General features: G+C 66.8%; 110 protein-coding genes and 3 pseudogenes (2 of these 113 only partly in view). 53 read left to right on the forward strand and 60 right to left on the reverse strand.

Going from position 1 to position 113,686, the window contains the following annotated elements:
- A protein-coding gene (locus HKK74_RS13935) for a methionyl-tRNA formyltransferase (protein WP_312881473.1) crosses the window boundary here: on the reverse strand, positions 1-72 show its start. It extends 807 nt beyond the left edge of the window; 72 of the gene's 879 nt are visible here — the first part of the coding sequence; it begins with the start codon at positions 70-72; the stop codon falls past the left edge of the window.
- 420 nt (positions 73-492) lie between these two features.
- On the opposite strand from HKK74_RS13935, the gene HKK74_RS13940 reads away from it, so the two are divergent.
- From HKK74_RS13940 to HKK74_RS13950, 3 genes are all read left to right on the forward strand, one after another.
- A complete protein-coding gene (locus tag HKK74_RS13940) occupies positions 493-813 on the forward strand; it encodes a DUF4333 domain-containing protein (protein WP_187243620.1) in 321 nt (106 codons plus the stop codon).
- Positions 814-970: 157 nt separating this feature from the next.
- Positions 971-1,564: a class I SAM-dependent methyltransferase gene (locus tag HKK74_RS13945; protein WP_222722251.1), complete on the forward strand. Its 594-nt coding sequence runs from the start codon at positions 971-973 to the stop codon at positions 1,562-1,564.
- Positions 1,565-1,948: 384 nt separating this feature from the next.
- The gene (locus HKK74_RS13950) at positions 1,949-3,244 is read left to right on the forward strand and encodes an erythromycin esterase family protein (protein WP_222722252.1); all 1,296 of its coding nucleotides are present in this window, start codon (positions 1,949-1,951) and stop codon (positions 3,242-3,244) included.
- A gap of 22 nt (positions 3,245-3,266) precedes the next feature.
- Here HKK74_RS13950 and HKK74_RS13955 read toward each other — a convergent pair whose 3' ends face one another.
- From HKK74_RS13955 to HKK74_RS13970, 4 genes are read right to left on the reverse strand one after another with little or no spacing between them, the layout of a single operon-like run.
- Positions 3,267-4,235, reverse strand: a complete 969-nt coding sequence (locus HKK74_RS13955) for a 2-hydroxyacid dehydrogenase (RefSeq protein WP_187243622.1) — start codon at positions 4,233-4,235, stop codon at positions 3,267-3,269.
- Complete coding sequence (locus HKK74_RS13960) at positions 4,232-5,044, reverse strand: dimethylarginine dimethylaminohydrolase family protein (protein WP_222722253.1); 813 nt, start codon at positions 5,042-5,044, stop codon at positions 4,232-4,234. Before HKK74_RS13960 ends, HKK74_RS13955 begins: the two co-directional genes overlap by 4 nt.
- Before the next feature lie 26 nt (positions 5,045-5,070).
- The gene (locus tag HKK74_RS13965) at positions 5,071-7,797 is read right to left on the reverse strand and encodes an NACHT domain-containing protein (RefSeq protein WP_187243624.1); all 2,727 of its coding nucleotides are present in this window, start codon (positions 7,795-7,797) and stop codon (positions 5,071-5,073) included.
- A complete protein-coding gene (locus tag HKK74_RS13970; RefSeq protein ID WP_187243625.1) occupies positions 7,794-8,444 on the reverse strand; it encodes a hypothetical protein in 651 nt (216 codons plus the stop codon). The genes HKK74_RS13965 and HKK74_RS13970 overlap by 4 nt, the downstream gene beginning before the upstream one ends.
- Positions 8,445-8,776: 332 nt before the next feature.
- Here HKK74_RS13970 and HKK74_RS13975 point away from each other — a divergent pair, with 332 nt between their 5' ends.
- The 3 genes from HKK74_RS13975 (at position 8,777) to HKK74_RS13985 (ending at position 12,248) form a co-directional block, all read left to right on the forward strand.
- Positions 8,777-9,688 (forward strand): fatty acid desaturase family protein, encoded by a 912-nt coding sequence (locus HKK74_RS13975; RefSeq protein ID WP_222722254.1) that lies wholly within the window; start codon positions 8,777-8,779, stop codon positions 9,686-9,688.
- Positions 9,615-10,979, forward strand: coding sequence for a glutamate-cysteine ligase family protein (locus tag HKK74_RS13980; RefSeq protein WP_486303390.1), 1,365 nt, complete (start codon positions 9,615-9,617; stop codon positions 10,977-10,979). Before HKK74_RS13975 ends, HKK74_RS13980 begins: the two co-directional genes overlap by 74 nt.
- Before the next feature lie 189 nt (positions 10,980-11,168).
- Complete coding sequence (locus tag HKK74_RS13985) at positions 11,169-12,248, forward strand: glycerophosphodiester phosphodiesterase family protein (protein WP_187243628.1); 1,080 nt, start codon at positions 11,169-11,171, stop codon at positions 12,246-12,248.
- A 109-nt stretch (positions 12,249-12,357) separates the two neighbouring features.
- Here HKK74_RS13985 and HKK74_RS13990 read toward each other — a convergent pair whose 3' ends face one another.
- Complete coding sequence (locus HKK74_RS13990; RefSeq protein WP_187243629.1) at positions 12,358-13,464, reverse strand: epoxide hydrolase family protein; 1,107 nt, start codon at positions 13,462-13,464, stop codon at positions 12,358-12,360.
- Between the two features lie 46 nt (positions 13,465-13,510).
- Positions 13,511-14,008, reverse strand: coding sequence for a nuclear transport factor 2 family protein (locus HKK74_RS13995; RefSeq protein ID WP_187243630.1), 498 nt, complete (start codon positions 14,006-14,008; stop codon positions 13,511-13,513).
- A 91-nt stretch (positions 14,009-14,099) separates the two neighbouring features.
- Here HKK74_RS13995 and HKK74_RS14000 point away from each other — a divergent pair, with 91 nt between their 5' ends.
- Positions 14,100-14,579 carry a MarR family winged helix-turn-helix transcriptional regulator gene (locus HKK74_RS14000; protein WP_187243631.1) on the forward strand — a complete coding sequence of 160 codons (480 nt, stop codon included), beginning with the start codon at positions 14,100-14,102 and terminating at the stop codon, positions 14,577-14,579.
- Between the two features lie 177 nt (positions 14,580-14,756).
- Here HKK74_RS14000 and HKK74_RS14005 read toward each other — a convergent pair whose 3' ends face one another.
- Genes HKK74_RS14005 through HKK74_RS14015 form a run of 4 tightly spaced genes read right to left on the reverse strand, consistent with a single transcriptional unit; the run spans position 14,757 to position 18,917 of the window.
- Positions 14,757-15,518 carry a DeoR/GlpR family DNA-binding transcription regulator gene (locus HKK74_RS14005; RefSeq protein WP_187243632.1) on the reverse strand — a complete coding sequence of 254 codons (762 nt, stop codon included), beginning with the start codon at positions 15,516-15,518 and terminating at the stop codon, positions 14,757-14,759.
- Between the two features lie 4 nt (positions 15,519-15,522).
- Positions 15,523-16,539, reverse strand: coding sequence for a 4-hydroxythreonine-4-phosphate dehydrogenase PdxA (gene pdxA / locus HKK74_RS39020; RefSeq protein WP_222722255.1), 1,017 nt, complete (start codon positions 16,537-16,539; stop codon positions 15,523-15,525).
- Between the two features lie 54 nt (positions 16,540-16,593).
- Positions 16,594-17,922 carry a four-carbon acid sugar kinase family protein gene (locus HKK74_RS39025; RefSeq protein WP_222722256.1) on the reverse strand — a complete coding sequence of 443 codons (1,329 nt, stop codon included), beginning with the start codon at positions 17,920-17,922 and terminating at the stop codon, positions 16,594-16,596.
- Complete coding sequence (locus HKK74_RS14015) at positions 17,919-18,917, reverse strand: 2-keto-3-deoxygluconate permease (RefSeq protein WP_187243633.1); 999 nt, start codon at positions 18,915-18,917, stop codon at positions 17,919-17,921. The genes HKK74_RS39025 and HKK74_RS14015 overlap by 4 nt, the downstream gene beginning before the upstream one ends.
- 1,810 nt (positions 18,918-20,727) lie before the next feature.
- Between HKK74_RS14015 and HKK74_RS14020 the strand changes: the two genes are divergently transcribed.
- From HKK74_RS14020 to HKK74_RS39880, 3 genes and pseudogenes are all read left to right on the forward strand, one after another.
- Positions 20,728-21,210, forward strand: a complete 483-nt coding sequence (locus HKK74_RS14020; RefSeq protein ID WP_187243634.1) for a pyridoxamine 5'-phosphate oxidase family protein — start codon at positions 20,728-20,730, stop codon at positions 21,208-21,210.
- Between the two features lie 182 nt (positions 21,211-21,392).
- Positions 21,393-21,926, forward strand: a pseudogene (locus tag HKK74_RS41875) (SDR family oxidoreductase); the annotation flags it as partial.
- A 7-nt stretch (positions 21,927-21,933) separates the two neighbouring features.
- Positions 21,934-22,671 (forward strand): annotated as a pseudogene (locus tag HKK74_RS39880) (RNA polymerase subunit sigma-70); the annotation flags it as partial.
- A 407-nt stretch (positions 22,672-23,078) separates the two neighbouring features.
- Here HKK74_RS39880 and HKK74_RS14030 read toward each other — a convergent pair.
- On the reverse strand, positions 23,079-23,549 hold the full coding sequence (locus HKK74_RS14030; protein WP_187243635.1) for a MarR family winged helix-turn-helix transcriptional regulator: 471 nt from the start codon (positions 23,547-23,549) through the stop codon (positions 23,079-23,081).
- 98 nt (positions 23,550-23,647) lie between these two features.
- Here HKK74_RS14030 and HKK74_RS14035 point away from each other — a divergent pair, with 98 nt between their 5' ends.
- The 3 genes from HKK74_RS14035 (at position 23,648) to HKK74_RS14045 (ending at position 25,854) form a co-directional block, all read left to right on the forward strand.
- Positions 23,648-24,196 (forward strand): dihydrofolate reductase family protein, encoded by a 549-nt coding sequence (locus tag HKK74_RS14035; RefSeq protein ID WP_187243636.1) that lies wholly within the window; start codon positions 23,648-23,650, stop codon positions 24,194-24,196.
- A gap of 117 nt (positions 24,197-24,313) precedes the next feature.
- Positions 24,314-24,658 carry a DUF1801 domain-containing protein gene (locus tag HKK74_RS14040; RefSeq protein ID WP_187243637.1) on the forward strand — a complete coding sequence of 115 codons (345 nt, stop codon included), beginning with the start codon at positions 24,314-24,316 and terminating at the stop codon, positions 24,656-24,658.
- A 626-nt stretch (positions 24,659-25,284) separates the two neighbouring features.
- Positions 25,285-25,854, forward strand: coding sequence for a dihydrofolate reductase family protein (locus tag HKK74_RS14045; protein WP_187243638.1), 570 nt, complete (start codon positions 25,285-25,287; stop codon positions 25,852-25,854).
- A gap of 183 nt (positions 25,855-26,037) precedes the next feature.
- On the opposite strand, the gene HKK74_RS14050 is transcribed toward HKK74_RS14045, so the two are convergent.
- The 3 genes from HKK74_RS14050 to HKK74_RS14060 are packed head-to-tail and all read right to left on the reverse strand — an operon-like array spanning position 26,038 to position 28,023.
- Complete coding sequence (locus tag HKK74_RS14050; RefSeq protein WP_312881477.1) at positions 26,038-27,012, reverse strand: SAM-dependent methyltransferase; 975 nt, start codon at positions 27,010-27,012, stop codon at positions 26,038-26,040.
- Positions 27,013-27,042: 30 nt separating this feature from the next.
- Positions 27,043-27,459: a hypothetical protein gene (locus HKK74_RS14055; protein WP_187243639.1), complete on the reverse strand. Its 417-nt coding sequence runs from the start codon at positions 27,457-27,459 to the stop codon at positions 27,043-27,045.
- Between the two features lie 30 nt (positions 27,460-27,489).
- A complete protein-coding gene (locus tag HKK74_RS14060) occupies positions 27,490-28,023 on the reverse strand; it encodes a DoxX family protein (RefSeq protein WP_187243640.1) in 534 nt (177 codons plus the stop codon).
- A gap of 78 nt (positions 28,024-28,101) precedes the next feature.
- Here HKK74_RS14060 and HKK74_RS14065 point away from each other — a divergent pair, with 78 nt between their 5' ends.
- Positions 28,102-28,767, forward strand: a complete 666-nt coding sequence (locus tag HKK74_RS14065) for a MerR family transcriptional regulator (protein WP_187243641.1) — start codon at positions 28,102-28,104, stop codon at positions 28,765-28,767.
- A 120-nt stretch (positions 28,768-28,887) separates the two neighbouring features.
- Here HKK74_RS14065 and HKK74_RS14070 read toward each other — a convergent pair whose 3' ends face one another.
- Positions 28,888-30,267, reverse strand: a complete 1,380-nt coding sequence (locus HKK74_RS14070; protein WP_187243642.1) for an SMI1/KNR4 family protein — start codon at positions 30,265-30,267, stop codon at positions 28,888-28,890.
- 56 nt (positions 30,268-30,323) lie between these two features.
- Positions 30,324-31,310, reverse strand: coding sequence for a YwqG family protein (locus HKK74_RS14075; RefSeq protein WP_187243643.1), 987 nt, complete (start codon positions 31,308-31,310; stop codon positions 30,324-30,326).
- Between the two features lie 426 nt (positions 31,311-31,736).
- Here HKK74_RS14075 and HKK74_RS14080 point away from each other — a divergent pair, with 426 nt between their 5' ends.
- Both HKK74_RS14080 and HKK74_RS14085 read left to right on the forward strand, forming a co-directional pair.
- Positions 31,737-32,369: a hypothetical protein gene (locus HKK74_RS14080; protein ID WP_187243644.1), complete on the forward strand. Its 633-nt coding sequence runs from the start codon at positions 31,737-31,739 to the stop codon at positions 32,367-32,369.
- 29 nt (positions 32,370-32,398) lie between these two features.
- Positions 32,399-32,722, forward strand: a complete 324-nt coding sequence (locus tag HKK74_RS14085; RefSeq protein ID WP_187243645.1) for a hypothetical protein — start codon at positions 32,399-32,401, stop codon at positions 32,720-32,722.
- A 157-nt stretch (positions 32,723-32,879) separates the two neighbouring features.
- On the opposite strand, the gene HKK74_RS14090 is transcribed toward HKK74_RS14085, so the two are convergent.
- Entirely contained in the window at positions 32,880-33,521 is a 642-nt protein-coding gene (locus HKK74_RS14090; protein WP_187243646.1) for a hypothetical protein, read from the reverse strand.
- A 442-nt stretch (positions 33,522-33,963) separates the two neighbouring features.
- On the opposite strand from HKK74_RS14090, the gene HKK74_RS14095 reads away from it, so the two are divergent.
- The gene (locus HKK74_RS14095; protein WP_187243647.1) at positions 33,964-34,824 is read left to right on the forward strand and encodes a hypothetical protein; all 861 of its coding nucleotides are present in this window, start codon (positions 33,964-33,966) and stop codon (positions 34,822-34,824) included.
- 662 nt (positions 34,825-35,486) lie between these two features.
- On the opposite strand, the gene HKK74_RS39885 is transcribed toward HKK74_RS14095, so the two are convergent.
- Complete coding sequence (locus HKK74_RS39885) at positions 35,487-35,834, reverse strand: TetR/AcrR family transcriptional regulator (protein WP_246491547.1); 348 nt, start codon at positions 35,832-35,834, stop codon at positions 35,487-35,489.
- A gap of 90 nt (positions 35,835-35,924) precedes the next feature.
- Between HKK74_RS39885 and HKK74_RS14105 the strand changes: the two genes are divergently transcribed.
- On the forward strand, positions 35,925-36,296 hold the full coding sequence (locus HKK74_RS14105; protein WP_187243648.1) for a DUF4267 domain-containing protein: 372 nt from the start codon (positions 35,925-35,927) through the stop codon (positions 36,294-36,296).
- Between the two features lie 791 nt (positions 36,297-37,087).
- On the opposite strand, the gene HKK74_RS14110 is transcribed toward HKK74_RS14105, so the two are convergent.
- Positions 37,088-37,834 (reverse strand): NUDIX hydrolase, encoded by a 747-nt coding sequence (locus tag HKK74_RS14110; RefSeq protein ID WP_187243649.1) that lies wholly within the window; start codon positions 37,832-37,834, stop codon positions 37,088-37,090.
- Between the two features lie 87 nt (positions 37,835-37,921).
- Between HKK74_RS14110 and HKK74_RS14115 the strand changes: the two genes are divergently transcribed.
- Both HKK74_RS14115 and HKK74_RS14120 read left to right on the forward strand, forming a co-directional pair.
- Positions 37,922-39,676, forward strand: coding sequence for an AbeC-like domain-containing protein (locus HKK74_RS14115; protein WP_187243650.1), 1,755 nt, complete (start codon positions 37,922-37,924; stop codon positions 39,674-39,676).
- Between the two features lie 29 nt (positions 39,677-39,705).
- Positions 39,706-40,608: a 5'-methylthioadenosine/S-adenosylhomocysteine nucleosidase family protein gene (locus tag HKK74_RS14120; protein ID WP_312881478.1), complete on the forward strand. Its 903-nt coding sequence runs from the start codon at positions 39,706-39,708 to the stop codon at positions 40,606-40,608.
- A gap of 232 nt (positions 40,609-40,840) precedes the next feature.
- Here the strand turns inward: HKK74_RS14120 and HKK74_RS14125 are convergent, their stop codons facing one another.
- Positions 40,841-42,325 carry a peptide deformylase gene (locus tag HKK74_RS14125; protein ID WP_187243652.1) on the reverse strand — a complete coding sequence of 495 codons (1,485 nt, stop codon included), beginning with the start codon at positions 42,323-42,325 and terminating at the stop codon, positions 40,841-40,843.
- 155 nt (positions 42,326-42,480) lie between these two features.
- Here HKK74_RS14125 and HKK74_RS14130 point away from each other — a divergent pair, with 155 nt between their 5' ends.
- The 6 genes from HKK74_RS14130 (at position 42,481) to HKK74_RS14155 (ending at position 48,491) form a co-directional block, all read left to right on the forward strand.
- Positions 42,481-43,263: a Gfo/Idh/MocA family protein gene (locus HKK74_RS14130; RefSeq protein ID WP_187243653.1), complete on the forward strand. Its 783-nt coding sequence runs from the start codon at positions 42,481-42,483 to the stop codon at positions 43,261-43,263.
- 237 nt (positions 43,264-43,500) lie between these two features.
- On the forward strand, positions 43,501-44,706 hold the full coding sequence (locus tag HKK74_RS14135; RefSeq protein ID WP_187243654.1) for a DegT/DnrJ/EryC1/StrS family aminotransferase: 1,206 nt from the start codon (positions 43,501-43,503) through the stop codon (positions 44,704-44,706).
- Entirely contained in the window at positions 44,703-45,191 is a 489-nt protein-coding gene (locus tag HKK74_RS14140; protein ID WP_187243655.1) for an NUDIX domain-containing protein, read from the forward strand. Before HKK74_RS14135 ends, HKK74_RS14140 begins: the two co-directional genes overlap by 4 nt.
- Before the next feature lie 150 nt (positions 45,192-45,341).
- Positions 45,342-45,839, forward strand: a complete 498-nt coding sequence (locus HKK74_RS14145; RefSeq protein WP_187243656.1) for an NsdA family TPR-like regulatory protein — start codon at positions 45,342-45,344, stop codon at positions 45,837-45,839.
- Complete coding sequence (locus HKK74_RS41405) at positions 45,836-47,659, forward strand: S9 family peptidase (protein ID WP_187243657.1); 1,824 nt, start codon at positions 45,836-45,838, stop codon at positions 47,657-47,659. The genes HKK74_RS14145 and HKK74_RS41405 overlap by 4 nt, the downstream gene beginning before the upstream one ends.
- Before the next feature lie 103 nt (positions 47,660-47,762).
- Entirely contained in the window at positions 47,763-48,491 is a 729-nt protein-coding gene (locus HKK74_RS14155; RefSeq protein WP_312881479.1) for a lanthionine synthetase LanC family protein, read from the forward strand.
- Between the two features lie 6 nt (positions 48,492-48,497).
- Here the strand turns inward: HKK74_RS14155 and HKK74_RS14160 are convergent, their stop codons facing one another.
- Positions 48,498-50,057 carry an SAM-dependent methyltransferase gene (locus tag HKK74_RS14160; protein ID WP_187243658.1) on the reverse strand — a complete coding sequence of 520 codons (1,560 nt, stop codon included), beginning with the start codon at positions 50,055-50,057 and terminating at the stop codon, positions 48,498-48,500.
- Between the two features lie 223 nt (positions 50,058-50,280).
- The gene (locus HKK74_RS14165) at positions 50,281-50,727 is read right to left on the reverse strand and encodes a lamin tail domain-containing protein (protein ID WP_187243659.1); all 447 of its coding nucleotides are present in this window, start codon (positions 50,725-50,727) and stop codon (positions 50,281-50,283) included.
- Positions 50,728-50,874: 147 nt separating this feature from the next.
- Here HKK74_RS14165 and HKK74_RS14170 point away from each other — a divergent pair, with 147 nt between their 5' ends.
- The 3 genes from HKK74_RS14170 to HKK74_RS14180 are packed head-to-tail and all read left to right on the forward strand — an operon-like array spanning position 50,875 to position 52,328.
- Complete coding sequence (locus tag HKK74_RS14170; RefSeq protein WP_187243660.1) at positions 50,875-51,018, forward strand: hypothetical protein; 144 nt, start codon at positions 50,875-50,877, stop codon at positions 51,016-51,018.
- Positions 51,012-51,962 carry a class I SAM-dependent methyltransferase gene (locus HKK74_RS14175; protein ID WP_187243661.1) on the forward strand — a complete coding sequence of 317 codons (951 nt, stop codon included), beginning with the start codon at positions 51,012-51,014 and terminating at the stop codon, positions 51,960-51,962. The genes HKK74_RS14170 and HKK74_RS14175 overlap by 7 nt, the downstream gene beginning before the upstream one ends.
- Positions 51,963-52,001: 39 nt before the next feature.
- Complete coding sequence (locus tag HKK74_RS14180) at positions 52,002-52,328, forward strand: PDDEXK family nuclease (RefSeq protein WP_187243662.1); 327 nt, start codon at positions 52,002-52,004, stop codon at positions 52,326-52,328.
- Here HKK74_RS14180 and HKK74_RS14185 read toward each other — a convergent pair whose 3' ends face one another.
- The 11 genes from HKK74_RS14185 to HKK74_RS14235 all read right to left on the reverse strand — a co-directional run bounded on the left by HKK74_RS14185 (position 52,329) and on the right by HKK74_RS14235 (position 70,309).
- On the reverse strand, positions 52,329-52,778 hold the full coding sequence (locus HKK74_RS14185; RefSeq protein ID WP_187243790.1) for a very short patch repair endonuclease: 450 nt from the start codon (positions 52,776-52,778) through the stop codon (positions 52,329-52,331).
- A gap of 323 nt (positions 52,779-53,101) precedes the next feature.
- A complete protein-coding gene (gene drmB, locus HKK74_RS14190) occupies positions 53,102-54,844 on the reverse strand; it encodes an MrfA Zn-binding domain-containing protein (RefSeq protein WP_187243663.1) in 1,743 nt (580 codons plus the stop codon).
- Positions 54,841-57,996: a helicase-related protein gene (locus HKK74_RS14195; RefSeq protein ID WP_187243664.1), complete on the reverse strand. Its 3,156-nt coding sequence runs from the start codon at positions 57,994-57,996 to the stop codon at positions 54,841-54,843. Before HKK74_RS14195 ends, drmB begins: the two co-directional genes overlap by 4 nt.
- Entirely contained in the window at positions 57,993-59,807 is a 1,815-nt protein-coding gene (locus HKK74_RS14200) for a UvrD-helicase domain-containing protein (protein WP_187243665.1), read from the reverse strand. Before HKK74_RS14200 ends, HKK74_RS14195 begins: the two co-directional genes overlap by 4 nt.
- On the reverse strand, positions 59,804-64,522 hold the full coding sequence (locus HKK74_RS41410) for a DEAD/DEAH box helicase (RefSeq protein WP_187243666.1): 4,719 nt from the start codon (positions 64,520-64,522) through the stop codon (positions 59,804-59,806). The genes HKK74_RS14200 and HKK74_RS41410 overlap by 4 nt, the downstream gene beginning before the upstream one ends.
- A gap of 111 nt (positions 64,523-64,633) precedes the next feature.
- Positions 64,634-65,248, reverse strand: a complete 615-nt coding sequence (locus HKK74_RS14210; protein ID WP_187243667.1) for a KpnI family restriction enzyme N-terminal domain-containing protein — start codon at positions 65,246-65,248, stop codon at positions 64,634-64,636.
- A gap of 1,345 nt (positions 65,249-66,593) precedes the next feature.
- Entirely contained in the window at positions 66,594-67,409 is an 816-nt protein-coding gene (locus tag HKK74_RS14215) for a hypothetical protein (protein WP_187243668.1), read from the reverse strand.
- Between the two features lie 82 nt (positions 67,410-67,491).
- The gene (locus HKK74_RS14220) at positions 67,492-67,875 is read right to left on the reverse strand and encodes a very short patch repair endonuclease (RefSeq protein ID WP_187243669.1); all 384 of its coding nucleotides are present in this window, start codon (positions 67,873-67,875) and stop codon (positions 67,492-67,494) included.
- A 97-nt stretch (positions 67,876-67,972) separates the two neighbouring features.
- Positions 67,973-69,070, reverse strand: a complete 1,098-nt coding sequence (locus HKK74_RS14225; protein WP_187243670.1) for a DNA cytosine methyltransferase — start codon at positions 69,068-69,070, stop codon at positions 67,973-67,975.
- A 610-nt stretch (positions 69,071-69,680) separates the two neighbouring features.
- A complete protein-coding gene (locus tag HKK74_RS14230; protein ID WP_187243671.1) occupies positions 69,681-69,965 on the reverse strand; it encodes a hypothetical protein in 285 nt (94 codons plus the stop codon).
- An 11-nt stretch (positions 69,966-69,976) separates the two neighbouring features.
- Positions 69,977-70,309 (reverse strand): hypothetical protein, encoded by a 333-nt coding sequence (locus tag HKK74_RS14235; RefSeq protein ID WP_187243672.1) that lies wholly within the window; start codon positions 70,307-70,309, stop codon positions 69,977-69,979.
- A 234-nt stretch (positions 70,310-70,543) separates the two neighbouring features.
- Between HKK74_RS14235 and HKK74_RS14240 the strand changes: the two genes are divergently transcribed.
- A complete protein-coding gene (locus tag HKK74_RS14240; RefSeq protein WP_187243673.1) occupies positions 70,544-71,938 on the forward strand; it encodes an NsdA family TPR-like regulatory protein in 1,395 nt (464 codons plus the stop codon).
- Here HKK74_RS14240 and cutA read toward each other — a convergent pair.
- The 4 genes from cutA to HKK74_RS14260 all read right to left on the reverse strand — a co-directional run bounded on the left by cutA (position 71,898) and on the right by HKK74_RS14260 (position 74,876).
- On the reverse strand, positions 71,898-72,227 hold the full coding sequence (gene cutA, locus HKK74_RS14245) for a divalent-cation tolerance protein CutA (protein ID WP_187243674.1): 330 nt from the start codon (positions 72,225-72,227) through the stop codon (positions 71,898-71,900). The genes HKK74_RS14240 and cutA overlap by 41 nt on opposite strands.
- A gap of 62 nt (positions 72,228-72,289) precedes the next feature.
- Positions 72,290-73,219 (reverse strand): glycoside hydrolase family 18 protein, encoded by a 930-nt coding sequence (locus HKK74_RS14250; protein WP_222722258.1) that lies wholly within the window; start codon positions 73,217-73,219, stop codon positions 72,290-72,292.
- Positions 73,220-73,737: 518 nt separating this feature from the next.
- On the reverse strand, positions 73,738-74,229 hold the full coding sequence (locus HKK74_RS14255) for a YuzB family protein (RefSeq protein ID WP_187243675.1): 492 nt from the start codon (positions 74,227-74,229) through the stop codon (positions 73,738-73,740).
- A 314-nt stretch (positions 74,230-74,543) separates the two neighbouring features.
- On the reverse strand, positions 74,544-74,876 hold the full coding sequence (locus HKK74_RS14260; protein WP_187243676.1) for a hypothetical protein: 333 nt from the start codon (positions 74,874-74,876) through the stop codon (positions 74,544-74,546).
- A gap of 225 nt (positions 74,877-75,101) precedes the next feature.
- On the opposite strand from HKK74_RS14260, the gene HKK74_RS14265 reads away from it, so the two are divergent.
- The 3 genes from HKK74_RS14265 to HKK74_RS14275 all read left to right on the forward strand — a co-directional run bounded on the left by HKK74_RS14265 (position 75,102) and on the right by HKK74_RS14275 (position 77,107).
- On the forward strand, positions 75,102-75,587 hold the full coding sequence (locus tag HKK74_RS14265; protein ID WP_187243677.1) for a helix-turn-helix domain-containing protein: 486 nt from the start codon (positions 75,102-75,104) through the stop codon (positions 75,585-75,587).
- 46 nt (positions 75,588-75,633) lie between these two features.
- Positions 75,634-76,704 (forward strand): NsdA family TPR-like regulatory protein, encoded by a 1,071-nt coding sequence (locus HKK74_RS14270; protein WP_486303391.1) that lies wholly within the window; start codon positions 75,634-75,636, stop codon positions 76,702-76,704.
- 133 nt (positions 76,705-76,837) lie between these two features.
- The gene (locus HKK74_RS14275) at positions 76,838-77,107 is read left to right on the forward strand and encodes an NUDIX hydrolase (RefSeq protein WP_187243679.1); all 270 of its coding nucleotides are present in this window, start codon (positions 76,838-76,840) and stop codon (positions 77,105-77,107) included.
- Between the two features lie 116 nt (positions 77,108-77,223).
- Here the strand turns inward: HKK74_RS14275 and HKK74_RS14280 are convergent, their stop codons facing one another.
- The 3 genes from HKK74_RS14280 to HKK74_RS14290 all read right to left on the reverse strand — a co-directional run bounded on the left by HKK74_RS14280 (position 77,224) and on the right by HKK74_RS14290 (position 80,177).
- Positions 77,224-77,682: a hypothetical protein gene (locus tag HKK74_RS14280; protein ID WP_187243680.1), complete on the reverse strand. Its 459-nt coding sequence runs from the start codon at positions 77,680-77,682 to the stop codon at positions 77,224-77,226.
- A 394-nt stretch (positions 77,683-78,076) separates the two neighbouring features.
- The gene (locus tag HKK74_RS14285) at positions 78,077-79,423 is read right to left on the reverse strand and encodes a phytase (RefSeq protein WP_187243681.1); all 1,347 of its coding nucleotides are present in this window, start codon (positions 79,421-79,423) and stop codon (positions 78,077-78,079) included.
- Positions 79,424-79,571: 148 nt separating this feature from the next.
- A complete protein-coding gene (locus HKK74_RS14290) occupies positions 79,572-80,177 on the reverse strand; it encodes a TetR/AcrR family transcriptional regulator (RefSeq protein WP_187243682.1) in 606 nt (201 codons plus the stop codon).
- Positions 80,178-80,288: 111 nt separating this feature from the next.
- Here HKK74_RS14290 and HKK74_RS14295 point away from each other — a divergent pair, with 111 nt between their 5' ends.
- Positions 80,289-81,173, forward strand: coding sequence for an NAD(P)-dependent oxidoreductase (locus tag HKK74_RS14295; RefSeq protein WP_187243683.1), 885 nt, complete (start codon positions 80,289-80,291; stop codon positions 81,171-81,173).
- A gap of 22 nt (positions 81,174-81,195) precedes the next feature.
- Here the strand turns inward: HKK74_RS14295 and HKK74_RS14300 are convergent, their stop codons facing one another.
- Both HKK74_RS14300 and HKK74_RS14305 read right to left on the reverse strand, forming a co-directional pair.
- Positions 81,196-81,354 (reverse strand): hypothetical protein, encoded by a 159-nt coding sequence (locus HKK74_RS14300; protein ID WP_187243684.1) that lies wholly within the window; start codon positions 81,352-81,354, stop codon positions 81,196-81,198.
- A 36-nt stretch (positions 81,355-81,390) separates the two neighbouring features.
- The gene (locus HKK74_RS14305; RefSeq protein WP_187243685.1) at positions 81,391-81,972 is read right to left on the reverse strand and encodes a helix-turn-helix domain-containing protein; all 582 of its coding nucleotides are present in this window, start codon (positions 81,970-81,972) and stop codon (positions 81,391-81,393) included.
- Positions 81,973-82,062: 90 nt separating this feature from the next.
- Here HKK74_RS14305 and HKK74_RS14310 point away from each other — a divergent pair, with 90 nt between their 5' ends.
- Together HKK74_RS14310 and HKK74_RS14315 are read left to right on the forward strand one after the other, a co-directional pair.
- Complete coding sequence (locus HKK74_RS14310; protein ID WP_187243686.1) at positions 82,063-82,710, forward strand: class I SAM-dependent methyltransferase; 648 nt, start codon at positions 82,063-82,065, stop codon at positions 82,708-82,710.
- The gene (locus HKK74_RS14315; RefSeq protein ID WP_187243687.1) at positions 82,707-83,198 is read left to right on the forward strand and encodes a DinB family protein; all 492 of its coding nucleotides are present in this window, start codon (positions 82,707-82,709) and stop codon (positions 83,196-83,198) included. The genes HKK74_RS14310 and HKK74_RS14315 overlap by 4 nt, the downstream gene beginning before the upstream one ends.
- Before the next feature lie 26 nt (positions 83,199-83,224).
- Here the strand turns inward: HKK74_RS14315 and HKK74_RS14320 are convergent.
- A pseudogene (locus tag HKK74_RS14320) lies at positions 83,225-83,455 on the reverse strand (TSCPD domain-containing protein); the annotation flags it as partial.
- A gap of 114 nt (positions 83,456-83,569) precedes the next feature.
- Here HKK74_RS14320 and HKK74_RS14325 point away from each other — a divergent pair.
- Positions 83,570-83,740, forward strand: a complete 171-nt coding sequence (locus tag HKK74_RS14325; protein WP_187243689.1) for a hypothetical protein — start codon at positions 83,570-83,572, stop codon at positions 83,738-83,740.
- A gap of 613 nt (positions 83,741-84,353) precedes the next feature.
- Here the strand turns inward: HKK74_RS14325 and HKK74_RS14330 are convergent.
- The 4 genes from HKK74_RS14330 to HKK74_RS14345 form a co-directional block, all read right to left on the reverse strand.
- A complete protein-coding gene (locus tag HKK74_RS14330; RefSeq protein ID WP_187243690.1) occupies positions 84,354-85,001 on the reverse strand; it encodes a serine/threonine-protein kinase in 648 nt (215 codons plus the stop codon).
- Between the two features lie 64 nt (positions 85,002-85,065).
- The gene (locus tag HKK74_RS41880; protein ID WP_222722260.1) at positions 85,066-85,350 is read right to left on the reverse strand and encodes a hypothetical protein; all 285 of its coding nucleotides are present in this window, start codon (positions 85,348-85,350) and stop codon (positions 85,066-85,068) included.
- Positions 85,351-85,385: 35 nt separating this feature from the next.
- Positions 85,386-85,871: a nitroreductase/quinone reductase family protein gene (locus HKK74_RS14340; protein ID WP_187243691.1), complete on the reverse strand. Its 486-nt coding sequence runs from the start codon at positions 85,869-85,871 to the stop codon at positions 85,386-85,388.
- Positions 85,872-86,030: 159 nt separating this feature from the next.
- Positions 86,031-86,453, reverse strand: coding sequence for a PPOX class F420-dependent oxidoreductase (locus HKK74_RS14345; protein ID WP_187243692.1), 423 nt, complete (start codon positions 86,451-86,453; stop codon positions 86,031-86,033).
- A gap of 119 nt (positions 86,454-86,572) precedes the next feature.
- Here HKK74_RS14345 and HKK74_RS14350 point away from each other — a divergent pair, with 119 nt between their 5' ends.
- From HKK74_RS14350 to HKK74_RS14370, 5 genes are all read left to right on the forward strand, one after another.
- Positions 86,573-87,094, forward strand: coding sequence for a MarR family winged helix-turn-helix transcriptional regulator (locus HKK74_RS14350; protein ID WP_187243693.1), 522 nt, complete (start codon positions 86,573-86,575; stop codon positions 87,092-87,094).
- Between the two features lie 1,034 nt (positions 87,095-88,128).
- Positions 88,129-88,605, forward strand: a complete 477-nt coding sequence (locus tag HKK74_RS14355) for a hypothetical protein (protein WP_222722261.1) — start codon at positions 88,129-88,131, stop codon at positions 88,603-88,605.
- Between the two features lie 146 nt (positions 88,606-88,751).
- Complete coding sequence (add, locus tag HKK74_RS14360) at positions 88,752-89,765, forward strand: adenosine deaminase (RefSeq protein WP_187243695.1); 1,014 nt, start codon at positions 88,752-88,754, stop codon at positions 89,763-89,765.
- A 190-nt stretch (positions 89,766-89,955) separates the two neighbouring features.
- Positions 89,956-90,294 carry a DUF6247 family protein gene (locus tag HKK74_RS14365; RefSeq protein WP_187243696.1) on the forward strand — a complete coding sequence of 113 codons (339 nt, stop codon included), beginning with the start codon at positions 89,956-89,958 and terminating at the stop codon, positions 90,292-90,294.
- Positions 90,295-90,549 (forward strand): hypothetical protein, encoded by a 255-nt coding sequence (locus HKK74_RS14370; RefSeq protein ID WP_187243697.1) that lies wholly within the window; start codon positions 90,295-90,297, stop codon positions 90,547-90,549.
- A gap of 96 nt (positions 90,550-90,645) precedes the next feature.
- On the opposite strand, the gene HKK74_RS14375 is transcribed toward HKK74_RS14370, so the two are convergent.
- The 3 genes from HKK74_RS14375 to HKK74_RS14385 form a co-directional block, all read right to left on the reverse strand.
- Complete coding sequence (locus HKK74_RS14375) at positions 90,646-91,548, reverse strand: hypothetical protein (RefSeq protein WP_187243698.1); 903 nt, start codon at positions 91,546-91,548, stop codon at positions 90,646-90,648.
- Positions 91,549-91,720: 172 nt separating this feature from the next.
- Entirely contained in the window at positions 91,721-92,590 is an 870-nt protein-coding gene (locus tag HKK74_RS14380; protein WP_312881481.1) for a sigma-70 family RNA polymerase sigma factor, read from the reverse strand.
- An 81-nt stretch (positions 92,591-92,671) separates the two neighbouring features.
- Positions 92,672-93,163, reverse strand: coding sequence for an ATP-binding protein (locus HKK74_RS14385; RefSeq protein ID WP_187243699.1), 492 nt, complete (start codon positions 93,161-93,163; stop codon positions 92,672-92,674).
- Between the two features lie 1,196 nt (positions 93,164-94,359).
- On the opposite strand from HKK74_RS14385, the gene HKK74_RS14390 reads away from it, so the two are divergent.
- From HKK74_RS14390 to HKK74_RS14405, 4 genes are read left to right on the forward strand one after another with little or no spacing between them, the layout of a single operon-like run.
- Positions 94,360-95,112 carry a helix-turn-helix domain-containing protein gene (locus HKK74_RS14390; protein WP_246491550.1) on the forward strand — a complete coding sequence of 251 codons (753 nt, stop codon included), beginning with the start codon at positions 94,360-94,362 and terminating at the stop codon, positions 95,110-95,112.
- Complete coding sequence (locus HKK74_RS14395; RefSeq protein WP_187243700.1) at positions 95,109-95,603, forward strand: NUDIX hydrolase; 495 nt, start codon at positions 95,109-95,111, stop codon at positions 95,601-95,603. Before HKK74_RS14390 ends, HKK74_RS14395 begins: the two co-directional genes overlap by 4 nt.
- A 52-nt stretch (positions 95,604-95,655) precedes the next feature.
- Complete coding sequence (locus tag HKK74_RS14400) at positions 95,656-96,102, forward strand: Rossmann-fold NAD(P)-binding domain-containing protein (protein WP_246491551.1); 447 nt, start codon at positions 95,656-95,658, stop codon at positions 96,100-96,102.
- Positions 96,099-96,248, forward strand: a complete 150-nt coding sequence (locus tag HKK74_RS14405) for a hypothetical protein (protein ID WP_187243702.1) — start codon at positions 96,099-96,101, stop codon at positions 96,246-96,248. Before HKK74_RS14400 ends, HKK74_RS14405 begins: the two co-directional genes overlap by 4 nt.
- Before the next feature lie 422 nt (positions 96,249-96,670).
- On the opposite strand, the gene HKK74_RS14410 is transcribed toward HKK74_RS14405, so the two are convergent.
- Complete coding sequence (locus HKK74_RS14410; RefSeq protein WP_187243703.1) at positions 96,671-97,279, reverse strand: dihydrofolate reductase family protein; 609 nt, start codon at positions 97,277-97,279, stop codon at positions 96,671-96,673.
- A 119-nt stretch (positions 97,280-97,398) separates the two neighbouring features.
- On the opposite strand from HKK74_RS14410, the gene HKK74_RS14415 reads away from it, so the two are divergent.
- A complete protein-coding gene (locus HKK74_RS14415) occupies positions 97,399-98,364 on the forward strand; it encodes a LysR family transcriptional regulator (RefSeq protein WP_187243704.1) in 966 nt (321 codons plus the stop codon).
- Between the two features lie 194 nt (positions 98,365-98,558).
- On the opposite strand, the gene HKK74_RS14420 is transcribed toward HKK74_RS14415, so the two are convergent.
- The gene (locus HKK74_RS14420; protein ID WP_187243705.1) at positions 98,559-99,848 is read right to left on the reverse strand and encodes a protein kinase domain-containing protein; all 1,290 of its coding nucleotides are present in this window, start codon (positions 99,846-99,848) and stop codon (positions 98,559-98,561) included.
- Positions 99,845-103,462: a protein kinase domain-containing protein gene (locus tag HKK74_RS14425; RefSeq protein WP_187243706.1), complete on the reverse strand. Its 3,618-nt coding sequence runs from the start codon at positions 103,460-103,462 to the stop codon at positions 99,845-99,847. Before HKK74_RS14425 ends, HKK74_RS14420 begins: the two co-directional genes overlap by 4 nt.
- A gap of 232 nt (positions 103,463-103,694) precedes the next feature.
- Here HKK74_RS14425 and HKK74_RS14430 point away from each other — a divergent pair, with 232 nt between their 5' ends.
- Both HKK74_RS14430 and HKK74_RS14435 read left to right on the forward strand, forming a co-directional pair.
- A complete protein-coding gene (locus HKK74_RS14430; protein ID WP_246491581.1) occupies positions 103,695-104,018 on the forward strand; it encodes a DUF6194 family protein in 324 nt (107 codons plus the stop codon).
- Positions 104,019-104,271: 253 nt separating this feature from the next.
- Entirely contained in the window at positions 104,272-104,478 is a 207-nt protein-coding gene (locus tag HKK74_RS14435) for a chaplin (RefSeq protein ID WP_187243708.1), read from the forward strand.
- Here the strand turns inward: HKK74_RS14435 and HKK74_RS14440 are convergent.
- The 3 genes from HKK74_RS14440 to HKK74_RS14450 form a co-directional block, all read right to left on the reverse strand.
- The gene (locus tag HKK74_RS14440; RefSeq protein WP_187243709.1) at positions 104,475-104,750 is read right to left on the reverse strand and encodes a hypothetical protein; all 276 of its coding nucleotides are present in this window, start codon (positions 104,748-104,750) and stop codon (positions 104,475-104,477) included. The two genes, HKK74_RS14435 and HKK74_RS14440, sit on opposite strands and share 4 nt — an antisense overlap.
- Before the next feature lie 86 nt (positions 104,751-104,836).
- The gene (locus tag HKK74_RS14445) at positions 104,837-106,045 is read right to left on the reverse strand and encodes an MFS transporter (protein ID WP_187243710.1); all 1,209 of its coding nucleotides are present in this window, start codon (positions 106,043-106,045) and stop codon (positions 104,837-104,839) included.
- A complete protein-coding gene (locus tag HKK74_RS14450) occupies positions 106,045-106,647 on the reverse strand; it encodes a winged helix-turn-helix domain-containing protein (RefSeq protein ID WP_187243711.1) in 603 nt (200 codons plus the stop codon). The genes HKK74_RS14445 and HKK74_RS14450 overlap by 1 nt, the downstream gene beginning before the upstream one ends.
- 235 nt (positions 106,648-106,882) lie before the next feature.
- On the opposite strand from HKK74_RS14450, the gene HKK74_RS14455 reads away from it, so the two are divergent.
- Positions 106,883-108,400 (forward strand): ricin-type beta-trefoil lectin domain protein, encoded by a 1,518-nt coding sequence (locus HKK74_RS14455; protein WP_222722262.1) that lies wholly within the window; start codon positions 106,883-106,885, stop codon positions 108,398-108,400.
- Between the two features lie 97 nt (positions 108,401-108,497).
- On the opposite strand, the gene HKK74_RS14460 is transcribed toward HKK74_RS14455, so the two are convergent.
- From HKK74_RS14460 to HKK74_RS14470, 3 genes are all read right to left on the reverse strand, one after another.
- Positions 108,498-109,487 (reverse strand): hypothetical protein, encoded by a 990-nt coding sequence (locus tag HKK74_RS14460; protein WP_187243712.1) that lies wholly within the window; start codon positions 109,485-109,487, stop codon positions 108,498-108,500.
- Positions 109,488-109,985: 498 nt separating this feature from the next.
- A complete protein-coding gene (locus HKK74_RS14465) occupies positions 109,986-111,194 on the reverse strand; it encodes a sensor histidine kinase (RefSeq protein ID WP_187243713.1) in 1,209 nt (402 codons plus the stop codon).
- 17 nt (positions 111,195-111,211) lie between these two features.
- Positions 111,212-111,862 (reverse strand): response regulator transcription factor, encoded by a 651-nt coding sequence (locus HKK74_RS14470; RefSeq protein WP_187243714.1) that lies wholly within the window; start codon positions 111,860-111,862, stop codon positions 111,212-111,214.
- Between the two features lie 87 nt (positions 111,863-111,949).
- Here HKK74_RS14470 and HKK74_RS14475 point away from each other — a divergent pair, with 87 nt between their 5' ends.
- The 3 genes in view from HKK74_RS14475 to HKK74_RS14485 are tightly spaced (each overlapping or abutting the next) and all read left to right on the forward strand, a layout consistent with a single transcriptional unit that may run on beyond the window.
- Entirely contained in the window at positions 111,950-112,462 is a 513-nt protein-coding gene (locus HKK74_RS14475; RefSeq protein ID WP_187243715.1) for a hypothetical protein, read from the forward strand.
- Positions 112,459-113,592 (forward strand): peptidoglycan-binding protein, encoded by a 1,134-nt coding sequence (locus HKK74_RS14480; protein WP_187243716.1) that lies wholly within the window; start codon positions 112,459-112,461, stop codon positions 113,590-113,592. The genes HKK74_RS14475 and HKK74_RS14480 overlap by 4 nt, the downstream gene beginning before the upstream one ends.
- Positions 113,589-113,686 carry the beginning of an ABC transporter ATP-binding protein gene (locus tag HKK74_RS14485; protein ID WP_187243717.1) on the forward strand. Its footprint extends 634 nt past the window's final position, so the window shows 98 of its 732 coding nt (coding positions 1-98); the start codon lies at positions 113,589-113,591; its stop codon lies beyond the right edge, outside the window. Before HKK74_RS14480 ends, HKK74_RS14485 begins: the two co-directional genes overlap by 4 nt.

The raw sequence follows: 113,686 nt of genomic DNA on the forward strand, positions 1-113,686 counted from the left end.
GCATATTTCATGAAGGACCGAAAACTCGTTGACGCCAAAGGACACCAGAGCGAGGCGCATCGCATCCACCACGCGCGCCATCGTAGCGTCAGCGAGTTGTGAGCGATTGCAAATGGGATGTACGAGCGGTCCCCACAACCGATATCCATACTCGCGAACCGAAAACGTCACGGGGCATACACGTTCACCGTGCCGAACGTCACTACCCGGGCGCCCAGCCGCCCGAGCGTGTGCCGCTGGGCCCGTACCGCCCAGTGCGCGACTGCGGCGTAGGAGTCGACCCGGCCACCACCGTGACCTGCGGCGACACCCCGGTCAGCGACTTTGGAATGGCCGTGCCACTGACGCTGCCGGTGGAAGTCAGGTGTTCATTCGGTACCGCCTGAGCCGACAGCGATACGACTGAGATACGACAGCGCGGAGTGCCAGGGTCGATACGGTCCGCTACAGTTTGTCACGCCGTCGAACTGCTGCCTTTCGAGCGATTTGGAGATGGATGATATGCGCATAGGATTTCCGGCGTCTCTGGCCTGCGGTGTGGTGCTGGTCGCGGGCTGCAGTTTCAGCTTCAGCGCAGGTGGCAACGCCGTCCAGAGAACCACGGTTGAGCAGCAGGTAGGCGACCAGTTGGCGGCGAAGGTCGGGCAGCGGCCGAAGGCGGTGGTCTGCCCGGATGACCTCAAGGCGGAGCAGGGCGCCACGACGCGTTGCCAATTGGAGGCCAATGACGGGTCGAAGCTCGGCCTCACGGCCACGGTCACGTCGGTGAATGGTAGCGACGTCAACTTCGACATTCAGGTCGACAACAAGTAGGTACGAACTGGCTCAACCGGCCAGCGCGGCCGGCCCACCACAAATGCCCGCCGAAAAGGGCCGGCCGGCCCGCCGGCCCCTTCGCTTCACCTCACTTGCGCAGGCCGTGGGCTCTGGCGGGGCGCAAGGCGGCAGCCGCGCCTCTACGATGGCGCGGATGGCGGACTACTGGAACCACAACGTCGCGTACCATCCGGTCGTCATGGACGCGGTCCCCACCGACTGTGCGGCGGCGCTGGACGTCGGGTGCGGCGACGGCCTGCTCGTCCGCAAACTGGCCACGCGCTCCCGGCAGGTGACCGGCCTGGACCGCTCGCCGGAGATGATCGAACTCGCCCGGCGGCTCAGCGGCGAGATCGGCAACGCCTCGTTCGTCGAGGCGGACTTCCTCACCCACGACCTCCCCCAGGCCGGCTACGAATTCGTGTGCGCCGTCGCGGCCGTACACCACATGGATTTCACCAGTGCCGTCACCAAGATGCGCGGGCTGCTGCGTCCCGGCGGACGCCTGGTGATCGTCGGGCTGGGCCGCAACGCCACGCCTGTGGACCGGTTGATCAGCCTCCTCGGCGTACCGCTGGCGCAGGTCAACCGGCTGCGGCCAGGCCACGGGAACCCGCATGGAGTTCCGGTGACCGACCCGGAGATGAGCTGGGGCAGGATCCGTGCGGAGGCCGATCGCCTGCTGCCCGGCGCGCGGTTCCGCCGCCACCTGCTGTGGCGCTACTCACTGGTGTGGACCAAACCCTGAGCGCGCGTACGACCCGGCGCTGAGGCGGGTTCGCTCACGTCGAGAGCGGCGGTCGACGCGAGCCCATGGGCGGGGCTCCTACCGGTGTGATCTCTCGGTGTGTTCGCGGCGCTGATCGTCGCCATGTCCCTGACCAGGTCATTCATCGACGGGATCTCATCTCCGTGGCATCGATCTCAGCGTGCGGGGAAAGGACATCCACGACGGACACACGGCGAGGGGACGACCCACCGATCACCCGCGATCGACGCGGCGACGGGCCCGCCGAGACCTTCATCTTGATCGCCACGGACCGTACCTCCTCGCCTCTTCATCGCCTCGGGTGCGCGACCCGCGCTCGCGAGGGAATCAGGGAGCACGCCGGGACTGACCCGGGGGATCGACATGGATGAGACCGACGAGATCCGGGGCATGGCCCTTCAACTCGAGTACAACGACGACCTCGACCCGCTGTTGAACCGCATCGGGGACGCGCGCTGCGTGCTGGTGGGCGAGGCCGACCACGGCACGCACGAGTACTACGCGTGGCGAGCGGCGCTGACCCGCCGGCTCATCGCCGAGCGCGGCTTCTCGTTCGTGGGAGTGGAGGGCGACTGGCCGGACTGCCGGCAGATCAACCGCTGCGTGACGCTCGCGGACGGCGCCCCGGACGACCCGCGCGAGGTCCTCGATCGCTTCCGGCGCTGGCCGACCTGGATGTGGGCCAACGCCGAGGTGGTCCACTTCTGCGAGTGGCTACGCGACCACAATGCCGCCCTCCCGCCGGACCGCCGCGCCGGCTTCTACGGGCTGGACGTCTACAGCCTGTGGGAGTCACTGCGCGCCATCATCCTCTACCTGATCGAGCACCGGCCCGACTATGTCGAGACGGCCCTGGAGGCCTGTCGCTGCTTCGAAACGTACGGCGAGGATCCGCAGGCGTACGCGCGGGGCACGCGCCTGGCCCCCGAAGGCTGTTCTCAGGAGGTACTGGACCTGCTGACCCGGTTGCGCGAGGAGGCGGCACCGGCCCACACCGACGATCCGGCGGAGGTGCTCGACCTCAGGCAGAACGCCGAGGTCACGGCGGGCGCCGAAGAGTACTATCGCGCCATGGTCGGCGACGGTCCGGAATCGTGGAACGGCCGGGACATCCACATGGCCGACACGCTGGACCGGCTGCTGGCGTTCCACGGCGCGGACGCGCGGGCCGTGGTCTGGGCGCACAACACCCATGTCGGGGATGCCCGCGCCACCCCCATGGCCCGCCACGGGCTCGTCAACCTCGGACAGCTGGCCAGAGAACGGCACGGTCGCGACCGGGTGGTCCTTGTGGGCTTCGCCGGCGGGCACGGGGAGGTGGTGGCCGCCCCTCGCTGGGGCGCCCCCATGGAGGTCATGCCCGTACCGCCGCCACGGCCCGACTCGCTCGAGGCGCTGCTCGACAAGACCGAACTGGGACGCGCCCTGTTCATCTTCTCCGACCAGCCGGACGCGGCCTGGCTGCGGGCCGAGCGCGGGCATCGCGCCATCGGCGTGGTGTACGACCCGTACCTCGACCACCATCGCAACTGGGTGCCCACCCGGCTCGGTGAGCGTTATGACGCGCTGTGCTGGCTCCACCGGACGACGCCCATCCGGCCGCTGCACCTGGACGCCGCCCGCCGAGGCGAACTGGAGACGTTCCCCGCCGGTGTGTGAGCGGACCGTCGACGCCGCGGCGTCACGGGATCTCGTACGGGGGATGCTCTCCGGAGGCCACGGCAAGGAGGTTGGCCGCGGTCATGTCGGCCATCTTCCGTATCGCCTGGGTACTGAGATAGGCGCAGTGCGGGGTAATGGTGATCTTGTCTGGCACCAGAGCGATCAGTCCGTACGGGTCGTCCTCGGCCGTCGGGGTGGGTTCGCGGTAGTAGCCGTCGATGGCGGCGCCCTTGAGCGACCCGGATCGCAACGCGTCGCGGAGCGCGGTGGGGTCGACGAGTTCGGCACGGGAGGTACAGACCAGGTGACCGCCGTCCAGCGCGGCGAGTTCCGCGGCTCCGACGATGCCGTCGTTGCCGCCCGGTTCGTAATCGCAGTTCACGCTGAGTACATCCACCTGCGCGCAGAGGTCCTTGACCGTGTCGGCCGCCGTATAGCCGAGGTCGGAGAGTTCCGGCCTCGGGGTGCGGTTCCAGTAATGGACGTCCATACCGAACGCGCCCTTCGCCATCCGGGCGACCTCCCGGCCGATATGGCCCATGCCCACGATGCCGAGCTTCGCGCCGACCAGCGATGGCGTGGAGTCCTCGTTCCATCGGCCGTGGCCGACGCCGACGGCGCGGGTGGAGATACGGCGCACTACGTCGAGCATGAGACCGATCCCGAACTCGGCGACGGCGACGGCGTTGGCGTGCGGCGTATAGGTGAACCTGACCGGTCCGCGATCCTCGGGCAGTTCGAGGAAGGTGCTGTAGCCGGTGCCGAGGAAGCAGACGACCTTGAGTTCGGGCAGTCGGCGCCAAGCCTCCTTGCCGATGCGCTCCGATCCGCCGAGGACATAGCCCCAGGCTCCATCGAGTTCCCTGACGACACCCTCTTCATCCAGATTGCCCGCGACGGTGACGACCGTCAGCCCTCGAGCGTGGAGCCGCTGGGTAACCGCTTCGGGAAAGGTCGCGCCGGTGACAACGATCTTTTGTTGGCTCACAGTGGCCTCCGGGTGAGAGGAAGGGTCATGCAACGGACACCGCCGCCGACCTTGGTGATCTCGTCGAGTTCCACGGGGACGCAGGTGAAACCGTGATCGGTCAGGATCCGCTGGAGGCGGACGTGCCGGGAATCCATCATGACGCGGTCGGGCCCGAGCAGAAGGACGTTCGCGGCCTGCTCCAGGAATTCGTCCTCGGTGATGTCGATCCACGTGAAGCCGGCCGGTGCCGCGTCGACGAGCGCCGGGTGGTGGACGACGCCGAGAGACGGGCCGAGGAGGTTGAGCGCGACATCGAGGTGCAGGACGCCAGGGGCGAGCCGGATAGGGACGATCTGCCGCGAGTCCGGGGTCAGCGAAGCGCAGCCGCTGAGGCTGGTGCGTTCTCCGAGGCCCACGAAGACCCTGTCCGGTGTGACGGTCACGTCACCGCCCTCGAACACCCCCGATTCGGGAGCCGACGCGGCAACCTCGAGGCACGTCGCGAGCCACGCGGGCTCGGGGGTGCGGATGCGCCGGCCCATTCGGCCGAGAAAGAACCGTGAGCCGATGACGGCGCCCACATCACGTACGTTGAATTGAAGTGGCGCATCGGGCAGCGCCGGTATCTCGACGATTTCGACGCCTTCGGCGAGGAGGGCACGCCGTACCGCGTCATGTTGCGCGAGGAGTTTGTCGAATTTGGGGGCGGAGTCGGTGCCATAGAAACGCCGCTGGGTCTCGTTGGCCGGTTCGGTGAGGCGGAAGTGCGTGGGACGTACCAACGCCACGGACGTCAACCGATGCCACTCCGCTTCGACCTGCACCATGAGACGCCCTTTGTCCTGTTGACGCATCAGAGCCGCCTCCGGACCACTATTCGGAATCCGAGGTCCCAGTACGCGTTGCACGGTGGGTCCTCGACACGGAAGCTGACGTGGCTCGCCAGCCGTTCCCTGCTGTACCAGGAACCGCCGCGCACGACCCTCTTGTCGAGCCCGCCGCGTGCCTCGCGGTCGCGTGGATCCGTCCACGGATAGTTCAGGCTGCTGACCCACTCCCAGACGTTGCCCGCCAGGTCTTCGGGGCCGTCGGGAGCGAGCCCGATGCGGGTGAATCCCACGGGGACGGCGCCGAAATGGATGATCCTCGGCTCCGCCTCCGTGAAATCACGAACCAGGCACTGGGTGTCGTCGAACTCATCGCCCCATGGGTAGGCCCGCGCGGTGCCGCTCCATCTACGTCCGGCGGCCCATTCCCATTCGATCTCGGTGGGCAGGCCGACCTCCTCATCCGGGCCGATCAGGTCGAGCGACCTCAGCCGGTCCTGGAGCCACCTACAGTAGGCCTCGGCCTCCCACAGGTTGACGCCGACGACCGGCGCGGTGGGCAGGTTGAACCGAGAGTCGTGCCAGTACAGCGGGAGATCACGGTCCATGGTCCGCCGGGCGATGCGGGTCGACTTGTCGGCGTTATACGCGGCGAACTCCGCTTCGGAGAACTCCTTGACGAAGTTCAGCTCCTTCTGGCTCTCCCACAGCTCTACGAGCTCCTGGTGCAGGCTGGGGTCCTTGGCCTGCCATCTGCTCGCCTCGGAGCCGCTCCACCAACGAGGCTCGTCGTAGCCGCCCGCGTCCACGAACTCCGCGTACTCGCGGTTGGTGACGGGGAATCCGGCCATTCTGAAGGGCCGCACCGTGACCTCCAGCGGCGGGCTGGACGGCGTCTTCTTGATCTCGCGCATGTCCAAGGGCCTACTGGTGCCGACCTGCCCGCGCCCGCCGGGAATCTCCATCAGCCTCGCCACCACGCCCGCCGGTTCGGTGGAGAGCCGCGGGTCGTCGATGCGGCTCACGGCGCAAAGGGCCCGCATACGCACGAGCCGGGGTAGGTCCTGCCGTTCCGCGAGGCGAAGCACCGTCCGCACGGCGTAGGGCCAGAGCCCCGCGAAAGCCGGATCGTCCGTGTCCGGTTCGAGCGTTCCGCTCAGGGCGTCGGCAAGCCCCCACTGGCGGGCCGCGTCGACGCCGAACTCGGCCAGCATCTCGGCCGCGAGGCAGGCGCGCTCGGCGACCTCGCGCGCCGCCTCGGCGTCGTCCGGTGGGCGCAGGCCCGGGTCCGCGTCTTTTAGGAGCCTGTGTACGAGGATGAGGAGATCTCCCGCACCCTGACCGGAGACCTGCACGATGCTCGCCGCGTAACCGAAGACCTCACGCCACTCCGTACGCCCCGCCAGCCGAAGCCGATGGGGTCTCTCCGCGAACCAGATCAGGTACTGGGCGGCGAGGTACTCCTGGAAGCTGCGATGCGCGAACTCGTACCAGCCGGTCTCGCGTTCCTGCATCAGGCCCGCGGAGGATCTGCCGACGAGACGGTCGAAGTAGGCGCGTTTGGCCTCGTCGAGGTCTTCCTCGTCCGAACCGTCGACCACGTTCTGCTCGACGAGTTGTCCGGCTATGAATCCGCGCACGTCGCTGCGTGAGATGGCCAGCGCGCCCTCTTCCGTCAGCATCCTGAAAGCGAGCCTGCTGGCGATCCGCCGCAGGATGTCCCGGTCGACATGCTGTTCCTGCTCGAGGTCGCGGCCGCCGCCCCGCCGCCATTCGGGGAAGGCGAGCAGGTGGTCGATCGCACGGCGCAGAAGCGCGGCTCTGCCCATCCTGGCCTCGCGCGGCTGTGACTCCACGATACAGACCACGGCGGCCAACAACGGGCTCTCCGCGAGCTCCCGCAGGTCGCCGTGAGCATCGAGGAGTCGCCGGGTGCGCGAGATCCGCTGGCGGATCTGCGCCGTGCGGCCGGCACCCGCGTGCACATGCCAGTTCTCGACGTACAGGTCGAGCTCGTCCTCGGAGAAACCGGACAGTTCGAGCACAGGAGTGCCGTCCAGGCGGCGGAGCGGCCGGGCGTTCCAGTAGTCGGCCGTCCTGCAGGTGAGCGTGACCCGATTCGCGGACGCGAGCGGGCCGACCTCCATGCGGCGACGCAGTTCCGACAGCGCCTCGGTTGACACCTCGTCCAGACCGTCGAGGAAGATCCACAGGTACCCGTGGACGTTGGCGTCCAAGATGGCGGTGCGCTGCGCCTGGTCGTGAATCTGAGGCAGCCGGTGGAGGAGGTCTTCCAGGGACGACCAGACGCCGCGCTGGTTGACCATCCGCAGGGGCACGTGCAGCGGGATCCAGCCGCGACCCTGCTGATTGGCCTCGACCGCGTGCTTGTGCGCCAGCCTCGCGCACAGCGTTGACTTCCCGTAGCCCGGATTCCCCGTGATCACGGCCTTGCGGAAGATCCGCATGTTGAGCGCCGCATCGATCTGTATCGGTTCGTCCTGGTCCAGCACACGGCGCTGCGCCGGTGACGCCTCGGCTCTGGCGGTACCGGCATCGCGCACCGTGACGTCCTGGGGAATCCAGACGTCCTTCAGGCGGAGCCGGGCGGCCTGGCCGATTCCCCGGGGATTGCCGAACACCAGGTGCTCTGTGTCCTCGATGACGCCGGCGAGATAGTCCGACAGGGCCGCGGACCGGGTGAGCTGCGGCCGCTCCTCGCGTTCGTCGAGGTCGATCCGGTGGTCGGTCATGCCGCCCCCAGGGCCCGTACGGTCCGGGGATCCCGGGCGAGCACCTGCTCGCCGTGGCGCACCTCGGTGATCCGCCTGAGCCCGCCCGAGGAGGTCCTGCGCCAGCATTCACCGTTCCCATCCGCGAAATCGATCGCACAGTGGGGCCCGGTCAGGGCTTCCGCCGCGAATGAGGTTCGGTACTCGCTGAAACCCGGCGGGATGGGACGACCGCGGCTGACGTCGAGAGTGCCTACCGGCTCCTCTTCGGTGTCGGCGTCACCGTCCCAGACACGGAGCACCCAGCTGTTGACCGGTGTCGGCGTCAGGTTGTTGAAGTACAGGTACCAGCCGTGCGGCTCGGTCTCCCTGAACCCGATCCAGCTGTAGAGCTGGGTGCGTTCCTTGACCTCCGCGCGTTCGAGATCGGCGAGGCGGTCGAGCCGCTCCCGCCTGATCTGGTGGAGCGCCACTGTCACGGCGGCCACCGTTCCAATGCTCTGCGCCCACGCGGCGAGATCGCCGAATTGTCCGGCGTTCACCCCCTTGCCGAAGAGACGGAGGCCGAAGATCTCCAGACCGAACAAGAACAGGGCCAGTCCGAGGAGGGTCCAACGGGACGCCGGAGATCGCCAGAACCGGAGAGCCATGGTGTGTACCCCCCGCATGACCACCTCCGTACGGCCAGCTCGGCCAGATTTCCACTTTTTACCACCCGTTGACATAAATTCTCAACCGTGAAAATTTGCCCGACTGCCCGCCATTTTGGCGCCGTTACCGCCTTATCGGCCCAACCGAAATGTGAACTTGTTTGTGTCTTGTGCCACGAAACCACGAGTCTGTGAGCGTAGAATCTCCGCCTGTGGAGGGTCGGATGAGACGGATCGAACGCCATCGGTTCTCACGGCAGATCGTTATCGCACTTCGCGAACTTCACCGGCTGGACAACCGGCACGGTCCCGTCGCCTTGATCTCCGACTGGGCGGTCATTGTCGCGACCGTGACCATCGCAGAGATCATCGAGAGCCCAGCCTTCTACATACTGGTGGCATTACCAGTCATCGGGACCCGCCAGCGAGCCCTCGCGACTCTGCTGCACGAGGCCGCACATGGCACTCTGGCCCGCAGCAGGAGGCTCAACCGGTTCCTCGGCACCTACCCTTCCGGTTACCTGATCTTGCAGTCCTTCGCCGCCTACCGGCGATCCCACGTCCGAGACCATCACGGCCTGTTCGGGGACCCACAGAGGGATCCGGACCTGCGCGCCCATGTCCAGGCCGGCTTGTACCAACGGCGTTCCGGCCGACGATTCGTCGTGAAATTCCTGCTCGCGCCCCTGGTGGGCACGCAGACCCCGGCCGTCCTCCGAGAACTGCTCCATCGCCGGCTGGTGACGCACCGGTCCATGGGGGTGCTCGCCTATGTGGCCGCCGTGGCCACAGCGGCCACCATGGTGGGAGGCGGCCGTCTGATCCTCGTGTACTGGCTGGTTCCGCTTCTGATCGTCTTCCCGCTCGTCAACTGGTACATCGAGTTGCTCGAGCACTTCCCCCTCATGGCCGAGAGGTCACTCGACGTGAGAATGACCAGGCACCGTGCCGTAGGAGCCGTTTCGAAGCACTTTTTCGGCATCCACAACGAGGGCTATCATCTCGATCATCACCTTTCTCCGGGTATCCCCTTCTGGAACCTCCCCGCCGCACATGCGATTCGCCTTCGAGACCCGCTCTACGCGGACGCGATCACTGCCACCGTTCCCGCCCGAGGAGGCATTTGGGCGCAGTTCCGGGATATGATCAGCAAGGTCGAGCACTTACCGCAGATGGAGCTCCCGGTCAATGCGACCTCCAGTACGAGTGAAAAACCCGACGGCGATCGATCTATCGACGCCGTTTCGGCCGAGCAACGCTGAGAAAGTCGGCATCGAGGTCGAATGCGGAGCGGTCGAGCCCGGCACTGGATCGTGTGTTCCCTATGAGGCCATCCGTGACGTCCTGCAGAGCGCGTGCTTGGCACTGGACGGCGTGCCGTCGTTCGAAGACGGGTTGCTCACCGGTGCTCTGCTGCCCGGCGGAGCGAGGCTCTGCCTGGAGCCGGGCGGCGCGATCGAGTACGCGTCGGCGCCGGCGGCCGACGTCCACGGCGTGGTCACGCAAGCACTTGAAGCCCTGAAGCGGCTCGCCGAGGTCGCCTCGGACCACGACGTCGCTCTGCTCAACGGTGCCTTCCTGCCGTTCGACGATCTGCGGGACCCGCACTGGGTTCCGACGACCCGCAACCGGCTGATGCTGGAGCACTACTCCAGAACCGGAACGTTCGGCCAGGCGAGTATGGGCATGTCCGCTCTCGCGATCTCCACGCAGGCGACGTTCGACTACCTGTCGGAAGAAGACCTGAACCGCAAGCTCCGCATGCAGATGGCCGCACTGCCCATCGCAGCCGCCATGTTCGTGAACTCACCCCTTGCCGGCGGTCGGCTCACCGGCGGACTCTCCGAGCGAATGCGGCTGCTGCTCGGCGAGGACCCGAGCCGGTTCGGGTATCCACCGTTCGCGATGTCCGAGTCCATCTCCGCCCATGACTGGACACGGTGGCTGCTCTCGCTGCCCCTGGTCTACCGGCGCACGCCCGAGGGGTACACGAATGCTCCCGACGTTCCCCTCGGGGAACTTCTGGAGCACGGCTTCGACGACGGCAACGCGCTTACCGAGAACGACTGGCACATGCAGCTCTCACAGGTCTTCACCCACGTGAGGCTGCGCGAGACACTCGAGGTCCGGCTGGACGACGGGCCGCCCCACCCGTACATCGGCGCGATCCCCGCATTCTGGAGCGGCCTCACCTACCATCCGGCGTCTCGGGACGCAGCGTGGGAGCTCGCTCGGGGCCGGACACTGGTCGAACAGCTCGAACTGGTCGAAGACGTCTCTCGCGTGGGCCTCGCCGCCAAGGTGGCAGGACACTCGGTGCGGGATCTGGCGGCCGAACTCCTCGATCTGTCCCGGCTGGGCCTGGAAGCGCGGATCAAGCGCGGCCTCGAACGCCCGGAGACCCTGGACCTGCTCTCGCCGCTGGACGAGATCGTCTCATCCGGCCGTACCTTCGCCGATCGGTTGGCGGCACAGTGGACGGGCGAGCTGAACCAGAGCGCCGCCCGCTACGTCGAGGCATACCGTATCGGCTCCGACTTCCGCCCCTGCTGACACCGCGCTGCAAGCATTTCGGCACCGTGGGGTGCTCGCCTCCGTACCGCAACCGCTGCGGTCCGCCGTAGCCGGCGCCCACGTTCCGCGAACGTTCACGACCTCATCACATCGAGGCCACGTGGCGGGGGCGGCCGGCGAACTAACGTCGTCGCGCCAAAGCGAACCGAATGGAACTGAGGTTTCTTCATGTCCGTAAGCCGTGTGCTGGCGAGCCTGGCCGTGGTGCCCGCGCTCGTGGCGCTCGTCGCACCAACCTCCGGCTACGCCTCGACGGCCGACAAGCCCGGCGTGGTGCTGCCCCAGAAGACCCACTTCGACCTGCAGGCCCACCGCGGTGGCCTCGGCCTGACCACCGAGGAGTCGCCGGAGGGTTTCGCCAAGGCCCTGCGCCTGGGAGTCAGCACCCTGGAGCTGGATACCCAGGTCACCAAGGATGAGAAGGTCGTCGTCACCCACGACCGGCAGGTCAGCGCCCAGAAATGCCGCGACACCGCGCCGGTCACGCCCGGCGACCCGATGTACCCGTACGTCCGCAAGTACATCAAGGACCTAACCCTCGCCCAGATCAAGACCATGGACTGCGGATTCCAGCCGCCGGCCGATCACCCCGAGCAGGAGGTGATCCCCGGCTTCCGGATGGTCGAGCTCAAGGACGTGCTGAACCTCGTCAAGAGCTACCGCGCCAAGCAGGTCAAGCTGAACATCGAGACCAAGGTCGAGGCGGGCGCGCCGGAGCAGACCGCGCCGCGCGAGCTGTTCGTCCGCCGGGTGTACGAGGAGATCCACGCCTCGGGGATCGAGGACCAGGTCACCATCCAGTCCTTCGACTGGGGCGCGCTGAAGGAGATGCACCGGCACGCGCCGACCTGGCCGCTGGTGGCGCTGACCAACTACGACTTCCTCCAGGTGGGCAAGCCCGGCGCCTCGCCGTGGCTCGGCGGGCTCGACGCCGACGACTTCGGCGGCGACTTCGTGAAGGCCGCCGCCTCCATCCGAGGCGTCACGGCACTGTCCCCGGTGTACGGCTTCCCGCAGAACGGAAAGATCGGCGACCCGGGCTTCCGCTTCTATGTCGATGAGGCGATGGTGTCGGCGGCGCACGCGCGTGGCCTCAAGGTCGTCCCGTGGACCTGCGACGACCCCGCCACCATCGAGGCCCTGATGGACATGGGCATCGACGGCATCATCACGGACTACCCGAACCGCGTCCGGGAGATCATGGCCGAGCGCGGCATGCGACTGCCGAAGTCGTACAAACTGCACTGACCCTCACGCGACGGCCTCCGGGCGCGGTGGGCAGTCCGCCGTCCCCTGGAGGCCGTCGCTTCAACGGGATCGGCCACCGCTGTGCGCTTCCGCGGCCAGCAGTGTTCTCCTATCGGGTGGCGACCCGGTCGTCGTACTTGATGTGGGTAAGGAAGAAGTCCCGGACGTCCTCGGCGAGCAGCTCCGGCACCTCCATCGCGGCGAAGTGGCCGCCGCGCTCGAACTCCGACCAGTGCCTGATGTCGTACAGCCGCTCGGCCAGCGGTCGCACCGACTGCGTGATGTCGTGCGCGAACACCGCCACGCCAACCGGTACCGGGCACGGCTCGATCCGCCGCGGAGCATCGTGGTGCAGCCGCGCCGAGGAAGCCGCGGTAGCGGTCAGCCAGTACAGCGAGATGTCGGTGAGCATCCGCTCGTCACTGATCTGCGAGCGAGGGTCCGTCCACTGTGCGAAGCGCTCGGCGATCCAGGCCAGCTGGCCGACCGGCGAGTCGGTCAGCGCGTAGCCGATGGTCTGCGGGGTGAGAGCCTGCAGAGCCTGGTACGGCGGCCGATTCGCCATCAGCTGCCTGACCTTGTCCAGCCGAGCTTCATCCGTTTCGGACAGTTCAATGTCGGCGTCCGGGACCGGCCGGGTCGGCAGGTAGTTGACGTGCACCCCGACGACCTGCTCGGGTGCCACCGCGCCGAGCGCCGTTGAGATGCCCGAGCCGAAGTCGCCACCCTGCGCGCCATAGCGCTCGTACCCGAGACGGCGCATCAGCTCAGCCCAGGCCCGCGCGACCCGGACGATATCCCAGCCGCGCTCGTGGGTCGGCCCGGAGAAGCCGTAACCCGGGATGGACGGAATCACCAGGTGGAAGTCGCGCGACAGCGGCTCGATCACGTCGAGGAACTCCAGGAACGAACCGGGCCAGCCGTGGGTGAGGATCAGCGCGAGCGCGTCCGGCTTCGAAGACCGGACGTGGACGAAGTGGATGTTCTGGCCCTCGATCTCGGTGGTGAAGTGCGGAAGCTCGTTGAGCTTGGCCTCGTGCTCGCGCCAGTCGTAGCCGGTGCGCCAGTATTCGGCCAGTTCCTTGAGCCGTGCCAGCGGGAAGCCGTAGTCCCACCCGGCGTCGGCGACCTCGTTAGGCCAACGGGTGCGGGAGAGCCGGTCGGTCAGGTCGTCGAGGTCGGCCTGGGGGATGTCGATGCGGAACGGTTTGATCATGGTCTTAACTCCAGGGGATTCATTCGGCGTCCAAATGTTCGGACGACTAACGTTTGCTCCGCGAACGATCTGCCGTGGTGTCCATGTCCGCTTGGGGGGCGACGTCCGGGTGGGGGACGACGTCCGGGTGGAAGGGGGTGACCTCGGGCAAGGTGGCCTCCCACAGGGGTACGCCTTCTACCCGGGAGATCCGCCATCCTTGCGGGGTGCGGGCGGCGGTCAGGTGGTAGCGCTCGGCGAACAATCGCCCTCGCCCTTCGGGCCGGCCGACGAAGACGGCGAGCAGGTTGGCGGTGATCGTGGCTGTGTCACCGTCCACGTCGATGAGGGGGTTGGTGATGAAGCTCTGGGTGAACACGCCGGGCGGGCGGATCCTGCGAGCCTTCTCAACGAGGGCATCGATTCCCTGTACTGCACCGCTGGCAGTGGCGACCGAGGCGTCTTCGGTGAAGACGGTTCGCACCTCCCCGAAGCGCTTTTCGTCCAACAAGCGCCCGAGGCGGGCTACGAGGTCGGTGAGCTCATGACGGTCGACGTGATCCATGGCCTCCCCATATCATTGGTAGCGCCAACGTTGGCTTGGCCAATCATAGAACATTCGTGGGCTCAACCAACAAGTCGGTAGGCTGACGGCCATGATGACGGGCGACCAAGCGCCACCCAGGCGTCTCAAGCGCGTGCCGAGCTGGCTGATCAACCAGGTCTCCGCGCACAGCCATCGCCTGGTGACCGAACGGTTCGCCGCTGCCGATGCCCGCGGCTACCACTACCGGCTGCTGGCCGCACTGGCGGAGTTCGGTCCCGCCAGCCAGGCCGAGCTGGGCCGCCGCACGGGCATCGACCGCAGCGATGTCGTCGCAGCACTGAACGAACTGGCCGACAAGAAGCTGATCGAGCGCTCACCAGACCCCACCGACCGCAGGCGGAACATCATCACAATCACCCCCGAAGGGGGTCATCGCCTCTCACACCTCGACGGCGTATTGGCTCAGATTCAAGAGGACCTGTGCGCCCCGCTCTCGCACACTGAACGCGAGGAACTCATCCGGCTGCTGACCCGCATCGTCGACCACCATGCCCGAGCCCGCAGCCCGGAATCTCTCCGCGGGAAGTAGTCGAAACCTCTCCACATCGTGGGGCGCTACGCCTATCACGAGGGGCTGGCCGCCGCCCGCGTCCGCGGCCGGATCGGTGGCCGTCCGGCCGACTCGCCGACCTTCTCCAGGGATGAAGACGCGTGGCCGTACGGGCGAGCGGCGCGATCTCAGGAAACACAGCCGCGATGCAAGCCGTTACGGGACGGCGATGGACACTGAGATTTCGGGCCGGTTCTGGAACGCGGCGAGCTGGTCCGGCGTGGCGTCCTCGTCAGTGATCAACGTCCAGGGCCGCTCGAGTACCGTCCACCAGTGGCTGTCGGCCCGCCCGAGCTTGGTCGAGTCGGCCAGTACATAGATCTCGCGCGCCTGCTCGACCATGAGTCTCTTCAAGGCCGCCTGCTCCGCGGTGCCCTCGCAGACTCCACGGCCGGCCACGACTCCGTCGGCGCCGAGAAAGACCGCGTCGGCGGTGATGCCGCGCAGCGCGTTCTCCGCGATGGGACCGATCATCCCGAGGCTGATATGCCGTACGGCCCCGCCGAGGGCGATCAGTTCGACGCCGTCGCTGTCGGCCAGTGCCGCCAGCGTGGTGAGACCGTTCGTGACCACGGTGATCCCGTTCCATGAGGCCAGGCGTGCCGCCAGTGCCCCGACGGTCGTACCCGCGTCGAGAAGCAGCAGGTCTCCGCGGCGGATGTTGCCCTCCGCCACCTTGGCGATCGCGGCCTTCTGCGTCAGCGCGAGCTTTTCACGCTCGTGCACCGGCTCCTCACCGGGCGCCGCCGAAAGCGCTCCGCCGTACGTACGCACGACCGCGCCGGTGTCGCTCAGCACGGCCAGGTCCCGCCGGACGGTCGAAGGAGAGACGTCGAAAAGCGCGGCCATCTCCTCGACCGTGACCGGCCGCGCGCGCAGTAGGTTCCGGATGCGGGCGCGGCGTTCCTCGGATCTCACGTACCTATTGTCCGCGTCCACCGTCGTCCACGCGCTCCGGGGCGAGTTCGACGGCCTGTCGAATCGCTTCCAGCAAACTGGCGTGGTCGGCGCGTCCGGTACCGGCGATGTCGAACGCGGTGCCGTGATCGACGCTGGTACGGATGACCGGCAGGCCGACGGTGATGTTCACGCCTGCCTCCAGGCCCATGACCTTGACCGGCCCGTGGCCCTGATCGTGATACATCGCGACGACCAGGTCGAAGTCGCCGCGCACGGCCCGGAAGAACACGGTGTCGGCGGGCAGCGGCCCTTGAGCGTCGATCCCGTCCGCGCGCAGCCGTTCGATGGCCGGTACGACCTTCTCCTCTTCCTCACCGTGCCCGAACAGGCCGTTCTCGCCGGCGTGCGGGTTGATACCGCACACGGCGATCCGGGGGGCGTCGATGCCGGCCTTGATGAGCGTGGCATGACCCCGTCGCACCGTGCGCTCGACGAGCCCGGCTTCGATACGCCGCACCGCGTCGACCAGGCCGATGTGCGTGGTCACATGGATGACGCGCAGCTTTGGAGCGCTGAGCATCATCGACACCTCGTCGGTGCCGGTGAGCTCGGCCAGCAGCTCGGTGTGCCCGGGATAGCGGTGGCCGGCGGCGTGCAGGGCCTCCTTGTTGAGCGGTGCGGTGCAGATGGCATCGATACGGCGCTCGACCGCGAGCGCCACGGCTCGCTCGATGAAGCGGTAGGCGCCCTCACCCGCCTGGGCGCTCAGCTCACCGAACGGCAGATCCGCCGGTACGCAGTCGAGGTCGACGCAGTCGATGACGCCGAATGTGAAGCCGGCGTCCTCCGGGCCGTTCACGACGCCGATCTCCACCCCCGCCCCGACGATCGCGGCGGCCCGCCGCAGACGGTCTGCGTCGCCGATGACCAGCGGACGGCTGCTCTTGTACACCTCGGGCACGGTGAGCGCCTTGACTATGATCTCCGGTCCGACGCCCGCCGCGTCCCCCATGGTGATCCCGACGATCGGGCGTTCCATCACGCCTCCCTCTGTTCGCTGTCTACGTGTTCTCATCTGTGTGGTGCTGCCCCGCTATGCGCCTGCGCGTGTCCGAGCCACCCCTCGTACCGCCCGCAGGACGCGGACCAGCGTGTACGGGTCACCGAACGCGCCGGCCTTGGTGACGAGCAGTGCCTTCGTCCCGTCCAGTCGCCCGGCCACGACGCCAGGCTCCAACTCACCGATCAGCCGTATCTCGGTGGCGCCCCACTCGGCCAGTACGGCGCGGGCGGTCTCACCGCCGGTCACCGCGATGACGGACACGGTCGTGGTATCGCCGGCCGTGGTGCCGGTGGTGCCGGTGGCGCCGTCGAGGGCGGCGACCGCCACGGCACCCAGCGCCCGCGCCGTGGAGAGGGCCTGGCCACGGTCGACAGGAGCGTCCGGATCGGGGGAAAGGACGACGTCGCCGGTGGCCAGTCCCGCGCGCACGGCCATCGCCGCGGCGCGCACGTCCCCCACGTCCCCGGCTCCCGGAGAGACGACCACCGGTGTCCAGCCGGCCGCCACGAGCGCTGCACGTTGCGCACGGGCCAGGTCCGAGTAGCTGCCGACGACGGCGAGCGACGGTCCGGGGAGCACCGCCGGAGCGCTCGCCAACGGCCCGCCGCCAGACACGGGGGTGCCGTCCGCGCCGCCGCCCACATCACTCGCGGCGGCCGCCATCGCCGCTGTGATGCCGCCCGACCCGACCAGCAGGACGGGATGTGGGGTATCTTCAGCGGCCGCCACGACAGCGGCCAGATCCGCGTCGGTATCGCTGTCGCAGACGACCGCGTCCAGGCCCTCCGTGTAAGCCTGCGCGATACGCGCACGCAGTGTCGCGGGTTTCCGGACGACATCGAGGCCGAACCCCTCGGATGTCAGTCCCGCCTCGGCGAGCAACGCGCCGATGTCGCCCCCGTGCCGTCGATCGGCCAGCGGCCGTCCCGCCACGTGGACGACACCCCCGCGGGTGGTACGGCCGGTGGCGGGGAAGGCCGCAGCGATCACAGCCAGCCCGGGTCGGCGAGAGCCCTTCTGCGCCGCGCCCACGGCCTTGGCCGCAGCGGCGATCTCGGCGGCCACGTTCCCGCGCAGCGTCGAATCGATCTTCTTCATCACGCGAGCACCCACGGCCGCGGCTTGCACTGCGACGGCGCCGACCCGAGCCTGGGCGACATCGACGGGCGCGTACCGGCTGTCGGTGTCCACCGCGACCACCGTCGCGTCCGGCCATCCGGCGGCCGGGTCCACCGACACCGCTGTTCTCGCCCGGCCCGCGAACGCGACCGCACTGTCGGCGGCCCCACTGAGGTCGTCGGCCACGATCACGATCCTGGCGCCGGCACCGGTCATGATCTCCATCTCGGTCTCCGTCACGCGGTCTTCTCGACGTTCGCCGTGGACCCGCCCTCCGCCTGTTCCCGTCCGTCCACCCGATGCGCCCACCATGCGGTCACGATCGGGACCAGGATCGCCGTCACCACGACCGAGGCCGCGACGAGCACGGTCGCGTGCACGGCCGCCTCCTGGTACGCCGGGTTCGCGCTGGCCACGATCGCGGGCACCGCGGCCGCGTTGCCGGCCGTGGAGGCCGCCGCCAGACCGGCCACGCCGGTCCCGCCGGTCATCCGGTCGGCGAAGAACAGGATCGTGCCACTGAACACGACGACCGCCACGCCCAAGCCAAGTCCCAGCAGCCCGGCCTTCCAGACGCTCGTCAGGCTGATGCTCGCACCGAGCGCGAAGGCGAAGAACGGGATGAGCACCGGCGTCACCCCACCCAGCCAGGCGCGCAGGTCACGGTCGAGGTTGCCGAGGATCGCTCCGATCAGCAGCGGCAGCAGCGCTCCGACCAGGGTCTGCCAAGGGAAGGCGGACAGCCCGGCGACACCGAGCGTCACCATGGTCAGGAACGGGCCCGACTCGATGGTCATGACCGAGTACGCGGCGACGTCCTTGGGCTTCCCGAACTGGCCCATCAGCGCCATGTACAGGCCGCCGTTGGTGTCGTTCATCGCCGCGACCACCGCCAGCGTCGACAGTCCGATGAAGAAGCCGGAATCGATCGGCGCCTCTCCGAGGAACCGGCCGAGGATCACCCCGACGATGATCGAAGTGAGCACCTTGGCGCCGAACAGCGCGCCGCCCTTCTTCAGGATGTACGGCGTGGCCCGTACATCGATGCTCGCGCCCATGCACACGTAGAACACGGCGAGGATCGTCAGGGAGCCGCTGAACAGTGCACCTGTGAAGGACCCGAAGTAGGTTCCGGCGGTGGGGAACAGCGTGTGCAGGACGGCACCGAACAGCAACGGGACGATCATCATCCCGCCCGGGATCCTGTCCAGGCTCTTCTTGATCGGAACTTGCACCGCACACTCCCTGTCTCGCCGACGCCTCTACGCACAGCGGGGACGAATCCACCCATAACACCCTCTCGGCGCACGGGCTTCCACACAGTACTGCGCGTTACGCGCATTGTGAATACTTCTTGCGCGTTTCGCGCAGTAGCTGACCATGGGGACCGGGGTGGACACGACCGAGCCGGTGACCTGATCGTCTCGGCAAGCCCGACCGTGGCATCGGATCCGCGCGCGTCGCTCCCGCCATCGCCGTCACCTAGACGTACTGCCCAGGGACGTTGGTCAACCTGGTGATGGCCGGCGGTCCCCCGCCGTGATCACCCGGCATGTCGGGCTCAAGGCCTGCACCGGCGCCTCTGACTGACAATGCCGAAAAATGAGATGCGCGCGGGCGGATATGCGTACCTTCACATAAGCACCCTCCCCGTGCGCAGGCAACGGATACTTCCTCTGCAAAGGAGAGACGCGGGTTCGAATCCCGCCGCCGGCCCTTGGGTCGGCGTCGACCAGCGGCCCGGGTCACTTTCGTCTCCGTAGCCGACTACTGATCTCGGGCACCACCGCGAAGTCTCGGGCTCCTCCCCACCCTCAGGAAGGAGCCCCTGCGTTATGGCGAAGTTCAACCGCGCCCGCGACCGGGCGGCCGTGAAGTCCAAGTCCCGGCCGTCCGGCCGTACGTGCGAAGGCGCTCCTGGGTACGCGCGACGCCAAGGGCGAGCTTTTTCTACTGTGAATAAAACGGAACAAGCGAACGAGATCCGATACTTTGCTCTGAGTTGAGGCTAGAATTTAATAGTGCAAGCACATCCATGCGACCACTGCGGTACGTCTACTTCCAACCCCCGTTTCTGCTCACAGAAATGCTCCCTACGTGGAACAGCAGAAAAAAGGGCGGCAGCTATCCGGAAGCCAAAGCCTCCATGCCCCCAGTGCGGGGAGCCCATCCCGACCCGCCGCGCGAAGCACTGTAGCCGTGCGTGCGCAGACAAGACGCGGCGGGAACAGGCACTCGCTGCACTGGTCGAGAAGTACGGCCCTTGCAGGCGATGCGGAACCACCGACCGCCCCTTGCGCTCCAGGGGCCCCTACTGCTCATGGAAGTGCTACGACGAAGACCGCTACGAGAGCGAGAGTCGCTTCCTGAAATGGGTCAAGGGCTGGCAGTCAGGAGAGATCAGCGGCACCACGGAAGGTCGCCCCGACTGGCGGGTTCGTCACGCCCTGGTCCACCTGCGCGGCCAGCGCTGCGAGGGATGCGGTTGGGACAAGGTCAACCCTGTGTCGGGCCGGGTGCCGCTTCACGTGGACCACATCACCGGAGATCGAACCAGGAACCGCCCGGACGAGGTGCGGCTCCTCTGTCCCAACTGCCACGCACTGACTCCCAACTATCAACATCTGAATAACCCCAACGTTCGCCCAATACGGGCGAACCCGAGTCGGAGGTATAAAGAGCTGTGGCTAAGGTTAACGCCGCAAAGCTAGCCCGTGCCGCCGCCGTTACCGCTGCTGGAGGCCGGGCGGAACGCCGACTGTAGCCGACTCCTCTCGGCTACATCGGCTCGGACTCCACGATCCAGATAGACCGGTCCGCGGGCCACGGCCGACCCCCGGCTCGCGGCGTCCCGGGTGGACTTCACCGCCATGTACGGCGACATCCTTCAGGCCACGCTCGCCGGCCTGCTCGTCCGCACATAGATGCCCTCTTGGGTGCGATTTCCTTTCGGCGTCCTCCAGAGAGGCGATTCGCACCTGGGCGGCTAGGCTCCGGCCTGATCGCGAACTGGCGCCGTATCCGGTCGAATCAGGGAGCCGCAAGATGAACCTGCCCGACGATCTGGATGAGATGGCGCGGAGCGTCATCGACACGAACCGCTATCTCACCCTGGGTACGACCGAGCCCGACCACCGGCCGCGAGTGTCGCCCGTGTACTTCACCCATGTCGGCTACCAGACCTTCTACTGGGTCTCCTCACCCAACGCGCAGCACTCCCGCAATGTCGCCGCCCGGCCAGAGGTCGCCATCGTCATCTTCGACTCCACCGCCGAGATCGGCAGTGGGCGTGCCGTCTACGTCGGCGCCACCGCCTCGATCGTCGCCGACGACGAACTGCCGCGCAGCTGCGCCGAGGCGTTCGCCAACGTCGATCCGGGCGCCGTACGGTTCCGGCCGGACGAGTTGAGCGGCGACGCCGGCCTGCGGCTCTACCGCGCACACGCGGCCACTTGGGAAGTTCACGTCCCCGGCCGCGATCCCGCCTACGGCACCGGGGTCGACAGCCGTCGCGAGGTACGGCCCTGATCCGCTCCTAATCGCGGATTCGCGCCTCGGGGACCTCGGGATCGCGCGGGTCCCGGCCGGACAGGAAGTGGCCGAGCTCCTATGACCGACATCACTCCCTCGCTTTCGGCCGAAGCGACGGATTCTCCTCCGGCCGCTGGTCTTGATGCGGACCGAACCCGACCACCACTCCGGAGTGTCCGATGTCCGATCTCTTCCAGACCGCCGTTGTCACCGGTGCCGGCCGCGGCTTCGGGCGCGCGATCGCCGCCGCGCTCGTCACCACGGGCACCAGCGTCGTCGGCATCGCCCGCGACGAGCAGAGGCTGCTCGCCGTACGCGACGAACTCGGCGAGGGCTTCACACCCGTCGCCGCCGATGCCACCGACGAAGCTCTCGCGCAGAACGTGATCCGCGAACACCGTCCAGGACTGCTCGTCCTCAACGCCGGGGCCACGCCGCACATGGCGCCCGTGCACGAGCAGACCTGGGAGACCTTCAGCCGCAACTGGCACGCCGACACCCGGCACGTCTTCACCTGGACCCGGGCGGCGCTGCGGGAACCGCTGGCTCCGGGCAGTGTGGTCGTCGCGATGTCCAGCGGAGCCGTCCTGGGCGGATCCCCGCTCAGCGGCGGATACGCGAGCGCCAAGGCCGCCATTCGGTACATACGCGGGTACGCGGCCGACGAGTCGGAGCGGGCCGGGCTGGACATCCGGTTCGTCACGCTGCTTCCGCAGCCGCTCCCGGCGGCCACTTCCGTCGGGATTGGGCGCACCTTCGGACGATCACCGGGTGGCCATGGCTCCCCACGAGCCGTCGGTGGCGTGGCTCCAACCGGCGCCCGACGCGCTGTTCGGCGCCGGCGACCCGGCGGCGATCGTGGCCGGGAGGACTGGAGTGCGGCTCGCTTTCATCGCCGCACTCCAGTTCCTGCCCGCGCGACAGCGGGCCGTACTGACGTTGCGCGACGTGCTGGCGTTCCGGACGGCCGAGGTCGCCGAGATGCTGGACACGACGACCGCCGCCGTCGACAGCGCGCTCCGGCGCGCCCGGGCCCATCTGGCCGAAGCCGGGCCGGTCGAGGACGACCTGGCCGAGCCGGACGAGGAAACCCGAAGAGCCCTCCTCGACGCCTACGTCGACGCGTTCACCCGGGCCGACCCCGACGCGCTGGTGAAGCTGCTGCGGGCCGACGTCGAGCTGGAGATGCCGCCGATCCCGACCTGGTTCACCGGCCGGCAGGCCGTCGTCGGGTTCCTGGCCGGTCGGGTACTACGCAAGGAGCTGTGGCGGATGGTGCCCACCCGCGCCAACGGCCAGGCCGCCCTCCTCGCATACGAGCGCGCAGGCGACGGCCGGTGCGAGGCGCACGGCGTCCAGGTCCTGACCCTGATCGGGCCCCGGATCAGCCGCATCACGGCGTTCAACGACCCGAGCCTGGTGCCGACGTTCGGTCTCGCGCCCGCGCTCACGACCTGAACCGGGCGCCACCGCCGCCCGGCCGGTCCACGACCGCGGAAATCAAGGATCGCGCGCGCCATGGCCACCACGACATCCCCGACCGTCCGACGAGCTCGGCGTCCCGGGTATGACGCGACAGGCTGACGTTCCGGTCGTGGCCACCGTCCGGGCCGGACATCCGCTCGCCGCCCAGTCGACGCTGAGCTACCAGGAGATCCGGCGACACCGGTACCTCACTCCCATCCTTGGGCGGCAATTCGCTGCTGTACGTGCCAGGTCTGTTCGATCAAGACCGTCAACTCACGTGACCTCCGTCGTCTCTTGGTGGTGTGGCCAGGTACACCAGACAGCGTCGAAGATCGTCGCTCAGACAGCGTCATGGATGGCATCGGTCCCGCGCCGGTGTGGCGCGAGCCGCTGGATTTCTACTCCTTGGGTTGCGCCCTACGGACGTCGCGCCACTGCCGCTGCAGGCGTGTGATCCGCTGTAGCGCCGCCTTGAAGCTGGTGTATTCCTCTGCGCCGAGCGCCTGCTCATGGCGGCGCTCAATCGCCGCAAGGATGGCGCGGGCTCGCGTGATCTCGTCAAGGCCGTAGGCGGTGGGGACGACGAGTTTGGCTCGGCGGTCACGGGGATCGGGCTCCCGTGAGACGTAACCGAGTTGGACGAGTTCGTCGACAATCGTGCCGACAATCTGCTTGTGCTGGCCCGATCGCTGGGACAACTCGGTCGCCCGAGCCCCGTCGCGATCCAGGAAGGCCAGCACCGAACCGTGGCGCGGCCGCACGTCCGGATGTCCCTGTTTGGCCAGGGTCTCGAACAGCTCGTCCTGAACAGCACGCATGAACGTGCCCGTCAGCATGCCCACGTCCGGTTCCGGCCGGTCGTCACCCATGAGCCCTCCAGTTTAGTCACGAAGCTTGACTGTCACGATGCTTGACTATACAGTCCTCATCAGTTGATCGCCACGGCCACAAGAAGGGGAAGCCCAAAATGCGCAAGATCATCGCTTCGACATACGCCACCCTCGATGGGTTCATCGACAACCCGCACCTGTGGTCCATGCAGCACAACAGCGAGGACGCCATGGCGTACGCCCTGAACCTCACGCTCGGGTGCGACGCGCTTCTGCTCGGCCGCGTCACCTACGAAGGCATGGCCCAGGCATGGCCGGCCATGGGCGGCAACCTCTACGCCGACCACGTCAACAGCATCGCCAAGTACGCCGTGTCCTCGACCCTCGAAAAGCCGGCCGCGTGGGACAACTCCCACATCATCCCGGGCGACAAGCTCGTCGAAGCTGTGACCGCGCTGAAATCCGAAGACGGCAAGGACATCCTCATCTGGGGCAATGGCCGACTCACCGACGATCTGGCCAAGCACGGGCTCCTGGACGAGTACAAGGTCTGGATCTACCCCGTCATCAAGGGCGGCGGCGAGGCCCTCTTCCGCCCCGAGAGCGCCAGCACCGTCGAACTCGTCGACAGCACCACTTTCACATCGGGCGTCGTCGTCCTGACCTACCGCCCCACGCACCCCTGAGACGAGCCGCCCGTATCCTGACGAATTATTTCGTTATCTACGACGAGACCCAGCTAGTCGACGTGCATCGGTCTAGATATAGACCATCATTTTGGCAACGACGTGAAGGAGAACACCATGAGTGACGATGTCACCCAGTACATCAACAAGGCACAGCCGTGGCAGATCGATGTGTGCGAGAAACTACGTGCGATGGTCGGCCAGACCATTCCAGATGTCGAGGAGCGGCTCCAGTACGGCAAGCCGCACTACCTCAAGAACGGGCACTACGCGGCTGTCATCGCGGTGGCCAAGGACAAGGTCTCGTTCATGGTGTTCAACGCAACGGACATTCCGGAGGTCAAGGGGCTTCTTCGGGCATTGGGCAACGGTGAACGCAAAGCCGTCGACATCAGAGAAGGGCAAACCGTCGACTACGGCGCACTTGCCAGCATCCTGGAAGAGACCGCGACTGCCCTGTAACTGCCAGGGTGTATGCCGCGCAGGGTCTGGTCCGAGTCATAAGTCCGCGTCCGCTCCACACAGGAACCCTCGACCAAAGATCGACTTGCCCGACGGACACGCCGTCCGGCACGCCTGTCAAACACTCACTAAGGCTCAATGCTGCTGCCCCCCGTGGTCTTGCGGTTGTTCGCACCCCGACGCCAGCAGGGCCGCGAACAACCGCAAGATCACGACAGGGTGGGGGCCAGTGTCGGCCCGATAGCACGCGGGTCGCATCAACGGGTGTCTCAGCTCCTCGCGTCCTGACCGGGGCTCACCCGAGGAGGCCATCGACCGCTAACTGATCGCTACGCGTGCCACCTGCACCGGCGAGGGTGCACGATCCGATCAACGGCTCGTGTCGGTCAGTGGGCGGCGATCCCAATCGACCTCACGGTCCTCCACGATTTGACACATCCCTAGAGCATTTTCGGTGTTCGGTCATGACGCGGTCCGACGGCACCGGGAAGTGTCGGCGGCCAACGCTACGGTGACGCGACGGCTATTGGGCCAAGACGGTCATCACGCGGGCGCGATGTCACATGGGCTCTGCGCGGGTGAGTATGTGAAGGCGGACCGGTCTGAGGACGGTTCAGGAGGCATCGATGGGCACTGTGGTGCTGTACATGAGCATGTCGTTGGACGGTTTCGTCGCCGGTCCCGATATCAGCGTGGAGCAGCCGATGGGTAAGGGCGGCATGCGGCTGCATGAGTGGATGTTCACCGACCGTCCCGACCCGCGGGACAAGGAGGTCATCGCGGCGACGTACGCCTCCGTGGGCGCGGTCGTGGTCGGCAGGCGCACGTTCGACGTCGGCTTGCCCCATTGGCAGGACACGCCATATCCGGCGCCGACCTTCGTACTCACCCACCGGGCCCGCGGTGAGCTCGTCATGAAGAGCGGAACCTTCACCTTCGTCACCGAAGGCATCGAAAGCAGCCTCAAGTCCGCCCAGGCCGTGGCCGGCGACAAGGACGTGGTCTTGATGGGCGCACAGACGGGGCGGCAGTTCCTGGATGCCGGGCTGTTGGATGAGTTGCAGATCAACCTGGTGCCGGTACTGCTGGGCGGCGGAACCAGCCTGCTGGAAGGTCTTAGCCCCATCGAACTGGAGCGCACGCAAGTGATCGCATCCGACGCGGTCACGCACCTACGGTTCCGCGTAGTGACGTAGCCGGACGACTGCCCGATCGGTCCGGTGCCCGGCGACGATCGCGCCGGCTCGATCTGGCAGTGCTCCGCGACTGACACATCCCTCAAGGACACGACCTTCGAGGGGCCGGCGCCCCGCTGCTCCGGCACGGCGGGGCGTCGCCCCGAACACCTTCGCAGTCCGATCGGGCAGGCGGTCAGCGCCTCACAGCTTTCGTCCGACGCCGCCGAACGCGTCGACTGCGGCCGGCGGGTCATCGCTCGATTGCCGGTCCGGCCGCCACAGCGGGCACGAAACAACACCGGGCTCCACGAGTTCCAGTCCTTCGAAGAAACTTGCGATCTCTTCGGGGGTGCGGAGGTTGTACGGTACCGCGCCACTTTTGTTGTAGCCCTGCTGGGCCTGCTCGTACACCTCGCCGCCGATGACGCTGGTGCCGTCGTTGATGGACAGGTAACCACCGGAGGGCAGCGCGCGGAGCAGCCGCTTGACGATTGACCTCGCCTCATCGGTGTCGTGGACATGGCCGAGAATCCCGCTGAGGATAAGAGCGGTGGGCAGGCTGAAGTCGAGCGTCTTCGCCGCGGCGTCAAGGATTTCGTCCGGCTCGCGTAGGTCGGCATGGATGTAGTCGCTGGCGCCCTCAGGGGTGCTGTCCAGCAGCGCACGGGCATGCACCAACACCAGAGGATCGTTGTCCACATAGACGATCCGTGATTCCGGGGCCAGCCGCTGCGCGATCTCGTGGGTGTTGTCGACGGTCGGCAAGCCCGTGCCGATGTCGAGGAACTGCCGAATGCCGACCTCGCCGGCCAGGTAGCGGATGGTGCGGGTAAGGAAATGCCGGGACGCCCGAGCGATCTCGTCCACACCGGGAAACGCCTGGCGATACTTGTCACCGGCTGCCCGGTCAACGGCGTAGTTGTCCTTACCGCCCAGCCAATAGTTCCAGATCCGCGCTGAGTGCGGCACAGTCGTATCTATCGCGTCCGATGGCTTCGGGTGCGGTGCGGGCGAGTCATCTGTCACGAGCGAATATCTCCTCTGTGCGTACTCAACCGTCACGCCATAACCTAAACCGCCCTTGGCGTGAGCGGGCCGCTGCAAGTCGACAATTCGCATCAGGATGATCCCACCGCTGGAGGCCGGGCGGAACGCCGACTGGTCGTCAGCGAACACCGCGGCTACTGAAGGCGTCGGTCTCCTACGTCAGGCGGTCAGCAGGCCGATGCCGAGGCTGAGCACGCCCGCCGCCAGGGAGAGCGCGCCGATCCATACGATCCAGATGAACCGGTTGGGCGCGGTGGTGCCTCGGCCGGTGGAAGCGGCGAAGAATCCGCCGGACATCAGGATCGCGGCCACGGGCACGCCCAGCCGGGCGATCCACAGCGGGACCCCGGTCAGGCCGGTGGCGTCCGCGTAGAGCAGGCCGATCAGGCTGAGCAGCACGAGGACTCCGGCGTGGCCGTGCCCGGCGCGCGCGAAGGACCGCTGGAAGTCGGTCATCGGCACGTTGCCGCGGACGATCCGGGTCATGAACCAGCCGCCGACCTCGATGGTGACGATCGTCAGGAGTACGGCTCCGGCGATCATCCTGGACTCGGTGCTGAGGGCAAGCGTCTTCATGGCGATCTCTCTTGATCAGGTTGGCGAGGACTACCGGGATGCCGATACCGGCCATGCGGGACCGGTGCGCGGCCGGTGCAGAAGGCGCCGGGCCGCTGCGCCGTTGGACGATCGGACCACCCAGACCGCGATTCCGACGTAGAGAGCCTGTTCGGGGATACGCAGCCAGAGCGGGGTCGGCTCTCCCCCGTGGAAGGGAACGTCGGCGATGGATGCGTAGATATTCGCCGGGAGCAGCAGGACGAACAGAGCGACGAGGCCCACCCCGGCCACCCAGCGCGTCGTGGTCACGACCAGGCCCGCCGCCCCCAGGAGTTCGAGGACCCCCGTCAGGTACACCATCGCGTCGGCGAACGGCACGATCGGGGGCACCATCCGCACGAGGTCGGCGTGGTCGGGCATCACGGTCACGCTCGCTGGAACGAAGTGCGCGCTCGCCGTGACGACGAGCATGACCGCCAGCGCATGCGCTGCACTGACGGACCAGCTCGCGAACCGCCGTACACCGAGCGCGCCCAAGAGGCGGAAGCACAGCAGTGCGCCGCCGAGGAGCAGGTAGATCATGTTCCTCCGATTCAGAATGGATAGTCACACTATCCGCTTTATGGATAGTTATACTCTCCATATGAGAGGACGGCAAGGATGCGTATCGGAGAGCTGAGCCGGCGGTCGGGTGTCTCGGTACCGACGATCAAGTTCTATCTGCGGGAGGGGCTGCTGCCGTCCGGCGAGCTGACCAGCCCCAACCAGGCGAATTACACCGATGCGCACCTGCGCAGGCTGCAACTGGTCCGGGCGTTGATCGACCTGGCGCACCTCCCCGTGGCGCGCGTCAGAGACGTACTGGAATCACTCGATTCCGACAGCCTGTCCCTGCGCGGCCGGATCGGCGCGGTCCACCGCGCCGTCACCCCGGCTCCACAGCCGGCTGCCGACGACGGGGCGCGCGGTGCCGCCGAAGCTCAGGTGCGCGAATTCATCGAGAAGCGCGGGTGGGCGGTCGAGCCGGACGCGCCCGCCATCGCCACGTTGGTCGAGACCATCGCGGTCCTGCACTCGCTCGGCCGGGAGGACCTGGCCGACCAACTGGACACCTACGCGGACGCCGCTGAGCGGTTCGCCGAACGAGAGGTCACGGCGGTCGCCTCCCGACCGGATCCCGATCAGATCGCCGAGAGCGTGGTGATCGGGACGATCCTCGGCGAAAGGCTCATCGCGGCACTCCGCCTGCTCGCCCATGAGCACGTCTCGGCCAGACTCCTGGACCGGCCATCCGCCCCGAGCCACAGGACGGAAACGACCGAGTGACGATGCCGGCCTGGTCGGCCGCCAGAAAGCGTCGTCAAAGTCGGCGGTACGGCGGCCGATCGTGCCCGGGTGTCCGGAGAGCCGGCGCGGCGCTGTCGACGTTCGCCATCGCCAGACTGACTACGCCATGGGGTCGAGATCGCCTTCGAGGATGGTCAGGGTGATCGGGGGGCGGTCCCAGATGGCGAGGATTTCGTTGGCAATGGCCACGATCGGAAGCGGGTGTTGATTGCCGTGCACCTCGATGGCGGCCGCCGAGAGGCTGCGCGGGACGGCTCCGGCGTCCAGGAGGACGCGCCACTCCTGCGGCCCGAGCTCCAGGAACTCCAGCCCGGTCAGTTGGGCGATCTCGAGCGGGTCGGCGAGCGTGCCGGGGTAGGCGCTGAGGGTCCGCAGCCGGGGCAGTTCGATGACGGGGGCGAGGCTGAGCGGATCGCCCTCCAAGACGCCGATGCTGAGGACCTCCAGCTCAGGGTGGGCGGCGGCCTGGATGCTCGGCAGGCTCACTCGGTTGACCCTGGCCACGACCGGCGCCTCGTCGCTCCTAAGGCCGGAGTCCAGGCCCTCGCACCGGTTCACCACCAGGTCGGTGAGGGAGTCGGCGAGCAGGTCGGCGCCGATGCTCTGCTCGTGGCTGAGCATGATGATCTGCCCCAGGTGTCCGCGCGGGCCCGGTGTCAGGTCGACCGCGATCCGGTCGCCGCCTCCGTTGTCGCCGAAGGCGATCCAGCCGGGTGAGCCGACCACCCCCTGCACCGCGGCCTCAGGTGGGGTGACGACCGCTTCCTTCGCCGCGAACCGCCACGGGCACGGACGGGACGCCGTATCGGCGATGTACATCTCGTCGAGCGGGAAGAGCTCACAGCCGACCGCCTCGACGACGCGCTCCACAGCCGCGTAGTCCTCACCCCAGTCCTCCCATCGCCCCCTTGTGACCCGGTAGAGCGCCTTGAGCTCGTCGGGCAACGCGACGCCGAGGCGTGCCTCCGCGGCGGCGATCTCCGCCTCGGTGGCGCCGATCGCGTCTGGGATCCGCTCCCGAAGCGTCCGCTCCAGCAGTGCCGGATCCGCCGACCGAGCGGCGACCGCCCCGGCTACCGGGTCGGGAAGCCGGCGCCAGGGCTCCGGTACGGAGCCCTCGACCAGGATGAGCGAGCCCGGGTGCGGCCCGAGGCCGGTCTCCACGGCTGGGCTGCGAGTGAACAGGCGGAGCACGGTCCGCCCGGTCGGCCCCATCTCCACGGCGAACGAGATGTCATCGACACCGGCGTCGGTGAGCGCGCTCTGCACCCGCTTCACCGCATCCCACTCGTCCTGCATGTCCTCGACCTGCAGGGCCCGGCCGGGCGGCGGGAGCCGCGGCGGCGTCGGTACACTCCACGAACCGTGGCCGATCCGGCCCGACAAGTGCCCACCCGGGGCGGCGAGTGCCTTCGCGTCACCCGCCCGCAGAACCCTCAACAACGGCTCCCAGGCCTCGAAGTCATACAGCGTGGGCAACGGTGGCCTCCAGTCTTCTCAATGTTGATGACAGCGGATCAGGCGCCGCCACGCACCTACTGCATGCTCAGTCGGTGCGGGTGGTCGAACGAGATCGGACAGGTGAAGACCCACAGTGAGTAACCGCGGCCGATGACGATCTCAGTGGGAGTCGATCGGCTCGGATGCTCGTGGAACTCGCTCTCAGGCCCTGCGTCCTCGATGGGCCGCCAGCTCTGCGTCCCGTCCCATTCGCTGCTGTCGATCCTCAGCAGCAGTTCCATGTCGGCTCCACAGTCGCAGACCATCGGCATGGGGTCGGTGAGGTTCCAGGCGGCGTAGCCGCCGACCTTCCAGCCATCGGCGATCGACAGTTCGTAGAAGTACCGGTTCCCGCTGGACTTCTCCCACGCCCTGATCCGCTCCCTCAGATCACCCGGCAGAAAGTCATCGTAGGGGTACTCGACGAACTGTTCGGGATGCAGGACGCAGGGGTTGGGGAGGTACTCGTACTCCATCACCTCGGGCTCGGGCTGCTCGGCGAGGACGTCGGTTACCTCGGCCGAACGCCGCCAGCGCAGCTCCAGCGCGGGGCAGTGGATGTAGTCGTGGTCGCGCGGGCACCAGAGGATCTGGAGGACATCGGCTCCAGGCGGACCGACCAGGTCAGGTACGTCTCGGAGGTAGAGCTGGGCGACGGCGAGCATCGTGGTCGGCGTATCGGGGTCGGCGGTCTCGCCATCGAGGCGGCGGAGCTCGTCATGTTCCTCGGGCGTGAAGGCGGACCGCTCTCCTCTGCGTGTCCGTCCCCAGGCCGCCGACAGGAGGCGTCTGCGGCGCCGCTCGGCGTCCAAGCGGACGAAATCACCCTCGTTCTCGTGCGGCTCAGTGCACACCGGCCACGGCTCGCCGGAGGGCCAGAGCAGAGGTCCGCCGACCGAGCTGTCACGTACGCCCGGCGTCCCGGGCCGCGGATGAAGGCGCGTGGCCGTACGGGCGAACGGCGCGATCTCGGGAAACACGGCCGCGATGTCCACCGGGCGCGGCGGGGTCGTACGGGTCATGCCACCAGAACCTAACGAGCCCCTCCGTCAGAACGGCGTGGACATCTCTTCGCTTTCGATTTCGTGGGAGCCTCCCGGTTGTGTCGGACGATCTCGCCGTAGCGCTGGCGACGGCCGCTCGGCGCGCCTTCACGGAGGCGCGGCGCCGGCGGCCGGAGGTGGTCCCATCACCAGCGAGATTGGGCTTGTGCTGCTGCGGCGCAGTCGAACGCCCCAATCGTGGTAATCGACCTGGTGCCAGCCCGTCTCGGATTGCCAGAAGGCAGACTGCTTGTAGCGACACTCATCGGCAATGTCCAGGCAGATCGGTGAGCCCGCTATCGGTGAGCACACCGGGATGGCCGGAATGGTTGCGGCGAAACCAGCCGATCTGGTGTACGTGTTGTCACTGGTCTCCGCTTGTATTGTCTCGTGTCCGTCTATGAAGTGATCGAACAGCTGCCTGACATCGAGACTGTGCGCGCCCGGTCGAAGGCCATGGCGATGCTGGACACTGTCCTGAGCCCCGAGTGGGAGTGGCGCTACTACTCGTATGACTCCCGCTGGTCACCGTCCGACGAGATGGCCTCGATGAGGAATGGGAGCGGCGACGACTACGCAATCGTGTTCTCCGAAGCCGGGGTCTATGCGCAGGCGTGCAACCACGAGTCACCGATAAGCGCATACCGCGTCTCGCCGCCGGCGCCTTGGCCAGGGCTGTTCGAGTCGGTCCCGGAGGTCTTCCGCCAGTACGTGGATGAGCCCGCTTTCGCGGACCACAACGGGCTTCCGCGGGCCACCGTGTGCCTGTGGCGGGAGCGCGCGGACTCCGCATGGAGGTGCGGCGACGTCCACGTCCCGGATGACGACGAAGAGGACGCCGACGGCGCTCAATGGCTGTTCGGGCTCCTGCTGGAGGGCACGGCCGAGGCTTATCGGCATTTCGCCGAGGAGAGACTTGATCATGGCACTCCAGTCGTCGACGAGAACTTCGAGCCTGCCCGCCTCGACACCGTCGAGTGCGACCCGTACGACATCGGCGGGGTCGACCTTGTCTCCGTCGAAGCCGAGGCCTCCTGACCCGCGCAAAGGACCTGGTCCCTCCGCTGGTGGAACGGGGATACCTCGAGGGCGGAGGCGCGGCGCTGCACGCGGCGAGCGCGGCGCTGCACGCCGAGGCGGACGGCTCGACCCAGCAGGTCATGCGCGCTGGGTTGCTGGCTCCGCTGACCCACTTGGCGGCCGGTTGCGGATACACACCGGATCGGGCCCTCGCCGCGATCGCCTCCACAAGGGGGGCCACCGGTATCGAGGTCACCACCGGCCGCGCGGCGAACATGGCCCAGGCCGGTGCCCTTGACGTAGCCGCTGTGGTCACCGGCGCACTCACCAGCGCGGTGGCGACGACCAGAAAGTTCCTCGCACTGGCCTGATCACAGGGGACGCGACAAGGCGTCCGCGACCTCGTACAGGGAGGAAAGCACCAGATCCGCTTGGTGCAGTTCGCGTTCGGCGTGGGTGGTGGTTACCGCGATCACGGTCATGCCTGCCGCCTTGCTCACCTTGCCAGGCCTCAAGGCATCGACAGCATCAGGACGGCAGGGCCGGCCCGAGGAAGCCCTTGAGGTCCGTGTAGCCGATCGTGACGGTCCGGCCGCCGCAGACCATGGGATAGCCGATCTTCGCCAGGCCGAGGGTGAACTCGACACCCTTGGCCGTCGGGAAGATGCTGACCAGTGCGCCCTTCTCCCGCGTGATCTCCTCGGCGGTGAAACCGCGTGTGCCGTTCGGAGCGTCTTCGCACAGCCGCCTACCTGGGCTGAAGCGTGCCAGCAGCTTCTGGAAGTCACTCGCGCCCTGGGCGGTGCGGACTCTCGGAGCCAGCAGGTCCCTCGTGGTCAGATCGTCGCCTGTGGTCACGTCAAGGATCGCGACTGACCAGGCTCGTGCCGGGACGGCACCAAAATCGGCCCCGTTGACGGAGAACCTGTAGCGGACCGCGACCATACGTGGGTTGACCAGGCCGACCGTCGCGTGCGACCGCATCATCGTCGTTCTCGAGGTCACGTCTGCGGCTGCCGGATCGCCCACCTCGGCCAGGTCCTGCTCGAGATCCTCAAGCAGTTCCTCCGCTGCGCCGCGCAGCCGTGCGTTGACCTTCTCGGTCACCGCGGGGTCCGCCAGTCCGGACACCCGGGCGAACTGCAGCTTCTGCCGGAGTTGGAGCGCCACGTCCTCCTTGTTAATGCTGACCAACTGCACTCTCGGAGTGGCCGCCGCAGGCGGCTTCGACGGCGCCCGGGATGTCCTGCCGCCCGTCGCCGGGTCCGAACCGCTGCACGCGGAAGCCGTAACCGCCAAGGTCACGCACCATGCGAAGCGGTGGAGGGGCAGCAGCACTTGGCCTCTTTCGGTCACGATGAATCGGCGGTCACTGGTTCTTCTCGTTCGCGATGGCTAGTGTTCCATCATTGATGGCACGGGGTGTACAGCACGTCAAGGCCGAGAAAGGGAAGCGTTGGCGAACCCGGCAGACGAGGCGAATAATCGGTCGACGAATTCGAATTCCAGCGAGTCCTCCTCGTCGCAGCAATCATCATCGCGGCAGGCGGAGGAACCCAGGCGTTGGCTGCGCAGCAAGCGTTTCCTGACCCACCCGCTCACCATCGCACTGGTGAGCGTCGTCCTGAGCATCCCTGCCGCGGTCATAGCGAGCCGCATCACCAGCGACAAAGATGCGAAGGCCGGCACTGGAGCGGCCTCGGCGAGCCCTGTACGCACACCCACTGGCGAGCCGCTCAAGGTGACCAAGCTGACCATGGTGCCCCGGCGACTTGATCACAGTTGGGTCATGGCACACCCCGTCGATCCCGCCGCGCTGGTCCGACTCAACGCCAACGTCGATAAGGTCGGCGGGGCTCTCGCCGATGAGGCCGACCCCGTGATGAGAGCGGCCGGGGCGGTCGAACCGACCCTGTCGACCGTTGAGATCGAAGCCGAAGGCAACCGCCCTAAGGTCGTACGGATCACCGGCATCCGAGCGGTTACGCAGTGCCGCAAACCACTCAACGGCACCTATTTCTACAATCCTCCGCAAGGTGCAAGCGACAACGTACAACTGGGATTCGACCTTGACAGCCCATCACCGTTCGCCCAGAAGGTGAAACCGGACTCCAATGACGGCCCTCCGCACTTCTACGGCGACTATTTCGCCGACCGGAAATACACCTTGAATCACGAGGACCAGGTCACCTTCCGGTTGTCCGCCCGCACCTACAAGAGCTACTGCGAGTACCGCTACCGGTTCGACCTGATCGTCGACGGTAAAGCGGATACGCAGTTCATCCCACGCGAGGGCGAGAGGCCGCTTCAGATCACAGCGGATATCCGTACGGGCTCTGAAAGGTTCGGTCTCGTCGACTGCAACGCCTATCAGCGCTTCTACATGGGCAAGGTTTTCGTTGCCGGCACGGCCGACCTCGCCGGGCTTCCGTCCTGGAACACTCCCACTCCGGGCAATGGGCCGTGCGAGTGACGGACCGGCCAAGAAGATCTATGCCAGGGGCGTACTCACGTAGGTCGTCCTGAATGTGACGCCGTCCCGGTCAAAGATCAGTGATCAGCTGTGGTCGCCTCTCGCTCGGCTGTGTGCGCTCTGGGCGCGGACGTTCACCAGGGCTTGCCGTGTGAGCTGCGGCGGGAGCATCCTGGGTGGAGGTGTGGGCGGGGCGGGGTCGAACCGCCGACCTTCCGCTTTTCAGTAACAACCACCCTGGTCACAGGGCCTGTGGCGAGGTGTACGGTGCTCGGGGTGCGTTGGCGGCTGTCCATGGTCGCCTCGGATCGGTGTTGCCGGGCGCGGTCGGTGAGCAATGCCTGCGGCTCGGAGCCCGGCTCGTGCGACTCGATCTCGAACGGGTCACTGTCGCTCTCAGAGCGCTTTGGCGGGCTTTCCGTGTTCCCGGATCAGTGGGAGAAGCGGCTGAGGAGGATCTCGAGTCGCTGTTCGTGGTCCTCGCGGCGGAGCCTGCCATTGCTCATGAGGGTGAGCAGACCGTGCAAGCCGCTCCAGAACGTCTCGGTGAACGTCTCCAGATCGTCGTCCCCGGTAGTCGGCCGGACCGTCTCCCGCAGCTCGGTGAAGGGTGAAGGCCTCTTGCAGGGCCGCAGGTGCCTCGGGCGTGGCGAACGGGAGGTCTACGGCCCGGATGAACATCGCCTCGTACAGTGCGGGCGCTGCTCGGCGAACTCGGCGTAGGCGGCGGCGACGTCCGTGAGGGCCTGCCCGGGATCCTGTGCCTTCGTGCGGGCCGCGCGCAGCCGCGCGGCCAGGTCGGCGAATCCCTCTACCGCGACCGCCGCCATGATCGCGTCCTTGCCCTTGAAGTGGCTGTACAGGACCGGCTGGCTGTACTCGATCTCGGTGGCCAGCCGTCGCGTGGTCACCGCGTCCCACCCCTCGGCCTCGGCCAGCTCCCGGGCCGCCGTGATGATCAACCGTCCCCGCTCTGCCCGCTCGCGCTCACGCCGCGTCTGGATCGACATGACTCAGATTCTAGCGCTGCTCGCACAACTGTCGACGCTATGTTAGTGTTGACAACATCCCTAGCGGCGCTAGATTTCTGGAGTCGGATCATGCTCAGCCCCCTCGCCTACGGCCTGGCCGTCGTACTGACCCTGTTCGTCGTCTTCATCGGTCTGCGCTTCCTCATGGCGCCCCGCGCCTCCGCCGCCGGCTACGGCGTCCCCGCGAAAGACGACGGCGACCCCGCCTACCTCACTATCAAGGGCCTGCGCGACCTCACCTTCGGGATCCTCGGCCTGGCTCTGATCGCCTTCGCGAGCGCCCATGCCGTGGGCTGGTACATGCTCGCCGTCGCCATCGTTCCGCTCGGCGACACGCTGATCGTGTTGCGCCACGGCGGTACTAAGCCGGTCGCCTTCGGCATCCACTTCGCCACCGCGGTCGTCGTCCTCATCAGCGCCGCTCTGATGTTCGCCCTCTGACAGGGGTTGCTTCGATGTCCCTGATCAAGCCCAATTTCATTGAGCCTGTGTTTGAGAAGTGCCGCCATTGGTATCCGAGGGGTCGTGGTCCGGGTCGGATGGCGAATCCACCGCACCCGAGACCGCCGAGGAGTACCAGCCGGTGATTACATAGCCGTCCCTGTGCAACGCGGCCCAACCGGTAGGCCAAGATAGGCCGCGCGGAGGGGCCGCATGGGTAGAAGCGGCATTGTTCGCCGCCCGGCTCATCGAATCAGGGCATTCCCCGGCCAAGGCTGAACGGCTCGTTTCGGGGCTGCCCGGCTGGTGGGCCGCACCCACCAACGCCGTCACCGGTCTTATCGCGATCAGAACACTCTTCGCCGAATACCTGGCTCAGAATGGGCCGATCCGTCTGCGAATAAGACGTAGGCGGAACGTTGCCGCAGGTCAGACATGGCTGAGGTACCGAGCCGGCTAGCCTTTGGTCTACGGCTCAGCTCCACTGCTACGAGGAGAAACCACTATTCGTCCGCGTCCGCCTCAGTCAGGGTGACTTCGACGTGCTGCTCTCGGTGCCCCGACTCGGACGTGGGGGATGGGAGCCGACGTCGTCGCCGTACCCGCGGGCACGCCCAGGCAGGTCCGCGGCACGCCCGGCATGGCCGAGCAGGCGCTCACCTTCTCGGGGCGTTCCCGTTCGCACGACCGGACGATGGTGAATCGAGCCGTAGGAATCGTCGTGGCCACACGGCCACCTGTCCACAGAGGCGACATAGTGGCGTCGCAGAGATGCCAGTCAAGCAGTCGGTTCAGCGAAGTGCGGGCGTGGTGAACTGCGCGTCGGCGACATCACTCGAGCGCAGCAATGGCGGTGACAGCAGCCGTGCGGCTCCGCAGCGGTATAGCGCGGCGGGGCGGCCGATCTCCGGGGAGCGGTGTTCTCCGGTGGGCCGCAGGAAACCGTGTGCTCTGGTCACCTTGCGCCGAAAGTTGCTCGGATCCAGCTTGAACCCCCAGACGACCTCGTAGACCCGACGTAGTTCGGCCACGGTGAACGGCTCTGTGCAGAACGCGGCGGCAATCGTCGTGTATTCGAGTTGCGATCGTGCGCGCTCCAATGCTTCGCGCAGGATCAGGACATGGTCAAAAGCCAGAGCGATCTGGCCGTCCAGCACCGCTTCCACCGGCACCCAGTCGGCGGCGCGGGCGTCTGTGCCGGCTCGGGCGATCGGCAGGTCGGGGCTGAGGGCCAAATAGGCCACGGTGATGACCCGGCCGCGAGGATCCCGTTCTGGATCCCCGTACGTGCGGAACTGCTCCAGGTGCAGTCGGCTGCCGTCCACGCCGGTCTCCTCCTGCAATTCCCGCAGCGCCGCCCCGTCCAGATGCTCTCCGACGCGGACGTATCCGCCGGGCAGAGCGGGCCAGTCCGCGAAGGGTTCCTGACCACGTTCTATGAGAAGTACATGAAGCTGGTCATCACGCACGGTGAAGATGACCAGGTCAACGGTCACTTCGACCTGTGCGTGCTCGCGCCGTTCAGTCTTGTTGATCATAAGACCATCTTAAAAGTTACATTGACCTTAAAGCCGAAAGCGACTTAAGGTCGGAGCGACCTAAATCGATTCCTGTGTGGGGGCAACATGATCACTGCTCCAACCTCCCTGAACGGCTCACCGGTATCGTTGACGAAACCCCCCGACGACCAGGCCAATCGCGACACGGCAGCGACCAGGCACCTTTGCGCCGGGGTCTACCTCGACCGGGCCTTCCGCAGCATGGTCCTACGCCGTGTGTACAGCGATCCGTACCACCGGGTCGCGCCGTCTTACGGATTCGACCTGGTCCCAGTCGTAGGTCACGCGTGGCGTTCTTGGCTGCTGGACGCCTCACAGCAAGGGGTCGTTTTTCTCGTGCTGGTCGGCGGATGCCTTGTCAGTCGATCCGTTCTTGTGACTGTGCTGTGTTGGCTTGGGCTGTTCTTCGTCGCGCGCGGCGTTCTCGGTGCCGTCCCCGACGCCTTACGGCTGAAGGAGCGCGAGCTGGCCGATCGGCTGCTCAAACGCAAGTGGCGGGAGCTCCAGAGCATCAAGGAGGAGGACCACTTACGACGTCAGCTCTGGGTGGTGCGAATCGGCTCCGCGGTGTGCCTCGTCCTCCTCATGACCTCGGTGGTGTCGGCAAGCTGGGCGGGAATGTCGCCGTCGGAGGGTATGAGTGCCGCGTTAGTCCTCCTGAGCCCGATCGTCTTTGCTGCCGTCGGAGCCGCAGTGCTGCGACAGATGTCATTGAACGACGTCGGTCACGCACCTGTCCTGAGACGGCGCCCCCTCAGCCAGCGGGAAGACGTGATCGACCAGCAGCAGTCGCACACCGTCGCCGTTTACCACCGTCCCGAGCCGAAGGAGGCGGAGGAGAGGTGGGTTGACTTTGACCCCTTCGAGCGAGAGCCGACGATCTTCGTGGGCAGCGGCCATCTGGTGCATCGCTGGCTTCCTCCGCTGGTGGTCCAGCTGCTGAGCCCCGGCGAGGAGGACATGCGGGAACGCGAGTATGACGAGCCTCCGTTCCGCACTCACGAGCTCGTGGACCATCTGCGCAGCGCCATGCGCCGCGTCTCTGCGCCCGAGGATCCGCGACGCCTGGCGCTGCGGGTGAGAGACCGCGTCTTCATCGATGAACGGGACGTTCCTGTCGAACGTGACCTTCTCGCGAGCCGACCGGGAGCCGCATGGTTACGACAGATCATCGATGACCCTCACCATGCTGCTCACCATTTCCTGGAGATGCAGATCAGCACGACCGGCGAACTGGTGACCACCGTCTTCCTCCGGGCCACGGTCCGCGGTCGCTCGCTAAGTTTGGACTTTGCAGCCTGCGCGCTGACCCGTACGCCGTTTGAGTATCACGTGACGGACCTTTTCGGTGAGAGCGGCCCCGGAGCGATCGTTCGCGCGGCTTTGCGTGCTCTGTGGAGGCTTCCCGAGGAGACCGCCCAGGTCGTTCGGCTCTGCGGGCTGCTCCCGACCCTGGGACGTGCCTTTATCGCGGGAAGAGCGGGAAGAGATCGCACTCTGGCTCCGCGTCGACGGGTCCTCATCGGCAGCCGGATCAGCGTTCGCGAGGACAAGTCCCTGTCGTGGAAGGACTCCCGGTTCGACGAGACGCGCGTGCATGACGACATCAAGCTCGTCGAGCAGCGCCTGCTCAAGGCGACCGAGGATTTCCTGGACGGCTGCCGGGTGGACACGTCGGTCTTCAAGGAGAAGGCGACCAACATCATCAACAACAGCGGCGTACTGAACATGGGCGGACGCCTAGAGATGAGCCACACGGCGGTCGGCCCCGGCTCGCAGGTCCAGATCGCAGTACAGCCCCAAGCGGGCGCAACGCAATAGGAAGGCGAGTAAGCATGCAACCAGGCAAAGTGCACAACGAGGGCGTTGCCACCTTCGGGGGTTCCACCCAGATCCGGCAGTCGGCAGTCGGGCGAGGGGCAACTGTGAATCAGGTGACCGGCACGGACCAGAGAGCCGAGCAGGATGACCACCCGTCCAGAGCCGACGTTGGAATCATCACGATTCTCAGCGTTGAGGCCAACGCGGTCCGGTTGGCCCTGGGCCTGCGGCGGGAACGCGTCGAGGGCTTGGACTTCGACCTCGGAGAGGTAGACGTGCCGGGCGATAGGCCCGTGAAGGTCGTGGCCACGCGGACACTTACCCAGGGCCAGCGGTCCGCTGTGATCGCGTTCGACCACCTGCGTCGGCACCACGACCCCCAACTGGTCGTGCTCGTGGGCATCGGCGGAGGGATCCACCCGAAGATCGGCATCGGTGATGTGGTGGTGGCGACCCGCGTCGTCCACTACGACCTGCGCAAGGAGCTTCCGCAACATACTCAGCACCGGGGCGAGGAGAAAGAAGCGCCAGCAGCCGTGGGCCACGCCGTTAACAGCTTCTTCACCGAACACGGTGAGCCGGCGCGCTTTTCCATCACCGACCCCGGCGGCACATCGAGGACACCAAGGGTCTTCAGCGGACCCATCGGCTCGGGGGATGCGGTGATCGCCGACCGTGACTCTGAGATCGTGGCCTACCTGTCCCGTTTCAACGACAAGATCCTCGCCGTTGACATGGAGGCAGGAGGCCTCAGCCAGGCTTGCCATGAGCAATCGGCGATCTCCGACCGCTCCCAGAACTGGATGGTGATTCGCGGAATCTCTGACGACGCGAGCCCGGACAAGAACGATGACTACCAAGCCGTCGCAGCCTGGCACGCGGCAACGGTCCTGTACCGCGTGCTGCCGTACTTGATCAGCGTGGAGAAGTAAATGGATCCCCCTGGCGCTTGTCGAAGGCCGCCGTAACGTCACCGGCTGCTGGCCTGACCCGCACCCGACGCGGGCCAGCGAGCTGCTTCCCTGTGAGGTGGCCGCCAGCCCGCGCCGCGGCTTTGCCGGCGGACTACGTCACGCCCGGCGTCCATGGCCGCGGATGAAGGCGCGTGGCCGTACGGGCGAACGGCGCGATCTCGGGAAACACGATGCACGATCGCTGTGGCTGTCAGCGGTAGGTCCAGGCTTGGCCGGTGCCTCGGTACTCCTCGACGGGGATGGGCTTCACGCCTTCGCGCATACGGTCGGTGTATAGGCGTCCGTACAGATGGTCGATCTCGTGCCCGATCAGCCGTGCGAGGCCGGCTTCGAGGACGGTGATCACCTGTCGGCCGTCGACGCGGGTGTGCTCGACCTCCAGCCGGAGCGGCCTCGGGACCAGACCGCGTACGTCGAAGAAGCTGAGGCAACCTTCGTACTGCTCGTCGGTTTCGGGTGACTCGGTGACCACGCGCGGGTTGAGCAGGACGATCGGTTCGGCGTCAGGGTCTGGCGGGGCAACTACGGCAGCGGCACGGTCGATGCCGATCTGCGGGGCGGCCAGGCCCATGCCTTTGCCGAACACGTGATGCTCGCGGACACGCTGCATGGCGGCGAAGAGCTTGTCGACGACGTCACAAGCCTCCTCTGTCTCCGCCGGGAGATCGAACGGACGCGCCACCATGGACAGGACCGGCTCGCCTTCCTGGACAATGCCGGCGGCTTTCATACGATCGCTGGCCGTACGGAGCTCCGGCCGGCTCTGCCCCGCATCACTGTCACGGGCGCGGAATCGCCATTCGAGCCGGTAGCGGGCACCCATCGGCGGGTCGTCGGTGGCCCAGGAGAACACGGCTTCGTCCTCCCGATCGGTACGGGTGATCAGAGTGCGCAACGGGACGGCTTCCGCTGTGGTCGAGGTCTCGGTTCCCCACACGACCGGGTCCAGGTCGGCTGGGAAGACGAGATCCACCGACAGGCGCCGGGTGGGCAGCCGTACAGCGCGCTGGAACCATGGCCCCCACCGGTCATCGTCAACGACGTACGAGTAGACCAGCGTGGCGTGCTGGCCGGGGTAGAGCGGGAACCGGCCACGGTCGTTCTCAAAGCACAGCCACGCCTCTTTGAACGAGTCGCGGTCCTGTTTGGACCGCCAAGCCATCGACTCGCCATCGCAGGTCGCAGTCAGACCGAGCTCATCCCAGGTGAGCGGCCGCACCCGGTAGAGAGCGTTGGAACGTTCGGGCTGTCCCGGATAGCGGTCGACGCTGATGCGCATGAGATAGCGGGTGACCGGCTCAGTGCCGCCGTTGAACAACCGCCGTCGTTGCGTCGCCCGATATGCCGTCCCGTCGTAGCGAAGCTCCGCGTAGTCGTCCTCAACGACCAGTCCGTCAGCACTCTGCGCGGACGGACCGGTGACGCGGGCTGATGAGTCACTACGCCAGGCCCGCCAGAGGGCTCCGCCCGCGCTCAGCACCGTCTCGGCTTTACGGGCGAAGTCTTCACTGGCCGAGTACCGGCCCGCTTCGACGTGGCTGACGTACGACGGATCGAACCCCATGGCGACGGCGAGCTGTTTCTTGGACATGCGGCGGTGCTCGCGCCACCGGGTGAGCTCGGCGCCGAACGACAGCTCGGACTCGGTGGTGTTGTCGCCGGCTGCGGAGTCCATGCGGCAATCCTCTCCCAGAACGGGCGTGAAGGCATGAATGAAACATGAGTGAGGGCGCCTAAGCGTGGCTTCACCCGTGGCGTCCGCGGTCCCCTCGGGAGAAGACGAGCCCCCGAGGAGTCCTTATGACCGAGAGTCAGACATCCCGGCTACTGGTGGTCGGCGTCGGAAGCCGCACCACCGATGTGCTGCTGCCCGCCCTTCAAGAGGCGGCCGTCCCACTGCGGGTGACAGCGATCTGCGACCCTGCTTCGACCACAGCGGCCCAGGTGGGTGATCTGGCACAGAGGGGCCTGCTCCCCGTGGGCGTCGAGGTGTACGGCGATCTCGGCGACGCCCTGGCTGCTGGATCATATGAGGTGGCGATCTTGGCCTGCCCTCACGATGAGCATCAGTCGCTCACGTTGCGTCTGGCCGACGCCGGAATCGCGGTGTGGAAAGAGAAGCCGTACGCGCTTACGTTGAACGATGCCGTACAACTCGCGACCCTGGCGCATCCTGGGGTCAGGGTGCTCGCGCACCGGCCGCACAGTCATCTGCACCAGATCGCGATTCAGCGGTTGCAGGACTGGGGGCAACTGTTGTCCTACCGGATCCGCATCACCCGTCAGACCAGCGACTATTCGGCCACATGGCGCGCCTCTCGGCAGCGTGCGGGCGGGGGCGCGATTCTCGATCTCGGCTACCACGCCTTCGACCTCATCTCCCGTCTGGCTGGCCACCCCGCAGCGGTCTACGCCGTCACCACGGCTTCGCCAGCGCATCGGGCCGCCGTCGAGGTGGGAGGAGAGCGCGCATCTGACGATCACTCACGCCGACGGGTGTACAGGCACGGTATATCTCTCACGCTGCGACGACTGGGCCGAGGAACTCGACCTGGTCACCAACCACGGCCGCATGACCATCGACGGCCATCGCGCCGAGATTCGGGTCACTGAAACCGGAGATCTCACCCACGGAGTCGAGCTAACGGCCACTGACAACCCATGGGCACGGATGCTCGGCTACCACGCCCGAACTCTTAGCGACCCCCTCGTGACTGCCGCCGAGGCCCGGATCGGAGTGCAGGCGACCGCCTTGATGGAGGCCGCCTACACCTCACTGCAACTGGAACGCCCTGCACCTGTCACATCCGTCGACGCTTCGTGCACCGCCGTCCTGGAAGGACTCGCATCATGACCCTCCCATGGCCGCCCATCGACGACGATGTACGGGCTGCGGTGCTCCGGCAACTGCACACCGACATCTCCATTTACGACCGGTCCGGGATCATCTCCCGGTTCGAGGACGCTTTCGCCGCCCGCCACCAGGCCAAGCATGCGCTGCTCACCTCCTCGGGTACCGCAGCCCTGCATTCGGCGTACTACGCGCTGGGGATCGGCCCGGGCGATGAGGTGATCGTGCAGGACTACACCTTCTTCGCCACCGCCATGCCGCTCCTGCAGCTCGGCGCCGTGCCGGTTCTGGCCGACGTCGATCGTCACGGTGAGCTGGATCTGGAGCGGGCGACGCCCCTGGTGACCAATAAGACAAAGGCTCTCGTGGTCACGCACATGTGGGGCAACCCGCAGGCCACCCGGCGGCTCCGCGCGTGGTGCGATCACCACGGCCTTGCGCTGATCGAGGACTGCTCCCACGCCCACGGAGCCGCCCGGGACGGGGTCAGTGTCGGGGAGCTTGCGGACGCCGCGTGCTGGAGCCTCCAGGGCCGCAAGACCATTACCGCAGGCGAGGGTGGCATCCTCACCACCGGCCAGCGGGAGGTGTACGAGAAGGCGACACTCCTCGGCCACTTCAACAAGCGAGCTATCACGGAGGTACGGGAAGAGTCGCCGCTGCACCGGTTCGCCGAGACCGGACTCGGCCTCAAATATCGCGCCCACCCGCTCGGACTGGCGATGGCCGAGGTCTACCTCAGCCGCCTGGACAGCTGGCTGACCTGCAGGGACCAGCACGCCGCTTACCTTGAAAGTGTCCTCGCCGGGCTGCCAGGGATCAGCGTGCTCACTCCTACAAGGCCGGACCGGCTCGCGACCTTCTACGCCTTCGTGTTCACCATCGACCCGGCCACTTCCGGGTTCACGCGCGACAACCTGCTCCATGCACTCCGCCAGCGCGGTTGCGGCGAGTTCGAGACGTGCGAGTCGATGCGGCCGCTGCACACCTACCCGATCTTCGCCGCGCCCAGATCCCCGGTCACCACCTACGAGACCTCCTTCGTCCGATGTGACCTGACAGTGAGCGAGGATCTGGCGACGTCCTCGCTGCGCATCGCTGTCCCCGCCGACGACAGCCCGGAGAGCCGGGCCTACATCGACACGGCAGCCGCTGCGTTGAACGAGGCCCTCACATCAGTCACCGCGGCTACCCTCGCAAGGTGACCGACCACGACCTTGATCAGCGCCTACGTGACGACGCCGACCGCGACGGAATCCAGAAACTCGTGGTCGGCGCCGTCATCCATCACCAGGGCCTCGTACTCATCCTTCGGCGGTCCGCCACGGACAAGTTCTTGCCGGGCATCGAGAAACTCCCCTCCGGAGGCGTCGACGACGGTGAAGACCTCCTCACCGCCCTCGCCCGAGAGCTTGCCGAAGAGATCGGCCGGACCGGCCCGCTGACCGTCGACCCCGACTTCGTCGCCTCCTTCGACTACATCTCCGGCTCCGGGCGCAAAGCCCGTCAGTACACCTTCGCGGTTCCCCACGACGGTCGGCCGCTCGTGTTGTCCGAGGAGCACGACAGCCACCGCTGGCTCGACCCCACGCACTTGGCCGACTCCGACCTCACCGAGGAGACCGCCCAGACCATCCGCGACTGGGCCCTGATCCAGGGAACTATGGGGGGATTGATTTCCGGTGCTTAGCGAACACCATCCCGCACCGACGGGAAGGCGGCACTGTAAATGGTTTCCTCAACCGTGTGCCGAAGGTTCGAACCTGCCGGGGGCACCCAAGATGATCAGTGAGAACCCCGGCTGACTAGCCCGAACGCAGGTCGCCGGGGTTTCGTATGTGTGCAGTTGTATGCCGCCCAGAGCACCCCTCAGCCGGCCAGCGCCGCCGCGCTCGTCCACCACCGACACGACGAGGTGCCCGAGTTGCTGAATCGGGCGCGTGACCATCTGGACGCCGCGGATGAACGAGAGCCGTGGATGTACAACTTCGACCGCACCGCGCTCGCCGGCCACCGCGGGCAATGTCACCTGCGGCTCGGCCGGCCCGCTGAGGCGATCAGCGCCTTCACGGAGGGACTGGCGCAACTGCCGACCGGCCACGAGCGCCGAGGCGCCCAGCTCACCATCGGCCTCGCCCAAGCCCACCTCGATGCCGGGGATCCCGACGAGGCGTTGTTCAAGGCCGCCACCGCCCTGGACGTCTTCGCCGCGCGCGGCTCGGCCTCCGGCCTGCGCAGAGTCCGCCGTATGCGGGATCTTCTGAGGAACGCGGGCCACCACACCGCGGAAGAAGAACTCGACCAGCGAGCCCGCGCCTATCTGGAGGCCGCTTCGTGACCGGCATCCCCGCCGAACTCGTCGCGCGGGTCAGCACGACCTACGACGCGGTCCAGATGATCGGGGACACCGTCTTCTGGATCGAGAGCCGGCCCGACGGCCGCGACGTGCTGGTTCAGCGGGCTCCTGATCAAGGCGTGCGTGAGGCCGTCCCGGCGGACATGGACGTCGCGTCGTACGTCCACGAGTACGGCGGCGGCGCCTACCTCACCGCCGGCGACAGTGTGTGGTTCTGCAACGCCGACGACCAGCGGATCTACCGGCTCACCGCCGAGGCCAAGCCCGTGCCGGTGACAGCGGAGCCGGATTCGCCAGGAACGCACCGCTACGCCGACCTGCGGCTGACACCGGACAGGTCACTGCTCATCTGCGTCCGAGAACGTCACGAGGTCGGCGGCGTGGTCAACGAGCTCGTGGCGATCCCGGCCGACGGGCAGGGCACGGTGCGGACGATCGCGTCCGGCTGGGACTTCTACTCCTTCCCCAGGCCCAGCCCGGACGGCCGATGGCTCGCGTGGACCTGCTGGAACGCCCCGTCCATGCCATGGGACGCGACCTGGCTGTTCATCGCCGAGCTCAGCGCTGACGGACGGCTCGGCGGGCCGACCCTCATCGCCGGTGGATCGGAGGAATCGATCTTCCAGCCCGAGTGGAGCCGGGACGGAACGCTGCACTTCGTCTCCGACCGCTCCGGCTGGTGGAACCTGTACGCCTGGCGGCACGGAGAAGTCACCCCCGTCCTGCTTCAGGACGCCGAGCTTGGCGTCGCCCAGTGGGAGTTGGGCTACTCCACCTATGCCTTCCTCGACCGGGACAGGGTCGCCGTCATCGCCCAGCGCGGAGGGCGCCAGCAACTCGAGGTTCTCGAGGACGGCGCGGTCCGCTCAATGGACCTCCCGTACACCTCGATCAAGCCCTACCTTTCCGGCCACGGCTCCAAGGTCGCCATGATCGCGTCCAGCCCGACCCAGAGCCCGGCCGTCGTTCTGGTCGACGTGGACTCCGGCCAGGTCGAGCCCCTCGCCGTGACAGATCCCGGCGTCCCCCCACGGCAGATCTCGATCCCGGAGCCGTTCACGTTCTCCACCCGCGATGGTCAGCACGCGTACGGCCTGTACTACCCGCCCACCGAGCCTTCCGGCACCGAGGCGCCGCCGCTCATCGTCAAGGCACACCCCGGCCCGACCGCCAACTTCCCGCAGCGGCTCGACTGGCACACCCAGTACTTCACCAGCCGCGGATTCGCCGTCGCCGAGATCGACTATCGCGGCAGCACCGGGTACGGCCGCTCCTACCGCCAAGCTCTCCAAGGCCAGTGGGGAATCTTCGATGCTCTCGACTGCGCCGACGCCGCCGCCTATCTCACCGCCACCGGCCGGGCCGACCCTGATCGCCTGGTGATCTGGGGTGCCAGCGCCGGCGGCTACACCGCCCTACGATCGCTCATCCTCACCGACGTCTTCGTCGCCGGTATCGCTCGGTGCCCCGTCATCGACCCAGCCACGTGGCGCGATGCCGCACCCAAGTTCCAAGCCCACCATGCTGACGAGCTCATCGGGCCCTGGCCCGCTGACGAGGCGATCTATCGGGAACGGTCCGCACTCAGACACGCGAACCGGATCTCCCGGCCGACGCTTGTCCTCCACGGCGAGGACGACCCCGTCACCCCAGTCCATGAATCCCGAACCTTCGCCAAGGCTCTCGGCTCCCGAGCCGGACTGCTTACCTTTCGGGGTGAAGGCCATGTCCTTCGCTCGCCAGCCGCAGTCGAGCACGCTGTTCAAGCCGAGCTTGCATTCGTTCGGGAAGCCGGGGCTTAGGTAGGCGCCCTGAAAGCCATTCGCGAGCGAAGTCCTCGACACGGCCACCGTTGGGTCCCAGCTGCGCGAGTTCGACCTCATCAGCGGAATCACCGGGCTCGGCGTGTATCTCCTGCAGCGTCAGAGCAACTGCGGCGATCTGCTGCGCGACGTGCTGACCTACCTCGTGCGCCTCACGAAGCCCCTGAAGGCTGACGGCGACGTCTTGCCGGGCTGGTGGTCCGACGACGGCCCCGAACTTCGGCCCTCGCCCATCTCGCCCGGTGGTCACGGCAACTTCGGAATGGCGCACGGCATCGCCGGCCCGCTCGCGCTGCTGTCCACCTGCATGAGGCGCGGGATCACCGTGCCCGGGCAGGCCGATGCGATCGACCGGATCTGCTCCTGGATGGACCAATGGCGCTCCGGCACCGGATCGCGGGCGTGGTGGCCCGAGGTCATTTCACGCGCCGAGTGGCGAGACGGCACCACCCGGGAAACCGGCCCGGGTCGGCCCTCTTGGTGCTACGGCACTCCGGGCACTGGCCCGGGCGGACGGAACCCGGACCATGGAAGTACGCGCCGGCTTCCGGCGCGCACGATGGACTTCCAGCTCGCACCTCTACCCGTGGAACGTCGGTGCCCGAATCTGGCCAGCCGAACAGACCTCATCCCCAGCGACCGCTGCGTAGGGTCTCCGGCGGTGGCGCAGGGACCCGAGGATGCCGAAACCACCCAACCTGGGCCACCACCGCGACTCAGAAATGACCTTAGAGGAGAGCGCGTCACTTTTACGTCACCTGGCACGTCACCAGGAACATCACTGACGGATGACTTTTCGCCCATGCGATGAGCATGCCTAGCCTGTCAACTCACCAATGCTCGCGAGGATGTGCACCGCCCGCTTGTCCTCGCGCTCGCCCTCCTTGGCCTGCCAGTTCCGCGGGTCATCCAGCGGTGCTAGCAGATGTGTCCCAGTGAACAGCGCTTCGATCTCGGGTCCGGACCTCGTATACGTTGGAATGCCCGTACGCGCGCTGATCTCCTGGATCGCCTTCAACGCTTCCGGGACGCTGCCGTCGCGGCTGATGTGCGAGATCGCCAGAGCGCTCCCAGGGGCCATCCACGCCCGGTACTTCTCAAGTGCCTCATGCACGGTGTCGGCGGGCATGAAGTGCAAGACGTGGAACATCAGCACGCCGGTCGCTTCAGCCGGGTTGATGAGCCGTCGAGTTTGAGGGGCGGCGAAGATTGCGTCGGGCTCGAGTAGGTCGCCGATCATCGTGTCAACGTTCCGGGTGTCCTCAAGGAGCGCCCGGCCATGCGCGACGACGATCGGATCGATGTCGACGTACAGGACCCGGCAGTCGGGATCGACCTCATGAGCGACCTCGTGGACGCTTCCCGACGTCGGCAGGCCAGCGCCGATATCGATGAACTGCCGGATGCCGCGCTCAGCGAGGAGCCGGACGCTCTTGCGGAGGAACGCTCTGGTGTCTCGCGCACCGTCCTTCAGATCCGGTGCGGCTTTCATGATGTGCTCGACGACCGCTTGGTCGACCGGGAAGTTATCCGTGCCGCCGAGCAGGAAGTTGTAGACGCGAGCTGAAGAAACCTGGGTGATGTCCGAGCCAGCGATGATCGCCCGGCTCTCATGCACAGGCTGCTCCGAACTCCACCGAAGCGAATCGTCATTTGCTGCGATCCGCTCCGCCATTCCCTGCAGCGACAGGGCCGGCTCGGCACCTACCTCCGTGAGGTACGTGGTCCACGCGTCTTCGTAGGCTTGGAGCGCGGCGCCCTTACGACCGGCCCGGTAGAGCGCCAGGATCAACGGCAGCCACAGGTACTCATTGAGTGGGTCATCCGCCAGAAAGCCCGTGAGCTCCTGCGCTACCTCCTCGTGGTGACCGAGCGCCAGCCGTACCTCCGTCCACGCTTCGACAGCGTTGCGCCGCTCGATGGTGAGTCGTTCTGCGTGCCTGCGACCAGCGGGGGCATCTGGCAGATCGGGCAGGCGAGGGTTTCGCCACAGGCCGAGGGCTTGCCCGTACAGGTCCGCAGCCTTGTGGGCGTCGGCTTCGCGGACTGATCGGGCCTGGGCTACCAGTTCACGGAACCGCTGCACATCAAGGACGTCACCCTCCTGGTCGAGGACGAGCCGGTACCCGGAGCTGTCACGGGTGAGCCGGCCTTCAGGCAGTACTTTGCGGGCTCTACTTACCGTGTTGGTGAGCGCTGAGAATTTGCTGTGCGTGTCCGCTGTCACCCACAGCATGGCCTCGAGTTCGTCGGAAGGCACCGGTCGCGCCGCCAGCGCCAACACCGCGATGAGTTGCCGCACTTTTCGCTGCCCGATGTCGATGACGTCGCCGTTGTCGGAGGTGACCTGAACTGTTCCGAGCACCCGTACCTGCACACGTCCTCCTGTGTCGCAGCGCTGTGTCCAGATGACTGTAGATCAGGACCATTCGATTGTTGATCTACCGAGGAAGCCATATCTGGAACAGCGAGACGCCCCACCTCCCAGCATGGGGGAGGTGGGGCGTTTGGCCGTATCGCATGTCGCTAGAAGGCCCTAGAGAGCCGTAGGTCGGGCTATCTGCCAGGTTCCTGCCAGCTCCCGCCGGTCTGGCAGCAGATCAGCACCACTTGTAGGAACCGGAACTGCCCCAAGAGCACGAGTCGATCAGAGTCCCCGCCGAGTTCCGCAGATAGGCGGCGTCGCCGGTGTTGTTCCACACGTAGCTGGTGCGTCCCCAGTACTTCGTGTACGTGGTGTTCGTGCCCTTCCCGGTGCGCACCGTGACGATCTTCTTCGCTCCGAGGGTGTACGTGCCGAACGTGTAGGTGTAACCGGTCCTGTCGCGGATCTTCCAGCCCCTCAGCGACCGGGCGGTGGTGCCGTAGTTGCCGATCTGGATCCACTCACCGTTGAGGCTGGAGTTGGAGCGGGTGTCGGTGCCGGGGGAGTTGTAGTACACCTGCCGGATCCGGACCGTGGGGGCGGCCTCGGCGGGCAAGGCCGGCAGGAGAACCGCCGCAGCGGACGCAGCAACGGCGAAGGTTGGGATGTGGCGTAGTCGCATGCCGGTGACCGTAGTGGTCGATGGTCGCCAACCAGCTACTCAGACGCCACCTTGGGTGGTCCGGTTGTGGACGTAAACCCCGGACCGGGCTCCCGCGTCAAACCATCGCCAGCCATGCGCGTTTGACCAGGAAAATACCCTGATCGGATGCTGTTCGTCGATGCGCAGGGGCGCCGCCTGGAGGTGATCCTCCTCGACTGCGGCCACGGCCTACAGCAGTGGATCTGGGTGTCCTGGAACGGCGTCCTCCTCGGCGCCGGCTACTACCGGACCGTCACTGGTCGATGCTGAGAGCCTCGTCGAAGTCATCGAGCTGTACCCGTAGGCGTGGCAGGCGATCAATCGTTGCGGAGGCGTGGAAGAACACGGCGGTACTCCAGCGGGGTCTCATCGACGTGGCCGCACACGCCCGCACTATGCTCGACGCCGCCGGATACGGAGACGTGCGGGTCATCACGCGAGACGGCGCGCTCGGCGCAAGAGAACACGCACCCTTCGACCGCATGATCGCAACGGTCGGCGTATGGGACCTGCCCGCCGCCTGGTGGGACCAGCTCGCCATCGGCGGCCGGCTCGTGCTTCCGCTGCGCTGGCGAGGCCTCACCCGCAGCGTGGCCTTCATTCGCGACAAGGACCGGATGCGGTCAGACTCCGTCAAAACCTGCGGCTTCCTCCCCATGATCGGACAGGACGGAGAGCGCGAGGGCCATATCGACGCCGACCGGCTCATCAAGATCTACTGGGATGCCGACCAGCCCATCGTCCCGCTGGCCCTGCGTGGCGCCATCGCACAACCTGGGACGTGCGCCTGGAGCGAGGCGACAGTCGGTCCCGAGGACCCGTTCGACGGGGTGTGGCTGCGTCTGACCGCGACGGAGCCGGGCACCTGCCGCATCACCGTCAAGCCCGCCGCGATCGACGGAGGTCTGCGCCGGCCCGCCGTTCCCGCACTCAGCCCGGCCCTGGTCCAGGGCGGTTCTTTGGCCTACCTCACCCTGCGGCCCCTCGCCGAAGGAGGAGGCGCCGAGTCCAGGTTTAGACTCGGGGCGGCGGTCGGCTACGGCTCGGACGGCGTCGACCTCGCAGAGCGTCTGTGCGAGCAGATCCGCGCCTGGGACCGCGACCGGACCGCCGAACCCGTTCTCACGGCTTACCCCGCAGACACACCCGACAGTCGGCTCATCACAGGACAGGTCATCGACAAGCCGTCCGTCCGATTGATGATCTCCTACTGAGGGACGAACACGCGCGCCGCGCGAGCTTTCGTCCGCCAGGTGTGCGAGGAGATCCACGCCTCGCGGATCGAGAAGCAGGTCCCCATCCAGTCCTTCGACTGGGGCGCCCGAGTGGTCGCACGGCTGCGACGAGGGTGGATCGGCATACATATGACTACAGGTGTCTACTCAGAAGCCGCCCAACTTGAGATGGTCGAAGACCAGTACTCGATCCTACTCATCAACGAGCTGGACCTCATCAAGGAACTCTGCCGCATGGCCCGTGACGACCACAGCGGAGAGATCCGGGCGTGTATCGACCACATCCTGGGCCGAGACGCCGTCAGTGTCACCAGCCGCTGGCCAGAAGAAATACTGCTCGAGTGATCAATATTTCGATTCTTGGACCTTCACCCGGCGAAGATGGACCTCATCAGCTATCTGTCCGGCGGCTTTTAGAGGATCTTCGTGCTCCCAGATCCGGATGACGCTCCAGCCAGCTTCGCCCAGCAGCCGGTCGGTCTCCCTGTCGCGTTCCCGGTTGCGTCTCACCTTTTCGGCCCAGTAGTCAGCGTTGGTGACAGCCTTAGTGTGGTGCTCTGGGCAGCCATGCCAAAAGCAACCATCAAGGAAGACCGCAAGCTTGGCCCGAGTGAACGCCAGATCGGCGGTGCGGCGGACCGCCGGTACTGGTCGGACCGACACCCGGTAGCGGAGGCCGAGCGCGTGCACGGCCCGACGCAAGGCGAGCTCCGGCTTGGTGTCCCGCCCCTTGTTCGCCTGCATGCTCCTACGGACACCTTCACTTGATGCCACAGTCGGTCTCACTGCGCCCATGTCATCAACCGTACGAGCAGGACGGGCACCCTGCAGTGCTGTTAGCGCAAAAAGATCAGTTGCGTCCACGGAGGTGTTGTACGAGTTTCCGCTGGTGACGGGCGTGCCATCGTGAGCTGAGGACGGCCATCGCGCAGATCCTTCGAAGTCGACCAAGACTAGAAGCGGCCCTCAAGCCTATCGCGGAGACGACCTACCGATGGCCTCACGCCACGGTCCGACCGCCCGGATGATTCCCCTCGATGGCTCGACCCCAGCGACCCTCACCGCACGAACCACGCAGGATCGCCAGAGCCAAGAGCGCTGAGCACCCATCAGGGGCTCTATTTGAAGGAGAAAAACCCTAGAGCAGGTTCCTCTGGCGTGCCTCCCAGCAGGGCACGATCGAGCAAGGTGTTGAACTCCTCGCAACTCGTTTCAGGGAGAAGGACACACGAGTGGCAAGCGGCACGGTTCAGGTTGTCAATGCCACTGGTGTCCGACTCGATGCACAGTGGGTCGGCGGAGCACCAAGACGCTCGGTCGATGGCCCTACGCACAGTAGCGGCGAGAGTGCCCGACTCAACCTGGGCGACAATGCCACCGAGACTCCCGGCGGAGTCGCTGGTGGCCGTGTAGACCAGGAAACCGGACATCTTGTCGGACACGTACAGGCGCTCACGCAAGGAAGCCGCGGGATACCCCGAGTCCAGGCTCCACTCATTGATAATCGAGTGAGCCAGAGTATGGATCATGACCAGTCGCGGCGTGATGTCTCGGTCCGGGATCAGGCCGAACCGTGCGAAGCGCTCTCGGTAGGCGGAGTCGATAGGAACCACGCGCGCCTGAACCCCGGGGCGTGATTCCCACTCGGCAAGCCGAGTGGCATCCAACCGGAGGAAGACTCCCTCTCCGATGACTTCGATCGCAGGCAGCCAATCAGGCCGGTTCTCAGCCGAGTAGAGCGACGCCCGCTGCTTGGCATTCGCCGTGCTGGGTGCGGCCAGGCGGGTGAACCCTCTAAGCACGCGTACCTCACGAAGTCGTTTGACCCGCATCACCTTGTCGATGGCAAGCTCTGCTGCGATGGCGTCGTCCGACCAGGGTACGCAGACGAAATCCTGCTTGCCCTGCCTCTCTCCGGTGGGTCTGGTCAGCGCTTGATACTCGTCGAACTTCAGCGCTGCATCGGAGGTGTCCGTGAGACCGGCATCATCCTGGCGACGTCTCTCCACGGCCTGAATGATCTCTTCGACGCTGAACAGCCGATGATTGTCGAGCTCCAGCTCTTCAAGGCGGTCACGCAGGTCTGGCGCCTTCTTGAGGGATCTCCAGTGGTGCTTCACCAGGTTCTGGACGCCCTCTGACCACGGCGGGATCGAGAGCGCGGAACGCACATCGGAGAACCAAACGCCGGACGCACCTCGCTGCATTGCCCTCGGAAGCTGTTCGCAACGTTCCGTTGGCACGTCGCTAAGCCAGGGGCGCCGGCCCGTGCAGGCGCTGATGCCCTTCAGAGCCCCCTTCCTCAGCGCGCCCTCCATGGTGACCGGGCGTACACCGCACGAACAGGAGATCTCGATGTCGCCGAGCGAGGCGCTACGGCCCGTGGCCTTCAGCCTTAGTTCATGCCGTTGAGAGCCATCTCCGGTGGAGTCGCCACCCTTGTGCAGCCAGCGAAAGTAAGGAAAATCGTCGATGTGGCCCGCGGCACAGCAGACGACGAACCTGGACGGCACCAGTTCGCGATCGCACTCCTTGCACTTGGCGGGACTGCGGGTCGCGCCGAAGAACTTCGCCTTCGCCAGTCGGTTGCACGCTGGGCAGGACTGGATCTCAGGGAACCGAATAACCGGGATGTCTCCGTACTTGTCGCTGTCGGATGCTGGAGGGAGCCGAAAGCACTCCACCCCGAACTCCCTCTCGAGCCTGCGCTCGTGGATGGTCTGGTCGAAGGGGCCGAGTTCGGGCCAGCGGTCGAGCCCGGCCACCATGAACGACTCGCTGCCGACCGCTATCAGGGAACCGACCCCATAGGTCGTGATGAGCTGGGCCCGCCGTACGCCCCCGATGGGCTTCCCTTTCACCGCGCACCCCTGTCCAGGTAGATGGTCGACTCGACGTCGACGTCTCGCAGACTCCACAGCGTCGCGAACGAAGACGCGGTCGCATCATCCGACTCGTCCCAACGACCAGCATCGACCAGAAGGCCGGGTTGTCGGTAGCTGCCGTAGGTGAGCGTCGGGTTCTCATCGGCCGCTTCGCGCCACTGAGCGATGATCTCTTTGATCTGCTGATCCGTCGCATCTCGCTCAGCCGGGCCAGCGACCCGCCCCACGCGGTCCAGGATCCGATCACAGATAACGCTGAGTTCATCCTCGAAATCGGCGATGTCTGCGGCGGCCTCCTTGGGACGGGCCATCGGGATCATCAGCCGGGCCAGAGCGACGATGGCGGCATGCAGACCACGGTCGCGGGCACGCGCCGAGAACGGCGTCACGCTGGTCGCCTCGACCTGTCGATAAAGCGCGGAGTGATACGAAGTGAAGTTCTCGTAATGTGAACGGTCCCTGGATCGCGCCCCGTTAAACAAAGTAACCACAAGTCCAGGCCACTTCCGGCCGACCCGACTGGTCGCCTGGATGTACTCGGAGGTGGACTGAGGTTGTCCCATCACGACCATCAAGCCGAGGCGATTCACATCGACGCCCACGGAGATCATGTTGGTGGCGAGGATCACGCCCAGTGCGTCTGGGTACGGCTTGGCCATGTCCTGGAGGTGGCCGGGGATGGCGCTTGACGGCTCGCGACTGGTCAACTCGATGTCACGACCGATGTCTCGTCGTTTCTGGCCGAGGCTTTCCTTAAGAAGATCGAGACGATCATTGACGTCGTCCTGGACCTGAAGCTTGGCGCCACCGAGAAGTCGGAGGCTGTTGAAATACCCCAGGAGGGTCCAGTAAGCGTCGCGAACCTCGTCGTCCCCCTCGATCGCCTGGGCGTGATGGAGCAGAGCCGCATATGTACGCACCATCAGGCTGGTCTGGCTGGTGGCCGGCGCCATGAGGCCCACGTAGAGTCTGCTCGCCTTCCTCGAAGGTGGCGTTTCAACCGAGAAATAGGAGTCTCGTGCATCCAGCCCGGGCGGCGGAAACTGCTCCACCCGACGGTCGAACAGCGCGAGGCCCTGGTGCACAGCACGGCGGATCGTGGCCGTGGAGGCGACGACTTTAGGCCGATCACTGATCAGATCGACGGCTGTCTCGTAGAGACCGGCCAGAGTGCCCAGCGGACCGGAGATGAGGTGCAGCTCGTCTTGAATGACGAGTTCGGGCGGTGGTTCGGAGCTGAAGTGGTTGAAGAGGTTGCCGATCTCCGGCTTCCAGGGAAACCCGGCGAACTTGTCCGCCGTCGCAATGATCAAAGTGGGGCGTACCGAATAGATGGTCTCATCGACCACGTGGACCGGAAGTCCTTCGGCGAAGTCGCAGCCCGCCGTGCCGCAAGCGATCACCAGCCGATCGTCTGAGACCTTGTAGTCATAGTGGTCGAGAGCGGTGCCGCACCAGCAGCACGATCGAAGTTGGACCGGGTTCTCCTCCTGCACCTCATTTTTCTTGGCGAGCTTCCGTAGGGAGCGCTTGGTCTCATCCAACGTGTTGGGCGTGGATCCACGACCCACCCACATACCGATGGAGATCTCGCTTTGGCCGAGACGGCCGGCCGTCTCCCTACGCAGCCACTCCATGCAACACATGAGGAGGGCGGCACGCTCGAACTGCTGGACCGTCAGCAGGCGAAGCGTGTAGCGCATCAGGACGGTGACCCCACCACCGTTCCGCGGGTCGCGGAATCGCCGGAGGAACGTGGCGAAGGCGATCAAACCTAGATACGCCTCGGTCTTGCCACCGCCGGTGGGAAACCACAAAACATCGGCGATGCCGCGGTCATCCGACCTCGGATCCGCTAGTCCCCGGAGGGAAAGGAGCATGAAAGCGATTTGGAACGGCCGCCATGTGCCCGCCGCCTCATCTGGCGATGTTGACTCCCGGTTCGGGGACCTCAGCCATTCCGTACGGGCACGCTGCATGGCCATGGCCCGGTTTGCAAGTCGGAACGCCTCCATGGGAGCCGCGTCGGTGGGATCTGCCAGGAGCTCGATCCCCGCATCCATGCGATCGCAGGCCTCCGAACACCGTTTCAAGTGTTCGGAGGCCGTCTCGCGAAAGCTGTCGGCCGAGATGCTTTGAAGCTGCCCGCTCCTACGCTGAATCCACGCACGATAGCCCGATGTCAGGGTCTTCAGCGCGGCGATGACCTCGGCGTCGGATGCACTCGCGAGCCGATGCATTCCGAGTCGGCTCACGTCGATCTCAGGGTTGGAGTCGGCCAACCGGAGGTCGTAGGTGGGCACGAACGTCGTGCGAACCCATCGGGTGGTGGGAGTTGTGGCCATGTCGTTGATGGCGACCTCGATGGGCTCCCACTCCACCGCGCAGCCGTGGCCGGTGGCGAAATTAGGCGCGTGGCGGTAGAGCAGCCTGTAAGCGTTGAGTTCCTCGTCCGTGTCTGCGGAACCAAGCGATGGACGCTCCACGAAGGGGGAGGATCCGTCTACGGACCGTACCGTGATGCGCGGCTGGAAGAAGGCCATCCCGTCTCGGTCGGCAGCGTCGCCCGATGATTTGAACTGGTTGAGGAGAGCCAGCGTGACAGCCGAGACTCCTTCGGGATTCGCCGGCCGTGCTCGAACGAAAAGTTCAAGATTGTCGGCTAGCGCCATCCGCTGCTGGCCTGCCTCCGAGATCTTGATGCTTCGAGGCTCGATCGCGAGGCTCGTGCGCCGCCACGATTCCTCCGCCACGGAGCTGGTGCGACTCCGACGACCTTCTACAGGGGCATCGGTCACATAGCGCGCGGCCTCTACTTCGACCAGGATCGCATCCGCGACCGTGACGTCGACGGAAAAGGTCATCCCCATGGAGGACGGGTAACGCACGTTGGCCATGGTCACAGCCGGGTCGGGAACATCGCCTGGGTGCCTGTTCTCCGGCTCTTCATCCAACGCATTGCCGTCGGCGACGCTGTCCTGGGATTGCGGAAAGAGGATTCCGGCGGCGTATTTTGTGATGGGTGGGTCCGTGATCGTCTCTTCAAATGCACCGGTCGGACCGACCAGGTCTCGTTCCAACCGGGTGACCAGCTCGCGGCGGAACGCATAATGCTTGTCGAAACTCACGACCGCTCTCCAGCCCAGTCGAAACGGCCCAGTCCTACGATCCGTGGTCGAAGCCAAACGCCTGACCAGCCGAGGCCGGCATTGAGGCCGGCGGCTTCACGGCCGATCACGGTTTCCATGGTATCCACTCGGAGGTCCTTGATCTTAGGGGGCAACCTGCGGTCGCGACCGGGCAGAAGCGCTCTGAACGCTCTGGCGAAGGACTCTGTGGTCACACCAATGTGGCGACCTTCATGATCCACGGCGTATGAGGCAAAGTCCTCGGAGGAGATGACCGGAAGCCGAACGAGCGCGACGGGGTCACCCTCTCGTACGGCAGTCGCCAGGTAGTTCTGGATCTCTTGTGGATCTTCCTCGAAGCCGAGCGTGCCCGGCGGTTCCTCCCAGTTGACGTCTTCCGAACGGATCTCCATGCCGAGATTTCGCCCGGCCTTGAAACCCAGTTCGGCCCACCGCCCGTCCCCCTGCCGCTGGAGGCGACCGGTGGTGAGCTTGGCGATCGGCTTCACGTGGATTAGGAGGTCACGAGGGCGGGTCATCGCCACATACAGCAGTCGAGCACGCTCGGCCTGCTCGATGGGATCGTCCTCGGGTGCATCGCCTGGATCCAGGACGATGACTTGATCGAATTCGAGCCCCTTCGCTCTGTGGATGGTGGAGACGACAAGCCCTTCCGACGTCTGTTTCGTAAGCTCATCGGGGAAGTCTCCACGGATCAACCGCTTCCGGATCGCGGGAAGATCGAGCGTCTCACCGCGATGGCTTGGGTCCATGCGTCGAAGGAGCTCCCAGGAGGACTCCGGATCGGGACCGGCGTTCCTGAGAACCTCCAGGACCTCGCGCTTCTTCGGCTGCTTGGAATCAAGTTCGCGGTAGAGCGAGCCGACCCACGAAGGGATGACCTTGTCTTGGGCAGAATGCTGGAGGCGATGCCGAACACCGAGGTCGTGAAGCCGTCGTGAAACCAGGAGGACTTCATCGTTCGATCTGCACAGCACTGCGGTCGTACCTGTCATACGAGCCATGACGGGAGCTGCTTGATCGATCGTGCCTAGGGAGTCCCCTGCCATGAGCACGCTGCGCAGGCCTCGCTGAATCTCGGCGAAGGGTGCATCCACGGGCCCCAGCGCATCGCCGAAAATGAGCGCCGCCCTGGCCTCCGGCTCGCGAGCACGGAAGTTGCCCGCGAGCGAGACCTCAACAAGGTCGTCGTTGAAGTGTTTGCGCACCTCCGCGTACAGCCGAGCGGCGCCCTCCAGGCGCTCCTGTGGGTCGTCAAGCTGGAAGCCGTAGATGCCTTGGGCAGGATCACCTAGCAGGGTGAAGCCCTCGATGTCGGTGCCCAATAGTGCCAATATAAGCTCGGCGCGATCACCGACGAGATCCTGGACTTCGTCGACGATGAGATGACGAAGCTCACCGATCAGTTCTCCGGCATCCGGGTCTTCTTTGATCAGTCGAGTCGCCTCACGGATCCGTGGTCCGAACCCCTGGCGCTGCCAGAGGCCGTCTGGTACGACCTCGGATAGCAGCCAGGTCGCAAAGGAGTCGAACGTCCGAACGTCGACATGCGCGGCGGCTGTTCCAAAGGTGGTCAGACGCTGCCTGACCTCGCTGACCGCTGCGCGCGAGAAGCTCAGAACCAGCAGCTCGGACGGTTCGAGTTCCTCCTCCTCGATGAGATGGGCGAGGCGATGGACCAGAGACAGTGTCTTGCCGGAGCCCGCGGGAGCCGTCACCAGGAGACGAGCATCAACAGTTTCCTCAACGAGCTGCCGTTGCTGCTCCGTCAACTGAACGTGGGTGGTCATCGGCTCTTCCAGAGGTACTCGAACTGGCGGAACGCGAGCTCTTCGCCGTATTGGGCGATGTTGTCGGCGACGTTGATGATGAGGCACTCCTCCTTGCCGCGGTTCAGCGGACCGCGAATGCCTCGGCCGATCATCTGCTGGTAGACGTTGGGGCTGTACGTCGGCCGAGCGACGATCACGGCCCGGGTCGCCGGCGCGTCGAATCCCTGGGACAAGACGTTGTAGTTGGCCAGGACGCGAATCTTGCCCTGCCGGAACTGCTCGATCGCATTCCGGCGCTGACCAAGATCGGTATCGCTCGATACGGCAGCGGCTGATAGTCCCTTGCGGGTGAGAAGCGCTGCCATGGTCTGGGCATGATTGACGGACGTGGCGAACAGCAGGATCGGCCAGTCGTCCGGCAAGTCGAGGATCTTGTCGATCAGGATTCGGTTACGGACCGTGTCGTGGCCGAGTCGTTCCTCGGCCGAAGCCGGCAGACGACGCAGTTGTTCGAGTGTGTCTCGCTCCCGCGCGCTCAGATCGAGCCTGGCGCCCGGGAGTTCCTCGTGTTTGACCTGGGCCAGCACACCGAGCTTCTGCAGGGTGGCGTACGGCTCGGCGCCCAGGAGCTCCGTGCCGTCCCGGTGATGGTCCAGCCGGTTTCGGCCATAGCGAGCGACCAGCCGGTCGGACTCCTCGGTATTGGTCCCGCGGAAGGGTGTTGCGGTCAAGCCGACCAGGGGGCATCGCGATCGATGCGGAGTCAACCCAAGCGCAGCCAAGACCTGCGTGTATCGCGGACTGATCGAAGTATGTGCCTCATCCACGACGACGGCTTGGGCTTCGCGTAGCCACGCGTATTCGTCAGCGCCGATGACCCTTTCCAACTTGGCGTCGGTGGCTATGACGAGGTGATATCCCTCTCCCACGGGATCCGCTTCGTTCGTGGTCCACAGTCTGCTGATCGTCAGCTGCTGGGCCGGACCAGTGTGGCGCCACACCATTTGCCACGTCTGGACCGCCTGTTCGCACAGCTCCTCCGTCTGCGCCACCCACAGAACAGGGATGGAGACGGCCTCGGGCGGAAGTGATCGCAAGCGGCGGATGATCGCCTCGACGGCGACTCTGGTCTTGCCCGCGCCGGTAGGCAGGCTGAGCATCCCTCGTAGGGCGGGTCGGCTTTGGAGCACATCCAGAATCCGATCGACCATGAGTTCCTGGTAGTCATGCAAGGCCGGGAAGTCCACGGGGCCTTGCACGGTGAGCACCGGGTCGAGGCCGGGCTGCCGGAACCCGGCATACTCAGCGGGGAAACCAAGATCCGCTACGAATGTCTTCGCCTGATGGTTACCGGCCATCTGGGTCGGTACGGGAAATCCTCGATCCTCTAGTTGCTGTCGGAACTCACGCAGAACACCTGATCCGTACACGGCGAGCGCCAACTCGGCGACGGTCCGGTCGTCGACCGGGCCTTCCTCGGCCTCGACGACGTCGACCAGACCGTACGGCAGCCGTTCCCGGAGGACGTCGCCACTGAGCATGGCCACCAGTTTGTCTCTGAGATCCGACAGTTCTCGAACCTTGACGATCTGCTGGCCTCGCTGGATGTCCCTACGGTGTTGAAGGACCTGCCGACAACGTTCGTCCGAGAGTCCCAGCCTGAGGAATGCGTTCAACTCCCTGAGGAGCGCCAGATCATCGCCACGATCGAGCCAGTAGATCGTCTCATCGCGCCGGCCGATGTCGACCGGTTCCGAAGTCTGGCCCGAGGGTGTACGGATGAGTTGCTCCAGGGCCTCACAGCGCAGCAGGTCGAGGCCGCGCAGCGGACGCCCGGGTTCGAATTTCAGCTGCGGGAACACATCCTCCAGGGGGATCGGCTGACCTGAGTACGACGCACGGATTTCAGTGATGTAGACCTCGTCGAAGGTCTTCATCCCCCACTGGTTCACGAGCTGGGCGACGTTGTCCGACTCGGGAACGAGCAGAGCCGGGGTGCCGCCTGCCATGAGACGTCGGTACTTACTGGAGTCCGCAGTGGCAACAGCCTCCGCAGGGGGGCAGGTGATCCACGTCTCGCCCTGACGGCAACGAATCTTGGGAGGAGCGCTCAACTGCGTGGCGGCAAGCGCATACAGGGCGCCGAGCTCCACATGTCTCTCACTCTCAAGAGCCTGGTTGAGGAGCGACAGCCACAGAGTTCCCTTGATCTCCTCCAAGGTATTGGCGAGGCCGAGAGCACGTGCAAGCCCGGGATCGAGATCGGCGACCGGCAGGACGCGAGCATGGTCCGTCAAGCCGGGACCGACACAGTCTGCGATGCGACGGATTCCCATCGACGTGGCGAGCCTGCCGCTCTTCTCGATGGCCCATACCAGCGGTGACGGAATGGGCAGGGGTGCGTCATCGGGACGAGTGAGCGCGTAGACCGTCCAGGTGGTCACCAATCCCTTGGGCGGCAGGTTCTGGATGAATCGGGAGCGCGCCGCCGGCGTAAGGCCGGACAGAAGCCCGAGGTGCCCGGCCGGGGGGGCGCCTATGACCACGATCTTGCCTTGCTGTGGCCTGCGATCGCCTGCCGGAAGGACCTTGTAGTACCTGTCGATCATGCTCGACTTGTAGTCGTAGAACCACACCGCCGACGAAGGGGCCACGTCAGGAATCGGCGTGTCAGACATACCCAGCCGGCGCAGCATTTCCATGTCATCGTGGTGGAAATCCTCGTCCACCACGAATTCCGAGTCATCGGGACTCCCGGACGGGATGACGGCGCCAGGGAGAAGGCAGTCGCTCAGCCGTTTGTAGGTCCCGGCACGTGTGCGGACCTTGAGATCTGCAAGGGCGTCTCGACTGATCAGGTGCTCGATGGACCGCTCGGTGCCGGCCTGTCGAGCAAGCAGCCAGAGCCGGTCCCAATCTGGTCCACGGTAGTTGACGAAGCCCCCGGAGACGGCCGCGGAGAAGCGACCGAAAGCGTCTGCCTCCTTGATGTCGAGGATTTCGAGGGAACGAGAGACGGCAGGGTCGTCCTCCAACTCCGGGTCTACGTAGACCGTGTCCGCGGCGGGGGGATCCATCGCCGTGCGCCGGAAGACCCTCCCCTCTAGAGGGGGGACCAGCCGTCCGTCCGCCGTCCGCAGAACCGCGGATCTGCGTGCCTGATCCTTGTACGGGTGACCCTCGGCGACCAGCTCTGCAACGATCGACAACGCAACGGCCGATGCAGCGACTGAACCATCGGAGACCAAGGCCTCCAACCACTCCTGGACTGTGGCGGCCCTACCTCCTGACTCCTCGATCAGCGCGTCGGCGCGGGCTCGTCGCGTCGCTGTTCTTTCGACGGAGGGATGGCACCACTCAGCAGGACGACCAGGGTGGGTGGCCCACCGCTCGACCCATGTCTTCCAGCGCCGCACGGCGTCGGCATCGGGTGATGGTGCTTTCGGGTGGATCCGCACGTCTCCAGGGCGCTGGAACACCCCTTTTTGATCAGGTAGAGAGCGGTTGTGCGCTGCCTCTGCGCGGACAAGGTCGGTGAGAAGCTCGTCTGCCCAGTTGCGAACCTCGCGTCCGCGCGCGGTGATCAGTTCCAATGGCCGCGCAGGATCTTCAGAGGTGGCGAGTTCCGGCAGGGAGGCAACGATCAGTCGAGCGGCCTCCTTCATCAGTTCCTCGTTGAAGACGTTGCCCTTGAGGATATGCTGGCGATCCTCATTGGTCTTCCAAGCGGCGTTCAGGACGCCACTCAAGGTGGTCTTGTACTCCGTGGGAAAGAACGCCCAAAAGGTGCCTTCTTTCTGCCAGCCGGAGTCCGGAACAGCCCAGGCGATGGGAACCGCGACACGGTTGCGATACTCGCCGGCGTCGGCCCACGCGTCGTCGGAGAGAGGGGAGTTCGTCTCGAAGACCGACCACTCCAAGGGCTCCGCTTCGACACCGTTCTCGATCACCTGGAGCGAGCGGCGACTACCTTCGCCTCCCACGAGGATCTCCCTGCGGTACGTGACGTTCCTGCGGTCCTCCAGAATCACGCGGCCGGCGTGTGGAGAGAACACGGCGAACACGGCCGGGAACTCCCGCAGTTGCTCAGCCAGCTGATGAGCGAACCTGCCGTCGCGTAGCGGAAGCTTGACCACGGTGGTGGCCCAGGACATCAGTTCGTTCAGCGTCGGGTCGGCCATGCGCTCCCGGTCTGCGTCAAGTAGATGCGCAATACGAAGCACCGGTGTGGGCCCTGCCCCGGGGATGCGTTCCGCAATCCGTTCCCGAGCGCGGCTTGCAGACCATCCGAAGGAACCACTGCGGCTGAAGAAAAGCGGCTGATCGGAAACGCTCAGGACGGACTTGAATCCGACGCCGAAGCGCCCGATCTCCGCACCGCGCTTGCGTGACAGGTGCGATGCCAGAATGGTTCGGGCGCCTTCAGCAGTGATCGGGTTGCCGCGATTCGCGCAGTACAACGTCTCCGCCGCGAGCACAACGTGGATAAGCCCGTGACGAGCGACCCGAAGCTCGTCGGCGCCGTTTTGGATCAGCTCGTACAGCTGCCGATGTCCGTACCCTCCCTCTCTGATGGACGTCTCGATGTTCGCATGTTCCTCGATCAGATCTGCGTTGGCCACATAGGACTGGAGGCACGCCTCAGACTGAGCCAGGACGACCTGACCGACGGGGCCGTCCCCTCCTGACCAACCAGAGCGTCCGGCACGCTCGGCCTCGTTCGGACTGACCACTGGGATCCGTTCTCCTCACGAACACGAGGGATGTGTCTGCTGTCACGAGGGATGTCTGCTGTAGTGACGTTATGCCAGAGAGGTACGACAGATGAGTGAAACCTACGACCGTTATGCCTCTAGGTTCGCCAGACGGTAGTGGCCAGGAAGGATCTCTTCGGGGGCGTCGTCATGCGACTGAATCAGCCACCCCTGATCGATCAGTTCGCGGAGCTCCTGGCGCCATGTAGGGGTCTTGGCGACACGTTCCAGCTGCTGCGGGCTCGCTGGCCAAGGGCTGATGTGCAGGAGGTACTCGATCAACCTCTCCACGGGGCTCGTGCCGCCGACGGACTCGATGGTCTCTTCGCTCGAAGCGACGGATTCCTCCAGATGAGGAGCGGTCAGCCGGTAGGGCGCCTCGGCGCCCGAGCCGAGGGTGTCGATGTCCCAGCCGACCTGACGGAGTTCGCGAATACGCCGTGCCCACGCCCGAATGGCCGCAACGCCCTCCAGTTGATGGGGCGAGATCGCCTCCCCGGAGTGGCCACGGAAGTATAGGAGGAGTGCTGTACGGGCGCCACCGATAACATCCTGGCGCACTTCGGCGAGAGCATCGCGTGATTCAGCGAGATGCGCGCCAACTTTGGCTGCGGTCTCCAACCAGTCCTGGGGCCTCAGGTCTTCTCGTGGCGTGGCCTGCACGATGGCCAGCGCGTCTTTGAGTGACTGTTCGAGCTTCTCCAACTGCTCTCTATGATGGAGGAGCCGACCGCTCTCGGCAGGGGGAATGTCCATTGAGCTGCCATTGCCTTTCGTCCGTCATCGACGCGGGCCGACCTTCAGACTCTCATTGTTGAAGTTGTGGGTTTGCCTTATTGGCACGCTGACGCAGAGCCCATACGTCTACATCGCATGGCTCTGCACGCAGTCCGAACAAACCGTCACGTTGTCACCGCCCAGGCCTTCAGGCTAAAGAGCACATCCAGGCAAGGAGGTTTGCGAGCGCCTCGAATCGAACCGCACTCGGGGAGAGTATGTGGTTCTGGGCGAGTATGTCAAGAGGAGGTCACGCGAGCGCTGCAATTAGGGCGGACTAAGCATGAAGCGCTACAAATGGTGCAAGTGGTGCGATTATAGGACGAAATGCCATATATCACGAGTTTCGCGCAGTTTCGCGCGTATTGGTGATCGCCCCTTGCGTCCAAGGCTGTTCATGGTGAACCCTCGTGTTGCCCGGGTTTGGCCCGGGTTGATGGTGCAGTCCTTCGCAATGCCATCAATGCACATGCACGGATCCCTGGTCGGGCGCAAGTCGATGGCATCCGTGCACACAATGCAAAGATGACCGCCTTTCAGTCGGAGAAAAGGTGTTAGGTCTAGAGTCATGAGAGCATCGTGCCCAGCGTAAGACGAAAGTCCGCCACTCGACGGAGAATCATCCAGACCGCCAAGCGAGCAACTCCTATCCCAATTGCAGTTGCAAGCTACTCCCTGGCCGAATTCTCGGGCACGGAGCCAATTCCAACCTGGGTGCCTGTGGCCATGTGCGTGGCCTGCGCACTCTTTGCGGTTGTCGACAAGATCACGGACTTTTTCCTGAAACTCGTGATAATCAGGGGCTATCGCGAGGACCATCGGCGAAGCGATGCTGACGACTATGTCACGATGTTCCGCGAGCTGAATCAGAGGTGATGACCGTCGGCTCGTCGCGCAAGGCGTCTCGGAGTGCGCAGTAGCGCCAGGGCCATTCCCCAGCCCCGGCGGCGCCTACCGAACCCGGAAGGGTTGCGAAGGTGAGGGCTCTTGAGGAGCTCTTGTCGGAGCTGAAGCCTTAGGTTGATCGGACCCCCGCGCTCATCGGCCGTCTGAAACAGAGTTCCGCCGCATCCTGGCCGTCCAACCCTTCTCTGCCCGCCCCGAGGTCAGAACGGCGTGGATCTCTGAGGTGACCGATGTCCCCGTTGACACCATCCAGTCGATCGGCCCATGGCGCGAAGCCAAGGCCTGCCCTCCGATCTGGGCCGAAGAGATCCTCACCCGGGCCGGCTGGTGACAGGGCACGATTTCCATCGCCACAGGATGCGGGTCATCACCTCGTCAGGGATAGATCCGGATCGATTCTCCGTGCCACGGACCTGACTTCGGCGAGCGACGGGAGGAGCACCTCTCCGAATCGGCTCGCCGCAGGCAGCCGAATTTCAACGAAGCGAAAGGGCGGCTGAGCACCGCCGAGCATCTCCGTGACCGAGATCTTCCGCCCGACCCCTCTCTCACGGTAGCGCCGGTTGCCGACGTAGAGGCTTACCACCGTGTTCTGGTACCAGGCATCGACCCTGAAGAGTGCATCTGCCAACGGGTGAACTCGCACGTCCAGACCGAGCGCTCGCCAATGAGAGACGACGTACACCTCCCGAAGGAACGAGTAGTAGGCGTTGCCGACCCTCCAGCGGATCGCAGAGTGGACCTCGAACTTGCTCCATCGATCTCCGTACTGCTCGAGAACCTGCTCCGTCATGAGGATGGACGGCGTCCAGAGCATCCGGTCGGCCAGGGGATCTTCTCGGATGAAGCTGAAGAACTGCTGCCAGGTCAAGATCCGTCGTTCCTTCTCGATCGCATAGTGGAGTACATGCGTGAAGGCGAAGGCGGGATTCCAGCTCTCGATCGGCTCTACGGCGACGGCCATGGTCTTCTGCACATTGTCGAGGGCGTGATCCGTCGACCGGCACGTCTGCTCCACGTGGGCGGGGTCGACCTCGTGTAGCAGACGCGTTCGATGCCCGCTCACGTAGTCGACGACCTCCGTGCGGGATTCGTCCCCCAGCCATTTCGAGTAGGTCCGCTGGGCACGCGGCGTGACGTTGAACCGTCCAACAACGTCGGCCGCCGTGGTCTCGAACCCCATCGCCTGCCCCCTACCGATCGATCGGCGATCAAGATGGCAAGAGCGATGTTAGCGATCAAGCTGACATTTTGGACAGTGCGCGTCAGGCGTGCCCTCGGCTCGCGCGCACGACCGATGCAACCTTCAGTGCGGCTTCGCCGGGGTCCTCGTGTTCCCATATCCGCACGGCCACCCAGCCCGCGGCCTTGAGCAAGCCATCGGTCTCACGATCACGTGCGCGGTTCTTTACGACCTTGTCGGCCCAGTAAGCAGCGTTGATAGCCGACTTGGTGTGGTGGTCGGGGCACCCGTGCCAGAAGCATCCATCCAGGAAGACCGCCACCTTGGCACGCGTGAAGATCAAATCTGCTGTTCGTCTCACAGCAGGGAGCGGCCGTGCCGACACTCGGTAGCGAAGCCCCAAAGCGTGAACCGCGCGTCTGAGCGCCAGCTCTGGCTTGGTGTCACGACCTTTGTTCGCCCGCATGCTCCTGCGCACACCGGGGCTCGATGCGACGGTCGGCCGCATAATCTCAGTGAGGCACGCCGAGGTGAGCTACATCGCCCGGCGAGCACTGGAGCCGTTAGGCGTATTCCACGTCCTTAGCGATCACATCGTCTTGAACACCCGGAGCCGGCATCGCTGGGGTTATCCAGGTTTCAAGCTTCTTCAACATGTCATCGGTGGGCGGAGTCCAACCAAAGGCCGCAGAGAGAATGTGCATCGCCAGCCGGGGCGGGACAGCGTTTCCGATCTGCTGACCCACGTCCCTCCCTGACCAGGGGTAGTCATGCGGAAAGGTCTGGAGGCGGCCGGCTTCCGAATGAGTGAAGCGAGGCAGTTCATCTCCGGTAGCAGAGACGACGCGGTTACGGGAGATCTTTCCGGTGACGGTGGCCGAGGGTTCGTTGTGGGCACGACGGCCGCGGGCCTTGGGGTCACCCCCGGTGCCATAGTTCGAGATCACGGAGAACGGATACCGACGATCGAGCGCGTCCGCCATCGTCCTCCACGGTCTCAGGTTCGGATCGCCCGCATGCCGCAGGACGCCTTTCCTATAGTTCCGATGGGTGGGATGGGGAAGGCTGATCGGCCCAGCGCCCAGACGTGCGATGAGCACGGCCCGCTTGCGAGTCTGCGGAACACCGTACGCCTCCGTGCGCAACTGGCCACAGGCGACGGCGTAGCCCTCCCCTCGCAAGGCCTCCGCATACGCCTCCCAGACAGGTAGCACCGCCGGTACCTGCTCAAGAATGATGGCCTGGTAGGGGGCCTTCCGGACGTCGATCGCCTTGAGCGCCCAGCGCAGAGGCTCGAGAACCAGGCCGGTTCGCTCATCACTCAGATTGTCAAGATCCTTTCTTATCTCTTTGTGAGCTTCCCGAGCGACCATCCGCTTGACGAAGCCCAGGACTTCGTCAAGCGCCCTACGACCGGCACCGCTACCGGCGACGGTGAACGTCTGGCAAGGAGGGCCTCCAGCCAGCACGTTCGCTTCCAGGTAGTCGGAAGGCCCGTGGTCGCGCACGTCGCCTTCTACGGTCTCCAGCCCGGCGGCACGTCGCGTTTCGCACGCAGAGGCGTCCCATTCGATGCCCACGGTCGGGATACCAAGCGTCTCCGCCGCCACATCAAGTCCACCGGGGCCGGCGAACAAGTCCACGATCTTGACGGGCTGCACTTGATCTCCAGATATGTCGTTCGGGCCTGTTTCCACCGCAGGGTCCTCACGTGATCATCCACACTGACCAACGGCGGCTCCAGCAGCTACGCAGAGTACCGTGGGCCACTGACGGCGTCTCTTCCACCTCGCGGCTCAGTCACTAACCCATGTCACAGGGCTACGCGCAGGGCGGCTGGCCAATGTGATTCCACCTACTCCTGACCAGGTGCTCTCCGGCCATGAGTCCGAACGCACTGAGTGCCCAACGGCCGCTGCGCTTCGGGCGCGAGGCGTTGCCGGGCACTGAGGCACCGAAGCGATCCACGGCCCGGCGGTACCGGCAGCCGATGATCGGCGGTCTTGTCGGCGGTCCGGGCGTGCTTCTCGCGGCGGCCACACCTGCGTATCGGTGATCGCGTTCGCCAGCTCCTGTGGGGTCTTCGCTTCGACAAGACCGTCATCGATCAAGGCCCAGAAGTGGCGGGTGAACATGTCCGAACCACAGGGTGACGGTCGGGAATCGCCTTCTGAGCAGGTCCAGCTCATACGGAATGTTCACGTTGAGGTCCTTGCTGGTCTTGAGTCACCGTTCGGTGATGAGCTTCGGTTTCATCGGTTCGGTCACGGATCACCACTGAGTACGTGGGTGGACGGGATCACGGCCGAGCAGCAGGGCGGCCAGGCGGTCGCGGACGTTCTTCCCCGTACGGCCGCGGCCGCCATCGGCGGTGCGGGAAGCGGCCTCCGGGGGTGTAAGGCCCTGGCATCCGCACCGCCGCGCCGGCGTGGGGTCGTACGGCTCGATGGCCTTGCTCCAGCGGCTGTCGAGCCGTACGCCGACGTCCGGGCCTTCCCCTGCCCGAGACGATGTACCGGGCGCGCCGTCTGACGCGCCCGCGGTCATGTGCCACATCACGCCCACCGCTACAGGCCCCCGGCATCTGGAACGTCGACCGCCGCACGATCCAGAGGCGGCGACTCGAGGCCGGCTGTGGTCTGTGCGACGGGCATGCACTCGATGGCTTCCCTCACATCAAGGGCCATCTCGCTGACCAGCGTGCCGTCCTGATGCTGCTCATCCCGCCACACGATGGCGCCGCTGACCTGGTCGCGTTCGGCGCGGGCCACCACGCTCCCATACACGTAGTAACAGCCGAGCCACGACAGCCGGCAGCTTTGAATGACGCCACACGTGCCGCCGATCGCGTGCATCGCAGCCATTACGCCCTCAACCGCGTTCGCCTGATCGGAGGTCACACCGCAGGCGCCACGTTCAGGGTCATCCCGTGTGACCACCTGCCACGAGAACAGCCGAGGAGGTTCCCACGATTGTTTGGCGTGCACGTTGCGTCTCCGGCATTGAGGACAGGGGATGGTGATTCGGTTACTCCAAGTGAACCGACCCCGGATACCGCACGTCATCGTGATACTGAGTGATGAGGACGGATACGCAACGCGTATCCACCGCTATCCGCAGGAGGTACTCGCGACATGCCTGCCGATGACAAGGCCCGTCTCGGTGCCCGGCTACGTAGAGAGCGCAAGGACCGTGGCCTGGTCGTCGAGGACCTGGCCGAGGAGTTCCGAAAAGTCGCGCCCGAGCGGATCAGACAGCGCCTGCCCAGACTCAGGGATCTACAACGCATGATCCGTGGATGGGAAGCCGGCGAACACAACCCGGGCGAGCAGTACCGCCTGTTGTACTGCCGGGCTTTCGACATGGACGAGCAAGACCTGTTCGCCGGAGACCCGGCCACTCAGGACCTATCCCCCTCCAGTAGCGACGACCCACACCTCGGAGATCCGGCGCCACTCGACCTGATGGCGCTCGCATGGACGATGGGGAGACTCGATCAACGCATGGATCGTCGGGCGATCCTCCAGTTAGCTGCAGCGCTCGCGGCTACCCCTGCGCTAGGCGTGGCGGACCCCATCGACCGGATTACTCACGCGCTGAATCGCCCGTCCGGGCTCAACGAGGACATGGTCAATCATCTGGAAGCGCGGTCCATCGGCTTCCACAGGCTGGAGTTCGTCCTCCCAGCCCACCAGATCTTCCGCGCGATACTCGCACACCTGAGTGGGATCACATCTCTCCTCGAGATCTGTACACAGGATCGGCTCCGCAAGCGCCTTGCAAGGACCGCCGGCGAAGCGGCTGTCCTTGGCGCATGGGTCGCCTGGGATCTCGACGACTTCGCACGAGCCACGGCGTTGTACCGGGTCGCTGAACTGGCGGCCAAGGAGGCCGACGATCAGGCCATCGTGGCTTGTTCCGTGATCTACCAAAGCTTCGGCGCCCGAGGAGCAGGCGCACACATCGAGGCCCGCCAGAAGTTGGCCGCGGCCCAGCATCTCCTGCCCAAGCGAGGTGACTTGGCGACGCGCGCCTGGTTGATGGGACGGGAAGCCGAGGAGGCGGCCGCCTCGGGTGATTCGTCGGCAAAGGACATGATCGAGGTGGCAACGGACATGCTGGCGGACGCAAGGCCGCACAGTGAACGCTCCTGGACCAGGTGTCTAGAATCCCCTCGGCTCGACCACATGCGAATGACCATTGCCACCCATCTCCGCGACGAGGCAACGGTCTACGAGAACGCCAATGAACTTGCGCTGCTCGCCGATGATCCTGCCCAGAAGAAGACAGGTCGGATACTCGCCAGCATCGGACTCGCCCTGGTCTCGCTCGGCGACGTCAGCGAAGGGATCGAGTTTGGAGCGCGATCTCTAGAGGCAATCAGGCACAGCCAAGCCAAGTACGCCATGAACCGGTTGTCCGAGCTCGACATCGCGCTTGAGCCACAAGGCAGCATCCGATCCAGAGAGCTACGGGAGGGCATCCACGCTACGCGTCGGGAGCTTTTGTCTCCTCATCCATCCACGTGAGGTAAGCACGTAGACCTGCATTGACCGGCACCGAAATGATCTCGGCCACGTCGTAGCTGTGCTGCTCGTGGATGTTCTTTTCGAGGTCGGCGTACCTGCTGGCCGGTGTCTTGAGCAAGAGCAAGTACTCCTCGTCTACATGCACCGCCCCTTTCCATCTGTACGTGCTCGTGATCGGGCCTACCACCTGTGCGCACGCGGCAAGTCGGGCTTCTACAGCTGATCGAGCAATCCGCATACCTTCCTCGCGCGAAGGGACGGCCGTCTGAACTTGTACATACTCGCTCATGTCTCCCTTCTTTACCTGTCCTGTTGATCTCTACGCCGTCTACTCACCGCTGCGGATCAGACTCAGCTCGGCCGGAGCGCCGACATGGGAATCGGGATCGAGTAGGCAGTGGCGCCGCCGCCCACGCCGCCCTCGCAGCTGTTGGGAGGTGCGGTGGTCACGCCGCGCGTGGAGGGACGCTCGGCTGCCCAGAACATGTAACCGAGCATGCCCGAGCTGGTTCCGGCGCCATTCGGGGCGACCGTCTGCACGAATCCGCCGGTGTTGTTCTGGAGCGAGGTGGCGAAATCAGTGCATTCCGGCAGCACCTTGGTGCCCCCGGCGATGTAGAGACCGCCGGTGAACTTCGCGGGGGCCAGAGGCGGGTACGCCGGTGAATACTGCGGCTTCCCATCGACGTGTTCCTGCCAGTTGGCTATCGCGCTGGAGGTGCTGGGCTGGCGGGCGGGCACCATCGCATTGGCGTAGTCGAGTACCGGCCGGTCGACGCGGAGCCAGTTGGCGGTCGCGGTGCGGCCGATGTCGATCAGCCAGCGGTCACCTGCGGCCAGATCGATAGTGAGCCGGGCGGAGTGGTTGGCTCCGCTCGAGTCGTAGGGCAGCACGGTGCGATAAGCATCGATGAAGGCCTGCAGACCCGCCAAGTTCGGGTTGGTGTTCTCCTCGTAGTCGATCTCGATACCGACGCCGAGTCGCTGGGCGACTTCGGCGGCGTTGCGGCCGAACTGGGCGGCGTTCTCGGCGAGCGCGGCGTTCCACGCGTCGGTGTAGGTGATGCCGCCGATGGACAGCATTACCCTGACGTTGCGGCTCTTGAAATAGTTGACGATATCCGCGGTCATGCCGCGGGGCACACCGTCGAGGGTCTGGGCGTCTGTCGTCTTATGCAAGAGCTTGACGGGATGGACGAAGCTGATCACCACAAGGTTGACCGATGGGCGGCCGTCGCCGCGATCGATCAGCCAGCGGTTTTTGCTGTCGAACTCGGCCAAGTCGCGGACAGTGCCCCAGGTACAGGCGTCGTCCCCCACAGTGCCAGGAGCCGTAGACCTGGGGCGGTGTCACTGCGGCGTTGGCCGGTGCCGCGAGGAACGGGATGGGTAGGAAGACAAGCAGAACCAACCGACGCATGCCAACCTCCCACGAAGGAATTGTAAAGAAGATTAACTTCTAGCGAATTGAGTGTCACGGCCCGTTCGATCAGAAATCCGAGCACGGCGGCGGCCCTATGAGCACTCGCTCGGCCCAGGACCACGTGGGCCGAGCGGCGGCCGTAACGAATCCGAACGTTCCAGGCGTCGGCGACCCGCAATACATGCCGGTGGCGCGAGCCGTCCGGCCGCCTACCGCAACCGGCACGTCAACCGCGCGGGCGGGGATCTGCGGGATCTGCTCGGTGAACGGTGGCTTTCGGGCATACCGTCTCCTGGCACACCACCGGCGCTTTGCCACGCCAACCTGATCGGGGCTCCGTGTTCTCAAAGTCCGCCACGGTCCGCAACGGCCTGTGTCACACATTGGGCGCCACGGGCTGCATCCATGATCCGGTGCGTCGCCTCATCGGCTTCATGTCGAGCGGCGACCTAGCGGTCCCTAACCTTTGGCGCCGCCGACCGACATCCAGTGAAGCGGCAAAGGTGACGGCGCCCCGCGCATGAGGTGTGGCAGCCGGCCGAACCACCTCAGCGATCCCCGGGCCGTACGGTCCGGTGGCAGAGGAAGGCGATGATCGCCGGACTGGACCATTGTCCAGGCGCTCTCCTCGCGGCGGCCACACCCTCGTATCGGTGATCGCGCTCGCGAGCTGCTCTGGAGTCTTCGCCTCGACCAGACGGTCGTCCACCAGGGCCCAGAAATGACGGGTCGCTTGGCCGAACCACAGAGGGATGCTCGGGAATCGACTCCTGAGCAGGTTCAGCTCGTACGGGATGTTCACGTTGACGTCCTCGCTGGTCTTGAGCAACCGCCTGGCGGTGAGCTCCGGGTTCGTCGGTTCGGCCACGGCTCACCATTGGCTACGTGGGTGGATGGGATCGCGGCCCAGCAGCACTGCGGCCAAGCAGTCACGGATCGTTCGTCTACGGCCGCGGTCCCCATCGGCCGGCGCGGCGATGCGGGAAGCGGTCTTCGGGGGCATAAGACCGCGGCGTCCGCGCCGCCGCGCCGGCGTGGGGTCGTACGGCTCGATGGCCTTGCTCCGGCGGCTGTCGAGCCGTACGACGTCGTCTGGGCCTTCCCCTGCCCGAGACGCCTGAGCGGGCGCGCCGTCCGCGTCATCCGACGCGCCCACGGTCATGTGCCACATCACACCCACCGCTACCGATCCCCGTAGTTCCGAAGATCGACCGCCGCCGTCTGATGTGACGTGGACTCGAACTCGATGGAGTTCTGGGTGACCGGCAGGCAGGCGATGGCCTCCCTCACCGCGAGGGGCATCTCGCTGACCGACGTGCCGGCATGGTCCAGCTCATCGCGCCACACGATGGTGCCGCTGGCCTCGTCGCGTTCGGCGTGGGCGACCACGGGCCCGTACAGGTAGTAGCAGCCGAGCCACGAGAGTTGGCAGCTCTGAATGGCGCCGCCCGTGCCGCCGATCGCGTGAATCGCCTCCGTGACGGCCCGAATCGCGCCCGCTGGGTCGGACGTCACGCCGCACCCACCACGCTCCAGATCCGGCGTGGCCACCTGCCATGAGAAGAGCCGGGGAGGCTCCCACAATTGTTTGGCATACACGTACGTCTCCGACATTGAGGAGTGGCGATTCGGTTACGCCTAGTGAATCGGCCCTGGATACCGCACGTCACCGTGATACGGAGAGATGAGGACGGATGCGCACTGCGTATCCGCGGTTATCCCGCGAGAGGTGCACGCGACATGCCTGCCGATGACAAGGCCCGCCTCGGCGCCCGGCTACGTAAAGAGCGCAAGGACCGTGGTCTGGTCGTCGAGGACCTGGCCGAGGAATTCCGGAAAGTCGCACCCGAGCGGATCAGACAACGCCTGCCCAAACTCAAAGATCTTCAACGCATGATCCGCGGATGGGAAGCCGGCGAACACAAACCAGGTGAGCAGTACCGCCTGCTGTACAGCCGCGCATTCCGCATGGACGAGGAAGAGTTGTTCGGCCACGATGGTCAGAGCTTCGACGACTGGGAGGTGCCGTCTGGTCCGTACGGAGGTTGCTTCAGGGAGATGCCGCCTGTCCATGATGAGCAGGACGAGGTGGAACGTCACGCATGGATGCTGTCTGAGGTCTACCAGGTAACTCCCCCAGCAGCTCAGCCTGCCTTCTGGTGCCAGACTTCCCGATGGGGCACAAAGCCCCTCGGACGACAGGCACCCGGCGCGGATTCCGGCTGATCATGGCCTGGACCTACCCTGGCATCAGTCCGGGCTCCTGAAAGTCCTGGGAGAGGAGGAAGACATGCTGACCCGGCGTAGGTTCGCCGTGATCACCGGTACGGCGCTCACAGCCCATGCCTGGCGACTGCTGGATGAACCTTCCCCCGCCCTGGGAGCCGCCACCCGAGACAGCGGCCATGTCTCCGATGCGGTGATGTCGCTGGTAGAGGACACCGTTGCCCGTGCGCAGCAGCTCGATGACCAGCAAGGCGGCGGATCCGCCCTCGGATGGGTCGTCGACCAGTTCCGTGCGGTCTCCCGGATGCTCCGCCACGACCGCTACGACGCCCAGACGGGTCGACGGCTCTGTGCCACGCTCGCCCAGTTCGCGCAGACTGCCGGATTCATGGCCCACGACACCGGACGCGACGGCGAAGCACAACGCTGGTACCTAATTGGGCTTCGTGCCGCCCACACCGCAGACGACCACGGTTTGGCGGCCAGCATCCTCAGCTTGATGAGCAACCAGGCCGCCAGCCGCCGCGAAACGAACGACGCACTCCAGCTCGCCTCGGCCGCCGAACAAGCCGCTGCGCAGGCCCCCGCGGTTGTCCAGGCCCTCATCGCCGCCCGGAGTGGTCTCGCCTACGCCTCAGCAGGAGACCTCTCCGGTTTTCGGCGCAGCCGCGACCACTGCCTCACCAAGTTGGCAATGGCCAAGCAGCCGGCCGATGTCCCCCGCTGGGCCGGCTATGCCAGCCCAACCGAACTGGACGCTATCGCCGGACGCGGTCTGGTCATGCTCGCCCAGCGCATACCTGCGCGCCGAACGCCGCTTCTCGCCGAGGCAGAACAACTGCTGTACGACAGAGCCTTCACCGACCTTCACGACATCCCCCAACGATCGGCGCTACGGCACGGTGCTTGGCTGGCGATCGCCCACGTACAAGCGGGAGATCTCCCCCAAGCCATCAACGCCGGGCGCAGCGCCCTCACCCGCCTACCCGGCGTCACCTCCACTGGAAGCATCAGACTGCTGCGGCAACTCCGCGTCGACCTCGCCCCTCGGGCACACCGAGAACCCACGATACGTGCCTTCGTAAACGATCTCGACCAGCAGCTTCCGGTCGGCTGAGCTCGCATTCCTTCTTCGTACCCTTGAGGTCCTTGCCGACTACGCCACGGGCTCATCGAAGCCCGCTACGGAGACGATCACATCGCGATGAGCGTCTTCTCCTTCGACGACCAGATGCTAGGAAGAGACCGGCGTGGACATCGAGATCACCGGCCTGGTCGGAGTGTTCACCACGCCCGAGCACATCGTCGAGTACCGCAAGGGCAAGAAGACAATCGAGGTCCGCCAACCGGTCAACATCTGCTTGCACGCCCGGCCGACCGGCGGGCACCCGACCACGACGGACGAGGCGTCCGAAGTGCACTGGGTGACGCCAGCGGACCTCGGCTCCTACGAGATCCATCCGGCACTACGTCGGCGCATCGAGCACGGCCTGAACAAAGTGGAGCCACACGTCGACTAGCGATCTCGCGGTCCGACCGGGTTCGAGCCACAGAAAGGCCCGCTCGTGCAGCGCGGCATCGCCGTCGCCTCAGCCTCGGCCGTGATCCGCGGGAAGGCCGGATGTCGTGTCCGCATTCAGTCGTAGTATCCGGGCCGGGCGACCAGGACGGACTGGAAGTAGTACCCCTGCTCCTCGTCCGGATTCTCGTCCTCGACGAAGGGCCGCCACAACGCGAGGAGCACCCCCAGCGCCGTGTAGCCACGGCCGCCCTCGTCCTCCTCCAACTCGGTCAGTGCGCCGAGCCGCTCGACGACCTGAGCGGCAGGCGTGCGCAACAGGTCGATGCCCCGATATTCGACCGCGACCGGACCGTACGGCCGGTGTACCTGGACGGCTTCGACGGTCCCGCCCGGGGCGGTCTCCACCTCGATCGACATGCCGCTCTCGTAGTGGGCGGTTCCCCGGGTCGGCACGCCCTGCTCGGCGGGCGGCCGGTAACCGGGAATCGTACGCAGCGCCGCCTCCGCCGCATCGATGGTCATGCCGATCCGGACGGGACCCACACCCTCCGGGGGCGTGGCTTCAAGGATCATTTTGCCTCCCCCCGTACATGTCAGGTCTGGCCGGTTAGCCGGTCGCTGCGGGCCTGTACAGCGGCAAGATCGCACAGCTGCTGCCGTGCATGCCGGGCTACGGCGCCGGTACGACCGCGTTCCTCGAGCTGAAAACGGTCGGCTTGGAGCTTCGGAGCGGGGTTGTAATCGCGCGGGTGCTCTCTTGCTCCGTGGATGTGGAACCGTGGGAAGTCCCATCATCCCGGCTCAGAGAGCACCCGCGTCTTCATGTCCAGGCCCTGAACCAGCGACTGCTCGGTGGATCAAGGCTAGTGAGTGTTTGAGAAGTTGATCTCGGTCGGTTGCGCTACGTGATCTTCGAGGCCGGTTTGTGGAGGCTTGCTGGGGTGTCTCGTGAACCTCGTTACCTGGTTCAGCGGAAGCGCGGGTCGTTCCCGGCGCGGGTGTCGACGGTCAGGGACATCGCGCGGGCGATGGAGCCCCAGGAGACGTAGGAGAAGTTCGTGGCATCGCGGTCGGTGTCCACGTCAGGCCCGGTCTCGGGCTCGTCGTGCGTGACGAGGAGGCCCTGCCGGTGGTCGCCGACGGGGCGGTTCGTCACGGCGAGCCCGTCGGAACCGTTGATGTCGTCGACGCCGTCGACGCCCTTGACCTGGAAGCTCCCCAACGCATGGTTCGCGCCCTGGCGCTCGTAGACCGCGAACGTGTCGTCGCCCTGGCTCGACACGAGCACGTACCCGGTCGAGCCGGGCCCGTAGTAGATGTCGACGCCCTCGGCGTCGGCGGAGAGCAGATTGCCGCCGTAGCCCTTGGCGTTCGGGTCGACCGGCTGGCACTCCTCGGTCTCGCTGTCGAAGACGTCGTGGATCCCGAAGTCCTTGACCCGGTCGAGGAGCTTCGGCTGGCCGCCCGAGCCGAGCGGCAGCTGCAGCCGCCACAGGCCGACGTCCTCCTGCGCGGCGTAGAGCACGCCCGACGCCTGGTCCACCGTGACGCCCTCGAATTGCGGCAGGACGCCCGGCTCCTCGCAGGGAACCCAGGTCGTCCCGTCCGGCAGCGGGAAGGTGCCCGGCATGGTGCGCCGCTGGATGTCCGTGTAGCCGAGCTTGCCGCCGGTCTCGACGATCCGCGCGGTCGCGATGGTGGTCGCCCCCTCCTGGGTGACGACGGCGTACGTCTCGCCGGCCCGCGGCTGCCAGATGGAGAGGCCGTACGCGGTGTGCTCCTCGTCGACGGCCTCACGGTCGGGGTTGAAGAGGAAGCTCTGGTCGGCCGCGGTGACCTCGGTCAGCGGGGTACGCGCCGCCGTGCCGGCCGAGTCGATGACGAAGAACCGGATCTGGTCGTTGTAGCGGTCCGAGACGACGGCGACGTCGACCTTGCGACCCGCCAGGCTGACGCCGTACGCGATGTCGACGTTGTTGTACCGACCCACTGCGGTGTCGACCCGCGGCGCCTCGGTGGCGGGCAGCGACTGGAGCTCGCGCGAGCCCCTGTCGTAGACGCGGAGGCCACCCTCCTTGGCCGTCACGATCACCAGCGACTTTCGGGAGTCCGCCGGGTGGACCCAGATGGCCGGGTCGTCACCGGAGGCGTTCCCGCCGGCCTCGTCGTCGTACAGAATCGGGGTTTCGTTGTCCGTGGTCACGACCGCGGGCTGCCCGGTGGCGGCGCGGGCGCCCGCGTATGCGTGGGTTGGGGCGAGCAGCGCGGCGACGACTGCGCCCACAGTCACTGCGGCGTTCAGTGTGTACTTCATGGCCGCAAACGTGCGGCACGGAGATTGCCGCAGATATTACCGGCGGTTGCCATAGGTAAAATTCAGCGGCGGTAACCGCTGAATTTTCCCGATTTGGGTTCAAACACTCACCAAGACGGAACAGACGCCACAAGCGCCCCATCGCTCGTCAGACATCGTCGCCGTCCACGCTTACCCCGGTGCCGACCTCGTACGAGCGCACCAGGCGGGCCAGTTGCCGGCCCGCCGCCTGCAGTGGTTCCTCGCTGCGGTCGACCTGGGCCTTGACTTCGGCACCTTCCAAGGCACTGATGATGGTGGTCGCCAGTTCCCGGGCGCTCTGGGTGCGGAAGCCGCAGCGCAGCAACTTGTCGGAGACCAGCTGATCCCAGCTGCGCAGTGCTTCCGCACACGCCTGCTGGATCTCTGAGTCGGTGCCGAGCGTCTCCAGGGCCGCTGCGGTGAGTGGGCAGCCGTCGATCCAGCCTGACTCGCGCAGTTCCTCGGCGAGCTGCCGGGCGCAGGCGTTCACCGCCTCCGCCGGGTCCTCCTCGCTTTCCAGCGCCTTCCGGAGGAGCGTCGCGAAATCCTCGCCGCCGTGCTTGATCGCTGCCACGGCGACCGCCTCCTTGCCGCCGGGGAAGAAGTGGTAGACGGAGCCGAGAGTGGCCTGCGCCTCTTGGGCGATCTGCTTGATTCCCGTGCCGACGTAACCCTGCCGCTGCAGGAGGCGAGCTGCGGCGACGACGATCCGGTCCCGGGTGCTGGTCTGCATGCGGTCACCGTACCGGGCAACTGAGTAGAGCGTTCGTTCCAGGGCTATGGTACGTTTCCGATGCCGCTCTGGATAGAGCGTTCGTTTTAGTGATTAGGTGGAGGCCTCGGCATGAGCAGCAGTACCAAGCAGTCGGTCACCGTCATCGGACTCGGCCCCATGGGCCAGGCGATGGCCACGGCCTTCCTGGACCGTGGGTACGCGGTCACCCTGTGGAACCGCACCGCTTCCCGCGCGGATGCCCTGGTGGCCCGCGGCGCGGTGCTCGCACCGAGTGTCGAGAAGGCCCTCGCCGCCAACGAGGTGGTGATCCTCAGTCTCACGGACTACTCGGCGATGTACGACGTGCTGAAGCCCGCCGCGACGGCGCTGACCGGCCGGGTCCTGGTCAATCTCAGCTCCGACACCCCCGAGCAGGCCCGGGCCGCTGCCCGCTGGGCGACCCAGCGTGGCGCCGTGCACCTCACCGGCGGCGTCACCGTACCGCCCTCCGGCATCGGGCAACCCGAATCGTCCACCTTCTACAGCGGCCCGCGCGAGGCGTTCGAGAAGCACCGGACCGTGCTCGAAGTCGTGACCGGCCGGACCGACTACCGGGGGGAGGACCCGGGACTCGCCGCGCTCTTCTACCAGATCGGCATGATCATGTTGTGGACCCCCATGGTGAGCTTCTGGCAGATGATCGCCCTCGCCCACGCGAACGGCCTGGCAGCGGCCGACATCCTGCAGCACGCCACTGACACTGCGAACTCGCTGCCCGGGTTCTTCACCTTCTACGCCGAGCGCATCGATGCCGGCAACCACCTCGGCGACGTAGACCGCCTGGCCATGGGGATGGCCAGCATCGAGCACGTCCTGCATACCAACGCCGACTCGGGCGTCGACACCTCCCTTCCGGCCGCGGTCGCCGACCTCTTCCGGCGCGGCATGGACGCCGGCCACGCCGCAGACAGCTTCTCCAGCCTGGTGGAGCTCATGAAGAAGACCGCGGCATAGCCGCACTTACACGACGAGAAATTCACCGCCGTCGGATGGCGCGGACGGCGCGCCCGCTTCGCCGTCTCGGGCAGGGGAAGGCCCGGACGACGTCGTACGGCCCAGGACCCGCCGGGACGGCCCACTCCTCCAGCAGCCCCTCCCGGATCGTGTACGTACGAAGCTGCGTCGTCCTCGCCATCACACCTCTGTCAGCCGGTCGGGTCCGGGTCGTGCGCTACCGGGTGGTGCGTGTTCGCAGGTGTGCTCGCTCGCCTTGCGGTCCGAAGAGGACGAGTGTTTCGACAGGGTGGCCGTCGGCTGATCCGAGCCAGTGCGGCAGTGCGGTGTCGAACTCGGCGGCCTCTCCGGGTGACAGGACCAGGTCGCGGTCGCCGACCACCAGCCGGAGCCGTCCATTGAGGACGTACACCCATTCGTATCCGCCGTGCGTCTGCGGCGTTGGTTCCGCCGGTTCCGGGCGGCTCGGGATGAGCATCTTGAATGCCTGCACTCCGCCCGCGCGGCGGGTGAGCGGGATGAACGTCATGCCGTGGCGGTGGATCGGCTGCAGGTGGATCCGTGGGTCACCCGTTCGGGGAGCGCCGACGAGGTCGTCGAGAGGCACCCCGTACACGCGGGCCAGCGGCAGCAGCAGTTCCAGAGTGGGCCGCCGTCCGCCGCTTTCCAACCGTGACAAGGTGCTTTCCGACGTCCCGGTCGCCGTCGACACGTCGGCCAGGGTCAATCGGCGCTGCTTGCGCAGGGCGCGCAACTGGGGGCCGACCGCGTTCAGCACCTGGTCCGTCTCCTCCGCCATGACGCCCGATCTTGCCATAGCGGCAATTTTTCGTGCCAGTCGCGGTGGCTTGGCGCCAGGGTGGTGCGCAATCGATCCTGCGAGGAGAGCATGGCCACTCACAATCAAGCCGCCCGCTTCTGGGACGAGCACTACAGCCGGCGCGCCGCCGAGTCGTCGGCCGCGAAGGTGAACCCAAGACTGGCGGAGATTGCCGGACTGCTGCCCCTGGGCACCGCGCTGGACCTCGGCTGCGGAGCAGGAGGAGACGCTCTCTGGCTGGCCGGCCGGGGCTGGCGGGTGACCGCGGTCGACATCTCCGCGTCAGCCGTACACTCGCTCCAGCAGCGAGCAAGCCGAGCCGGTGTGCCCGTCACCGCGCTCTGCGTCGACCTCGCCGAAGAATTCCCCGCTGGAACCTTCGACCTGGTTTCCGCGCAGTACCTGCACACACCGTTCGCCCTGGACCGCACACGCGTGCTGCGGACCGCCGCGAAGGCGGTGAACCCAGGCGGTCGGCTGGCCGTCGTCGACCATGGCTCCACCGCGCCGTGGTCCTGGAACCAAGACCCCAACCTCCACTACCCGACGCCCCGGGAAGTGGCCACGGAACTGGCCCTCGACTCTGCCGAATGGTCAATCGAACGCGCGGACACCCCGCAACGGCAGGCCACCGGCCCCGCAGGCCGCACAGCCACCGTCGTCGACCACGTCCTGGTCATTCGCCGAGCGCAAGCAGATCCGGAGGGACGGCGATGAGCACGAGGCGCAAACGCGACACAGGGCCTCCCTCGACCGGACCCGGCGAGAGGGACGTGCTCATCCGCTTCCTCGACTACCTGCGCGCCGCCGTCGCAGCCAAGGCCGAAGGGGTGCCGGAAACCCAGGCCCGCGTCCCCGGCGTGCCGTCCGGGACGAACCTGCTCGGGCTGATCAAGCACCTCACCTACGTGGAACGGCACTGGCTGCTCGGCCACGACGTGGCCGACTGGCAAGCCACATTCCACCCCGCCCCAGATGACAGCACCGACACAATCCTCGCCACCTACCGAGAAACCATCACCGAAGCGAACAAGGAGATCGCTTCCTGGGACGACCTCACCGAACCAGGGCCCCGCCCGGCCGGCCGCGGCCGCCCGGGGCCGTCCCGGCGGTGGACACTGGCCCACCTGATCGAGGAAACCGCACGGCACGCAGGACACGCCGACATCCTGCGAGAGCTGATCGACGGCACCACCGGACGCTGAAACACCGATCGGACCCACACCATCCATCACCGGGCACCACGACGAACTGTCGCGGCGCACAGCGCCACCCTCGAGTTCACCAGATCCAGCAGAGGGACGTCGTGCTGCAACCCGACCGACAGGGCGACCGCGTAGATGTCCATCAGTCCGGCGGAGGTCTGGCCTTGCTTGCCCCATCGGATGAAAACCTCGCCCACGGTTCCGCCTTCACGGCCGTTGGCGGTCAAGTAGAACCGCTCCCCGCCGATGGTCACCGAGCTCGTGTGGCCTGCGCCGCCAAGGCATGTGCCGTTGCGTCGTCGGGCCGGGCGGGTGGGTCATACCGCCCGCGTCATCCGGCGCTGCGCCAGCGCGGTTGCTCCTCTCCTGCCTTGCGAATGCAGCGCATGGGCGTTCCCGCGCTCGTGACGCCCGTCGCTCCCTCGGGCGAGCACCACGCACCGGGTGTGACGACCTTGGGGGTCGCGGACGGCGATGACCGGGTCGCGCTCGGGCTGGGCCGTGGCCTCTGGGAGGTCGGCGTCCCCGCCGGTCTTTGGTGAGACGTCCGGTGAGGGGACGGGATTCGCGGGGTCGCCCGGTCGGTGGGCACGGCCTGGCTCGGCGGTGCCACAACCTCGGGCGCGGAGGGATGGGAGGGCACCCCAAACGGCTCCGTGGATGGTGGCGCGGACGGTGCCGCGGACGACGGCAAGGTCTGGGCTACAGGGGCCCCGTCGGTGACGGTGCCCCGCAGCGCGAAACCGCTCGCGACGCAGATCGCCGCCAGCGCGAGACCGCCGATGGCCAGAAGCCGGTTCCGTCGGGACTTCGCGTTTCCTGGCCGGCGCATAGGTCCGGGTGTCTGCGGGTACGGTTCGCTCCCATGGCCGGTGAACGGCTGCCGCGGTGTGAGTGTGTTCGCCGGCACAGGCTGCCCCGGCGTGGTGTGGGGCGGAACCCCGCGCTCGGCCGGAGCATGCCCGTGCGACGCCATCGAGGGGTGCGGTGCCGAGGCCGGCTCCCCGGCGAGAGCGGCGAGCGCCTCGACCAGTGCGAGAGCGTCCGGTCTGTGGGCCGGATCCCGGCTCAGCGCCGACCGCACCAGCGGCAGCAGCGGCAACGGAACTCCGTCCAGGTCCGCCCTGCCTTCCAGCACGTTGGCGATGACGGCCTTCAGGCTGCCCGAGCCGAACGGCGAGCGGCCGGTGGCGGCGAACGCGACCGTGGCCGCCCACGCGTAGACGTCCGACGCCGCCGTTGCCGGGCGGTCGTCAAAACCTCCGGCGCCATGTACCCGGGCGTTCCGGCCACCATGCCGGTCTGGGTGAGGGACGTCGCGTCGGCGGACTGGGCGATGCCGAAGTCGATGACGACCGGCTCACCGTCGACGAGCATCGTGTTGCCGGGCTTCAGGTCACGATGCACGACCCCGGCCTGGTGAATCGCGACCAGGGCCCTCGACAGGCCCAGCACGAACCGCCGCAGCGCGTCACCGCGCAGCGGCCCGCCCTGCGCGATCACCTCGTCGAGTTGCTGCCCCTTGATGAAGCGCGTTACGACGAAGGGGTGATCCGCGATCGCATCACCGTCGAGCACATCGGCCACATGGGGGCTGCGCACCCGCCGCATCGTGTCGATCTCGCGTGCCAGCCGCTGCCGCGCGGTCGGGTCGCCCACCAGCTCCGGCTTGAGCATCTTGATCGCGACGTCACGGCCCGCCGGATCGGTCGCGCGGTAGACCACCCCCATGCCGCCCGCGCCCAGCCGGCGAAGCTCGCGGTACGGCCCTACGCTGTCAGGCGGTTCTCCTTCAATGATCATGACGTCGCACACCCTACCGAGGGTGGCCATAAGTTCGCCGGGAGTGTTCACATTTTTCCGCCACTCAGGGGGCGGCCGACTCGGCGGATACCTTGATCGTGCCCAACCGGCCCGACGTCGACGTGCCGCTCCGCCCAGCGCGGCCGCCCTCGATCTCGGGCTGCACATCGTCCGCCGCGACCACGGCGCCGAGGTCGCCGCCTCGGTCGGCCGACGGCTCGTCTTCACGACCGAAGTGATGCTCAGCCAGGGCCGGGTCCGCGAGGCGAGCCGAACTGGGCTGGAATCCCTGCCTGCTTCCCAGCCTGGACGACGTCACGTCCGTACGCGCCCTCAGCAAGGCCGCCACGATCCGCTATGGCCTTCGGCCGCACGTCGGCCGCTTCAGCGAGGCGTGTCCTGGCTGGAGTCGTAGTCCGGGCGCGGTGTCAGGCGGATGATCGGCAGCTCACGGTCGGTCTTGTCCTGGTAGGCGGCGAACCGGGGCGAGGCGGCAGTGATCTGCTTCCACGCGGCGGCACGTTCGGCGCCGTGCAACTGCTCGGCGACCACCGCGATGGTGCGGCCGTCGACCTCGATGCGGACCTGGTCGGGGTGGGCGGCGATGTTGTAGTACCAGGCCGGGTTCCCCGCCGCGCCGGCCGCCGAGGCCACGATCAGCCGGCTGCCGTCGGGGCCGGGGAACCAGCCGACCGGGGTGGTGCGCTCGGCCCCGCTCTTGCGGCCGATAGTCGTCAGGATCAGGGCGTTGAAGCCCATGGCCTTGCCGCTCTTGCGGATCTTGCGGGCGATCAGAGTGTTCATCCAGCGAAGCAGCCGCCCGGCGGGCTGGCGGGTCCCGCGGGTCCCCGTGGGCGTGTCGAAACTCATGTGACTTCTCCTTGACGGCTCTGAGGCCTCTCGTCGCTGTCGGCGCGGTTACGGCTGGGGGGTGAGGGCGGCGGGGTTTCAGAGGGGGTGGGATAGCGGTGGCCGGCCGCAAACCCTCGGGCGCGGCCGGCCACCGCCATGTCCACCGCCATGCCACCGTTACCGGCTCGCCGGGGGCTGGTGGACGGTGCGCTGGACGACGACCTGCCGGTCGTGGGTGAACGCCTGCCCCTCCAGGTTGAAGCTCCACGACAGGGTGGGGGTGATTCTCATGTACGGGGCGTTCCCGAACTGGCCCTGGCGCTGGACCAACTCCGCCTCGCCGTAGATGCGCAGATAACGCGGCGTCCACGGATCGGTGGAGACCAGATCGTCGATGACGATCGCGACCTTGGAGTTGCCGGCCTCCACGTTGCGGAACTTGCGGGTCTTGGCCGGGTCCATGCCGCCCACATACACGTGGGTGCCGTCGAATTCGAACCCCACCGGCGCCACGTCCGGCTGCCAGTCAGGACCCACCGTGGCGATCCGGGCCAGCGGCTGCGACCGCAGATACGCGGCCTCTTCCTGGGTAAACGACACTCCGAGTCCTCCTTGTCGACTCGCGGCCAGCACACGCCCGTACTAGTTAACCAAGAGTACTGTACGCGACGTTAACTATATTTCCCGTGTACTATATGGCGGTGGACAAGGCGGGGCAAATGATCGCAGCGACACACGCCGCAGGGCCCGGATGCGCGGCCGACCGGCCGCCCCTCAGCACGCTGGCGGCGGACATGGACGTCGCGACCGGGCTGGTGCAGCTGACCAGCCTGGTCCAGGGCATCTACGCGCGCGTGTCCGAACGCCACGAGCTGACCCCGGTCCAGGCCAAACTGCTTTGCGTGCTGCTGGACGGGCCCCGGGGCATGGCCGACCTCGCCCAGTGCTTCGGTGTGGAAAAAGCCGCCCTCACCGGCCTGATGGACCGCGCCGAACGCCGCGGCCTGGCCCAGCGGGCCCCCGTCGCCGGCGACCGGCGCGCCCTGCAGGCCACCCTCACCGCCACCGGCCGCCAGACCGCGCACGCCTTCCACACCGAGGTCAGCGCCGAACTCAGCCACCTCACCACCGCACTCGACCCCGCCGACCGCGAGCACTTCCGCGCCACAATGGCCGGCATCATCCAACGCTGCCGGAACGCCTCCGGCTCCTCCAACTCCGCGATGCAGACCCGAACATAGGAACGTCGCCGGGGGCCATGGACTCGCGAGGACGTCACCGGGCGCCGGCCATCGTGTTCGACGGAACCGCGGGATGTGAGACTTGGCGTCGAGTCGACACTTTCGGCGGAGGCACCTTAATGAGTCGTCGAAGAACGACGTGACCTGCCGCGTCGTCGCGAGGGAGAGCGCCGGGTACGAAGGCCGATGTGAGTGGACTTCGCGGACTCACCCTGACCCGGTCGGCCGCAACCCCGGTCCGGCGTCCCCCCGCATCTCCCTGACTCGGGGAGCATCCCAGTGCAACTGCGAGCGGCAGGCGCTGCGTCAATGGCACGACGCTGGGCAGGTGAAGTGTGAGGACCGCGGGCCGGCCGTGTCGAACGAGGAGAACGGGCGGGATCAGCAGCTCGCGATAGCCACCCCATGAGGAAGGCGAGAGCTTCATGACCGATGGTCTCAAACTGCCCAGCGGGATCACACTTCCGGTCGCGTCGGGGCAGACAGCCGAACAGGTGCTCTGGCTCCACCAGTTCACCTCGCTCAGCGAGGGGGTCTGCCCGTTGTGCAGCACCCGGCTGACCGAGGCCCAGGCCGATTCGGCCCAGACGCCCGGCACGGGTCGGCCGTGGCTGTATTGCGCGGGCTGCCCCTGCTATTGGCAGGTCGATGTCCACGCACGTGATCTCAGATGGGAGGCGTGGTGGGCATGGGAGGGGAGAGCGCCTTCTCTTTTCTGAGGCTCCTGCGGTAGTCGACCCGGTCTAACCGACGCCGATGAGCGCCATCGTCCCGAGCCGTACGACTCCCACCGGAGGAGGCCAAATGATCGGTCCCGGGCAGCGACGCCGCGCTCCAGGCGCTGTCGGCCGCTGTGAACGGATGCACTCCGGGTGCTTCAGAACAGCTCGCGTTTCATCGTCGTCCTGCGGCTCCGACGCGACTCTGCTGAAGAGTCGGCCGCTCACGCCGCTGCCCACCAGCCACAGCCAAGGGGCTGGATCATGGACGATGGTGCGCACACCCGGGAACTGGCTGACGCATTCATTCGGTACATGGACGAGAGCCGGTACGGCGATTACAGTTCGAACGCCCGTGACCTGGCACGCAACCTCGCACGGGCCTACGACCTGGGCTCCGGCGACGCCCGTGACTTCGTCTCGGACGCCTCTCCCTGGATCGGTCAAGAACGCCTTTCCCAGGCTCAGAATGACGCCATCGACGCCCAAAAGAAGTACTCCTTCTATGCAGTCGCCGGTGACCATGTGCGCGGGATCATCCGCAGCATCAACCGCGACCTGGCCCGCGAGGCGGCCGCTGCTCGCGCGCGGGGTGCATCCCGGGTGACCGGCATCTCGCGTCGCCTGGTCGAACTGGCCGTGCGGTTGGCCATCGAGCCGAAGCGCCGGAGGCAATACTGGTCCGATCTGGACCAGCTGGCGCGTGGTGCCCGCCCGCGCCGCGCCAAACTGCGTTACGCCGTCAGGGCGCTGCTTCGGGAGCTGAGATCGTTGGCGCGGTCCAGCTCATGATCCGGCACCGTACGAGGCACTGCATCGAACGCCGCACTCGCTCGAGTGCGTGGCAGGGCCAGCCTCTAGGGGAAGTTGACCAATCTGCGTCAGGTTTGAGCTTAATTGCTGGCTTGGGGTGTTCTGGCGCTGTTAGCTTCCCGGCCATGACCGTCACAGATGACTTCATCAACGCGTTGCCCAAGGTCGAACTTCACGTTCATCTGGTCGGTTCCGCGTCCGTTCCTACCGTGCTGGAGCTCGCCCGGCGGCACACCGGCCACCGCGTACCGACCGACGAGGCGGCCCTGCGGGAGTTCTGCGAGTTCCGCGACTTTCCGCACTTCGCCGAGGTCTACTTCGCGGTCAACGGCCTCGTACGGGAGCCGAAGGACGTCGCGACGCTGGTCACCGGCGTGGCCCGGGACCTGGCCGCGCAGAATGTCCGGTACGTCGAGCTGACGGTGACGCCGTTCTCACACGTATCGGTGGGTATGACGATGCCGGCCGTGACCGAGGCGCTCGACCAGGCCGCCCGCGAGGTCGCCGACCGGATCGAGGTCGCGTACATCTTCGACATCCCCGGCGAGTTCGGGGACGAGGCCGCCCGCGCCACCGCCGACCACGCGCTGAACCACCCGCCCGAGAAGCTCGTCGGCTTCGGCATCGGCGGCATCGAACAGGACCGCCTCGGGCACGAGAAGGCGATCCGGGACGCGTTCCGCGCCGCGGTCGCGGCGGGCCTGCACAGCGTGCCGCACGCCGGAGAGATGACCGGCCCGGAGACGATCTGGGAGGCGATCCGGGGTCTGAAGGCGGAGCGGATCGGACACGGCATCAGCTGCCTGGACGACCCGGAGCTCGTCGCGTACCTACGGGAGACACAGCTTCCACTCGAGATATGCCCGACCTCCAACGTGTGCACCAAGCAGGTGCCGGACATCGCAGCGCACCCACTCCCCCGCATGCTCGCCGAGGGCCTGTACGTGACGCTGAACAGCGACGACCCGCCCATGTTCGACACGACGCTGACGAACGAGTACCGCGTGGCGGCACGCGACCTGGGTCTTGGCCGGAAGGACCTCGCCAACCTGGCTCGTAACGGCGTCCGCGCCTCATTCCTGCCCGAGGACCGCAAGCAGGCCATCCTCACCGAGATCGACGCCATCGAGCCCACCTGACCCGCCACGGAGGTCCTCCCGGCTGGACGCTTCCGGTTTCGGGTCCGACCGAGGCAACCCGGCCGGGTGTCCGCGGGTGCAATAGGTGTGGAAGCAGATGGATTCGCAAAGTATTACCCGCCTTCCCCCCCGGCTCGGCGGGCCGTGCGGGCGAGGTTTGATGTCGTGACCCCGGAGTACCATCGAGGCCATGACGTCCGTACCGGAGCCGGTGACCCAGGATCCCCTCGCTCTGGCCAGGCGGCTTAACACCGAACGCAGCCCGAGGATCATTCGGGAAGCGCTGCCCGCCGACCAGCGGGCCAAGTTCGACGATCAGTATCGCAAGGCCCTGGCCGAGGCCGCCGAGGTGTACGACCTGACCGGCGTGCACACGCTGATCGAGCGGTGGCTCGGTGTCGCCATGCTGCATGCCACCGGGCGGTATGAGGCGATCATGGCCACGGTGGAGGCGGTACGAGCCGGCGAGGTGGCCGTGGCCCCGGTCGACGTCGGGCGGCTGCGGGCACTGGCCGACGAGCGGGGCTAGATGTACAAGGTCAACTCGACCCCCGAAGCCCTGGAGATCGTCGATGACCTACCCCGTGAAGCCCTCCTCGCCTACGCGGAGTTGTGCGTGGCACTGGAGACGGCGCCTTGGAGCTTCCCGCCGGTCAGCGCAGACAGCCCCGATGGGGCGTTCCGCCGAGCCGACGTCGGCCCGGACGGTCTGCTGTGGGTGTTCTTCGTGATCATGGAGCACGCCTGCGAGGTAACGGTGGTGCGGGTTACCTGGCTGGGGTGATGTCTGTCCGGTGACCAACTGGCGACGCCCTTGTCGAGCACTTCGTCCCTTGAATCGCGATGTGGGTACCCGCCGCTTTCGGGACGGTGCCGACCATCAGTTGACCGGGTTGGTGGTCCAATTCGCCTCATCGGTGCCCAGGACCGTCGTCCTGTGGAACAGGCCGGCGATTCCGCCGGTCTTGTTGAGCTTCGCCAGGACCGAGCCCGTCGCGTTAACGGTGACGTCGAAGCCGTTGACTCCGTAGACGAGCAGGTATTTCGGCGTTCGGAAGGCGGAGTATCCACCCAGCTTCGTGTTGGGAGGATCTTTGACGAATGCGCCGGTCGACTTTATGACGTCTATCGACAGAAAGGACGACGGCCCCGCGACGATGAAGCTCATCGAAGCACTGACCTCACCGAGAACGTCCTTGTTGAGCACCGTCCGGCTCGGCGTCAACCCGCCGGGCACACCGTCCACGTGCAGCGGCATCGCGATGGGGCGGGTGCCGCCGAATGTCGCAGACCTGGCGATCTTGTACGCCGTCCTGGTCAGCTCGGCGGTGGTGCCGTGCAGCCCGACACCCTGTAGGTTGGCCCAGCTCTTCGGGGCGTACTGCCAGCGCAGCTCGAACGATGACTGCCCGGATGGGTTCGGCTTGGAGATCCAGTAGGCGGTGCGGCCGTTGATGGGTGCGGCGCGAATCCGCTTGGCCCGGACTCGACCGGGCAGGTACGGCAGCATCGGCTCCTTACCGGGCGCGTAGGCGGTGAGGGTCACGCTGCCGGCCTTGCCTGCGTCCGCGCTGACCTCGAAGAAGTGCGGCCCCTGGTGGTCGGCGATGTATCTGTTGGCGTGCATGCCGCGCGGCAGCCAGCCGAAGGCGGCGCGTTCCACCAGCAGGTCGGTGTACGCGGCGGGAGCGGTGCGCAACTGGGTGGGGCGGTCGCCGACCTGGGTGGCAACGACCACGGCCACGGCGGCGGCGATGGCGGCCACGCCACCGGCGAGCAGCATGCGGCGTACCCGACCGAAACGTCGGCCCGCCCTTACGGCAACCGACCACCCAGGCGAGGATCCGATATTCCCCAGCAGTCGCTCCCGGCCGGTGTCCAGGCGCTGCCGCGATGGGATCGGGGCATGAGCGCGCATCGTGCGAACCAGATCCAGATCATTCACGGTCGGTACCTCAGGCTTCCTCTGAAACGGACATGGGGTTTCCGTCGCCGATCGCGGTGCGGATCTTCCTTCGAGCCCGATGCAGCCGCGACCGCACCGTCCCCACCGAGGTGCCGAGCGCCTGGGCCGTCTCCTCGTACGACAGATCGGCCCAGGCGATCAGCAGCAGAACCTCACGGTGTGCCCTGCTGAGACCGGCCAAGGCCTCTGCGAGCGACCGGTGCATCCCGGCCGCCACCACCCGGTCGTCGGCGCTTTCCATCTGAGTGCCATAGGTCTGGGCCACGGGGTCGGCGCCACTGCGGGCGAACGCCCGCAGCATCCGCGTCTCCCTGCGGTGGTGCTGCGCCATGACATTGGCGGCGATCCCGTACAACCAAGGCCTGGCGTCCGGTCGGCCGAGATCGTAGTGTCGGCGCTTCTCGAAGGCCCGGTAGAACGTCTCGGCGGTCACGTCATCGGCGATATCGTCCCCCAGCCTGCGGGCGACGTAACGGCTGATGTGGGGGGCGTGCCGCTCATAGAGTGCGGCGAAGATCCCGGGCTCGCGCCAAGACTGCTCGATGACAGCAGCGTCGCTCACGCCCTGTCGGCTCGTCACAGCCATCCGGCTCCTGTCACTTGCGCGTGCTCCTGCCGTACGCAGTGTGCGCTTCACCTGCTTTTCCCCGAACGCGAGATCCGGTTCCCTCGACGCGAACGCCGAGGGCCGGTGCGTTCTCGCGAAATGCCAGGAGTCCTTCGCAGGCGGGAAGTCGCGAGGGAAGGCCCCGGTGAGCATCCAGTACAGGCAGGCGGCGAGGGCCCACACGTCGACCTCGGGCTTGCTGTACTTGAAGTTGATGACCTGCTGCCTCGGCATGAAGTACGGCTTGCCCATGGCGCTGCCGGTATGGGCGAACCCGCTGAGACCGGAAACGGACGGCGGCTATCTCAGCAGAAGCAATCCTCTTGGGAGGTTTCAGCGGTGGGCCTGTAGCCGGATGTCGAACCAGGTGGTTCTGCCCTCGTCGTCGAGTTGGGTACGCCAGCCGTCGGCGAGTTCCTCGACGAGGTGAAGGCCGTGGCCGCTCTCCGCGAAGCCGCTCCGCCGCATCTGCGGCTCGGTGCACGCGCCTCCCTCGTCGACGACGTATATGCGGAGCCGATCTGCGCGTACGTGGACGGCGACCAGGACGTGACCGCCCTTGTCCGAGTCGGTGTGCAGGATGCAGTTGGTGACGAGCTCGCTGGCGCACACCTCGATCCGGTCCAGCGCAGGATGATCGGCGCCAAGTACTTCACGCAGGAAGTGACGGACGTCTCCGACTGAGCTGGGGATACCGGGGAAGATCTTCCTCTCCAGCAGCGGTGGCGCGCTGAGGCCGCGATATCCCCCACAAGGCCCAGCCGCGGAATCTGCCGGGGATCCGCTGGTCACCACGTCGCTGTCGCGGTACGGGGCGGCATCCATGATGCATGGAGCTGGCTCCGCGACCTCTTGTCCAGCGGCGAGCAGGCAGACCCTAACGTTCGTCGTTCGCGCGGCGGCCACACCCGCGCATCGGTGATCGCACTGGCGAGCCCGTGCGGGGTCTGCGCCTCGATCAATCGGTCGTCCATCACGGCCCAGAAGTGACGGGTCGCATGCCCGAACCACAGCGTGACGGTCGGGAATCGGCGCCTGAGCAGGTGCAACTCGTACGGAACATTCACGTTGGAGTCCCCTCTCGTCCTGAGCCACCACGGGCGGTCGGCTCTCGGATTGATCGGTTCCGCCATGGCTCACCACTGACCGCCCGGGTGGATGGGATCGCGGCCCAACAGCAGCGCGGCCAGGCGGTCTCGGAAAGTTCGGGTCCCACCGCGGTCCCCGTCTACCGACGCGGCGGTACGGGACGCAGCCTCCGGGGGCGTAAGGCTTCGGTCGCCGCACCGCCGCGCCGGGATGGGGTCGTACGGCCCGACGACCTTGCTCCGGCGGGTCTCGAGCCGTACGACGTCGTCCGGGCCTTCCCCAGCCCGAGACGGTGAAGCGGGCGTGCCGTCCGCGCACTCCGGCGCGCCCACGATCATGTGCCACATCACGCCCATGGCCCTGGCCCTACCGCGTCCGGGCCGTAACTCGCCGAGGGATATTGAAGTCGCTTCCGATGGGTCCGGAGATCAGCCAAGCCAGCGGAAATCGCCTCAGGTGGGATCGCGTCACCGTTGCTTTCGGACGGGTCCGTGAACAGTGGAGCGAGATTTCCCCAGGAGGCCGGCCAAGGGACCTCATCCCACAGGATCGCACCGCTACCCGGGTCGATCTGGCAGCGCGCTACCAGACCTTCGTAGAAATAGCCGGTGTGGGAGAAGCTGACCGCCACCCGGTGGACGAGTCCCCGCGCTCCGGCTGGGGCAGCGCGTAGTGCCTCGCAGACGTGCGACAACGCGCGAGCGTGATCGTCAGTCACTCCGAGCGAGCCTCGCGCGCCAGCACAGGGAGGCACTATGAGGGTCCACGAGTAGAGCCGTGGAGGTTCCCAACGTTCACGGATCGGCACCGATTCGACCCTTTCAATGTCTCCGTGAGTGACGTCTACGATGCGCTGGGTAGCCGGTACATGGCCATGACAGCGCTAGACATCTACCGACATCTATCTGTCGTGGACATGCCGCAAGGTGTCCATGAATGGCACCATCGCCCGCATGAACGAGCGACTGCGTCGGGCAATGTTGCGCCGCGGGCTGGACACTGAGTCTCTGGCCGAGTCCGCCGAGGTGAGCGTCAAGAGCGTGGAGCGCTGGATACGCGGCGATGTCGTTCCGTACCCACGCAGCCGATACCGCGTCTCGGCGATCTTGCAGGAGGATGAGTCCTACCTGTGGCCCGGGTCCGTTGATAAGGCTTCTTTGACCGGAGCTGAGCTGATCTCGTCCTGGCCGCGGCGTAACGATGTACCGCAGCATCTGTGGACAGAACTTCTCCGCCAATCTGAGCGGAACGTCGACTACCTGGCGTACGCGGGTCTGTTCCTGGCAGAGGAACATCCGGATTGGATACCGCTGCTGCGAGCCCGTGCGGAATCTGGTGTCCGGGTACGGCTACTCATCGGCGATCCGCAAAGTCGGCAGTTGGCCTCTCGCGATACGGAGAAGCAGATCGGTGGAGGCGTCGCCGGGCGGGTAGCCGCCGTCCTGGCCTACTACAAGCCGTTGGCGGGAACGGTCGCGATCCGGTTGCACGACACACCGTTGTACAACTCTATCTACCGGTTCGACGACGACATGATCATTAACTCGCACGTGTACGGCATCCTCGCCGCGTACACACCGACTATGCACATCCGCCGGGTGGACGGCGCCTACTTCAACACCTACCTCGAGTCCTTCGAACGCGTATGGGCTTCCGCCCGGTCACTGGACGGCGGTGAAGCGTGAGTCCGAAGAGGAAGCGCCGGATAGACCACTGGCAGGACCCGAACGCTCCCGAGCCGACGAGCCGTAAGCCGTCCGCGAGCGTGCTCGTACGGGATGAAGCCGGCCGGGTGCTGCTCCTCCGCCGGACCGACAACGACCTGTGGACCATCCCAACCGGCGCCCTCGAGAAGAACGAGACGATCCGCGAATGCGGAATCCGTGAGTGTAAAGAGGAGACCGGCGTCGATATCGAGATCACGGGGCTCGTCGGAGTGTTCACCACGCCCGAGCACATCATCGAGTACCGCAAAGGCAAGAAGACAACCGAGGTACGCCAACCGGTCAACGTGTGCTTGCACGCCCGCCCGATCGGTGGCCAGGCCACCACGACCGATGAAGCGTCAGAGGTTCGCTGGGTGGCTCCAACGGACCTCGGCTCTTACGAGATCCATCCAGCGCTACGCCGCCGCATCGAACACGGCCTGAATCACGCAGAGCCACATGTCGACTGAAGCCTCGTACCTCGTGGCCCGACCGCCGCGCGTGGGCGGTAACAGCCGAAGTATGGCCGCAACCTTCGTGCCGCTCTTGGCATGTACGTGGCCAGACACCCTATATAGGACCGAGCTGCAGAATCGATTCAGCGCCTCCCTCTCCACTGAAGCGCTGATCCGCGCGCGGGGCGATATCTTGCACGGTCGTCCGGCGGCGGTCATCGAATACGGGAAGCTCGGCCGGTCGGTGGCAGCGATGCTGCATGCCAAGCATGTCGGCGTCACGGTCTACGACTCCGACCCTGTGCGGCGGACACAAGCCCTGTCCCAGGGGTTCCGGACCGCTTCCACGCTGGCCCAGGCGATCGCCGGGGCCGGCGTGATCGTGTGCGCCACCGGGAACCTGGCGCTACGCGAAGACGACTTCGCCAAGGTCGCCAACCGAGCGGTGAGGGACGCGACCGAACGCAGCCTGATCGCCGCGACCTGGCTGCGCTATTTCGATGGGACGTCATGAGCATCAGCACCGACGAGATCCGTTCCACCCTGGCCCGCTACCTGGGCCGCCACCCCGACGAGGCCGACCAGATCCGTCGTACCGTTTCGAACAGCCCCGAATCGGCCCGCAATGCACTGCCCGACGTCGGCAGGAGCTCCTTGTGACCGTCCCCCTCAACCCGGTCCACCATTGAACTCCTCCAGCCGTCGATGCCGAGATGATCATATTTCGGACGGAGCCGTCTCTGAGAGTGCCGCTGCGAGGATCTTTTGCTGCTGGGCGTCCCTACTGTGCCGCTCGCTCGCCCATGCCATGTACGAACAGCCGGGCCTCGTTGAGGGCTATAGAGTCGCTCGTTCATGTGCCGACGGACGCGCTCGCGCGGGTTCGGACACCACCCGCAGGTGACGCCACCTCCGGCTGAAAGCGACAACGCCCCACGATCGCGGCCGCCGAACCTGATCGCCTGCGGTCCGCTGCCGCCGGGCGCGGATCTGGCCTGAGCCTCACGGCGGATCCCGCCGCTCAGGAGGGCGACCCGCGCCCGTCGGCGTCACGTGGCTGGGTGTTCGTCCGTATTGCGCTGCTACACGGCGGAACCGTAGGAGGGCTCGCCCGCGTACTCGTAGGCGACGTAGACAACGCCGGACTTGGTGGTGGTCGACCTGATGAGTTCCAGTCCGGCCGGGGTGGTTCCGTCGGCGAACAGCCGCTTGCCCTGACCGAGGACGACGGGGAAGACCAGCAGATGGTACTCGTCGACCAGCTCGGCCGTCTGCAGCGTGCGAAGCAGGTCGCTGCTGCCCTGGACGAGGATCACCTCGTCGGTGCGCTTCTTGAGATCGGCGATCGTCTGGGCGGCCTCACCCGCCAGAACCTTGACGTTCTGCCACTCGGCGGTCATCGGGGTCCGCGTGGCCACGTACTTTCGCATGCCATTGATCTGCTCGGCGCCTTCTGCCTCGGACGCGTTCGGCCAGTAGGAGGCGAGGATCTCGTACGATCGGCGCCCCAACAGCATGGAGTCGGCCTGCTCGAACACCGCGCCCATGACCTGGTCAAACCCCTCATCCACATGCGGCGCCATCCATCCGCCCTGCCGGAAACCGCCGGAGTCGTCCTCGCTCGGCCCGGCGGGAGCCTGCATGACGCCATCCAACGAAACGGAGGTCGCAACCACCAGCCTGCTCGTCATCGTCGCTCCTTCTGCGTACTGGTCGATTGGGGGTCCAGGACACAACAGCAGGTGGCACGGGTCCAGCAGATCTTTGGCCTAAGTTGACAACCATCGGTTGTCGCCTAAGGTCAGCGAGCATGGATCTCGACTTGGCCCAGGTTCGGGGGTTCGTGGCGGTGGCCGAGCGGCTGCACTTCGGCCGGGCCGCAGCGACGCTGTTCGTCTCCCAGCAGGCGTTGTCCAAGCGGATCCAGCGCCTGGAACAGGCCATCGGCGAGCCGCTGTTCGTACGGGGGAAGCACGGCGTGGAGCTGAACGCGGTGGGGGCTCGGTTCTTGCCGTATGCCCGTGAGCTGATCGCTGCCGCTGATGCCGCCGTCGTGGCGGCCAGGTCTGATTCGCGGCCGTTGCGCGTCGACGTGTGGGGGCATCTCCAAGCGCCGCTGCGCCTTGTTTCCCGTCTGATCCGCGAATGCCCTGACCTGCTGGTCGATGTGAGCATGCGCCGCAGCCTGGGTGCCGCGGCCGATGCGCTGCAGCGCGGGGAGATCGATGCGGCCTTTGGACGCGTCCATGACCTGGCGGACCCGTGGCCGACGCGTCTGAGGAGTCGGCTCGTGTATCTGGAGCGCGACGCGATCGGGCTCCCCGCAGCCCACCGCCTCGGCAACGCCGCGGTCATCCAGACCAGCGAGCTACGGGGCGAACGCCTGTGGATGCCCGGCACGGCGACTCCACCCGAGGTGATGGGGTTTTGTCGCCGGTTCGCCGAGCACTTCGGAATGGAGCTGGACACCGGAGGTCACAACCTGGGGCCGGATCACGTGCTCGATGTGCTCGGTTCGGATCCGATCGCGTGCACGCTGGTCGGGAGCGACTGGCATGTCCCAGCCGATGCGGCGGTCCGGAAAGTCCAGCTCCGACCCCAGCCGTGCTTTCCGTGGTCGCTGGTGTGGCGCGACGGCGATCGGCACCCGCACCCGCACCTGCCACGGCTGCTCGGGTTCGTCGAGAAGACCGGCCGCGATGAGGACTGGCTCGTCTGTCGCCCCGGCCGCGACTGGATGCCGGAGATCGACCTCCCAGACCTCGTCCACGGTTGACCCCGAACCGGCGTTTTCGCAGTTCACGCCGCCGTAATGAGTTGAAGGACGACTGCTGAAGCCGTCCTAGCCAGTCGGCACCGGTCGCGAGCTAAGGCCGCCGTATCGTCTGCGGTGCCACGCGCAGCCGACCGCGAACAACTGCATGATCACGGCGATGAGGGGGGCGGGCGTATCGAGGTGCCCGCATTCCGTCACGTCTGCTCGAGTGCGTGGCGGAGGTCGGCGGCGGTGGTGAACCCGATGGCCGGACGGTCGCGCAGCGCCTGGTCGAGGGTCTCGGCGAGGCGCACGGGGACGGCGGGGTTCCGTTCCCGTACGGGGACCGGTGCGTCCTGCAACACGACCTGCCAGGGGTCCTTGGCAGGCGGGAAGTCGCGGGGGAACGCCCCGGTGAGCATCCAGTACAGGCAGGCGGCGAGGGCCCACACGTCCACCTCGGGCTTGCTGTACTTGAAGTTGATGACCTGCTGCCTCGGCATGAAGTACGGCTTGCCCATGGCGCTGCCGGTACGGGTGAGCCCGCTGAGACCGGCCTGGTCGAACGACTTGGCGAGCCCGAAGTCACTGACCTTCGCCACGGGGCCCTCGCCGAGCGGTCCGGGCTGCAGCAGGACGTTGTGCGGCGTCAGGTCGCGGTGCACGACGCCCTGCCGGTGAGCGTGACCGAGACCGTCGAGCACCTGGAACGCGATGGGCAGCGCCTCCTGGACGGTGAGGACGCCGCCGCGCCCGGTGACGAGGTCGTGCACGCTGCCACCGGCGCAATATTCCAGGGTGAAGAAGAACGTCCGGCCGTCGCTGCCGAGGTCGTACAGCGAGGCGATGTGGGGGTGCCGCAGCTTGTGGCTGACCTCGGCCTCTCGCAGGAACCGCTCGCGCGCCCGATCATCCGCCGCCACCTTGGGCAGCATGGCCTTGACCGCGATGGGGATCCCGGTGACCTTGTGCCGGGCGAGGAAGACCGCGCCCATTCCGCCTCGTCCGAGCTCGCGCTCCAGCCGGTAGTCGGCGAGCGCGGCCAGGGCGGGCTCGCCGCCCGCCGCCCGGTCGACCAGGTGCCGTACCACCTCGCCCGGGTCGGACGGTGTGAGCGCCGGGCCGGGAGGCTCCGACTCTGGGGCATCGATGTGCACGCGCAGCACGGTCGGGCCCAGAGCGATCTCGTCGCCGCTGCGGAGGTCGTACTCGGGGAACAGCGAGTGGTCCGCCTCCCCGGGTGCCTGGCCGGCCTCCCGCTGCCCGATCTTGACGCCGTTGACGTACGTGCCGTTGAGGCTGCCGAAGTCGCGGACGCGGATGTCCGGCGGGTTGATGTCCAGCAGGCAGTGGTGCCGCGAGATGGTGCGGTGGTCGCTGTCGTCGGGAACCCGCGGCGAACAATCCGCCGCGCGCCCGACGATGCAGGTCGAGCGTTCGCCGAGGACGAACCTCCGGCCCCGCAGTGCCCCCTCGGTGACCTCCAGCGTGACGGTCGCCTTCATACCTGCCAGTCCTCCGAAAGGCGTTCCAGCTCCGCCCGTACGCCCGCGGAGGACAACCAGCCGTAACCGGCGTACTCGAGCCGGCGGATCAGGCCCTCGAACTCCTCCTCCGACCAGGACCGCCTGCCATGCCCGGAGAACGCCGGAGTCATCTGCCGAGCGAGGAACTGCTCCAGGAAGGGCCGCGCGCCGTCGTCCCACCCGGCCGGGTCGTGGACCTGGAGTTCCCAGTCGAGCTCCCATGTACGGACGGTCTCGTCCATGTCCGCCGACAGGGCGAAACGGCCGTCGGCACTGAGATCGACGCTGGTCACGCGGTTGGTGTGACCGGTGAGGGTGCGCAGGCATTCGCCGGTGTCCACGTCCCACAGCCGGAGGGCGGCGTCCTCGCCGCCGGAGAGCGCGAAGCGCCCGTCGGCGCTCATGCTGAGCGCCTTCACGTTGTCGACGGCGTCGGTGAGGGTCCGCAGGCATCGCCCGGTGGCCAGATCCCACAGCCGGATGTCGGGGTCCGCTCCCCCGGACAGGACGAGCCGTCCGTCGGCACTGAGGCACACCGCGCGGAGCAACCTGGTGTGCCCGGTCAGCGGGGGCAACTGACGATCGCCGGTCAGGTCCCATACCTGGACCTGCTGTTCCCCGTTCGCGATGAGCGCCAGACGTCCGTCGTCGCTCAGGGCGATGGAGTGCACGCCGTTGGCCCCTACTACGGATCGCACGCAGCGGCCGGCCTGTGTGTCGTACAGCCGCACGGTGTGTTCCATCCGGCCTTGTGTGAGCGCCAGGCGGCCGTCGAAGCTCAGGCGGATCTCGCTGAGACCGCGCGTTCCCTCGAACGTGCGCAGGCAGCGGCCCTCCGCGACGTCCCAGAACCGGAGGTCGCCGTTGCAATGGCCGATCAGCGCGAAGCGGCCGGAGCCGCTCAGTGCGGCCGCGTCGACCCCGTCGTGCCCGTCGAAGGTGCGCAGGCAACGACCGGTCTCGATCTCCCACAACCGCGCGGTCTCGTCCCAGCTCTGGCTGATGGCGAGGGTCCCGTCGGCGCTCGCGTTCACGTGCTTCACCCATTCGGCGTGCCCGTCAAGGGTCCGGGACGCCCAGGCGGCCCTGAGTCCCGTCCGTACGCAGGTCCGCGCGAGCGTCCGCCACGCGGGCAACACCCGGGGCGCCCGCTCGTGCCCCGGGAGTCCCCTGGCCGTCGTCAGCAGGTCGAGCGCCTCCCGCGGACGCCCCTCGGCGGTGGCCCGCTCGGCCTCGTCGACCAGTGACTCCACCCGCGCGTCGAGGTCGGACAGCTCAGCAGTGGAACGCGGGCGGCAGGGCATGAGCGAACACCAGTACTGATCGCGTTCGGGCAGCTCCCACAACCGGACGCTTCCCTCGCCCCCGGCCGACAGCGCCAGCCGTCCGTCGGGGGTCATGCAGACCGAGGCGACGTGGCTGGTGTGCCCTTCGAAGGAGCGCAGACAGCGGCCGGTCTCGACGTCCCACAGCCGTACGACCCGGTCCCAGCCCGCCGACACCGCCCGGCGTCCGTCGTCACTGACCCAGACCGCCAGCACCTCGGCGGTGTGCCCCTCGAACGTCCGCACGCAGTCGCCGGTCTCGACGTTCCACAGCCGAACAGTACGATCGGGGCCGCCGGACAGGGCCCAGCGGCCGTCGGGGCTCAGATGCACCGCGGACACCGTGTCCGTGTGCCCCTCGAAGGTGCGAAGGCACCTGCCGGTCTCCATGTCCCACAGCCGTGGCTCGTATTTGCCAACGGTGCCGGAGAGCCCCAGGCGGCCGTCGGCGCTCAGCCACACCGAGTGCTTGACGATGCCGTTCCAGTTGTGCCGAGGCCCGGCCACGATGCGGTCGCCGATGCCCGGCCGCCACTCCCGTACGGTCCCGTCGTTGCTCCCGAACAGGGCGACGGCCCCGTCGGCCCGCAGGCACGCGGATTCCACGCTCGCGTCATGGACGTGGGCGCTGAGGCACTGTCCGGTCCGCAGGTCCCACAGCCGCAGGGTGTCATGCCAGCCGTCCCCCACGATCTCCTGTCCGGTGGTCAGCAGCCTCGTCCCGTCCAGGCTCAGGCAGACCACCTTCACCCCGCCGTGCGCTTGGAACGCGGCCAAAACGCGGCCGTCCACAAAATCCAGGAGCCGCACCGTGCCATCGCCGTCACCGGTGACCGCATAACGACCATCAGCGCTCAGGCGGGCCGTCGCCCAGGACGGATGCTCCACGGCGCTCAGCAGGTCGCCGCCGCCGATCCGGCCGGAACGCGCGATGTCAAGAGAACCCTGGATCTCCTCGTTCCCGGGCTCCCGCCGACCCGCCTCCTCCAGCAGGGGTACGGCCGTAGCGAGATCGCCGCGCTCCAGATGGACGTTCGCGAGCAGGTGCCCGGCGCGGGCGGACTCGCCCGTGCTGGCGTACACGGCTCCGAGGTCGCGCACGAGCCTTTCGTCGGTGATGCGGCCTGCCCGCCAGTGCAGGACGCCGGCGTTGTACGTGGCTTCGGGATGCTGAGGGTCGACCGCCAGCGCCTCCTGGAACGCCGCATCCGATTCTTCCCGCCGGCCGAGGTCGAGCAGGGACAGGGCACGGTTGTTCAGCTCATCCGCCCGCAGCCGCGCCGCGACGGGCTCCGGCCGGGGGTACGGCCGGCCGGTCTCGTCCGTATGGATCCGGCTCAGTATGGCGGCCACCTCGGACATCGAGCCGGGGCGTTCGGCCGGGTCATCGCGCAGGCAACGGGCGAGCAGGGCGGCGACCGCCGCCGGCATGCCCATCCGGGCGAGCTCGCCCCGTTCGCGGAGATCGGCGAGGGCCGCACCCGCCACGGGCCCGGCCATCCAGCTCACCTCGCCGGTGAACATCTCCAGCACAGTGACGGCGAAGCTCCAGATGTCGGTGGCCCTACCGAGATCCGCGCCCGCCATCTGTTCCGGCGAGGCATAGGCCGGTGTCATCCCACCGCTGCTCACCAGGACGCTCGCTCCGGCCACCGAGCCGGAGCCGGAGGGCACGGACACGGGCACGGGGCGTGCGCGGGCGAGCCCGAAGTCGGTGACCTTGGCGGTCCCGGCCGCGTCGAGCAGCACGTTGGCCGGCTTCATGTCCTGGTGAACCAGGCCCTGGTCATGCGAATGCTGCAAGCCCCAGGCGACCTGAATCGCCACGTCAAGGACGCGCGCCAAGGCCTGCTGCCCACCACCGTGATGAAGACGGCGCTCATCGATCCATTCGCGCAGGCTCCCGCCGTCCATGTATTCGGCGAACACCCGCGGAATCCCGCCGAGGGTGCGCACGTAGTAACAGCTGCACACGTGCGGATGCAGGCCCAGCGAAACCCAGGTCTCCGCCTCGCGGACGAACCTTTCCCGGTCCGCGTCACCGCGGAACAGTTCGGGGCGCGGGCTCTTGACCGCGAGCTCGGTGTTCCAGGCGAGGTGGCGGACTCGGTAGACCACGCCCATGCCGCCTTGCTCATAGACGTCCAGGACCTCGTACAGGCCAATGACACGGTCGCCCACGGCCCAGGTGGCGGAGACCTCCGACTCCGCCTGACGGGGCGTTCCGGCGAGCAGGCTCTCGACCGCGTGCCGGTCGGTTCTTGTCACTCCCGCTCGCCGCGCCGCCGACGCCTCCGACGCCTCCGACGAATGGCCTTGCCCCCGGCTCCCCCGAAGCCACCGCCCCTTGCTCATCGGCTCACCCGCGTTCGATCGTGATGGCCCAGGGCCATCACCATAACCACATGAGCCCGGCACAGCCGGTCGTCGGCCGACCGGTCGCTTCGCCGCATCGGCCCGTCCGCCACCACCTGGCCCGTGGATCACTCGGTGCGCCGGCCTGGTCGTCAGCCCGGACGGCCGATGGCGACCTACACCTCGCGGTTCGGGCCCGCCGACCGACCGGGACGAGCACGGTGTGCTCGACACGGGATTCGATTACTCGGCGCGGGACCAGGTCATGCCACACCCGTACTACGGATCGCAGTACTGGGTCGGTGTGGTCAGCCCGGCCGCGAACACCATCGATGAGGTACGGCACCTGCTCGACGAAGCCCACCGGTTCGCGGCCCGCAAGCACGCCAACCGAAGCGCCAGGGGGACCCGAGACGGTTCGGTCCTGGACGCGACGCCTCGCGTCTCCGCCGCGCCCCCCGAAGGGTGATCATCTGGCGACGCAAGCGGCGCGCCCGGACCTCCGCTCTGGAGTGCCGCACCGGTGGAAACGACTGCGACCCGAGTGAACGGTGACGCTCCGATTACTTGGCGATGATGCTCTCGGCTTGTCTTTGAGTCTCCCTGGATCTTCTCCGGTAAGTAGTCGGGTAGCTACGGTACGTGTCGCCGGTCATCCGGCCGGCGGCCGGACCTGAATGTCAGGAAGGGCCGTACCGGCCCTTACGTCCGGAAGGACTCACATGCTCAAGAAGTTCGCCGCCACTGGGATCGTGACGGTCGCGGCCGCCGGTGCGCTCATGGTGGCCTCGCCCGCGTCCGCGCACGACAGCACGACCAATGAGGGCTCGCTCCTGAGCGGCAATCAGCTCAGCGTTCCGATCTCCATCCCCATCAATGTTTGTGGGAACGCGCTGGCCGTCCTCGGCTCCGCGAGGGCCAGCTGCTAGCAGGCCCGCTGCCCCGCACCACGGAGCGTTCGGGCGCGCTCGACATGCTCCACCACAGGAACACCGGGTCGGAAAAAGGGCCCGGTGTTCCTGCCCGTAAGGGGAGGGCTGCGCGCGCCAAAGGCATCTCGTCGCAGGTGCTCCCGGATCAGAACCCGCCCGCCGCGATGGTCGTGCTTGATCGCGTTGTGCACGAGGTTGCCGACGAGCCGTGCCAGCAACACCGGGTCGGCGCTCACGGTGACCGGCGCGAGGTCCACCTCCAGAGCCACGCCACCGGCGTCCGGATGTCCCTGCCAAAGACCTAAGGCGTACGTGACCGGAAGCGGCCCGGGTCCGCGGAGGCACCTCCATGCGGTCACTCGCATGAGACGGCCGCCGCCCGGGCCGGGGCCGTCAATCGGCGGCCGGACCACAGGTGGACGGCGGCGGTGAGCATGCCGAGGACGATGGTCGCGAGCAGCAGACGGTAGTCGAGCAGGGAGATCAGTGCCGCGCCGGCGGCGAGGGAGATGGTCTGTGGCCCGCTGGTCATCGTCTCGGCGGCGGTGGAGACCCGGCCGATCAATGGCTGGGGCGTCCGCTTTTGCAGGACGGTGGCGAACCCGACCATGGCGAGGGTGATGCCCGCACCGGCCATGGCCTTGCCCGCGAGCACGGTCGTCAGAACCGAAGGGATGCACAGGCCGCAACCCGTTCCGAAGGCGGCCAGGCCGATCGCGATCGCGGCAAGCTCGCCGACACGGCCGATGATCCGGGCGGCGCCGATGCCCGCGGCGATGCAGCCGGCGCCTTGGGCGGAGGCGAGCACGCCGATGAACTCCGGTGGCCGATGCAGTCCCTGGTCCACGATGGCGAAGGACACCGACTCGATGAGGCCGACGACCAGCCACGCAATGGCCCCGGCGGTCATCGCGCGACGCAGTACGGGCTCGGCCGCCAGGTGCCGCAGCCCCGCGGTCATCTCGTCCCACAAGTGCAGGCCCGCCCGCTCCGGGGACCGCTCGCGGAGTCGCATCGCCGCGATCGAGGCCGCCGCCGCGAGGAAGGTGGCCGCGTCGATCGCCGCGACGGCGGTCCCGCCCAGCGTGGCGAACAGCGCCGCTCCGACCAGCGGGCCGCCCAGCCGCAGCCCTTCCTTCACCGTCTGCAACGCTCCGTTGGCGGTGGCCAGTGCCTCTTCGGCGACCAACTCTTTGAGCAGCCCGTTGAGCGCGGACGTGATGGCGACCCAGGAGATCCCGTACAGGGCGGCGACCAGGTAGATGATCCACACGTCATCGCGGCCGTGGACGGCGAGGAGAGGAAGCAGCATCAGCGCCGAAGCGAGGTTGGCGCCGATCAGAAAACGGCGACGCGGGAACCGGTCCACCAGCCAGCCACCGAGCGGGGCGGCCGCACAAGGCAGGGCCACGAAGAGCAGCACCAGGCCGGCGGCGCTGTTGGAGCCGGTGAGCGTCTTGACCCAGATGGCGAAGACCAGCAGCATCAGCGAGTCGCCGAACATGCTGACGGCCAGACCGCCGAACAGCAGCCGCATGTCGCGGCCTCGCAGCGGCGCCCCCATCACATGGCGTTCCGGGCCGGCGGCGGCTCGCCGGGCAGCGGATCCGCGGGGAACGCCCAGGCGAACATCCGGATCCGGCGTGCACCCTCGGGGCGTTTGGACGGATCGACCATCCGCTCACGCCGGCGGAAGATGATCGCGGCGATCTCTGCGTTGACCTCGGCCAACTCCTCGGCCGTCAGCCACGCCGAGGTCTGGCTGAAATTCGCCGCGTCCTGCCACTCGGGCGGGTCGGTACGCCGCCACGCCAGCCACGAACGCAAGCTACCGACCTCCTCATCCAGCAGCACCGCACTCAGCTCGTCACTGGCGGCGGCCAGCTCGCCGGACTCTTCGCTGTCTCCCCATTGCAGTGGTCGTCCCACCGGGCGCCACGGACGCTGCCGTCCCTTGCCTTCACCGGTCTCCTCAACGAAACCGTGCTTGGACAGCTGACGGAGATGCCACGAACAGTTCGCGGGGCTCTCATCGACCACCTCGGCGACCTCGGTGGCCGTCGCGGTGCCCCGCTCGTACAAGACCTGCAGCACCCGCAGCCGTACGGGGTGTGCCAGCACCCGGAGCTCTCGTGGATCCCGCAGCTTGCGCATGGGCTCGTCCATGTTTGGAGCCTAGCTCTCAAAAGACCCTTTCGAAAGACTCTTTCGACGCGATGCGCCTGGCGCATCGGGATGCCCGGTCACCGAGAGATCAAAGCAGCGAGACGACACCGTCGGGTCCACACCGAGCCCGTTCGCCAACTCTGGATCATTTGGGCCTTGACGGCGGATCGGACAACTGTAAAGGTTCCTTTCAGAGCGCTCTCACGTCTCGTCCACCCCCCGCTGAAGGACTCCCGTGAGACTCACCGCGCTGACCGGCGCGGCGGTGTTCGCCGTCGCGCTCGTCCTCCCCGCCCCAGGCGCACATGCCGCCCCGTCCCCCGATCCCCGCCCGGTCGCGACCGCCACGGCAGTGACCATGCAGCAGGCGCTGCAACGCGATCTCGATCTGACTCCCGCGCGGGCGCGCGTCCGCCAGGCACACGAGGCGGCCGCGGCCCTCGTTGAACGGCGGGTACGTGCCCGCCTCGCCGATCGGTTCGCAGGCACCTGGTACGCCCCCGAGCGGCAACGGCTGGCCGCCGGTGTCCTGAACGCACGCGACGCCGGCCTCGTCCGCGCGGCAGGCGCCGAGCCCGTCACCGTACGGCGCAGCGACAAGCAGCTGACCGCGATTAAGGCGGCGCTCGACCGGTCCGCCGCAGCCGCCGGCAAGAAGGTGTACGGCTGGTACGTCGACCCGGCCGCCAACATGGTCGTGGTCTCGGCGGTCGACCGCGCCGCCGCCGAGAGGTTCGTCACGGCCGGCGCCGCCGACCGTACAGCGGTGCACGTCACCGTCGGCCGGCCCGCGCGGCCGGTGTACGACATACGAGGCGGCGACCAGTACGTCATCAACGGCAACACCCTCTGCTCGGTGGGCTTCGCGGTGAACAACGGCGGCTTCGTCACCGCCGGGCACTGCGGGCGCGCCGGGAGCCCCACCCTCGGATACAACAACGTCGGCCAGGGCACCTTCGCCGGGTCGTCCTTCCCCGACAACGACTACGCGTGGGTGCGCACCAACGGCGACTGGACGCCACGCCCCTGGGTCAACAACCACGGCGGCGGCAACGTCACGGTGGCCGGCTCCCAGGAAGCGCCGATCGGGGCGTCGATCTGCCGCTCCGGGCGTACCACCGGCTGGCGCTGCGGCGTCGTCCAGGCCAAGAACGTGACCGTGAACTACTCGGGATCGCTGGTCTACGGACTCACCCAGACCAGCGCCTGCGCCGAAGGAGGCGACTCCGGCGGCCCCTACATCACCGGCGACCAGGCCCAAGGCGTCACCTCCGGCGCTTCCGGCAACTGCTCCAGCGGTGGCACGACCTTCTACCAGCCGGTCAACGAGATCCTGAACGTGTACGGCCTGAGCCTGACGACGACGGGCGGCGGGAGCACGAGCCGGATCATCGGCTGGCAGGACAAGTGCATCGACGTGCCCAATTCCAACGGCGTCGACGGGCAGCGCCTGCAACTGTGGGACTGCAACCCCACCGACGCCCAGAAATGGACGTTCCCGGGGGACGGCACCATCCGTGCCTTCGGGCTGTGCATGGACGTCGCCTGGGGCTCCACCGCCAACGGCGCCGCCATCCAGTTGGCTCGGTGCAGCGGCAACCCCGCCCAGCAGTTCGTCCTCAGCGGCGCCGGCGACCTGGTCAACCCCCAGGCGAACAAGTGCGTCGACGTCACCGGCTGGGGCGGCACCGGCACCCCGCTCCAGTTGTGGGACTGCACCGGCGGCGCCAACCAGAAATGGCGCCGCGGCTGACCCCAACGCTCGTCCAGGCGCCGACGGCCGGGTCGCGGAGCCGCGACCCGGCCGTCCGCATCGCTTCGTCACGCGGCCGTTTCCCTCGACCGTGCGGTCATCCGTCGAAGCGGCGTACCGGAACCGAGGTGAGAGCCTGAACGGCGGCGGCGATCTGCTCGACGCTGTGATCCAGCATTTGATCGGCCAGCGAAAGCGGAGAACCGTAGTAGCGGAGGTCCAGCCGGGCCCCTTTCGCCTTCCCGCGCCCCATCCGCGCGAGCACCGGCTCCGGGTCGGCCAGGACGAAGGCGACCACCCGATGGCGGGTCTTCGTGAGCGCCGTCGTGCGTTGCGGGAGCACGCGTACTTCGGCGACCTCCTGCCAGCTCACACGCACGTCCAGGAGGAGGCTGGAGATTCCCTGCCGATCCAGCACCGCGGCCCCGCGACCCGGCCGTAGCCCCATGATCGCGAGGATCGCGAAGTAGGCCAGGACGAGCGTCAGCAGGATCGCGGCGACGATCGCCGGGACGTAGAGGAAGATCTCTTCCTCGACGAGCGACACCGCGACCGCGGCGACCCATGGCACCGCCACTCCGGCGTACCAGCTGACCAGGGTCTTGCGGCTATAGCGGACGGTGAGGCTCTCGCCGACACCGACACCGACACCTGCGGGTTCCGCCCGGCCGATGGTCGAGGTGACGGTCTCGCCGGCGAGCAGGCTGGGGGCGTTGGCGTTCTCCATCCGGATGAACGCGAGCCGCAACCTCGTGAGCCTGACCACGTCCCAGAAGAAGGCCACCGCACAACTCGCGAACACGAGCGCGGACAACTGCGGCCAGCGCGGTACGGAGCCGGACACCACCAGCAACGTGGCGACGCCGAACGTAACGGGAATGGACCACAGCGACCGCAGTGAACGCAGCCACCATCGGCCGCCCAGATTCGTCCGTGCGTATCCGACCGCGACCGCTGCCACGCTCGGGTCGGGGTGTGCCGCCGCGCTTCGCAGCAGGTCCCGCCGGGTCCGGCGGTCGAGCCGTTTCCACGCGTCCACCGCGACGGATCCCCTGGGGATGGGCGGTGACCACGATCCAGTCTCCACGCGTACATCTCTCCTTCGGCGGCCGAGACCGGACCGGTCACATGCCACGACATGCCGATCCTCCTCGGCCCCTGGAGATGGTAATGGGAGCCTGAATGGCCGCAAACGCCGGGATCGGCGCGGCTTCGAGCTTATGATCTTCTGTGATCATCGCGCTCTTCGAGAGCACGGGTTCTCACACTCGCGAAAGGCAGTGCTTTCCCATGGGCATTTTCGACGGATCGTCCGAGCCGGAGGAGTCGACCGAGGAAGCTCTCGACGCGCTAGAGGACGCGTTGGAAGACGTGGGCATCGACATCGAGATCGACGGCGACTGATCCACTGCACGACCGGCCTTGAGATTTCGATCGAAGGGGAGGCCGGGTGATCCGGCCTTCCCCTTCGATCGTGTTCAACGATGAGGTCCCCCGACCTGCCCGCCAACCGCCTATAGCGACGTGGTCCGGCTCTGCCCGCCCGAGTCCGCCGGACATGACAGGTCGCGAGAACGGTCCAGGTTCAGTCCGCGGCCGGTCGGTGCCCCTGAGCCGGAGTGAGCGCCGGCACTCTGACGTTGATCGTCAGACCACCGCCGATGTTCGGTGCGGCGGACACTTTCGCATCGTGGGCGTCGGCGATCGCGGCGACGATGGAAAGCCCGAGCCCGACGCCCTCCGACGTGCCCGTGCGTGGCTGGTGCAGCCGCCGGAACGGTTCGAACAACTCGGGGACGCGGTCGGCCGGGACATCTGGACCGGTGTTGCGCACGAGCAGGCCGACGACGGGCGAAGTGCGGATCAGAACCCGCCCGCCGCGATGGTTGTGCTTGATCGCGTTGTGCACGAGGTTGCCGACGAGCCGTGCCAGCAGCACCGGGTCCGCGCTCACGGTGACCGGCGCGAGGTCCACCTCCAGAGCCACGCCACCGGCGTCCGCCAGATCACGATGGTGGTCGGTGATCTCGGCGACGACTCTGTCGAGCTCGACGGGCTCGCGGTGGTCGAGCCCACGCTCGCCCTGGGCCAGCATCAGCAGCCCGTCGATGAGCTTCTCGGTTCGCAGGTTCGCCTGCAGGAGTTGCTCGCGGGTCTCGGGGATCCGGTCGAGGGAAGGATGTTCGAGCCCTATCTCGATCGCCGCCCGCTGGATCGCCAAGGGGGTGCGCAACTCGTGCGAGGCGTTGGCGACGAACTGGCGCTGGCCGGCCGCGGCGCGCTCGAGCCGTTCGAGCATCGCGTCGAAGGTGTCGGCCAGTTCCTTGAGCTCGTCGAGCGGGCCGGCGAGGCCGATGCGCTCGTCCAGGTTGGACAGTGACAGCCGCCGCGCGGTCGCCGTGATGACCTGGAGCGGCCGAAGCACCCGCCCGGCCAGCCACCAGCCGGCGGCCACCGCGATGACGGCGAGCACGACGACCGCGATCCACGTCACCGTCCACTGGTAACCCAGAACGCTCTGCCCGACGTCCTGGGCCTTCGCCTGCGCTTCCCTCTGCTTCAGCAGTTCGAGCTTCGGATCGTACGACTTGCCGGCGCCGGACACCGGACCGGTGTCGGGAAACGGGCCGACGGTGTGTTTGACGGGCTTGCTGAGGCCCACCACGACCTTGTCCACGAGCACCCGCTTGAGCAGCATGTTGACGACGACCAGCAGACCGGTCACCGTGACGATGAACAGCGCGGCGTACAGGGCGGTGAGCCGCATCCGCACGGTCCACAGCCGGGATCTCATCGTGGCGAGCCGGGCCCTCACAGCCGGTACCCGCCCTGCACGGTCGTGATCACCGGCGGTTCGCCGAGCTTGGCCCGCAGCTTGCTCATCGTCACCTTGACCACGGTGGTGAACGGATCGGTGTGCTCGTCCCAGGCCCGTTCCAGCAGTTCCTCGGCCGTCACGACCGCGCCCTGGGCACGCATCAGCACCTCGAGCACGGCGTACTCCTTGCGCGACAGCGGCACGAAGCGGCCGTCCCGGGACGCCTGCCGACGCGGCGCGTCGAGCACGATCCCGTTCCGTTCGAGCACGGGCGGCAGTGCGGGGGCACGGCGCCGGCCGAGCGCCTGGACGCGGGCCAGCAGTTCGGCATAGGCGAAGGGCTTGGCCAGATAGTCGTCGGCACCGAGGCCCAGCCCGGCCACGCGCTCACTGACGGCGCCCGCCGCCGTCAGCATGAGAATGCGTACGTCCGCCCCGTTCTGGGCGAGCTCCCGGCAGACCTGGTCGCCGTGCACCAGCGGCAGGTCCCGGTCCAGGACCAGGACGTCGTAGTCGTTGACCGCAAGGCGCTCCAGCGCCGCCGCGCCGTCGTGCACCACGTCGACCGCCATGGCGTGGCGGCGCAATCCGTCGGCCACCAGATCTGCCAGCACCCGCTCGTCCTCGGCCACGAGTATCCGCATGGCTCATTGGTAACGGGTGGCGCATAACGTGGCGGTCAACGTTCGCGGTGACCGGTGCGAAACCGCCGTCGGGTCACCCTGGCACGCATGATCAGACCTCGATACACCGCGGCGGCCCTGCTGACCTCCCTCGCCCTGGCCGGGCTGACCGGCTGCGGCTCGGGCGGCGAGCCGGACGCGCAGCAGAAAAAGGGCGCGGGCAAGGGCGCGGCCCAGGCCGATCTCCGGGATATGGAGCTGAAGTTTGCCCAGTGCCTGCGCAAGCAGGGCCTGCCCGTGCCCGATCCGACCCCCGGCGGCGGGCTGGAGTTCGGCGGCGGCGATCGATCCAAACTCGAAGCCGCCAGGAAGGCATGCCGGCAGTACGACCCGAAGGGGGACATCGATCGGAACGACCCGGCGTTCATCGACCGAGTGCTCAAGAACCAACAGTGCCTGCGCAGACACGGCATCGACGCGCCGGATCCGCAGCCGGGCCAACCCCCGCGGATCAACCTGGGTCCCGGCGACACCGAGGAGAAGGTGGAGGCGGCGCGCGATGCCTGCCGTGAAGAACTGCGCAAGGCGGAAGGCGACGCGACCAAGGAGCCGGCGCGATGACGGCGCTGGACACCGCGCCGGCGGACACGGCCGACATGCCATCCCCCACCCGGCGGCGACGGCTTCTCCTGCTCGTGGGTACGAGTGTGGTGGTCGCCCTCGGCGCCGCGGGACTCGTGGTCGCCCTCGGGAACGGCTCGGGCGACGGGCCGCCGCCCGCTCCCACGACCACGACGGCCCCCGTCGAGCGCACTGACCTGGCCGAGCGGACCGAGGTGGACGGGACGCTCGGCTATGCCGGGAGCTTCACGATCGTCGGCTCCGGGCAGGGCCGCATCACGTGGATGCCCACCGTGGGTCGGGTGATCCGCCGGGGTGAACGGGTGTACGGGGTGGACGGGCACAGTGTCCCGCTGTTGTACGGCTCGTCGCCTCTCTGGCGGACGCTGGAGCACGGGATGAGCGACGGCGGGGACGTCCGGCTGCTGGAGACCAACCTCGCCGCTCTCGGCTACGGCGACGGCCTGACCGTCGATCGCCATTTCAGCTACGCGACCACGGCGGCGATCAAGGAGTGGCAGGACGACCTGGGCGTCACCGAGGACGGGATCGTCGAGATCGGGGACGTCGTCGCCGCACCCCACGCCCTGCGGGTCACCGCGGTGAGCGCCGTACCCGGCGGGTCCGCGGGCGGCAACCTGATGACGGCCTCCGGCACCACCCGTCAGGTCACGGTGAACCTGCCGGTGGGCCGGCAGACGCTCGCGCGCAAGGGGGCACAGGTACGGGTCGAACTGCCCGGCGGGAAGCAGACGACCGGCCGCATCTCCTCGGTGGGCAGCGTCGCGACCAGCGAGAACACCGAGGAGAACGGGCAGGCGCAGACGGGTCAGGCCACCCAGACGGCCACGATCCCGGTCTACATCACGCTCAGCCGCGCCTCGGCCGCCGGTCGTCTCGACGGCGCGCCCGTCACCGTCGGATTCAGCAGCGGCGTGCACAGGGGCGTGTTGGCCGTACCGGTCACCGCCCTGCTCGCCTCGCCCGACGGAAGCTACGCGGTGTCGGTGGTGGAGGCCGCGGGCCGTACGCGGCGGGTCCCCGTACGACTCGGTGCCTTCGCCGACGGAAAGGTGCAGGTCACCGGCCAACTGGCCGCCGGGATGAAGGTGGAGGTGCCGATCACATGACGGCTCCGGTGGTGGCGCTGCGGGCCGCCTCGAAGGACTATCCGGGTGGCGTACGGGCACTGCGCGAGGTGTCGCTGGCCATCCGGCCCGGCGA

Origin of the sequence: Actinomadura alba, assembly GCF_014323705.1 — a bacterium.
GTDB classification, from domain to species: Bacteria; Actinomycetota; Actinomycetes; order Streptosporangiales; family Streptosporangiaceae; genus Actinomadura_C; species Actinomadura_C alba.

Coding starts and splice junctions, on each gene's coding strand:
- HKK74_RS13940 (WP_187243620.1), top strand. CDS start 493: ATGGATGATATGCGCATAGGATTTCCGGCGTCTCTGGCCTGCGGTGTG.
- HKK74_RS13945 (WP_222722251.1), top strand. CDS start 971: ATGGCGGACTACTGGAACCACAACGTCGCGTACCATCCGGTCGTCATG.
- HKK74_RS13950 (WP_222722252.1), top strand. CDS start 1,949: ATGGATGAGACCGACGAGATCCGGGGCATGGCCCTTCAACTCGAGTAC.
- HKK74_RS13960 (WP_222722253.1), bottom strand. CDS start 5,044: ATGGTGCAGGTCGAAGCGGAGTGGCATCGGTTGACGTCCGTGGCGTTG.
- HKK74_RS13965 (WP_187243624.1), bottom strand. CDS start 7,797: ATGACCGACCACCGGATCGACCTCGACGAACGCGAGGAGCGGCCGCAG.
- HKK74_RS13970 (WP_187243625.1), bottom strand. CDS start 8,444: ATGCGGGGGGTACACACCATGGCTCTCCGGTTCTGGCGATCTCCGGCG.
- HKK74_RS13980 (WP_486303390.1), top strand. CDS start 9,615: ATGCGACCTCCAGTACGAGTGAAAAACCCGACGGCGATCGATCTATCG.
- HKK74_RS13985 (WP_187243628.1), top strand. CDS start 11,169: ATGTCCGTAAGCCGTGTGCTGGCGAGCCTGGCCGTGGTGCCCGCGCTC.
- HKK74_RS13990 (WP_187243629.1), bottom strand. CDS start 13,464: ATGATCAAACCGTTCCGCATCGACATCCCCCAGGCCGACCTCGACGAC.
- HKK74_RS13995 (WP_187243630.1), bottom strand. CDS start 14,008: ATGGATCACGTCGACCGTCATGAGCTCACCGACCTCGTAGCCCGCCTC.
- HKK74_RS14000 (WP_187243631.1), top strand. CDS start 14,100: ATGATGACGGGCGACCAAGCGCCACCCAGGCGTCTCAAGCGCGTGCCG.
- pdxA (WP_222722255.1), bottom strand. CDS start 16,539: ATGGAACGCCCGATCGTCGGGATCACCATGGGGGACGCGGCGGGCGTC.
- HKK74_RS14020 (WP_187243634.1), top strand. CDS start 20,728: ATGAACCTGCCCGACGATCTGGATGAGATGGCGCGGAGCGTCATCGAC.
- HKK74_RS14030 (WP_187243635.1), bottom strand. CDS start 23,549: ATGGGTGACGACCGGCCGGAACCGGACGTGGGCATGCTGACGGGCACG.
- HKK74_RS14035 (WP_187243636.1), top strand. CDS start 23,648: ATGCGCAAGATCATCGCTTCGACATACGCCACCCTCGATGGGTTCATC.
- HKK74_RS14040 (WP_187243637.1), top strand. CDS start 24,314: ATGAGTGACGATGTCACCCAGTACATCAACAAGGCACAGCCGTGGCAG.
- HKK74_RS14045 (WP_187243638.1), top strand. CDS start 25,285: ATGGGCACTGTGGTGCTGTACATGAGCATGTCGTTGGACGGTTTCGTC.
- HKK74_RS14055 (WP_187243639.1), bottom strand. CDS start 27,459: ATGAAGACGCTTGCCCTCAGCACCGAGTCCAGGATGATCGCCGGAGCC.
- HKK74_RS14060 (WP_187243640.1), bottom strand. CDS start 28,023: ATGATCTACCTGCTCCTCGGCGGCGCACTGCTGTGCTTCCGCCTCTTG.
- HKK74_RS14065 (WP_187243641.1), top strand. CDS start 28,102: ATGCGTATCGGAGAGCTGAGCCGGCGGTCGGGTGTCTCGGTACCGACG.
- HKK74_RS14075 (WP_187243643.1), bottom strand. CDS start 31,310: ATGACCCGTACGACCCCGCCGCGCCCGGTGGACATCGCGGCCGTGTTT.
- HKK74_RS39885 (WP_246491547.1), bottom strand. CDS start 35,834: ATGTCGATCCAGACGCGGCGTGAGCGCGAGCGGGCAGAGCGGGGACGG.
- HKK74_RS14105 (WP_187243648.1), top strand. CDS start 35,925: ATGCTCAGCCCCCTCGCCTACGGCCTGGCCGTCGTACTGACCCTGTTC.
- HKK74_RS14110 (WP_187243649.1), bottom strand. CDS start 37,834: ATGATCAACAAGACTGAACGGCGCGAGCACGCACAGGTCGAAGTGACC.
- HKK74_RS14115 (WP_187243650.1), top strand. CDS start 37,922: ATGATCACTGCTCCAACCTCCCTGAACGGCTCACCGGTATCGTTGACG.
- HKK74_RS14125 (WP_187243652.1), bottom strand. CDS start 42,325: ATGGACTCCGCAGCCGGCGACAACACCACCGAGTCCGAGCTGTCGTTC.
- HKK74_RS14135 (WP_187243654.1), top strand. CDS start 43,501: ATGACCCTCCCATGGCCGCCCATCGACGACGATGTACGGGCTGCGGTG.
- HKK74_RS14165 (WP_187243659.1), bottom strand. CDS start 50,727: ATGCGACTACGCCACATCCCAACCTTCGCCGTTGCTGCGTCCGCTGCG.
- HKK74_RS14170 (WP_187243660.1), top strand. CDS start 50,875: ATGCTGTTCGTCGATGCGCAGGGGCGCCGCCTGGAGGTGATCCTCCTC.
- HKK74_RS14175 (WP_187243661.1), top strand. CDS start 51,012: ATGCTGAGAGCCTCGTCGAAGTCATCGAGCTGTACCCGTAGGCGTGGC.
- HKK74_RS14185 (WP_187243790.1), bottom strand. CDS start 52,778: ATGGGCGCAGTGAGACCGACTGTGGCATCAAGTGAAGGTGTCCGTAGG.
- HKK74_RS14200 (WP_187243665.1), bottom strand. CDS start 59,807: ATGACCACCCACGTTCAGTTGACGGAGCAGCAACGGCAGCTCGTTGAG.
- HKK74_RS14215 (WP_187243668.1), bottom strand. CDS start 67,409: ATGGGGTTCGAGACCACGGCGGCCGACGTTGTTGGACGGTTCAACGTC.
- HKK74_RS14220 (WP_187243669.1), bottom strand. CDS start 67,875: ATGCGGGCGAACAAAGGTCGTGACACCAAGCCAGAGCTGGCGCTCAGA.
- HKK74_RS14230 (WP_187243671.1), bottom strand. CDS start 69,965: ATGTGGCACATGACCGCGGGCGCGTCAGACGGCGCGCCCGGTACATCG.
- HKK74_RS14240 (WP_187243673.1), top strand. CDS start 70,544: ATGCCTGCCGATGACAAGGCCCGTCTCGGTGCCCGGCTACGTAGAGAG.
- cutA (WP_187243674.1), bottom strand. CDS start 72,227: ATGAGCGAGTATGTACAAGTTCAGACGGCCGTCCCTTCGCGCGAGGAA.
- HKK74_RS14265 (WP_187243677.1), top strand. CDS start 75,102: ATGCCTGCCGATGACAAGGCCCGCCTCGGCGCCCGGCTACGTAAAGAG.
- HKK74_RS14280 (WP_187243680.1), bottom strand. CDS start 77,682: ATGATCCTTGAAGCCACGCCCCCGGAGGGTGTGGGTCCCGTCCGGATC.
- HKK74_RS14285 (WP_187243681.1), bottom strand. CDS start 79,423: ATGAAGTACACACTGAACGCCGCAGTGACTGTGGGCGCAGTCGTCGCC.
- HKK74_RS14290 (WP_187243682.1), bottom strand. CDS start 80,177: ATGCAGACCAGCACCCGGGACCGGATCGTCGTCGCCGCAGCTCGCCTC.
- HKK74_RS14295 (WP_187243683.1), top strand. CDS start 80,289: ATGAGCAGCAGTACCAAGCAGTCGGTCACCGTCATCGGACTCGGCCCC.
- HKK74_RS14300 (WP_187243684.1), bottom strand. CDS start 81,354: ATGGCGAGGACGACGCAGCTTCGTACGTACACGATCCGGGAGGGGCTG.
- HKK74_RS14305 (WP_187243685.1), bottom strand. CDS start 81,972: ATGGCGGAGGAGACGGACCAGGTGCTGAACGCGGTCGGCCCCCAGTTG.
- HKK74_RS14310 (WP_187243686.1), top strand. CDS start 82,063: ATGGCCACTCACAATCAAGCCGCCCGCTTCTGGGACGAGCACTACAGC.
- HKK74_RS14315 (WP_187243687.1), top strand. CDS start 82,707: ATGAGCACGAGGCGCAAACGCGACACAGGGCCTCCCTCGACCGGACCC.
- HKK74_RS14330 (WP_187243690.1), bottom strand. CDS start 85,001: ATGATCATTGAAGGAGAACCGCCTGACAGCGTAGGGCCGTACCGCGAG.
- HKK74_RS14340 (WP_187243691.1), bottom strand. CDS start 85,871: ATGAGTTTCGACACGCCCACGGGGACCCGCGGGACCCGCCAGCCCGCC.
- HKK74_RS14350 (WP_187243693.1), top strand. CDS start 86,573: ATGATCGCAGCGACACACGCCGCAGGGCCCGGATGCGCGGCCGACCGG.
- HKK74_RS14355 (WP_222722261.1), top strand. CDS start 88,129: ATGGACGAGAGCCGGTACGGCGATTACAGTTCGAACGCCCGTGACCTG.
- add (WP_187243695.1), top strand. CDS start 88,752: ATGACCGTCACAGATGACTTCATCAACGCGTTGCCCAAGGTCGAACTT.
- HKK74_RS14365 (WP_187243696.1), top strand. CDS start 89,956: ATGACGTCCGTACCGGAGCCGGTGACCCAGGATCCCCTCGCTCTGGCC.
- HKK74_RS14370 (WP_187243697.1), top strand. CDS start 90,295: ATGTACAAGGTCAACTCGACCCCCGAAGCCCTGGAGATCGTCGATGAC.
- HKK74_RS14375 (WP_187243698.1), bottom strand. CDS start 91,548: ATGCTGCTCGCCGGTGGCGTGGCCGCCATCGCCGCCGCCGTGGCCGTG.
- HKK74_RS14380 (WP_312881481.1), bottom strand. CDS start 92,590: ATGGGCAAGCCGTACTTCATGCCGAGGCAGCAGGTCATCAACTTCAAG.
- HKK74_RS14385 (WP_187243699.1), bottom strand. CDS start 93,163: ATGGATGCCGCCCCGTACCGCGACAGCGACGTGGTGACCAGCGGATCC.
- HKK74_RS14390 (WP_246491550.1), top strand. CDS start 94,360: ATGAATGGCACCATCGCCCGCATGAACGAGCGACTGCGTCGGGCAATG.
- HKK74_RS14400 (WP_246491551.1), top strand. CDS start 95,656: ATGGCCGCAACCTTCGTGCCGCTCTTGGCATGTACGTGGCCAGACACC.
- HKK74_RS14405 (WP_187243702.1), top strand. CDS start 96,099: ATGAGCATCAGCACCGACGAGATCCGTTCCACCCTGGCCCGCTACCTG.
- HKK74_RS14410 (WP_187243703.1), bottom strand. CDS start 97,279: ATGACGAGCAGGCTGGTGGTTGCGACCTCCGTTTCGTTGGATGGCGTC.
- HKK74_RS14415 (WP_187243704.1), top strand. CDS start 97,399: ATGGATCTCGACTTGGCCCAGGTTCGGGGGTTCGTGGCGGTGGCCGAG.
- HKK74_RS14420 (WP_187243705.1), bottom strand. CDS start 99,848: ATGAAGGCGACCGTCACGCTGGAGGTCACCGAGGGGGCACTGCGGGGC.
- HKK74_RS14435 (WP_187243708.1), top strand. CDS start 104,272: ATGCTCAAGAAGTTCGCCGCCACTGGGATCGTGACGGTCGCGGCCGCC.
- HKK74_RS14445 (WP_187243710.1), bottom strand. CDS start 106,045: ATGGGGGCGCCGCTGCGAGGCCGCGACATGCGGCTGCTGTTCGGCGGT.
- HKK74_RS14450 (WP_187243711.1), bottom strand. CDS start 106,647: ATGGACGAGCCCATGCGCAAGCTGCGGGATCCACGAGAGCTCCGGGTG.
- HKK74_RS14465 (WP_187243713.1), bottom strand. CDS start 111,194: ATGAGATCCCGGCTGTGGACCGTGCGGATGCGGCTCACCGCCCTGTAC.
- HKK74_RS14470 (WP_187243714.1), bottom strand. CDS start 111,862: ATGCGGATACTCGTGGCCGAGGACGAGCGGGTGCTGGCAGATCTGGTG.
- HKK74_RS14475 (WP_187243715.1), top strand. CDS start 111,950: ATGATCAGACCTCGATACACCGCGGCGGCCCTGCTGACCTCCCTCGCC.
- HKK74_RS14480 (WP_187243716.1), top strand. CDS start 112,459: ATGACGGCGCTGGACACCGCGCCGGCGGACACGGCCGACATGCCATCC.